General features: G+C 42.9%; 112 protein-coding genes (2 of these 112 cut by a window edge). 50 read left to right on the forward strand and 62 right to left on the reverse strand.

The features are described 5' to 3' along the window. The 3 genes from AACW75_RS15300 to AACW75_RS15310 form a co-directional block, all read right to left on the reverse strand. Positions 1-236: the 5' portion of a DUF4382 domain-containing protein gene (locus tag AACW75_RS15300; protein ID WP_145569457.1), read on the reverse strand. It extends 793 nt beyond the left edge of the window; 236 of the gene's 1029 nt are visible here — the first part of the coding sequence; the start codon lies at positions 234-236; its stop codon lies off the left edge, out of view. 422 nt (positions 237-658) lie between these two features. Continuing rightward, entirely contained in the window at positions 659-910 is a 252-nt protein-coding gene (locus AACW75_RS15305; protein WP_009844829.1) for a DUF2999 family protein, read from the reverse strand. Positions 911-1040: 130 nt separating this feature from the next. After that, entirely contained in the window at positions 1041-2138 is a 1098-nt protein-coding gene (locus AACW75_RS15310; RefSeq protein ID WP_145569456.1) for a YdcF family protein, read from the reverse strand. Between the two features lie 481 nt (positions 2139-2619). On the opposite strand from AACW75_RS15310, the gene AACW75_RS15315 reads away from it, so the two are divergent. After that, positions 2620-3297, forward strand: a complete 678-nt coding sequence (locus tag AACW75_RS15315) for a glutathione S-transferase family protein (RefSeq protein WP_145569454.1) — start codon at positions 2620-2622, stop codon at positions 3295-3297. A 592-nt stretch (positions 3298-3889) separates the two neighbouring features. Here AACW75_RS15315 and AACW75_RS15320 read toward each other — a convergent pair. The 10 genes from AACW75_RS15320 to AACW75_RS15365 all read right to left on the reverse strand — a co-directional run bounded on the left by AACW75_RS15320 (position 3890) and on the right by AACW75_RS15365 (position 13134). Continuing rightward, on the reverse strand, positions 3890-4438 hold the full coding sequence (locus AACW75_RS15320) for a DUF3332 family protein (RefSeq protein WP_145569452.1): 549 nt from the start codon (positions 4436-4438) through the stop codon (positions 3890-3892). A gap of 16 nt (positions 4439-4454) precedes the next feature. After that, positions 4455-5123 carry a hypothetical protein gene (locus AACW75_RS15325; protein ID WP_145569450.1) on the reverse strand — a complete coding sequence of 223 codons (669 nt, stop codon included), beginning with the start codon at positions 5121-5123 and terminating at the stop codon, positions 4455-4457. Between the two features lie 235 nt (positions 5124-5358). Next, positions 5359-6225 (reverse strand): DUF302 domain-containing protein, encoded by an 867-nt coding sequence (locus tag AACW75_RS15330; protein WP_145569100.1) that lies wholly within the window; start codon positions 6223-6225, stop codon positions 5359-5361. A gap of 74 nt (positions 6226-6299) precedes the next feature. Next, entirely contained in the window at positions 6300-6908 is a 609-nt protein-coding gene (locus AACW75_RS15335) for a hypothetical protein (RefSeq protein WP_145569098.1), read from the reverse strand. Then, positions 6895-7401 carry a chalcone isomerase family protein gene (locus AACW75_RS15340; RefSeq protein ID WP_145569095.1) on the reverse strand — a complete coding sequence of 169 codons (507 nt, stop codon included), beginning with the start codon at positions 7399-7401 and terminating at the stop codon, positions 6895-6897. Before AACW75_RS15340 ends, AACW75_RS15335 begins: the two co-directional genes overlap by 14 nt. Before the next feature lie 62 nt (positions 7402-7463). After that, positions 7464-8129: an NAD(P)H-binding protein gene (locus tag AACW75_RS15345; RefSeq protein WP_029225037.1), complete on the reverse strand. Its 666-nt coding sequence runs from the start codon at positions 8127-8129 to the stop codon at positions 7464-7466. Positions 8130-8441: 312 nt separating this feature from the next. After that, positions 8442-8936 (reverse strand): hypothetical protein, encoded by a 495-nt coding sequence (locus tag AACW75_RS15350; protein ID WP_017074864.1) that lies wholly within the window; start codon positions 8934-8936, stop codon positions 8442-8444. 843 nt (positions 8937-9779) lie between these two features. Next, positions 9780-10823, reverse strand: coding sequence for a GMP reductase (locus AACW75_RS15355; protein ID WP_004731658.1), 1044 nt, complete (start codon positions 10821-10823; stop codon positions 9780-9782). A gap of 867 nt (positions 10824-11690) precedes the next feature. Then, on the reverse strand, positions 11691-12128 hold the full coding sequence (locus AACW75_RS15360) for a PAS domain-containing protein (protein ID WP_017081449.1): 438 nt from the start codon (positions 12126-12128) through the stop codon (positions 11691-11693). 1 nt (position 12129) lies between these two features. Next, entirely contained in the window at positions 12130-13134 is a 1005-nt protein-coding gene (locus AACW75_RS15365) for a response regulator (protein ID WP_004731662.1), read from the reverse strand. Positions 13135-13203: 69 nt separating this feature from the next. Here AACW75_RS15365 and AACW75_RS15370 point away from each other — a divergent pair, with 69 nt between their 5' ends. After that, the gene (locus AACW75_RS15370; protein WP_237297459.1) at positions 13204-13434 is read left to right on the forward strand and encodes a hypothetical protein; all 231 of its coding nucleotides are present in this window, start codon (positions 13204-13206) and stop codon (positions 13432-13434) included. Between the two features lie 27 nt (positions 13435-13461). On the opposite strand, the gene AACW75_RS15375 is transcribed toward AACW75_RS15370, so the two are convergent. Further along, complete coding sequence (locus AACW75_RS15375) at positions 13462-13707, reverse strand: hypothetical protein (protein ID WP_004731665.1); 246 nt, start codon at positions 13705-13707, stop codon at positions 13462-13464. A gap of 226 nt (positions 13708-13933) precedes the next feature. On the opposite strand from AACW75_RS15375, the gene AACW75_RS15380 reads away from it, so the two are divergent. After that, the gene (locus AACW75_RS15380; protein ID WP_017087288.1) at positions 13934-14371 is read left to right on the forward strand and encodes a Spy/CpxP family protein refolding chaperone; all 438 of its coding nucleotides are present in this window, start codon (positions 13934-13936) and stop codon (positions 14369-14371) included. A 199-nt stretch (positions 14372-14570) separates the two neighbouring features. On the opposite strand, the gene AACW75_RS15385 is transcribed toward AACW75_RS15380, so the two are convergent. Then, entirely contained in the window at positions 14571-15923 is a 1353-nt protein-coding gene (locus AACW75_RS15385) for an MATE family efflux transporter (protein ID WP_135457298.1), read from the reverse strand. Positions 15924-16023: 100 nt separating this feature from the next. Between AACW75_RS15385 and AACW75_RS15390 the strand changes: the two genes are divergently transcribed. Further along, the gene (locus tag AACW75_RS15390; RefSeq protein WP_135457300.1) at positions 16024-16980 is read left to right on the forward strand and encodes a LysR family transcriptional regulator; all 957 of its coding nucleotides are present in this window, start codon (positions 16024-16026) and stop codon (positions 16978-16980) included. A 146-nt stretch (positions 16981-17126) separates the two neighbouring features. Here AACW75_RS15390 and AACW75_RS15395 read toward each other — a convergent pair whose 3' ends face one another. Further along, positions 17127-18527, reverse strand: coding sequence for an alpha-amylase family protein (locus tag AACW75_RS15395; protein ID WP_135457302.1), 1401 nt, complete (start codon positions 18525-18527; stop codon positions 17127-17129). A 267-nt stretch (positions 18528-18794) separates the two neighbouring features. On the opposite strand from AACW75_RS15395, the gene AACW75_RS15400 reads away from it, so the two are divergent. Continuing rightward, positions 18795-19694 carry a DMT family transporter gene (locus tag AACW75_RS15400; RefSeq protein ID WP_102495109.1) on the forward strand — a complete coding sequence of 300 codons (900 nt, stop codon included), beginning with the start codon at positions 18795-18797 and terminating at the stop codon, positions 19692-19694. A 178-nt stretch (positions 19695-19872) separates the two neighbouring features. Here AACW75_RS15400 and AACW75_RS15405 read toward each other — a convergent pair whose 3' ends face one another. Both AACW75_RS15405 and AACW75_RS15410 read right to left on the reverse strand, forming a co-directional pair. Further along, complete coding sequence (locus AACW75_RS15405) at positions 19873-20289, reverse strand: VOC family protein (RefSeq protein WP_017074853.1); 417 nt, start codon at positions 20287-20289, stop codon at positions 19873-19875. A gap of 354 nt (positions 20290-20643) precedes the next feature. Further along, a complete protein-coding gene (locus tag AACW75_RS15410; protein ID WP_135457306.1) occupies positions 20644-21537 on the reverse strand; it encodes a DMT family transporter in 894 nt (297 codons plus the stop codon). 280 nt (positions 21538-21817) lie between these two features. Between AACW75_RS15410 and AACW75_RS15415 the strand changes: the two genes are divergently transcribed. After that, positions 21818-22084: a DUF3081 domain-containing protein gene (locus AACW75_RS15415; RefSeq protein ID WP_017074851.1), complete on the forward strand. Its 267-nt coding sequence runs from the start codon at positions 21818-21820 to the stop codon at positions 22082-22084. A 47-nt stretch (positions 22085-22131) separates the two neighbouring features. Further along, positions 22132-22767, forward strand: a complete 636-nt coding sequence (locus AACW75_RS15420) for a CIA30 family protein (protein WP_135457308.1) — start codon at positions 22132-22134, stop codon at positions 22765-22767. 114 nt (positions 22768-22881) lie between these two features. Here AACW75_RS15420 and AACW75_RS15425 read toward each other — a convergent pair whose 3' ends face one another. Further along, positions 22882-23907, reverse strand: coding sequence for a zinc-binding alcohol dehydrogenase family protein (locus AACW75_RS15425; RefSeq protein ID WP_135457310.1), 1026 nt, complete (start codon positions 23905-23907; stop codon positions 22882-22884). Between the two features lie 155 nt (positions 23908-24062). Next, positions 24063-24830, reverse strand: coding sequence for a glycine betaine ABC transporter substrate-binding protein (locus tag AACW75_RS15430; RefSeq protein WP_135457463.1), 768 nt, complete (start codon positions 24828-24830; stop codon positions 24063-24065). Between the two features lie 267 nt (positions 24831-25097). On the opposite strand from AACW75_RS15430, the gene AACW75_RS15435 reads away from it, so the two are divergent. Next, a complete protein-coding gene (locus AACW75_RS15435; protein WP_145569093.1) occupies positions 25098-26030 on the forward strand; it encodes a LysR family transcriptional regulator in 933 nt (310 codons plus the stop codon). 130 nt (positions 26031-26160) lie between these two features. Here AACW75_RS15435 and AACW75_RS15440 read toward each other — a convergent pair whose 3' ends face one another. Continuing rightward, on the reverse strand, positions 26161-26547 hold the full coding sequence (locus AACW75_RS15440; RefSeq protein WP_135457312.1) for a hypothetical protein: 387 nt from the start codon (positions 26545-26547) through the stop codon (positions 26161-26163). A gap of 408 nt (positions 26548-26955) precedes the next feature. On the opposite strand from AACW75_RS15440, the gene AACW75_RS15445 reads away from it, so the two are divergent. Beyond that, entirely contained in the window at positions 26956-27939 is a 984-nt protein-coding gene (locus tag AACW75_RS15445; RefSeq protein WP_135457314.1) for a hypothetical protein, read from the forward strand. A 166-nt stretch (positions 27940-28105) separates the two neighbouring features. On the opposite strand, the gene AACW75_RS15450 is transcribed toward AACW75_RS15445, so the two are convergent. After that, positions 28106-29299: an acetate/propionate family kinase gene (locus AACW75_RS15450; protein WP_017074843.1), complete on the reverse strand. Its 1194-nt coding sequence runs from the start codon at positions 29297-29299 to the stop codon at positions 28106-28108. Between the two features lie 733 nt (positions 29300-30032). Continuing rightward, on the reverse strand, positions 30033-32156 hold the full coding sequence (locus AACW75_RS15455) for a DEAD/DEAH box helicase (RefSeq protein ID WP_145569092.1): 2124 nt from the start codon (positions 32154-32156) through the stop codon (positions 30033-30035). A 308-nt stretch (positions 32157-32464) separates the two neighbouring features. Here AACW75_RS15455 and rnb point away from each other — a divergent pair, with 308 nt between their 5' ends. Continuing rightward, positions 32465-34471, forward strand: coding sequence for an exoribonuclease II (gene rnb, locus AACW75_RS15460; protein WP_135457317.1), 2007 nt, complete (start codon positions 32465-32467; stop codon positions 34469-34471). Positions 34472-34642: 171 nt separating this feature from the next. Continuing rightward, positions 34643-35449, forward strand: a complete 807-nt coding sequence (locus tag AACW75_RS15465) for an AraC family transcriptional regulator (RefSeq protein ID WP_135457319.1) — start codon at positions 34643-34645, stop codon at positions 35447-35449. 110 nt (positions 35450-35559) lie between these two features. Here the strand turns inward: AACW75_RS15465 and AACW75_RS15470 are convergent, their stop codons facing one another. Continuing rightward, on the reverse strand, positions 35560-35922 hold the full coding sequence (locus AACW75_RS15470) for a DUF3024 domain-containing protein (RefSeq protein ID WP_145562154.1): 363 nt from the start codon (positions 35920-35922) through the stop codon (positions 35560-35562). Between the two features lie 303 nt (positions 35923-36225). Between AACW75_RS15470 and AACW75_RS15475 the strand changes: the two genes are divergently transcribed. Continuing rightward, the gene (locus tag AACW75_RS15475) at positions 36226-37041 is read left to right on the forward strand and encodes a phosphate ABC transporter substrate-binding protein (protein ID WP_017074838.1); all 816 of its coding nucleotides are present in this window, start codon (positions 36226-36228) and stop codon (positions 37039-37041) included. Between the two features lie 120 nt (positions 37042-37161). On the opposite strand, the gene AACW75_RS15480 is transcribed toward AACW75_RS15475, so the two are convergent. From AACW75_RS15480 to AACW75_RS15490, 3 genes are all read right to left on the reverse strand, one after another. After that, positions 37162-37848, reverse strand: coding sequence for a MaoC family dehydratase (locus tag AACW75_RS15480; protein WP_135457323.1), 687 nt, complete (start codon positions 37846-37848; stop codon positions 37162-37164). Between the two features lie 317 nt (positions 37849-38165). Beyond that, positions 38166-41318: an efflux RND transporter permease subunit gene (locus tag AACW75_RS15485; protein WP_145569090.1), complete on the reverse strand. Its 3153-nt coding sequence runs from the start codon at positions 41316-41318 to the stop codon at positions 38166-38168. An 11-nt stretch (positions 41319-41329) separates the two neighbouring features. After that, the gene (locus tag AACW75_RS15490; RefSeq protein WP_145569088.1) at positions 41330-42469 is read right to left on the reverse strand and encodes an efflux RND transporter periplasmic adaptor subunit; all 1140 of its coding nucleotides are present in this window, start codon (positions 42467-42469) and stop codon (positions 41330-41332) included. A 259-nt stretch (positions 42470-42728) separates the two neighbouring features. On the opposite strand from AACW75_RS15490, the gene AACW75_RS15495 reads away from it, so the two are divergent. Further along, the gene (locus AACW75_RS15495; RefSeq protein ID WP_017074834.1) at positions 42729-43172 is read left to right on the forward strand and encodes a dCMP deaminase family protein; all 444 of its coding nucleotides are present in this window, start codon (positions 42729-42731) and stop codon (positions 43170-43172) included. Between the two features lie 165 nt (positions 43173-43337). Here AACW75_RS15495 and AACW75_RS15500 read toward each other — a convergent pair whose 3' ends face one another. The 3 genes from AACW75_RS15500 to pepT all read right to left on the reverse strand — a co-directional run bounded on the left by AACW75_RS15500 (position 43338) and on the right by pepT (position 46123). Continuing rightward, positions 43338-44180: a mechanosensitive ion channel family protein gene (locus tag AACW75_RS15500; RefSeq protein WP_017074833.1), complete on the reverse strand. Its 843-nt coding sequence runs from the start codon at positions 44178-44180 to the stop codon at positions 43338-43340. A 165-nt stretch (positions 44181-44345) separates the two neighbouring features. After that, a complete protein-coding gene (locus AACW75_RS15505; RefSeq protein ID WP_135457329.1) occupies positions 44346-44813 on the reverse strand; it encodes a DM13 domain-containing protein in 468 nt (155 codons plus the stop codon). A 77-nt stretch (positions 44814-44890) separates the two neighbouring features. Then, positions 44891-46123, reverse strand: a complete 1233-nt coding sequence (pepT, locus tag AACW75_RS15510) for a peptidase T (protein ID WP_145569086.1) — start codon at positions 46121-46123, stop codon at positions 44891-44893. Between the two features lie 348 nt (positions 46124-46471). Here pepT and AACW75_RS15515 point away from each other — a divergent pair, with 348 nt between their 5' ends. From AACW75_RS15515 to AACW75_RS15525, 3 genes are all read left to right on the forward strand, one after another. Further along, entirely contained in the window at positions 46472-46618 is a 147-nt protein-coding gene (locus AACW75_RS15515; RefSeq protein WP_017074830.1) for a hypothetical protein, read from the forward strand. A 350-nt stretch (positions 46619-46968) separates the two neighbouring features. Further along, positions 46969-48021 carry an aldo/keto reductase gene (locus tag AACW75_RS15520; RefSeq protein ID WP_145569084.1) on the forward strand — a complete coding sequence of 351 codons (1053 nt, stop codon included), beginning with the start codon at positions 46969-46971 and terminating at the stop codon, positions 48019-48021. Positions 48022-48196: 175 nt separating this feature from the next. After that, positions 48197-48931 carry an RNA methyltransferase gene (locus AACW75_RS15525; RefSeq protein WP_102312690.1) on the forward strand — a complete coding sequence of 245 codons (735 nt, stop codon included), beginning with the start codon at positions 48197-48199 and terminating at the stop codon, positions 48929-48931. A gap of 97 nt (positions 48932-49028) precedes the next feature. Here the strand turns inward: AACW75_RS15525 and fdxA are convergent, their stop codons facing one another. Then, complete coding sequence (gene fdxA / locus AACW75_RS15530; RefSeq protein WP_145569083.1) at positions 49029-49352, reverse strand: ferredoxin FdxA; 324 nt, start codon at positions 49350-49352, stop codon at positions 49029-49031. A 255-nt stretch (positions 49353-49607) separates the two neighbouring features. On the opposite strand from fdxA, the gene AACW75_RS15535 reads away from it, so the two are divergent. Further along, positions 49608-51239, forward strand: a complete 1632-nt coding sequence (locus AACW75_RS15535) for an NAD(P)/FAD-dependent oxidoreductase (RefSeq protein ID WP_237297460.1) — start codon at positions 49608-49610, stop codon at positions 51237-51239. Between the two features lie 121 nt (positions 51240-51360). Here AACW75_RS15535 and AACW75_RS15540 read toward each other — a convergent pair whose 3' ends face one another. The 3 genes from AACW75_RS15540 to bluB form a co-directional block, all read right to left on the reverse strand. Next, positions 51361-52821: a hypothetical protein gene (locus tag AACW75_RS15540; RefSeq protein WP_237297461.1), complete on the reverse strand. Its 1461-nt coding sequence runs from the start codon at positions 52819-52821 to the stop codon at positions 51361-51363. A 209-nt stretch (positions 52822-53030) separates the two neighbouring features. Beyond that, positions 53031-54686, reverse strand: coding sequence for an ABC transporter substrate-binding protein (locus AACW75_RS15545; RefSeq protein ID WP_237297462.1), 1656 nt, complete (start codon positions 54684-54686; stop codon positions 53031-53033). Between the two features lie 137 nt (positions 54687-54823). After that, positions 54824-55480, reverse strand: coding sequence for a 5,6-dimethylbenzimidazole synthase (gene bluB, locus AACW75_RS15550; protein WP_145569077.1), 657 nt, complete (start codon positions 55478-55480; stop codon positions 54824-54826). Positions 55481-55647: 167 nt separating this feature from the next. Here bluB and AACW75_RS15555 point away from each other — a divergent pair, with 167 nt between their 5' ends. From AACW75_RS15555 to AACW75_RS15565, 3 genes are all read left to right on the forward strand, one after another. After that, positions 55648-56847: a DEAD/DEAH box helicase gene (locus AACW75_RS15555; RefSeq protein WP_145569075.1), complete on the forward strand. Its 1200-nt coding sequence runs from the start codon at positions 55648-55650 to the stop codon at positions 56845-56847. A gap of 109 nt (positions 56848-56956) precedes the next feature. Then, entirely contained in the window at positions 56957-57361 is a 405-nt protein-coding gene (locus tag AACW75_RS15560; RefSeq protein ID WP_145569074.1) for a PPC domain-containing DNA-binding protein, read from the forward strand. An 89-nt stretch (positions 57362-57450) separates the two neighbouring features. Next, the gene (locus AACW75_RS15565; RefSeq protein ID WP_145569072.1) at positions 57451-58074 is read left to right on the forward strand and encodes a 3'-5' exonuclease; all 624 of its coding nucleotides are present in this window, start codon (positions 57451-57453) and stop codon (positions 58072-58074) included. An 89-nt stretch (positions 58075-58163) separates the two neighbouring features. Here AACW75_RS15565 and AACW75_RS15570 read toward each other — a convergent pair whose 3' ends face one another. After that, positions 58164-59000 carry a DUF6279 family lipoprotein gene (locus tag AACW75_RS15570; protein WP_145569070.1) on the reverse strand — a complete coding sequence of 279 codons (837 nt, stop codon included), beginning with the start codon at positions 58998-59000 and terminating at the stop codon, positions 58164-58166. A gap of 303 nt (positions 59001-59303) precedes the next feature. Here AACW75_RS15570 and AACW75_RS15575 point away from each other — a divergent pair, with 303 nt between their 5' ends. Continuing rightward, a complete protein-coding gene (locus AACW75_RS15575; RefSeq protein ID WP_065207028.1) occupies positions 59304-59477 on the forward strand; it encodes an RNA helicase in 174 nt (57 codons plus the stop codon). Positions 59478-59599: 122 nt separating this feature from the next. On the opposite strand, the gene dbpA is transcribed toward AACW75_RS15575, so the two are convergent. The 3 genes from dbpA to AACW75_RS15590 all read right to left on the reverse strand — a co-directional run bounded on the left by dbpA (position 59600) and on the right by AACW75_RS15590 (position 62866). Next, a complete protein-coding gene (dbpA, locus tag AACW75_RS15580) occupies positions 59600-60979 on the reverse strand; it encodes an ATP-dependent RNA helicase DbpA (RefSeq protein ID WP_017074818.1) in 1380 nt (459 codons plus the stop codon). 176 nt (positions 60980-61155) lie between these two features. Continuing rightward, on the reverse strand, positions 61156-62064 hold the full coding sequence (locus tag AACW75_RS15585; RefSeq protein ID WP_145569068.1) for an aldo/keto reductase: 909 nt from the start codon (positions 62062-62064) through the stop codon (positions 61156-61158). A 217-nt stretch (positions 62065-62281) separates the two neighbouring features. After that, on the reverse strand, positions 62282-62866 hold the full coding sequence (locus AACW75_RS15590; RefSeq protein WP_145569067.1) for a hypothetical protein: 585 nt from the start codon (positions 62864-62866) through the stop codon (positions 62282-62284). A gap of 222 nt (positions 62867-63088) precedes the next feature. Here AACW75_RS15590 and AACW75_RS15595 point away from each other — a divergent pair, with 222 nt between their 5' ends. Beyond that, positions 63089-64936, forward strand: a complete 1848-nt coding sequence (locus AACW75_RS15595) for a M3 family metallopeptidase (RefSeq protein ID WP_145569065.1) — start codon at positions 63089-63091, stop codon at positions 64934-64936. A gap of 94 nt (positions 64937-65030) precedes the next feature. On the opposite strand, the gene AACW75_RS15600 is transcribed toward AACW75_RS15595, so the two are convergent. The 3 genes from AACW75_RS15600 to AACW75_RS15610 all read right to left on the reverse strand — a co-directional run bounded on the left by AACW75_RS15600 (position 65031) and on the right by AACW75_RS15610 (position 67606). After that, positions 65031-65342: a hypothetical protein gene (locus AACW75_RS15600; RefSeq protein ID WP_102551458.1), complete on the reverse strand. Its 312-nt coding sequence runs from the start codon at positions 65340-65342 to the stop codon at positions 65031-65033. 151 nt (positions 65343-65493) lie between these two features. Beyond that, positions 65494-66528 (reverse strand): porin, encoded by a 1035-nt coding sequence (locus AACW75_RS15605; protein WP_145569063.1) that lies wholly within the window; start codon positions 66526-66528, stop codon positions 65494-65496. 157 nt (positions 66529-66685) lie between these two features. Next, positions 66686-67606 (reverse strand): DUF3187 family protein, encoded by a 921-nt coding sequence (locus AACW75_RS15610; protein WP_145569509.1) that lies wholly within the window; start codon positions 67604-67606, stop codon positions 66686-66688. Between the two features lie 261 nt (positions 67607-67867). Here AACW75_RS15610 and AACW75_RS15615 point away from each other — a divergent pair, with 261 nt between their 5' ends. After that, positions 67868-68662 carry a response regulator transcription factor gene (locus AACW75_RS15615; RefSeq protein WP_102551455.1) on the forward strand — a complete coding sequence of 265 codons (795 nt, stop codon included), beginning with the start codon at positions 67868-67870 and terminating at the stop codon, positions 68660-68662. 71 nt (positions 68663-68733) lie between these two features. Here the strand turns inward: AACW75_RS15615 and AACW75_RS15620 are convergent, their stop codons facing one another. Together AACW75_RS15620 and AACW75_RS15625 are read right to left on the reverse strand one after the other, a co-directional pair. After that, positions 68734-69567: a regulatory protein RecX gene (locus AACW75_RS15620; protein WP_102551454.1), complete on the reverse strand. Its 834-nt coding sequence runs from the start codon at positions 69565-69567 to the stop codon at positions 68734-68736. A 209-nt stretch (positions 69568-69776) separates the two neighbouring features. Then, positions 69777-71381 (reverse strand): mechanosensitive ion channel family protein, encoded by a 1605-nt coding sequence (locus tag AACW75_RS15625; RefSeq protein WP_017074804.1) that lies wholly within the window; start codon positions 71379-71381, stop codon positions 69777-69779. A gap of 253 nt (positions 71382-71634) precedes the next feature. Between AACW75_RS15625 and AACW75_RS15630 the strand changes: the two genes are divergently transcribed. The 5 genes from AACW75_RS15630 (at position 71635) to AACW75_RS15650 (ending at position 76317) form a co-directional block, all read left to right on the forward strand. Continuing rightward, the gene (locus tag AACW75_RS15630; protein ID WP_145569061.1) at positions 71635-71883 is read left to right on the forward strand and encodes a hypothetical protein; all 249 of its coding nucleotides are present in this window, start codon (positions 71635-71637) and stop codon (positions 71881-71883) included. 390 nt (positions 71884-72273) lie between these two features. Further along, positions 72274-72750, forward strand: a complete 477-nt coding sequence (locus AACW75_RS15635) for a hypothetical protein (RefSeq protein ID WP_186437169.1) — start codon at positions 72274-72276, stop codon at positions 72748-72750. A gap of 95 nt (positions 72751-72845) precedes the next feature. Beyond that, a complete protein-coding gene (locus AACW75_RS15640; RefSeq protein ID WP_145569508.1) occupies positions 72846-74909 on the forward strand; it encodes a protein-disulfide reductase DsbD family protein in 2064 nt (687 codons plus the stop codon). Positions 74910-74912: 3 nt separating this feature from the next. Beyond that, the gene (locus AACW75_RS15645) at positions 74913-75509 is read left to right on the forward strand and encodes a protein disulfide oxidoreductase (RefSeq protein WP_145569060.1); all 597 of its coding nucleotides are present in this window, start codon (positions 74913-74915) and stop codon (positions 75507-75509) included. A gap of 88 nt (positions 75510-75597) precedes the next feature. Further along, complete coding sequence (locus tag AACW75_RS15650; RefSeq protein WP_102551452.1) at positions 75598-76317, forward strand: DsbA family protein; 720 nt, start codon at positions 75598-75600, stop codon at positions 76315-76317. Between the two features lie 337 nt (positions 76318-76654). On the opposite strand, the gene AACW75_RS15655 is transcribed toward AACW75_RS15650, so the two are convergent. Then, positions 76655-77674: a succinylglutamate desuccinylase/aspartoacylase family protein gene (locus AACW75_RS15655; protein WP_017074799.1), complete on the reverse strand. Its 1020-nt coding sequence runs from the start codon at positions 77672-77674 to the stop codon at positions 76655-76657. A gap of 374 nt (positions 77675-78048) precedes the next feature. On the opposite strand from AACW75_RS15655, the gene AACW75_RS15660 reads away from it, so the two are divergent. The 3 genes from AACW75_RS15660 (at position 78049) to AACW75_RS15670 (ending at position 80777) form a co-directional block, all read left to right on the forward strand. After that, on the forward strand, positions 78049-79047 hold the full coding sequence (locus tag AACW75_RS15660; RefSeq protein ID WP_029225027.1) for a porin: 999 nt from the start codon (positions 78049-78051) through the stop codon (positions 79045-79047). A gap of 153 nt (positions 79048-79200) precedes the next feature. Then, a complete protein-coding gene (locus AACW75_RS15665) occupies positions 79201-80091 on the forward strand; it encodes a DMT family transporter (protein WP_145569058.1) in 891 nt (296 codons plus the stop codon). A gap of 68 nt (positions 80092-80159) precedes the next feature. Beyond that, positions 80160-80777 carry a glutaredoxin domain-containing protein gene (locus AACW75_RS15670; protein WP_017074796.1) on the forward strand — a complete coding sequence of 206 codons (618 nt, stop codon included), beginning with the start codon at positions 80160-80162 and terminating at the stop codon, positions 80775-80777. Positions 80778-80934: 157 nt separating this feature from the next. On the opposite strand, the gene AACW75_RS15675 is transcribed toward AACW75_RS15670, so the two are convergent. The 3 genes from AACW75_RS15675 to AACW75_RS15685 form a co-directional block, all read right to left on the reverse strand. Further along, a complete protein-coding gene (locus AACW75_RS15675) occupies positions 80935-81069 on the reverse strand; it encodes a hypothetical protein (protein WP_017074795.1) in 135 nt (44 codons plus the stop codon). A gap of 304 nt (positions 81070-81373) precedes the next feature. Continuing rightward, on the reverse strand, positions 81374-81724 hold the full coding sequence (locus AACW75_RS15680; RefSeq protein ID WP_017074794.1) for a hypothetical protein: 351 nt from the start codon (positions 81722-81724) through the stop codon (positions 81374-81376). A gap of 99 nt (positions 81725-81823) precedes the next feature. Further along, on the reverse strand, positions 81824-83029 hold the full coding sequence (locus tag AACW75_RS15685; protein ID WP_145569056.1) for a multidrug effflux MFS transporter: 1206 nt from the start codon (positions 83027-83029) through the stop codon (positions 81824-81826). Between the two features lie 108 nt (positions 83030-83137). Here AACW75_RS15685 and AACW75_RS15690 point away from each other — a divergent pair, with 108 nt between their 5' ends. Both AACW75_RS15690 and AACW75_RS15695 read left to right on the forward strand, forming a co-directional pair. Beyond that, positions 83138-84052, forward strand: a complete 915-nt coding sequence (locus AACW75_RS15690) for a LysR family transcriptional regulator (RefSeq protein WP_102551449.1) — start codon at positions 83138-83140, stop codon at positions 84050-84052. Between the two features lie 156 nt (positions 84053-84208). Next, entirely contained in the window at positions 84209-86053 is a 1845-nt protein-coding gene (locus AACW75_RS15695; protein WP_145569054.1) for a putative bifunctional diguanylate cyclase/phosphodiesterase, read from the forward strand. Positions 86054-86221: 168 nt separating this feature from the next. Here AACW75_RS15695 and AACW75_RS15700 read toward each other — a convergent pair whose 3' ends face one another. The 3 genes from AACW75_RS15700 to AACW75_RS15710 form a co-directional block, all read right to left on the reverse strand. Then, entirely contained in the window at positions 86222-87514 is a 1293-nt protein-coding gene (locus tag AACW75_RS15700) for a peptidoglycan DD-metalloendopeptidase family protein (RefSeq protein WP_145569506.1), read from the reverse strand. Between the two features lie 371 nt (positions 87515-87885). Further along, complete coding sequence (locus tag AACW75_RS15705; RefSeq protein WP_145569052.1) at positions 87886-88185, reverse strand: isoamylase early set domain-containing protein; 300 nt, start codon at positions 88183-88185, stop codon at positions 87886-87888. 124 nt (positions 88186-88309) lie between these two features. After that, positions 88310-88963 carry a hypothetical protein gene (locus tag AACW75_RS15710; protein ID WP_135457379.1) on the reverse strand — a complete coding sequence of 218 codons (654 nt, stop codon included), beginning with the start codon at positions 88961-88963 and terminating at the stop codon, positions 88310-88312. Positions 88964-88995: 32 nt separating this feature from the next. On the opposite strand from AACW75_RS15710, the gene AACW75_RS15715 reads away from it, so the two are divergent. The 4 genes from AACW75_RS15715 (at position 88996) to AACW75_RS15730 (ending at position 94235) form a co-directional block, all read left to right on the forward strand. After that, positions 88996-89478: a GFA family protein gene (locus AACW75_RS15715; RefSeq protein ID WP_186437066.1), complete on the forward strand. Its 483-nt coding sequence runs from the start codon at positions 88996-88998 to the stop codon at positions 89476-89478. 153 nt (positions 89479-89631) lie between these two features. After that, a complete protein-coding gene (locus AACW75_RS15720) occupies positions 89632-90306 on the forward strand; it encodes a YoaK family protein (protein ID WP_145569050.1) in 675 nt (224 codons plus the stop codon). Between the two features lie 229 nt (positions 90307-90535). Beyond that, positions 90536-91906 carry a YjiH family protein gene (locus AACW75_RS15725; protein ID WP_145569048.1) on the forward strand — a complete coding sequence of 457 codons (1371 nt, stop codon included), beginning with the start codon at positions 90536-90538 and terminating at the stop codon, positions 91904-91906. A gap of 457 nt (positions 91907-92363) precedes the next feature. Then, positions 92364-94235, forward strand: coding sequence for a methyl-accepting chemotaxis protein (locus tag AACW75_RS15730; RefSeq protein ID WP_145569046.1), 1872 nt, complete (start codon positions 92364-92366; stop codon positions 94233-94235). Between the two features lie 309 nt (positions 94236-94544). Here the strand turns inward: AACW75_RS15730 and AACW75_RS15735 are convergent, their stop codons facing one another. Next, entirely contained in the window at positions 94545-95930 is a 1386-nt protein-coding gene (locus tag AACW75_RS15735) for an alpha-amylase family glycosyl hydrolase (protein ID WP_145569044.1), read from the reverse strand. A 408-nt stretch (positions 95931-96338) separates the two neighbouring features. Beyond that, entirely contained in the window at positions 96339-97238 is a 900-nt protein-coding gene (locus tag AACW75_RS15740; RefSeq protein ID WP_145569042.1) for a LysR family transcriptional regulator, read from the reverse strand. 108 nt (positions 97239-97346) lie between these two features. On the opposite strand from AACW75_RS15740, the gene AACW75_RS15745 reads away from it, so the two are divergent. Both AACW75_RS15745 and AACW75_RS15750 read left to right on the forward strand, forming a co-directional pair. Next, positions 97347-98174, forward strand: coding sequence for a pirin family protein (locus tag AACW75_RS15745; protein WP_102499747.1), 828 nt, complete (start codon positions 97347-97349; stop codon positions 98172-98174). Positions 98175-98193: 19 nt separating this feature from the next. After that, positions 98194-98787, forward strand: coding sequence for an isochorismatase family protein (locus AACW75_RS15750; protein ID WP_145569040.1), 594 nt, complete (start codon positions 98194-98196; stop codon positions 98785-98787). 134 nt (positions 98788-98921) lie between these two features. Here AACW75_RS15750 and ppiC read toward each other — a convergent pair whose 3' ends face one another. Beyond that, positions 98922-99245: a peptidylprolyl isomerase PpiC gene (gene ppiC, locus AACW75_RS15755; RefSeq protein ID WP_261378897.1), complete on the reverse strand. Its 324-nt coding sequence runs from the start codon at positions 99243-99245 to the stop codon at positions 98922-98924. A 211-nt stretch (positions 99246-99456) separates the two neighbouring features. On the opposite strand from ppiC, the gene AACW75_RS15760 reads away from it, so the two are divergent. After that, the gene (locus tag AACW75_RS15760) at positions 99457-100371 is read left to right on the forward strand and encodes a chemotaxis protein (protein ID WP_017074782.1); all 915 of its coding nucleotides are present in this window, start codon (positions 99457-99459) and stop codon (positions 100369-100371) included. 117 nt (positions 100372-100488) lie between these two features. Here AACW75_RS15760 and AACW75_RS15765 read toward each other — a convergent pair whose 3' ends face one another. From AACW75_RS15765 to hutW, 4 genes are all read right to left on the reverse strand, one after another. Continuing rightward, a complete protein-coding gene (locus tag AACW75_RS15765) occupies positions 100489-101031 on the reverse strand; it encodes an ATP:cob(I)alamin adenosyltransferase (protein WP_145562243.1) in 543 nt (180 codons plus the stop codon). Between the two features lie 178 nt (positions 101032-101209). After that, positions 101210-101740: a heme utilization protein HutZ gene (gene hutZ, locus AACW75_RS15770; RefSeq protein WP_017074765.1), complete on the reverse strand. Its 531-nt coding sequence runs from the start codon at positions 101738-101740 to the stop codon at positions 101210-101212. A 154-nt stretch (positions 101741-101894) separates the two neighbouring features. Further along, on the reverse strand, positions 101895-102416 hold the full coding sequence (gene hutX, locus AACW75_RS15775) for a heme utilization cystosolic carrier protein HutX (protein WP_145569036.1): 522 nt from the start codon (positions 102414-102416) through the stop codon (positions 101895-101897). Between the two features lie 57 nt (positions 102417-102473). Then, positions 102474-103883 (reverse strand): heme anaerobic degradation radical SAM methyltransferase ChuW/HutW, encoded by a 1410-nt coding sequence (gene hutW, locus AACW75_RS15780; RefSeq protein WP_145569034.1) that lies wholly within the window; start codon positions 103881-103883, stop codon positions 102474-102476. A 161-nt stretch (positions 103884-104044) separates the two neighbouring features. Between hutW and AACW75_RS15785 the strand changes: the two genes are divergently transcribed. The 6 genes from AACW75_RS15785 (at position 104045) to AACW75_RS15810 (ending at position 108982) form a co-directional block, all read left to right on the forward strand. Beyond that, entirely contained in the window at positions 104045-104848 is an 804-nt protein-coding gene (locus tag AACW75_RS15785) for an energy transducer TonB (protein ID WP_145569032.1), read from the forward strand. Positions 104849-104850: 2 nt separating this feature from the next. Further along, positions 104851-105552 (forward strand): MotA/TolQ/ExbB proton channel family protein, encoded by a 702-nt coding sequence (locus AACW75_RS15790; protein ID WP_102551532.1) that lies wholly within the window; start codon positions 104851-104853, stop codon positions 105550-105552. After that, entirely contained in the window at positions 105549-105962 is a 414-nt protein-coding gene (locus tag AACW75_RS15795) for an ExbD/TolR family protein (RefSeq protein WP_017074760.1), read from the forward strand. Before AACW75_RS15790 ends, AACW75_RS15795 begins: the two co-directional genes overlap by 4 nt. 178 nt (positions 105963-106140) lie before the next feature. After that, positions 106141-107037, forward strand: a complete 897-nt coding sequence (locus AACW75_RS15800) for a heme/hemin ABC transporter substrate-binding protein (protein WP_102551531.1) — start codon at positions 106141-106143, stop codon at positions 107035-107037. Between the two features lie 125 nt (positions 107038-107162). Further along, positions 107163-108200 (forward strand): FecCD family ABC transporter permease, encoded by a 1038-nt coding sequence (locus AACW75_RS15805; protein ID WP_065111425.1) that lies wholly within the window; start codon positions 107163-107165, stop codon positions 108198-108200. Further along, positions 108200-108982, forward strand: coding sequence for a heme ABC transporter ATP-binding protein (locus AACW75_RS15810; RefSeq protein WP_017074757.1), 783 nt, complete (start codon positions 108200-108202; stop codon positions 108980-108982). The genes AACW75_RS15805 and AACW75_RS15810 overlap by 1 nt, the downstream gene beginning before the upstream one ends. A 408-nt stretch (positions 108983-109390) precedes the next feature. Here AACW75_RS15810 and AACW75_RS15815 read toward each other — a convergent pair whose 3' ends face one another. After that, entirely contained in the window at positions 109391-109852 is a 462-nt protein-coding gene (locus AACW75_RS15815) for a TetR/AcrR family transcriptional regulator (protein ID WP_017074756.1), read from the reverse strand. 531 nt (positions 109853-110383) lie between these two features. On the opposite strand from AACW75_RS15815, the gene AACW75_RS15820 reads away from it, so the two are divergent. Further along, positions 110384-110683, forward strand: a complete 300-nt coding sequence (locus tag AACW75_RS15820; protein ID WP_029225021.1) for a YfcZ/YiiS family protein — start codon at positions 110384-110386, stop codon at positions 110681-110683. A 36-nt stretch (positions 110684-110719) separates the two neighbouring features. On the opposite strand, the gene AACW75_RS15825 is transcribed toward AACW75_RS15820, so the two are convergent. After that, positions 110720-111022 carry a YnjH family protein gene (locus tag AACW75_RS15825; protein ID WP_145569030.1) on the reverse strand — a complete coding sequence of 101 codons (303 nt, stop codon included), beginning with the start codon at positions 111020-111022 and terminating at the stop codon, positions 110720-110722. Positions 111023-111125: 103 nt separating this feature from the next. Here AACW75_RS15825 and AACW75_RS15830 point away from each other — a divergent pair, with 103 nt between their 5' ends. Next, positions 111126-111725 (forward strand): hypothetical protein, encoded by a 600-nt coding sequence (locus tag AACW75_RS15830; RefSeq protein ID WP_145562254.1) that lies wholly within the window; start codon positions 111126-111128, stop codon positions 111723-111725. A 176-nt stretch (positions 111726-111901) separates the two neighbouring features. On the opposite strand, the gene AACW75_RS15835 is transcribed toward AACW75_RS15830, so the two are convergent. Continuing rightward, on the reverse strand, positions 111902-113008 hold the full coding sequence (locus tag AACW75_RS15835) for a 1-acyl-sn-glycerol-3-phosphate acyltransferase (RefSeq protein ID WP_145569028.1): 1107 nt from the start codon (positions 113006-113008) through the stop codon (positions 111902-111904). A gap of 175 nt (positions 113009-113183) precedes the next feature. Between AACW75_RS15835 and AACW75_RS15840 the strand changes: the two genes are divergently transcribed. Further along, positions 113184-113810, forward strand: a complete 627-nt coding sequence (locus AACW75_RS15840) for a hypothetical protein (protein WP_017074752.1) — start codon at positions 113184-113186, stop codon at positions 113808-113810. Positions 113811-114003: 193 nt separating this feature from the next. On the opposite strand, the gene AACW75_RS15845 is transcribed toward AACW75_RS15840, so the two are convergent. Continuing rightward, positions 114004-114495: a hypothetical protein gene (locus AACW75_RS15845; protein WP_145562260.1), complete on the reverse strand. Its 492-nt coding sequence runs from the start codon at positions 114493-114495 to the stop codon at positions 114004-114006. 22 nt (positions 114496-114517) lie between these two features. After that, positions 114518-115039: a nicotinate-nicotinamide nucleotide adenylyltransferase gene (locus AACW75_RS15850; protein WP_017074750.1), complete on the reverse strand. Its 522-nt coding sequence runs from the start codon at positions 115037-115039 to the stop codon at positions 114518-114520. A 109-nt stretch (positions 115040-115148) separates the two neighbouring features. On the opposite strand from AACW75_RS15850, the gene nadE reads away from it, so the two are divergent. Next, on the forward strand, positions 115149-115343 hold the 5' end (the start) of the coding sequence (gene nadE, locus AACW75_RS15855; RefSeq protein ID WP_135457403.1) for an ammonia-dependent NAD(+) synthetase. It continues 636 nt past the right edge of the window; the window shows 195 of its 831 coding nt (coding positions 1-195); the start codon lies at positions 115149-115151; its stop codon lies off the right edge, out of view.

Genomic DNA, 115343 nt, shown 5'->3' on the forward strand with positions numbered 1-115343 from the left:
TAATCGCCGTTTTCGTCCGTTTTATACACATCATATATCAGTGGCGAACCTCCCTCTTGAGGAAGCAAAGCGACCTTACTGAATGTCACGGTGACGTCTTTAACATCATCAATGGGCGCATCACTCACGCTCAAGGTAATGGGTGTCGTGCTGCTTGATGAGCCTGAATCACCGCCACAACCAACAAGCCCAGCCAGCACAAGGCTCGCTAAAGCGGTTTCCTTTAAATACTTCATAACTCATTTCCTATAAATCACTGCTCAATAAAGGGCTTAGTTTGTTGCCCTCTTATTCTTTTCCTTAATGTGACTCATAGACAAACCGCGCTGATGGCCCAAATCGGCTAGCCCTATTATTTAGGGCTGTCTTCATCCAAAAACTCTGTTCATCAAGGTGCACATATCAGGTCGCACATAGGTCAATTAAGTCTAGTAAGTAAATTGTCAGTAGTCGCGCATATTTGGCAAGGTTGCTGTCAATTGTGTTGGAATGGTCGGTATGTATAGGGTCGGAGAGGATGATTGAAAGCACTCAAATCAAAATAAAAAATCGCCACCAAGATCAAAAAAGGCCGTTAAGACAGCCTGTTGCTGAACTTAAACGACCTTTTTATTGAATGTGGATTAAGCTAATTCGATATTAGCTCATTCAAATTCACTTATTTTTGAAGTTGCTCTTTAGCCGCTTCAACCTTAGAAAAATCTAGGCCAAGCTCTTCAACTGCTTCTTTGATTAGCGCAGGGTTTTGCATTACCTGACCCATCAGCATTTGAAGTTTGTCTTGAGGTAAACCAAGTTGGCTGATTGTCGCCATTGCTGCAAGAGGGTTCTCTGTCAACGTCTTGAAAATCTCGCTGATCTGCTCGTCGCTGATATTGTTCTCTTTCAACATTGCTAAAATCGGGTTCATTTTTTTGCCTTTGAAACACTAAATTAAGTAGGAGCACAGCATACCATCTAGCTGTGCTCGATTGTACTAGCAAGTGACGCTTTGGTTTAACACGAACGGTGCTTTTCCCAAACGAAAATAATGCTTGGGCTTAACGAGATTCCAGTGGGTAAGAACGGTAGCTCCACATGCCATAAGTTCTGAGAGCATCACGGTAGATGCCTAGAAGCTCACCACTGCTCGCTTTCTTAAGATCTTCTAGCGGCTTGTCTGGGTAAGAAACCGTATCGAAGGTAATGCCCTGTGGGCCTGTCTGCCAGCTCGCAATTTCAAACAGAGTTTGACCACGACGAACGTGGCTCGCCGAACTAATAATGGTCGCGTGTTTAATATCATGGCGAGCAAGCGCATAGCTACTGAACAAGGCATTACCTACCGTGCTGGTCGCGTAGTTCTCTTCAATGATGCGATCTTTGCTTACCCCTTTTTCGATAAGCCAATCTGCCATCAACTTTCCTTCTGTCTTGTGATTCTTAGGCACGCCGCCGGTTAACACGATCATCGCATCTGGGTTAGCTTTCGACATTGCTAATGTGGTTTCAAGGCGTTCAATCAAGATTTGATGCATAGAACCATCAGGGTTAAGCGCGTAGCCCAAAGTAACAATCGCGCCGTGTTCATCCAATAAACCTTTGTCCGCCGACTCTTTCAACGGGGTTTCCAACACGCGGTCAACCGTAGCAAAAATACGTTTGATGTCTTCTGCTTTGCCCTTATTCAGGCTTTCCAGTTTCTCCATGTGCTTGTTGGATTCACTGTCATTGCCTTCGAATCTCTGCCAAACCGCAAGATACGCGTGCAAGTCGACATCGTCTGGCGCAACCGTCAATGCTTGCTCAAACAACTCAATTGCTCGCTCTGCATTCTTGTTGTAGATCTGAGCGTTCGCTGCCGAGATAAGCAAGTCAGTGCGGTAAGGCTCAAGCTTGTAGGCTTCTAACAATCGATTCGTCACAATTTCCATGTTGCTTGGCATTTTTGCCGTGAAGCCCGCGTGAGAAATTCTTGCTGGAGACTTAAATGCCTGCAGCGCATCATGCAGTAACTGATCGACGACTTGTCGCTTAGTCACCAACTGAGCGTAATCTGCTGAAGCTTCTACAGCACCATCGTTAGCAGCAAAAGAATAAGGAGTTGCGCTAAAAGCCAGCATGCCACCAAGAGCGAGGGCGATAATGTTCTTTTTCATGGAAAGATCCTGTGTCGTTAAGTGTTCACATCAGATTTGTTCACCAATGTAAGTCCCTAAGATTAAAAAACCGTGAACCACACCAGAATCTCCGAGGTTAATATTCATTTGTTGCATAAGGTGTGGCTGCAGATCACGATTTTATGCGCCAGAGTAGGCTCAAATATCCAGATACTTCGAGTTATAAGGAGCTCCCTTGATTACTTTGGAATATTTAACTTCGCATCCCACCTGCCTATTCCATCTAAACCCCTAAGTTTCGAAGCTCAGCCTCGAATCTAAACGTGCGTTTATGTTCATCATTTCAGCAACTTAAAACGCGATTCCCCTACCAGTCGACGCTAATTCACGTTTACATAGCCAAGTTCAAAAAGCACAGAGTGTGATATCAAATCAGTCAATTCACAGAAAATTCACAATCAATTATTGAACGATCGTTCAAGTGGTGTTTTAATGAATGTCCAATACAAGGAGTTACCCCATGCTTAAGTTCTACTTTCACCAAACACCCAACCCAATGAAGATCGCTCTGTTTCTAGAAGAGACAGGCCTAGATTTTGAACTTGTTCCTGTCGATACCTTAAAAGGCGAGCAACACACGCCGGAATATCGTTTGATTAATCCGAACGGTAAAACACCAGCCATTGAAGACGATGGACAACGTGTGTTCGATTCTAATGCCATCCTTTTGTACCTATCAGAGAAGACTGGCAAGCTTGGTGGACAGCCTGAAGACAGAGCCGAACTGCTATCTTGGATGATGTTCATCGCGAGTGGTCTTGGTCCATATTCTGGCCAATCGGTACACTTCCGTCATGCAGCCCCAGCAGGCCTAGACTACGCCGTGAACCGTTACCTGCGTGAAGCACAACGTCACTATGAAGTGTTAGAAAAGCATATGGAAGGTCGTGATTTTTTCGTCGGAAATGAGTACACCATTGTCGATGTCGCGGCATGGGGTTGGATTGATAAAGCACCTTTTGTTCTTGGTGAAGAAGGCCTAGAACCTTACCCGAACTTAAAGCGTTGGTTTGATACAATCAACAGCCGCCCTGCCGCACTGCGCGCCCGTGAAATCGGCAAAGGCATTGAGTTTAAGAGCGAACGTGATGAAGAGGCGAAACGAGCTCTGTTTCCTTCGAATTATGCGAAAGACTAAGGTCGGTTAATCTTTCAATCTGATTTTTTGGTAAGTAAGAGCCTTGCTCAATAGCAATAATCTGTTGAGCAATATCTATCATAGTGGACCCAATACTCTTACAATTAATGAATAAATACGAAAGGACGAACTTAAATGTTCGTCCTTTTTATCAATAGAACTCGCTAGCACTAAGCATATAGCTATCGAATGACTGATGCTTTCTAGAATTTAAAATAGACATCATAATCTTATTCATCGATGTCGCTAGTAATTTTTGTCACTACCGATAAAGACGCATTATCACTATAAGTATCGACAAACAAAAATCCTTCTAAGTTAATTTTCCCATTTACGTTCAATAGTATATCGAACGCATCTTCAATATATTTATCCAATGAACAACAAGACACTAGGAAATTATCAGTCTGTACTAAAAAGCTACAACCCGGATAGGAGATATTATCTACCGGCTGAATGTTTTTTTGTAAAAGACTACTTTTTACAATAAAGCCTGTAACGCTAAATTGGTTCAAATAAATACCCTCGACATATATATTTAAATACAATACAAATAAAAAGTGAACGCTTACGTTCGCTAAGCTATCAATAATTATGAATTGACTTCAAAAGCTTCTGTTAGTGCTTCTACTGAAGTTTCTGATACAAATTCACCATCTACGAAATACTGAATCCTGGTATCGTTTTTAACCCCTGTCACTGTTGATGAAGTTCCGTCCACAAACGTTACTTCCATTTCAATCGTATTTTCATCTAATGTTCGGATCTGACTATCTTCAATATTATGGTAAGTCAGTGGATCAATTGGTGCATCACGCAATGAAGGATCGAGATCGCCATTAATGTCGATCATTGTTTCGACTTTGCTGTCAAAAATATGCGGTGTGCCATCAAATGGATTTGTACCAGTCCAGAATTCAATGGAGTTAACAACAAAGTAATCCGCCAGCGTTGTAAAACCATACACAGGAGCCAACAAGAAGTTAACACCACCACGCGCGTATCGGTTATCAACAACTTTAACGTTAAATTCCATCAATTTTTTTGTCGTGAAGTTACTACCAACGCAACCCGTCACAAGTGGTGCCACCAACAACAATGCGGCTAGTTTTAATGTGTTCTTTTGGGTTAAGAGTTTCATTTTAAATACCTGTAACTTAGAATAAGTAGCCAAACTCAATACCAACCGATGTATCGTCGAGCTCATACATGGTTACTGATGCATTCACATCGATATTGCCGTTGGTCCAACCCAGAGCGTTTTCGAATACACTGTCGTAACCTGAATCTAAGAAATAGGTAAAGTCACCGCGATAGTACATGTTACCAAATGGCACCAAAACACCCGCTTCTAGGTCAAAACCGTCGCTTGCATCACCACTTGAATAATTAGCACCCACGTTCCACGCACCAAATCCAGCATCAGCGACGTAGTTACCACCGACCGTAAGATTGTCGTAGTCCCCAGAGATATTCCACTCACCGTCAATAACAACGTTATTTGATACATTGTATTGGCCAGAAAGAGTCATAGCATCACTAGTGTCATCATAACCATCAATTCCGAGCTGTTTATAACCGAGGCTTACACTCGCTTTATCGTTAATACCATATGTACCTTCAACGGAGAGTAGATCTAAATCTTCAATGGTTTCATATCCAGCTTTAATGCTACTTTGAACATTTCGGACATCTTGGCTGTGGTAGTTTTTATCAATAGATAAGTCTTTCTCTGAACCTTCTTTTATATTCATATCACTGGCCGAAACTGCACCAGGAAAAGAAAGAACGAATAGAGAAGATAGTGTAACTAATTGTATTTTCATTTTATTCCAAAGTTTAAATTAACGCCTACTATGGCAAGATTGAAGTTGGGCTATTAATCCATTAATTTAGCCGCTAGGTTATAAACTGTAAGTTAAAGGTCGTTAATTACAAAAAACATATAAACAATAAAATTTAAGCCATAAGAGGCCAAACCATACTTTAAGTAAATATGGTCTCTTATTTATGATTCTATCTTTCTAGATTAAAATTGTTTTGAGGCGGTTTTACATCCAATTATTTTTCGACGGCACCACTCAGTGTTTTTCCTAACCGAAAATTAATAATCTTGTGAGAAATTGCATTGTCTTGGTAATGCAATTCCGACATGTCGACAATATTGTTGTAAGAGACAATAACTTTGCCATCTTGCTCTACTACTAATACTTTTTGGCCAAAAGCGTCTAAACCAATGCTTGGGAAGTCGGTCATCGCTTTCGCTCCTGGGGCTGGACCACCAAATACAAGTAAGGTTGCATTAGGCAAGGTTTCACCGATCGCTTCAGCCCGTTCTTTGAAGTCCCAGTTAATAAACCAAACCGTGTCATCTTGGTCCAGCACGTCTCTTTTAATATTGACTAAGGTTGTTTCAAAATCATAGTCTGAAACCAGTGTTTCTATACCGTACCCTTCTGTTAAACCCTCACTTTCAACTGGAGTGACATTGTCTAAACCTTTAACCAAACTTGTCGTTGCTTCTGCATAACGAGTAAGTGCGTCACTGTCCGTAATGGCATGCCTCTTTTGAATAAACTGTGCGTCTGTATAAACCGCTTTTTGTGCATCGTTCTCAACATAATTCAAAACACGAAAAGGCAGGTCTAGCCCAACTTGCAGGTCATCTTTTAATAACTGAGTATTGAGCACATCGTCGGTATAAAGATCGACACGGCTTGGAGCTAAATATTCATCGGCCTGTCCAGCTAATCGAGAATGATCGATGGTTAAGATTTTTTCAAACTGTTGTTCTTGCGCATTCGCATCAACAATCAAAACACTTTCATCAACGGCATTTAACTTAGATTCATGAACAATAGGATCGACCGTTGTTTCACAACCCATCATTGGCAAAACTAATAAAATAATCAAAGACAGTTTTTTCATTAATAATCTCTTCTAGAATGTCGCTCTAGTCACGATAGGATGTTGCTATTCGGGCGTTGCCGACCGTAGTTAGCCTATTGAATATTATAATCAACAACAAAATCTTCGAGCACAGAATGAGCACGTTGTTGATCACCATTATTGAGATGAACTAGGTAGCGATGTAACGCTTCTTCATGTTCAACCATATAGGTCATCTGTGTTTCATAACCTTCCGGACTCGATGCTTCGATTTCCTTCAGCTGGCGAACAAATCGTTCAGCGCTCCCTTCTAGATATCGAGTTCCCAAGTAAGGCATCGTTTTCAAAGCTAACGTCACCGTTTTAGCGAGTAACTTATCTTTACAACCAATTTCACTGTCCACATCATATTGATTTCGAACGGGAGCCATCACGACAGTATTATGTTTTTCCATTTTATTCAGCAGTTCTAGACTGTTCGAAGTCATGCTGCCTGGCGGCTTACTTTTTAACTCAGAAAACACCTGCTTACCTAAGTTCCTAAATAGCAGCTCGTATTTAAGCCCTTTAGAAAACTCTCGAAATTCAGCTTTTTCAGTTCTAGTCATGGTATTTTCTCCACTCATCGCATTAGCCGGAAATACAACAGTGACCGGGATTAATGTAAATATCAGGATGGCTAAAGACTGACTCCAACCAAAAAAATTCTTATAGAAGATCATCAACAGGTGTCTCACCGAGCCAAATGTTTCTAAAGGCTATGCTCTCTTCTGAAAATGAATGAGTCTGATAAATAACCTTATTATTATGCTGAATCTGCATCTCCTGCCTTTTGTAAACAATCGCGATAACGTCCCCCTTAGTTAACGATAAAGACAAACTACCAACAAGGCTCTGAATACTAGGGCTGTTCACATTAATGCTTGAATTCGAATCTTCGAGAGCTTCAATGGTTGCCGTTCTGACTTTTTCTTGAGTCAAATTTTCAGGCGTGAATGTCAGTACAAGCGTACTGTCACCCTGATTATTCTTTAAGTGGGCAATATCATAGTAGTCGACGAACCATAGCGTTCTCGTATTAGTCTTAACCACTTTATAGTCATCGTATGCCCACGATTCAGCCTGCACTTGAGAGGGATCCAAAGTAGGTTCATTTGCTAATGCTTCCTTGGCAAATAGAAAAGCAACCAGAAGAAATGTGACTTTGTATCTCATCGGAAAAACGTCCTGATTAAGGTTAAATGAAGAATGTATTTGATACGTTTTGAATAGATCCGTTAGGAAGCAAGTTTCATCATGGCCAAAGAGTCTAACCTCTCGACCTTTTCTGACGTTGAAGAGATTGAGTGGGCTAAAATGCTTTCCGCGATACTTGACGCTTGAATTGGGATGTACTTTTTCATACCACCCAACATCAAAGGTTGGAGCGCTTTCAAAACGCCTTGAAGTACTTTTTCATCGGTTCTACTTTCAGCTCTATCTCCCGCTAAAGGACCCGGATGTAAGAACGTCGTTTTTTCAAAATCAAGTAACTCAACTTTGGCCTCCATTTCGCCTTTACAGCGAAGGTAGTGCGAGCGAGCTTTGGTATCAGCCCCTAAGCAAGACACAACAATAAGGTGCTTCACGCCCAGTTCTTTCATCTTTTCAGCAGTGGAAACAACGAGGTCAACATCAATAGCGCGTAACTTCTCTTTTGTACCGGCTTTTTTAATTGTGCTACCTAAGGCAATGACACCCACTTCTGGTAATACAGAATCAAAAGTACTAACAGAAACGCTTAAGTTGTTGTCTATTAACTGGCTCAATTTCTGATGCTTGATATTCAATTCACGTCGAGAAAGCGCATAAACCGTATCTACGTGGTTACTTTCCAACAAAGTACTTAGCGTTTCTCGTCCAACCAAGCCACTTGCTCCAGCAATAATTATTGATTTGTTCATATTGAATCCACCGTATAATTTATGTTCAACACTTACGTTGCCTCGATGTATGTATAATAAACCAAACAAACCGATCGGTCTAGTCAAGTGACTGTCAACTTTGTCATAATTAGACTGGACGGTCGGTTTAGCAGCGCCCACACACACCTTTAGTATAAATACAGCGCTTATTTAATTTTTCGACGGTTATAGGAAACGGTGATTGTCTAGAACTATTTGAGATAACCATTTATTGAAATATTTAACCGTATCGAATAAAAAAGCTCACCATGTGTGGTGAACTCGTTTATTAATTTAGTATTTTTATTCTAGCTACTGTTGAATTTGGTCGATAATAGAAGCGGGAATAATATTTTCAATTGCTATGTACTGGTCAACATCGAGAAGAGCAAAACAACCGTAAGCTAAGCTACTCCAACCCAATATCGATAGCGCTAACATACCGAATGTTTTGAACCCACTTTGATTTAGTCGTTTCGATATAAACGTATAACTTGGAATGCCAACCAAAACCGGCGCTAATATCGCCATTGAAAGTTGCCCATACTGATTCCATCTTTTCATGAATTTTCTAAGTTTAGGCTTAAAGACGACTTGCTGGCGCTTTCGGAAGAAGCTTGAGTAAGCTGGCGCTATTTTCCAACCCGCATAAGCAGCAATCAAGGCTGGCACTAAGTTAAACATCAACATTTCAGGATAAGAATAAGACAGGAACGCAGCAATAGCAGGCCCAGAATACGTTTTCCAAAGGCTTAGTAACGCCATAGACAAACCAATGGCTAGATAACTTTCTAATGCTAAGGTCATGCTTTATCTCCTCTTAATGGTTTGTCATTTCTTTTTGAGATATCAATAATTATAGGATCGATATGTCTAAATAAATCCATCCACACTCCCAAGAAGTTGTCAAAATAGGGAATAAACACACTGCCAAAATCATGTGTTAACCATCCATCAAATATCGTAGTAAGAAAATCACTCCAACCTTTGGCCGTCACACTCCCAGGTTCAACGACGCCTTTAACAGGAATAATGGCTACGTCATTGAAGAGTTTCTTTACCTGAATCTCATTGTTTATTTCGAAGTGTTGTATGAACAATACACAATACACAATACACAATACAAACCGACCGGTCTACACTTTATTGTCTATTGCAAATATGGAAAAGCTCTCAAACGCTTTCACTGGCAACCCTTCGGCTGAATCTTCCTTTATGGATTGTCCATAGCACCGAAACTTTGACTCTTACAAGCATCGAGAAAACTTCCAAATGGAACGTAGAGGTTTCGCTTACTAAAATTTCAATCAATGAGGATCACTGTTTCCATTAAGAGCGCTCCTCATTTTTATTAGAAACAATCCAACAACCTTATCAGCTTGCCGATTTTACTCCCGCTAACTCTAGAGCTCTCATCATCAAAAACTCCCGCACTTATGTCTATCTCTCTCAAAAGTGTAGCGGTAGTGATCAAGCCAAATTGGTCACCACTTTAGAATTGAAACTGGACCACCTCGGTTGATAACTGAAAAGCCTTACATAATCTTTGAATACTACTGCCACTTTGCTGCCACTTGCCGAATTTCAGACAAAAAAAGAGCCACTCTAAAGTGGCTCAATTCTTAAAATTTTAAACAAGTGTTTTAAACGTTACTCTTTACCGAATACGTTGTTCTCTTGCTCTTGTACACGGATGAAAGTCGTGCGCTTAGTTAGCTCTTTAAGCTTTGCTGCGCCTACGTATGTACAAGTTGAACGTACACCACCAAGGATGTCAGAAATCGTGTAATGAACTGAACCACGGTATGGAAGTAAAACAGTTTTACCTTCTGCTGCACGGTACTTAGCAACACCACCTGAGTGCTTGTCCATAGCCGACTGTGAAGACATGCCGTAGAACTTCATGTATTGCTTACCGTCTTGCTCTACAACTTCGCCGCCTGACTCAGAGTGACCTGCTAGCATGCCGCCTAGCATTACGAAATCAGCACCACCGCCGAACGCTTTAGATACGTCACCCGCACATGAACAACCACCGTCACCGATGATCATGCCGCCAAGGCCGTGCGCTGCGTCGCCACACTCGATGATTGCAGAAAGTTGAGGGTAACCTACGCCTGTTTTAACACGTGTAGTACAAACAGAACCAGGGCCGATACCAACCTTAACAATGTCTGCGCCAGCTAGAATTAGCTCTTCAACCATGTCACCCGTTACAACGTTACCCGCAGAGATAACTTTAGTCGGGAATTCAGCACGTACTTTCTGTACGAACTCAACAAGGTGCTCTGAGTAACCGTTAGCGATGTCAATACAGATAAATACAAACTCTTCGCTAAGAGCCATGATCTTCTTAACTTTCTCGAACTCAGCTTCAGATGTACCCGTTGATACAAATACGTTGTTCAGTGTTTTCTTGTCTGCTGTTTTAGCGAACTCAGCCCACTGCTCTACTGTGTAGTGCTTGTGTACTGCAGTCATAACACCGTGCTCTGCTAGAGCAGCTGCCATTTCAAAGCTTGCTACCGAATCCATGTTCGCTGCAATTACTGGAGTACCAGACCATTGACGACCGCTATGCTTGAATGTAAAATCGCGGGTTAATTCAACTTGAGAACGGCTTTTAAGGGTAGAACGCTTCGGACGGAAGAGTACATCTTTGAAACCTAACTTAAGTTCTTGTTCGATACGCATGGTGTTTTCCTTGATTCATAAAATTATGTGTCTCTCGCGAAATGCGTAGTAAAACCGTTGGCAGACGGGTTTACTTTTCTTCGGACACAAAAAAACCGGAGCGTTGGCAGACGCTCCGGTTTTCAGCATTATAGGTCGTGATTTACTAACAGCAAGTCTGATATTTCACTTTTTTTTATGCTATCCTCTCAAAGATTCCATATCCGCTAAAACTTCCTCAGTTACACTTTCCAACTAAATTCTTATTAATTAATAACTTAGCGAACCATTCGCGCAAACGCTGTTGGTTTATTGCGCAATCGTTTTCCTTCATATTTCACGCAATATCGCCCTCATAATGCAAATATGTGAAGAAAGTGCCTCGAAATCACATAAAAACCACACTTTTCTCCAACAAAAAAGTGCCTTTTTTCTTAAATAAATTCGATTATTTTCCAATTTTTATCTGTTTTTGACCAAATTGGCTAATCTCGTGACGTTTCTGTTTTGCGGTCACTTGGAAAAGTAGAGTGAAAAGGACTCAATCTAGAGACCAATATTCACTTGGGTTTGAGAGTCGAGCCCTCGCACTCCATTAAATGAAGCTTTCAAGCTTGGACTTTATAAATCCAATTTCTACTCACCCATAGCATTACGGCTCCAAAAGCACGTTTCGTCGTCGCCCTTTCGTTCATGTAACCTAGAATACTCTGCAAAGCGCTCAAAAAAAGAGGATTGGTTGACGTGAAAAACTGGGGGAAAAGATAAGATTTGAAGAATAAAAAGCAAAAAAATGGCTCAGGTAATTAACCTTAGCCATTTTTATTCGCTGATTAGACCGATGCTAATACACACATAGAAAAGTGCTGTTTAGTAAATAGAGCAGTGTTAGTTCTTTTGAGAGACTAACGCTTCTGCAGTCGCATCTTGAATAGACAAGAACAATGAGTTGACTTGCCCTGTTGGTGAGCGCATCGGGTTTAGCGTCACGTTCTGATACATGAAATCGGCTTGTTGAGTTACAGGGCGAACATTGCGGCACTTAAACAGATAAGGCCTTTGTTGCCATGTAATGAAGCTGCGGCAACCTAGGTCATAGACTGGCTTGGTTTTCAGTCTAAACCACTCTTCAGGAATTTCAGGGAATAATTCAAAGATCGACTTACCGATCGCATCATGCGATTGCTTACCGCTATGGTGCGTCATGAAGCCATTCCAAACTTGTACCTGAAAGTCACGGTTAATGACCACCAGCCCCATATCGACGTTTTGAACCATGTCCACCATCCAGTGGAACTGTTCAAATTCAGCAGGAAGATTCAGCATATTAAAACTCCTCCATTAGGTAGGCCAATTTGTTGTCTAGAAGAGGCAGAGACTCATCAACGAACATAAACAGAAGGTCACAACGGATAGAAGTGCCGTCTATGTTATAGCTGACTTCGAACGTCATGGTCTTTTTGAACGAGCCACTGGTATTCTCAATCACCGAATCAATCGAGATATGTTGACCTAGCAGTACAGGAGAACTCTGGAAGAAACGTACTTCTGATTGCTCCCCTAACCCATTCAAGAATGAACCAACTAAGATGTTCGACACATCCATCAGTAGCTCTAACTCTTCTAGCTGCTCGCTTTCAGTTGGTACCTTCATGAGCTTCTTAAGATCGCTCACACTAGAATCACTCAACAAGACTAATGCTTCGCCTGCAATGCCTTCTCCGCTAAAGCCTTGGCAAACACCCGACACTTGGTCGTTGTCGGCTAGGTCACGAAGTGCCATGTGCAATTCACTCACTTCGAAGATGTTGACGTTCGGCAGTGGTAGGTGGACAAATACATTAAAGTGACGAGCCAGTGCATCAGCTGCACGACCTATCGCTACGTTCGCGACTTCCATATAGATATCGCGTCTACGAAGTATTGGCAGTTCTAAAGCGGTTGGAGTAATGATCTGAGGCTGTTTTGGCGGCTCAACATGCTCACGTAAAATAGCTTTTAGCGCTTCTTTATCGATTGGCTTTTGTAAAAACGCTTTGGCGCCGAGATCCAGTACCTTCTGTTGTGCTTTTGGTTGTATGTCACCCGAAACAACGACAACAGGCGTGGTATCACCCAAACGTTGCATCTCTTCCAATGTGCCATAGCCGTCCAATTCCGGCATGGTGAGGTCGAGGAACATCAGTTTGAACTGGTTTTGAGCGAGCTCTTCAAGTGCATTAAGCCCATGAACAGCAAAAGTTATATCTGCATTTAGAGAACTAGGCAGTGATCGAGCCATCTGCTTCCTTGCTAACGCAGAATCATCACATATAAGAACTGGGAACGACATAAATGCACCACTGACAAATTAAAGCTAATTCGAACGAGTGTAACAGAACATTATAGTATCAGGTACGGGGTGAATGAATTTATGTGTAGATTATTAGTAAGAATGATGGAACAAGCAGGTGAACGATTATCTGGCATTATTCTTCATGAAAAACAATATGCTACAAAGGTAATAACCGTTCATCATTATAGAGTAATAGCACTTTTTTATGGAACAACAGCGCTAGTTTATGAAATGGCAGCCTTAATAAGTGAGTTTATTAAGGCTTGGTTTGCTCATTCATTTATCGGCTCTATGTAGCCATGATAAGAGACGTAGTGTGAAGAACTAGAACTGGTATGAAGGCCATAGGATCAGTAATGCGAAACGTATAACCACAGCAAACACCAATAAAGCGATACCCAAACGATACCATTTGTATTCCGCGATACTCATTGGGATACGCTTATAAAACATCGTAATCACGCCCTTCCAATCACTACTGCGTCTTCCGTACTGCATCATGCTCGTCAAAACAAACAGTGCGCCAAGCACTAACATTCCTTTTTCAGCCCAGAACAATCCAACTTCCATTTGTGTATTCCTTGATAAAACGGTGAGCAACTCAAATCATTCTAGTCACCTTTACGCTCAGTTTCTGTAAGACCAAGGTCTAACCCACTATCTACTTACTTGAAGGTACTTATCTGAACGAATTTAAGTGAACGTAAATCGCTGAGCACACTTAACTGAACAGCGTGTTCATGTCGCGTTCAGCTTCGCCATCTATACTCATGTTTCCACTAACAGGAGAAATTCAATGAAATCACTGAAAAAGTCGCTTTGTGTATTAACTGCTTCAGCTCTACTCGTTACCGCTCCGTTTGTGAGTGCTTCATCACCACAACAACCGCCACAGCCAGCAGTGAGCCCGCTGCAAATGGTTATTGCTTCTTTAAACCTAAGCGAAGAGCAACACGCGGAAGTCATCTCCCTTGTTGAAGGCTACCAATCTGATAGAACACAGATTGACATGGATAGCGCGATCGAGCTCAAGAAGAAACAGATCAGCCTTGTGACTCAACCTGATTTCAATGAAGCCGAGATGGAAAAGATCATCGACACCGTTCAAGCAACCGAGAAGTCGATGGTGATGCAAGAGATGCGTCTTAAAAACAACATTTATAATGTGTTAACTGAAGAGCAGAAAGAGCAGTTCAAAACCATGATGAAGTCTGCGCTCTCTGGTGGAAAGTAGTCTGGTGGAAAATAGTTTGGTGGAAAATAGTTTGGTAGAGAGTAGTCTGGCAATAAGTCGTCTGGTAGAAAATAGCTGCCCCCAATTCTGATATTGATTCTTCCCCCTACCCCCAAAAGGGAGAATCTGAATAGACAACAAAAAGCCGCTGTCATTATCATGACTGCGGCTTTTTTGTGTTCAGTGCACCATTAGCAAATCACGTGTAAGCTTGATTCGACAAATCTGGAGACTGATTGTTCTTTTGAATCACGCGCATCAGTTGGATAAGCAGCAAAATACCGGTCACACCTAAGCCCACACCGATCCCGCCCCAAATCCCCGCCAGTTGGAATTGTGGCATCAAATACCAAGCTGCAGGCAGGCCAAATACCCAATAACCGATTGCAGTCATTACGGTTGGCATCGAGACAATCTTCATGCCTCTCAGCAGATTAATCGCCAACAATTGCCAAGCATCAACAATAAAGCAAAGAGCGACCACCCAAATAACAGAAGCCAGTAATGAAGTCATCGCGCCTGTTCCATCATCCAGTTTGAAGATAGAAGCGATCATTTCTGGCCAGATGATGAACACGGCAGATAACACCACACTCAAAACTGAAACCAAGATAAAGCTTTGAATCGACGTTCGCTTGATTCCTTCATAGTTACCCGCACCGAAATCACGACCAACCAAAATAGCGGCAGCTTGTGAAAAACCGAAATTAAAGTTCCAAGTAAAACTTAGGCATTGAAGCAAGATTTGATGCAGTGCCAACGAGGCAATACTGATCGTCCCCGCCATTAAAGTGCCGCCGTAAATAAGCCCATGCTCAAGCAACGCGGCTAACCCGATAGGTAAACCCATCATTAGCAAAGGGCTCATCAACTTAATTGAGTACTCTTCGGTATTTAACCAAGGAGCGAATTGTTTGAACTCATCACGCTTGAACACCCAAACCGTGTATCCAACCATCACGATAAATGCCGCGATAGCCGTACCTAAGCCAAGCCCCGCTAATCCCATATCTAATTGGAAGGTTAGGAGGTAGCTCACTGGCACATTCAGAATCACGGTGATGATAGACATCACTAGAATGGATCGCACGTTACCAAACGCACTGGTTAAGCCACGAAGCACCAACAATATAAGCGAAGGCAGCATCACCCATTTCAGAGCATGCACGTATTCCATGGCTAAAGTGATCACTTCTTGTGGCTGTTTGGCCGCATCTAATACCAGTGGCGCAAACCAGAAGCTTGCCATCAAGCTGACACTAAGTACGAATGCCAACATAATTGCGCCTTTAACAGCCAACCTAATTTGAGTATTACCAAACTCTGGGCGTGCAACTCGCTGACCATAAGCAATAGCAATTAAGTTCGCGACACAGCCAACGGTACTGCTGGCAATAATAAAAATGAAAAAGTAAATAGAAGCACCTAATCCACCAGCCGCAAGCGCCGACACACTGATACGCGACATCATCCAAACATCAGTCAGGACGAGTGCCATAGATATCAGCTGTGAAATGATCAAAGGGAATGCTAGTGCGAGTATTTTTTTCATGAGCGCCTCAAGTTATTTCGGCCAAAATACGATCGATGAGGCTGGTGTTCAATTGATAAATTTGCGACTCTAGCATTCCATAAACTCATGCGAACGAATTATGACCCCATATCCGAGCTTGCCATCCTCACATAATGGCTTAAAAGCCTTCGAAGCTGTAGCAAGGCTAATGAGCTTTACGTTAGCCGCCGACGAGCTTCACGTAACACAGAGTGCGATCAGCCGTCAGATAAAACAGCTTGAAGATGAGCTCAGCGCATCACTGGTTGTTCGCAAACACAGAGCAATTGAACTCACACCTCAAGGGCATGATTTATATAAAGTATTGCGTGAGAGCTATGGCAACATCGAAGCGGTGATGGCGTCTTGGAAAGATCCCACGCAAAAGCGAATCGTTATTAAAGCAACCTTGAGCTTTGCCACCCGTGTACTGATATCTAAAGTGCGAGAGCTGAATGAACGCTACTCGGATTATGAGATAGTGATTGTTCCTGTGATAGAAGAAGATGAAGCGATCAATAGCAGTGAGTATGACCTACTGATCTTTCACACTCGTTTCGAAAAACGTTATGACAATGCACCAGATATTACCTTCTTACGTGAAGAGTTTATGGCTCCAGTGTGTTCCACGAACATAATTACTGAAGACACCGATTTAACTTCCATTTTAACAATGCCTCGCATTCACCCAACACTCGACCACCATGACTGGAAGGCTTGGCTTGCAGATGTAGAGTCCCCTCCAAAGAAGTCCGTCAGGAATACCAGTTTCTTATCGTTAGATATGGCACTCAGTGCGTGTTTATCGGGCGAAGGTGTGACGGTTACGGATTTGCTTTTGGTTTTACAAGAACTGCAACGCGGCTTTTTGTATTGTCCAGAGCACGCCAAGCTCCAGCACAGTGCTTGGACGTATTACACTCACCAGCGTACTCTTGCTCCCGTTATAGACGATCTTATTGATTGGCTTAGAGGAGAAACAGCAAAAGAGATCGAATTACTAAAGCAACTTGCGCTGCAATACCATTGGTCTGGCGTGATTAAAGACCTGGATTAGCTAAAGAAATAGTAAGTAAAAACCTCAAACCAAAACACAAATAAGCCGCAGTCTTTGCTGCGGCTTATGCTTTCTGAGCGGTCGTGTTTAGCTTTTATTCGGTCTCCCTAGAAAACTGAACACTACAACTACAACTACAACTACAACTACAACTTAAACATACGTGCGCTGCGTGGTGGTAAATTGAAGGTATGGTAGCGAGAAGAAATGGTTTCTGTAGCGCTGCTTAATACGTCTTTGTATTGAACATTCCAGTTGAACTCATGTTGGTAGGTATCAACAGTAACCCCGCGGGTTTCACCGCACTTGTTGATACCCACAACCCCTTCTTTGCCACGCTTGAATAGCAAAGTACATTGGTCGCTCGAAATCATCGTCATCGATTTACCTTGCATCGCGTTATGGAAGCTCAACATGCTCTTCATCGTTGAACTATTCCATACATTGCCCCAACGACCATTATCTTTGTCTTCAGAGTCCGGAAGATCATCGCTGTAGATCAACGGTGTACCACCATCTTTGCCAAGGATATAAGCGTAAGCGAGTTGCTCATCTTGTGGATCCATGATTTGGTAACGGAAGCCGTCATTGGTTGGAATATCATGCGTGATCGCGAAGGTGATCGAGCGATTGTCATCCAGTGCTTGGCCGTACGCTTTAGGATTGTGTAGTTGGTTCAAACCTCCGTTCATAGAGAAGGCCGAGCGAATAGAAGCAAACAACGGGAAATCGTACGCAGAGTGATTGGTATTGTTTAGGTATGGCGCTAAAAACGACTCATAGCCACTGTTCCCTGCTCCACCACTGGTAATCACCTCACCAAACACATGCATGTTCGAGGTAATCTCAGACGTAAATACTTGATCGATTTGGTACTGACTCATGTGTTTTACGGCATCAATACGGAAGCCTTTGACTCCCATATCTTTTAGGGCTTTTAAATATAGACGTTGCTGTGAAACCACCCAATTGTTTGGATCCAAATCTGGAAGACCAACATCACCATCTGCACCACATAAACGCCAATACTGAACGTGACCAGGATCGTTCCAATCCGAAATACAGCCTGCGGGGTGGAAATCGTTAGCCGAGACAAAACCTTGCGCTAGGTTGCCAAACAGAGTCTGGTCAGCATAGTAGCTTGAACGGCTCGCATAATCGTTTAGCAATTCTGTGCCTGGGTAATCCAAGTCACTTCGCTTCCAGCTTTCATTGGCCATATGATTGAGCACCACATCGGCATACACATCAACACCGACGCTTTTTAATGCGGCGATCATTGTGGCTAGATCTTGTTTGTTCCCCAAAGGAGAATCAATGGTTCGCAAATCTTGAGGTTGATAGCGAGCCCACCATTGGGTACCGCTGGATTTCATTGCAGGCGCGACGAGTACTTTCTTGTAACCCGCTTGAGCAATCTGATTGGCGTTGGCCGTTACGTCCGAATACTTCCAGTTGAAAGCGTGCAAAATGGTATCAGCGTAGGTAACTGAACTGAAAGAACAAGCGGCAAGTGCGGATATGAGTAGGGTATTTATTGGTTTCATAGAACATATCTCTCATTATAAATTCACAAGAATGATATGAGTGAAAGTGATAATTAAAATGATCGATAAATCAGAGTTGAATTAGCGTCACCTTCTGTTGGTGTCGATTTTATAAAACTGAGTCATAACCGATATTATGTGGGATAAAGGCACGCATAACTGAAATGAGAATTAATTGAGTCAAGTTGACTATAACAAGACAAAGACTTTGGTCGGCGCTTCTAAACTAAGTTATGATTCCTTCTCCCTCAACCGATTGATATTTTTATGCCTTCTTTCTCTTTTTCTCAGATCCCTGTTGGGGTTCGATTCATGATTCTCTCCGCTTTTGGATTCGCACTGATGTCAGCTTGTGTGAAGTACATTAGCAACTACGGCATACCAGTATTCGAAATCGTCGCAGCTAGGGCGTTGGTGTCGTTGATCATCAGCTATGTCGATGTGAAGCGCAAACGTATTTCTATTTGGGGCAACAACAAACCCCTCTTGTTCGTGCGTGGTACTGTCGGTACTGCGGCGCTAATGTGTGTTTACTATGCTGTTACCACCTTGCCATTAGCAGAAGCCACCATTCTACAATACGTGCACCCCGTATTTACCGCACTGCTGGGCGTATTATTCCTCAAAGAACGCATCCAAAAATCGACCATGATCTGCATTGCATTTTGTCTGGCAGGATTATTGGTAATGGTACAACCGAGCATGAACAGTGGAGCGAGCAGCGAGTTACCATTATTCAGTATTATGCTGGCATTATGTGGCGCGTTTGGCAGCTCGATTGCCTATGTGATAGTGAGAAAACTTAGCCAAACTGAAGACAGCTCGGTGATCATTTTCTACTTCCCACTGGTTGCTCTGCCAATATCAACCGTTCTTATCTGGAACGATTTTGTGTGGCCGAGCCTGTTCTTAACATTGATGTTGGTGCTGGTCGGGATTTTCACACAAATAGGTCAATACGGTTTAACCAAGGCGATGCAAACCCAAGCAGCAGGTAAAGCTTCGGCTTACTCATACGTTCAGATCGTATTCTCAGCACTATTAGGAGTGTGGGTCTTTAACGAGATTCCATCGGTTTGGACATATCTAGGTGGTGGGCTGATCGTGACAGGCGCACTAATCAATGTGTTTGGTAAACAGTTATTGGTGCCATTTAAAGCTAAGTAGTTAGCTGTCTATAGTTAGACTTAGACGCTTAAGCCAAACAGCCAAACAAATAAGATTAAAAAGGGCATTGCGGAGTATTCCGCAATGCCCTTTTCTGTAAATCTTTCCTAGCACCCTTTATTGGACGTTTTATTTGAACAAACTCGCTCTAGCAAACCAACTCGATTAATGAGTTTTATTACGTGGCATTGCGCAGTTTAGGATCATCACTCAGGTATTCTACGAACTCGATTTCAAAACCTGCCGGATCCACAAAGTAGACGTTTTTACGGTAAGGTTCTTCCGCTCCGGGTTTGGCTATTGGGAAGCCCGCATCAATAAGACGTTCAATCACACTCTCAATATTATTGGTCACATAAGCGAAGTGAGCGAGACCAACTGAGTGTCCGGCTAAGTCTCTATTTTCACCCTCTCCATGATCACTCATTGCGATATATTGATACTCATCGCCAAAGTGCAGCCAGTTACGTGGCTTGCCTGACCATTCACCTTTCCCTTCATCACGGACATACCAGTGAGGGAACGCCGCTTTGTAGAAAGTCAGCATTTCTGGGATGTCTTTGACGACTAAATTCACATGTTCAAGTTGGATCATTCTTCTCTCCTTAAAGTATTCTCGTAAGCAACGTTGTATATCCTAATACCTCAAGTTAAGTTGAGGTAAAGGGTTAATTTACGTTTATTTTCAAGAACGTTTTTAGAGTCCAAATTGTTCTATTTTTTGATGCTATACAAACTTTAAGCATGAGAACTTTAATCACATAAGTTTTAAACAATAGACGTTAAGTTTAGACGACCTACCCCAAACTGACTTCCTGATCATGCGGCTTGTTAAGCTCGTTTCTTAATTCTGTAATGATTCAAAAACAAAAAGCGAACCACTTAGGTTCGCTTTTCTTTCATCTAGCACGTTTCGTCTTTGCAATACGCGGCGGTTAAGCCGCAGATATTATGACTTGGGCTGATCCACTTCTACATCGAGGGGGGTTCTGTTCCCTAGACTAAAGAACTTCTTCCATTTAATCGGCATCATTGGAATAACAATGAGGCTGATACCAACCAGTGTCAGAATATCGGGGATCTCGTCAAACCACATCACGCCAAACAAGGTTACAAACACTAACCCCGAGTATTCTGCGAGCGCAATTTGGTTTGCTGGAGCCTTTTTATACGCGACCACCACCAATGCATGATAGCCAAGAACAAATAGATTGATTGCCATGATCCACCCCAAATGACGCCATTCAATCGCAGCCCATGCTGGCAATGCAAACGCCAGTGCAAGTGGCAGAGTCATAACACTAGTCCAAAATAAGGTCGAGATAATGTGTTGTTCGGCGTTCAAACGCTTAATCAAAATATTACCAACACCCATTGCAAGCGCACTGCCTAGCCCTGCAATCGCCGCCCAGTGAAATTGCTCAGGACGCAACACAATTAGCACACCCACGAAACCTATCAATGTCGCGATCACTTTTGATGATGTCGGCCTTTCTTTCAACAACACAATAGACAGAGGAAGCATCAGGATTGGCCCAACATAGAACATCGCGTTCGCTGTCGCCAAGGTAAGGTGTGTAATGGCAATCATCGCACAACCACTACCCACTAATATAAATTGAGCCCGTAAAAAATTGATGCGGCAACCGCCTTGCATGCGAGTTTCTTTAGGGAGCTTTAGCCAAAAAGGAAGCAACAGCATCACGCTCAATAACTGACGAATAAACACGTACTGAAACGTGGGAACTTCACCATTGAGTATTTTTAATGAGACATCAGAAAAAGACGCCAATAGGTTTGCAAATACCAAAAGCAAAATGGCGTGGTTGGTGACTTTATTCATACGGAAACAGAATTACACATTTGTCATACAATTATGGGCAGGCATAATACATGAGAATGGCAAATAAGTAACTCGATTCAAACTTCATCTTCAGAACAGAAGAATAAGACTCTCTGGATTGGCACTAAACCCTATTTGCTCAAAAAAAATTTGTAAGTGAGAGGCTCTTTGTAAATAGACTCGCTTACTCTCCCCTGTGATCGGAATAGAAAGTAAAACCGTAGTTAATTGAAATACAAGCACTTAGAATTTTTCATCGACTGCGCAACGGGAGTGGTACATGGACAACAGAATCACCATTATTGAATTTCTTAGAGTGTTTGATTGCATTCGCTCCTCTGGAAAGCAATTAGATAGCAAATATCAATTTGGCGAGATGTTTGCGTGGCACGACTATGACGGCTATACCTGTTGGCTAAGCTACAGAGACGTTACGGTGACACTGATGTTCCACGGCTCATTGAAGATCGAATACGACAAAGCATCGAACTATGAAGACTTCATCAAGCGTTGTTTAGCTATGCTTGAAACTGAACCGTCTTCATAAGTTACCCATCGCTATCGAGTAAAGAACGCATAGTCTACAGGGAAAGAGTGGAGAAGTTCATGAACGGAACCAATTGTAAAACGCGGTTACCCCCTAGGTTAACCTCACCTTTACTCCTTCTACTTAGTCTACATTCGTTAAGTCTTAAGGCAGATGCAACAGGGACAAACATGATCGACTTTACACAAGCTAGTGAGCATCAAAACTGGACAGTGACCAACGACGATGTAATGGGCGGCATCTCAACAGGCGAGCTCATTTATCTCAATAACATGAGTCGATTTAGGGGAGAGCTCTCGTTAGAAAACAATGGTGGTTTCAGTTCTGTAAAGCGCTCCATTGAATCACCTGACCATGGAATAGATAGTGCAGAGCTGATATTCGTTGGTGATGGTCACACCTACCAACTGAGGTTCACAACATCGAAGGAGGGTAATCGAGTTCAATACAAACACGATTTCGATACCATTAAGGGACAGCAGCTTAACAAGACCTTCCACTTCAATGATTTTCAAGCGGTGTTCCGAGGTCGGTTACTGAGCTATGCGCCGGAACTTAAGGCACAAGACATGAAGCAAATTGGCTTTTTGATTGCAGACAAACAGCCCTCGCCTTTTGAGCTAGACCTAATACAGCTTCACTTCAAAACATTGCAACCTATCCCATCACCAGAAGCTAACTAAACCGCACACAAACAAAAGCCCCTGATACCTTTTTGACTAACAACAAGATATCAAGGGCTTCTTCTATTTAAACCGTCAACGATTCAAAACAATGGCGGATTAAAACATCAGCGATTAGTATTTGATGGCTGTTTTACCAATCGACGCACTGCTTTCAATACGTTGGTGTGCATCTTTAATTGTGTCCACACTAAAGCCACCTAGGGTCGTGGTCAGCGTCGATTTAATACGGCCCGCATCAATCAGATTCGCTGCTTGGAATAAGATATCTTGTTGCTTCTGGATATCGTCGGTGTTGAACAGTGAACGTGTAAACATCAATTCCCAAATAAAGCCTGCTGATTTGCCTTGCAGCGCTGATAAGTCAATCCCGCCATCGAACTCTACAATCGAACTGATCAGGCCTTGTGGCGCAATTAGCTCTACCATTGCATCCCAATGACCTTTGGTATCTGCAACATTAAAGATGTAGTCGACATGTTGAATGCCCTGCTCTCGCACAGACTCAACCAAATTACGGTGATTAACCACATGGTCAGCCCCCATGTCTCTTACCCACTGTTCCGTTTCAGGTCTTGAAGCTGTTGCGATAACATTTAAGTTAGTGAGTTGCTTAGCCAGTTGAATAGTGATCGAACCTACACCGCCCGCTCCACCAATGATCAGGATAGACTTTTTCTCTTCAGGACGAACACGCAGACGATCGAACAATGCTTCCCACGCCGTAAGTGTTGCTAGTGGCATAACTGCAGCCGCTTCATCAGAAAGGCTCTTAGGCGCTTTAGCGGTAATACGGTAGTCCACAGCTTGGTATTCTGCGTTGGCACCCATACGCGTTACATCACCCGCATAGTACACACGGTCGCCAACCTCAAAACCTTCAACGTCTAGGCCTTTTGCAACCACTTCCCCTACTGCGTCATAGCCAAGCACTTTAGGTTGTTCGAGTGTTTTATCCTTGGCATTGCGAATACGAATTTTTGCGTCTGCAGGGTTGATAGAAGTCGCGCTCACTTTTACCAACAAGTCATTATTTTTTAGTTCTGGTAGGCTTGTTTCAAATTCAAACAAACTCTCTTGCTCAGTAATAGCGAATGACTGAGTAAATCCGATAGCTTTCATTTTTGATGGTAATGACATGGTGCTTTCTCCGTAAATTTGATGAATTAATTCTAGAGAACTCTCACTCTAGATAAACAGTCTAGCTTTTGAATGATTATCAAATATTTTTTGACAATCGTATTACCGCTGCTGCGCAACACGACAATCTAATGGTCTTGCCAACGACATTGAGGTTAAATCAGGCCTTTCTCAATCAACCAATCACGCGTTACTTCATCTTGTGGCTTACCTTCGCGGCAAACTTTGTAATCGAGCTCTGCGATAATGTCATTTGAGAAGCGTAGTGAATCCAACTCCTGAATCTGCTCTTCGTTGAACAAACCTTGCTTGTCACCTCTTAAAAGAAGTACCGCTCTGTCAACGATTCCGAGTAAGCCTTTAGGCTCTTTAAGTTCTCGAATATCATAGCGATAATGTAAGAATTGCGGTTTCCACAGGGGCACGATTACCCACTCTTTATTAGCCACTGCACTTTCAAAAGCATCAAAGCAATCGGCTTCACTGCCAGGGAAAAATTCGTAGCCCGCATCGCTAAGCCCGTACTCTTTCATCATCTGAATGGAGAAACGTGTGATACCTGCTCCCGGGTTGATCCCCTGAATTTGGGAGATCATCCTCTCTGCTACTTCAGGCTTTAACAGGTCAGCGACTTCAGAAACCGCTTCTTCAGGGACATAATCAGGTACACCCCATAACGCGTAAGGTTCATAATGCAGTCCAAGTTCTATCAACGGTTCTACTTCTTCAACATCTGCTTTGTAAATTCCATGGCTTGAAGGGAGCCAAGCAGACGAGAGCATATCTATTTCACCCGTTTTAAGTTTTTCAAAGTTCTCCTGATGTGGAGAGAAAATGCGCTCTACCTCAAAACCCATGGTTTTCAATACATTGGCAACCAATGAAGCGGTCGTACGGTGGAACGACAAATCCGTTACACCCATTGTGATTTTCTTAGTCATCTTATCCCCCTAGATCGTAGGCTTCGTCCATACGGTGTGTACTGCGCTACGTTGTCGATAGGGGAAATGATAGTGAGAAAATTACTAATGAAAAACAGCTTCACATTTGAATTATTATCAAATTAATTTTGACAATTAAGAGTTTGAAGCTAAGTTAGAAGCGACAAGTAGAGATAACCCATTTGCAGATTGTGAGCGGGAAATATCCCAACCCCATGTTTAGAACATAATTCAATACAGGTAGATAACATGCTTCTTGAAGACTTACAGGTCATTTTGAAAGTGGCGGAGTTTCGCAGTATCACTGCAGCAGCCACCAACCTTGATATGCGTACTGCCACCGCGAGCGCTGCCGTAAAACGTGTTGAAGCCGCGTTAGGCGCTGAACTATTTGTAAGAACCACTCGCCACTTAAGGCTCTCTTCAGCAGGCGAACGCTATTTACCTGAATGTGAACAAGCCTTAAAAATGTTAGAACAAGCGAAGCTCAACATGCGAGAAGAGTTGGGCATCGTTGACGGTGAGATCCGTATTGCGCTTTCATCGGATCTAGGGCGAAACTTAATCACACCTTGGCTTGATGAATTTTTACTGGAATACCCTAACGCCGCACTACGTACTAGCATCAGCGATAGCAATATCGATTTTTACCGTGATTCTGTTGATATGGCACTGCGCTATGGTTCGCCAAATGACGCCAACATGTACGGTTTTAAGATATGCGATGTTCCTAGGGTATTGTGCGCCACTCCTGAATACTTGGCAGGCAGGGGCACACCCAATGAACCTAGTGACTTAACTCAGCACAATGGTTTGCTCTACCAACTTCATGACATATTGCAAGACGAGTGGATATTTAACGATGGTACTCAAGATCACAAAGTGAAACTAAAGGGCAATCGCGCATCTAACGACGCCGATTTGGTGAGACGTTGGTGTATTGCAGGGAAAGGGGTCGCGATAAAATCTTGTCTCGATATGTCGAACCATTTACTTTCGGGTGATGTTGTCAATGTTATGCCCGAATATAAACCAACATCAACAGAGCTATGGTTAGTGTGTCCAAGCCGACAATCAATCACTCCGACCGTTCGCTTGTTAAGAGATTTGTTTCGAGGTAAAACCGCAAACATCCTCTCTCAATTGAGTGATCAAGGCATCTTAGAAACCAAAATATCATAGGCTCTCATGCCGAATAGAGATTAGAGGCCGAGATAGAAAAAAGGCGCTAACGAACTATCTTCCGTTAACGCCTCAAATAAACCGAACATCACGCAATGCAAATGGGCATGTTTACTTTAAATGTGAGTGCTTAATTTGACTCTTCTTCAACGTCGCAGTCTGCACAGCACTGAAGAGCAATTTCATGTTCGAAGGTGATTGTATCTTTACCTTCTTCTAATAGCTCTGCGATTTCATCCGCGACTTCTTTCTCATCATCCGCTTCGATTTCACTCGCTAGCTCTTCTTCTGAGTAACCGAAGAAATTCAGTAACAAGTACTCACGAGCTTCATCTTTAGTACAAACCACGTTTGCAGAGAGATCAGATGGAATCTCACCTTGTGCCAGAGTCGCCGTCACTTGTGCTATAGCATCATCTTTCATTGCAGGCGTTAACCAACCAAGATCAGTACTTACAGTCGTTTTTTTACAGTCGAAACAAGGCAGTTGGTGAAAGTAGTATTGAAAAGTAGTCATAGGTAAATTCTTCTTTAAATGTTGTATAGCGAGATTATGCGCGTTTTGTAGCAAAATACTATCTCAATCACAACCTGAAACCGCTTCGTGTTGAGTATTTTTACAAGCTCCTCGCAAGCTTATATGATCATCCGATCAAAGCGCTATTTTACCCATGCTTACCCAACTTTACGTTTGTTTACATTCGTACAGGTAATATATGCCTCATCACATAACAGGCGTGGCACCTCACAAATACTTTAGTTCCTGCTTAGCTTCGTCGCTCCAGCTATCGGAACTTGGCTATTTAGCTAGTTAGCAACTTAGCTCGGATTTGTTTGAAATAGCTTTGTTTTCAATTAACTTACTTGCACTTGGCTTATTTTGAGCCACGCTTATTGAAATCACCCCGCTTCGGATATCCAATCAATGATCATCACAAAATATCAAGCCCTTACCCTTTCATCGGTTGCTTTGCTCGCTACAGGTTGCTCACCATCATCAGATACGCCCTCGGTCAGCAACATCATTGATTACCAAGGCTCAGCGAGTATTACTCAAGGTGTAGCGACCACCGTTGAATCGAATCTCTTTGAGTGTGCAAACGGACGTAGCCGAGTGGCGGGCGTCGGGGAAATTACGGACTCGGAAGAAAAAGTTTGGACGGTTCCAGCCAAGAACAACTTTGCGACAGGGCCAAAAGCCTTTGATCTTTATGAAGAGTGCTCAAACACCACACCAAGCAGCCTAGCCGAAGTCGATCAAAACTCTGTGCCTGTAGCGGTTGTGGATCCAGACGGTGAGGAAATAACAGGCTATATTTTTGCCGATAACTATTTCGAACTTTATATCAACGGCAAGTTAATCGCGGTCGACACAGTTCCTTTCACACCGTTTAACTCAAACATCGTCAAATTTAAGGTTAAGAAGCCTTACACGATTGCGGTGAAAGTGATTGATTGGGAAGAAAACCTAGGTCTTGGCAGCGAAGATAACCGCGGAAAGGCTTACCACGCTGGTGATGGTGGCTTTATTGCGAGCTTTAGTGACGGAACCGTGACAGGACCAGACTGGCAAGCACAAACCTTTTATACGTCACCGATTTATGACCTGACTTGCTTAAGTGAAGTGGACGGGAAACGCCTTTCTGAAAACTGCACCACGGAAGGAACTGACCACGGTCAAGATGCCTACGCTGCTCATTGGGAAACACCAACGAACTGGATGAACCAAGAGTTCGATGCAACATCTTGGCCTCAAGCATCGGTATACTCAGAAGACGATATTGGCGTAAACAATAAAAAAGCGTACATGAACTTTATCGAAAAATTCAGTGGCGCAGGCGCAAGCTTTATCTGGTCGACAAATGTCGTTCTCGATAATGAAGTGCTACTGAGATATAAGGTTAAATAACCCTTCTGACTTCGTACCTTTGTAATTAAACCTAGCCTCCATTGAGTTAATACTGTCTCGTCCTCAATGTGTAAACACATTTCAGGACGGGACATACAAACACAAAAAAGCGAGCCACTTGGCTCGCTTTTTTGTCGTCTATATTCTACACAAGCGGTTGCTTAGATTACAGGAGCTCTACCGACTGTTGAGCAATTACGAATTCTTCGTTCGTTGGAATAACCATTGCTACTGCATCAAGCATTTCTGATTTAGCGATGATGCCTTCAGCGCCAAAGCGAGCTGCTTCGTTGCCCGCTACATCTTCAACAAAACCAAGAATCTTAAGGTTGCTTAGGATCTCACGACGAATTGGTAGAGAGTTCTCACCGATACCGCCAGTAAAGATGATGCCGTCTAGAGAGTCTAGCGTTGCTAGGTAAGAAGCAACGTATTTAGCTACTCGGTAAGTAAACACCTCAAAAGCAAGCTTAGCGCCTTCATGGCCCTCTTCCATTGCTTCTAAAATGCCACGAGCATCGCTCGTAAGACCAGACACGCCGAGGAAGCCAGACTCCTTGTTTAAAGAGTTGAATACTTGCTCTTGTGACCAACCTTTCTTAAGTAGGTACTCAATGATGCCTGGATCTAAGTCACCACAACGTGTGCCCATCATTAGGCCAGAAAGCGGTGTGAAGCCCATTGACGTATCAACACTGTTGCCATCTTTGATAGCACATACAGAAGCGCCGTTGCCTAGGTGCACAGAGATGAAGCTAGATTCTTCAACTGGCTTGTTCAGCATCTTCGCAGCTTCACGGCTAACGAAGTAGTGGCTAGTACCGTGGAAACCATAACGACGTACACCGAAGTCTGTGTATAGCTCTTTTGCGATTGCACCCGTGAATGCTCGTTGTGGCATTGTTTGGTGGAAAGCAGTATCAAACACAGCGAACTGAGGTAGAGAAGGGAAAGCTTCAATCGCAGCACGGATACCGATAGCACCAGCAGGGTTATGAAGTGGAGCTAGGTCAGATAGGCTTTCAATCTCACTCGTCACTTCTTCAGTAATACGAACGGTTTGAGTAAACTTCTCACCACCGTGAACGATACGGTGACCGATAGCCACGATATCAGCAGTGAAGCCTAAGTCTTCCATCAGGCCTACCAATTTGCCAATGGCAATTTTGTGGTGGTTACCCTCACCTTGAATAGCAATTTCTGTTTTCTGACCTTGATACTTCCAGCTCATGCGAGCATCCTCAAGACCAAAACACTCCCCTAAGCCACTTAATACTGCGTCACCAGAAACAGAATCGATGACAGCAAATTTAAGGGAAGAACTACCCGAGTTAATAACCAGAACAAACGAATTAGACATTGGATATGGATCCTGTTTCAGTACGAATTGGATGAAGTGTTTACTTCAATTTTAGTTAAGCCCATTATTCAATAATTTTTGAATCTTTCAACTTTTGTTTTGTAAAAACCACTAAATGAACACAATTAAGTTGATCTTAGTCATCTATTTATTTATTTCGAGAGCGAAATTAAAAAATAGTTGAATAATAAAGTTGATGAACTGACGAAGCAAACGACTGCTCAAATTATTTTTAGCTTGATTCAGTTAATTAGAGTGACTCAAGAAAATGCAAGAAATCAGAAGAGAAAGCGATAGCACTCTGCCCTCACCCAATAAAAAATGCCGACAATTTATTCTCCCTTTCCCAGCGTTTACATCAAAAAGGCAGAAAGTACGAAGATATTCATAAACGACGTGATAAGGCATTCGACTTAAGTGCAGATAGAACTCTTTTCTACGAATAGGCGTCCTACACTGTAGCTTAGAGGGTTTCTATTCATTGTAACCAGTCGTTGTGGCACGTTATTTCAGTATGGCCTCGTAGGCCAATACAGTTACGTTAACGGTGTATGTCTCTGCTAACGATGTATTTACTAATCTCGCCGAAAAGACCATTAGCGATACGGATTCGAATCGATCCCTTTGATACACCAATGCGGGTAAAAGTTAGCGAGCAGGCACAAAAAAGCCGAGCATTAAGCTCGGCTTTTAAATTCTGTGTCTAGATTAGAATATCTAGGCTAAAGGTTGATTAACCTTCGCTGCGTTCTGGACGACGACCACGGTTACCACCGTTGCCAGCGCCAGCGCTAGCGCCATTGCCGTTACCATGGCCACGTTCGCCACGGAAGTTACCACGGTGATCACCACCACGGTTACGGTCAAAACGACGCTCGCCATCACGACCACCAGCAGAGTTACCATCACGACCGCCAGCTGGGCTACCATCACGGTTGCCACGGTAGCCACCACGACCGCCATTGCCACCTTCACGGTTACCACCTTCGCGATTACCGCCTTCACGGTTACCACGGTAGCCGCCGCCATCACGACCGCCACGACCGCCATCACGACCGCCGCCACGGTTGCCATCACGACCGCCGCCGCCACGACGAGGCTCACGGAAGTCGTTGAAATCAACAACTACAGCGCCAGCTTCTTTTTGACGAATGCGAAGTTTGCTTAGCTTACCAGTAGTTTCAGAGTTCATTGCTTTTGGAAGCTGAACGTAAGTAGAACCTTGGTCTAGCTTGATAGCACCGATAGAACCTTTAGTTAGGCCAAGTTCGTTTGCTAGTGCGCCAACGATATCTTTAACCTGAACACCTTGCTCACGGCCAACTTGTAGTTGGTAAGTATCCCAATCTTGCGTATTGAAGTTACGACCACCACCGTCACGGCCATTGTCACGATCTTCGCGACGATCTTTACGACGGTTCTTATCGCGCTCGATAGCAGCGATCATTGGGTCTTCGCCAACGTAGAATAGTGGGCTCTTACCTTGCTGACGCTTAAGAAGCATTGCAGCTAGTGTAGCAGCGTCTACTTCTAGAGACTCTTGAAGAGTAGAGATAAGACCTGCAAAGTTTTCTAGAGCTTTGCTTTCTTTCTCTGTTTCAAGTTCAGCGCCAAGCTTAGCAACACGTGCAGCAGCAACTTCGTCACGTTGTGGAAGTTGGATTTCTTCCATTTGAGACTTAGTTACGCGCTCGATAGTGCGAAGCATGCGAATTTGATTAGTGCGAACTAGTAGGATCGCTTTACCTTTACGTCCAGCACGGCCTGTACGACCAATACGGTGGATGTAAGATTCAACATCGAATGGGATGTCGTAGTTAAATACGTGAGTGATACGTGGAACATCAAGACCACGAGCTACAACGTCAGTTGCAACTAGGATATCGATAACACCTTGTTTGATGTGATCAACAGTGCGCTCACGTAGAGACTGAGGAATATCACCGTGCAGTGCAGCAGCTTTGAAGCCACGTGCAGATAGCCAATCAGCTAGACGCTCAGTGTCTTGACGAGTACGTACGAATACGATTGACGCGTCAGTTTCTTCAGTTTCTAGAAGACGAGACATTGCTTCGTCTTTTTCTACGCCTTTAACAACCCAGTAATTCTGCGCTACTTTATCAACCGTGTGGTTAGTACCAGCAACGTCAACTCGTGCAGGGTTACGTAGGTAACGGTCAACAATAGTCTTAACCATTGGAGGCATAGTTGCAGAGAAAAGTACACGTTGTGCAGATTCTGGAGCTTGCTCAAGGATCCAAGTAACGTCATCTACGAAACCCATTTTTAGCATTTCATCTGCTTCATCAAGAACAAATGTGTGTGCTTCATCTAGGTGTAGACGGTCACGAGTTAGTAAGTCTTTAACACGACCTGGAGTACCAACAACAATGTGAGCACCGCGGCTTAGAGCACGCATTTGGTCAACAATTGAAGCACCACCGTAGATTTCAAGAACTTTAAGACCGTTGATGTCACGACCTAAGTTTTTGATTTCTGCAGCAACTTGAATCGCTAGCTCACGAGTAGGAGCCATGATGATTGCTTGTGGTTTGTGTTGGTTCAGGTTGATTTTGTTAAGTAAAGGCAGAGAGAATGCTGCTGTTTTACCAGTACCAGTCTGTGCTTTACCTAGTGCGTCACGGCCTTCAAGAAGAAGAGGAATAGCTGCTGCTTGGATTGGAGTCGGAGAAACGAAACCCATTCCATCAAGAGCTGAAAGAATGTTATCGTTAAGGGCTAATTCATTAAATTGAATTACAGATTCGGACATTGGGATCCCACTATATATAAGTAAACAAAAGGTCCCGGGAGCTCTATCAATTCCAATACTGATCCAATCAGATACTGATTCCATTCAGAGTTACGAAGCAGTAATAAAACACTTCAAGCCATTAGGGACGTCTAAGGGAGGCGGATTATTCCCTAAATGCATAAAAAAAGCCAGAAAAAATTGAAATACATCACATATTTTTCGGTTTTATATCAATACTGGTTATCATATCGTCAAAACTTGATGAATATCTCGTCACAGCTTGCCGATTCCATCAAATTGATACAGTTAAATAAGTGGGCAATTAATTTAAGCCCACTTCGGCTTTCAGTAGTAATCAGACCTCGCAATGATTATAGTATGCTCAATTGTCCTCGTTAGATAAAAGTAAGATGTTTCAAGATAATCCCCTACTCGCTCAGCTAAAGCAGCAAATCCAAGAAACCCTCCCTAAAAAGGAAGGTACGATCAAAGCCACTGAAAAAGGGTTTGGTTTTCTCGAAGTCGATAGCAAAACAAGCTTCTTCATCCCGCCTCCGTACATGAAGAAATGTGTACACGGTGACAAAGTCATTGCAATCATTCGTACAGAGAAAGAACGCGAAGTAGCCGAACCAGAGGAATTGGTTGAACAAGGTCTTACTCGCTTCATCGCACGAGTTAAGCTTTTCAAAGGTCGATTGAACGTTGTTCCAGATCACCCGCAACTGAAAAAGCTGCAACTAAAAGCAAAAGCTAAGAAAGGCTTAAACCCTGAAACGCTAAAAGAAGGCGACTGGGTTGTCGCTCATATCGTTCAGCACCCATTAAAAGGTGATAACGGTTTCTTGGCTCAAATCTCTGAAAAAATCACCGACGCTGATGACAAGATCGCACCTTGGTGGGTAACACTGGCACAAAACGACCTACCTAACAGTGAGCCTCAAGGCATCGACAACTGGCAGATCAACGACGATGCCGATCTTGAACGCGTAGATATGACGCACGTACCTTTTGTAACCATCGATGGTGAAAGCACAAAAGATATGGACGATGCGCTTTACGCGAAGAAGAAAGAGAACGGTGATTTCGAACTGACTATCGCTATTGCGGATCCTACGGCTTACATCTCTCCAGATGACTCTATGGATAAAGTAGCTCGCGAACGTGGTTTCACTATTTACCTTCCTGGCCGTAACATTCCTATGTTACCTCGCGATCTTGCCGACAACTTATGTTCACTAATTGAGAACGAAGTTCGCCCTGCACTTTGCTGTACAGTGACGGTATCTAAAGAAGGTGTTATCGGTGATGACATTAACTTCTTTGCTGCGAACATCAAATCTCACGCTCGTCTTGCTTACGACAACGTATCAGACTGGCTAGAAACAGGGACGTCAGAGAAGTGGCAGCCATCAGAAGAAATCGCTGCTATTGTTTCTGATTTGCACCAATTTGCACAAGCACGTTCAGCATGGCGCTCTGCAAACGCAGTTGTGTTCCCAGATCGCCCTGACTACCGCTTTGAACTAAGCGAAGACAACGACGTTGTCGCTATCCACGCAGATACTCGTCGCAGCGCGAACAAGTTAGTTGAAGAATCAATGATCAGCGCGAACATCTGTGCTGGTCGTGTATTGAAAGAAAATTTCAATCAAGGTGTGTTTAACTGCCACTCTGGATTCAAAGCTGAAAAACTATCAGACGTTCTAGAACTGGTTAATCCAGAAGCAGAAACACCGTTTACAGAAGAGCAGATCGTATCTCTAGAGGGTTTTGCTACTCTGCGCCGTTGGTTGGGCTCTTTAGACAACAGCTACTACGACAACCGCATTCGTAAATTTCAAGCGTACAGCGAGATCAGCAATGAGCCTGCACCACACTACGCTATGGGTTTAGACATTTACGCAACTTGGACTTCTCCAATTCGTAAATACGGCGATATGATTAACCACCGTATGCTTAAAGCGCACATCTTAGGTAAAGCGCCAATTCAAACGCCAGATGAAACGATTGGTGATGAACTTGCTCTGCACCGCCGTCATCACGGTATGGCTGAGCGTAATGTTGGCGATTGGTTATATGCCCGCACGCTAGCGAACGCTCCGGCAGACGAAACTCGCTTCCAAGCAGAGATCTTCGACATTAACCGTGCAGGCATGCGTGTTCGCCTACTGGATAATGGTGCAGCTGCATTTATCCCTGGCTCTCTCATTATTAATAATAAGGAGAGAATAGAGTGCAACAGTGATATGGGTACTGTATCTATCGATAAAGAAATGGTATACAAACTGGGAGACGTTTTAGAAGTAGTTCTCTCAGAAGTTAATCAGGAAAACCGTAACTTAGTAGCCAAACCTACTCAAGTTTTTGCGGACTTGCCTAGCGAGCCTGAAACGACAAATGAAACCGAAGCTTAAGAACTTTAAAGGTTAGGCTTGCAAGGTTAGATCTTTCAAGGTTAAAAGCTTCAAAGGTTCACTTCTAAAGGCGCTAATTATTAGCGCCTTTTTTGTAAATGTCTCATGCTTAAACAATACTTAAAAAAACATTCAATAAGCAATCAATTTACAACGTCAAAGAAGCGCACTATGTCATCGATTACAGTTACTCAATTCAGAAATTTTATTCCTAGGAAACGAGAACGTTACCCCGCCTCGAAAAACGGTATCTTCATCGTATCTAAAGGCAGTATTTCTTTCACGTTACCCAATGGCACTGAAGCCTCATTACAAGCGGGAGATTTCACGCTTTACAATTCAGGGCAGATTAAAGATGTCACTGTTAATACTGAAAATGGCGAATTTAGCTCAACGTGTTTAGATTTTGATTTGGCTATTTTTCAGAAATTCATCAATCAATTTGGTGATTTAGAGCCTACTCGAATTCCAAATAAATACATCAAGTTCGACAAAACCGACACTGAGATACATCAGATGAAGGAGCTCATCCTAACACTGGCTAATTCACAAACTCAGAATGACTACGCACTCACCCAGTTAGGCTTAGCTTTGTTGTCGTTGATGGTAGAGCAATACCCGGCTTTGCTGACGATTATTGTCCGTGCTTCAAGTTTAAATGTGACACAGAAGGTCATACATTACATTGAGCAGAACATTGAAAATAATATTTCATTAGATACGCTAGCCAGTTATATGGGGATGTCTCCTGCTACGCTTAAACGTCGCTTGTCGGCTGAAGACCTGTCATTTTCAAATCTATTAAAGATAAAGCGCATTGCCCATGCTGCTACTCAGCTCAGAACATCGAACAAATCGATTACTCAGATCGCTTACGAATCCGGTTTTAAAAGTGCTGCCCACTTCAGTACTGCCTTTAAAACCTATCATGGCAAGACACCCAAAGACTTCCGCTCTTTAGTTGCACAGTCTTTGTAAGTGCAGGTTCAGGTAAAAATAAAAGTAAAAATCTGAAATGTGTTGATTGGAATTTACGAAGGTCGTTCATTTTTGGTATCAAACCACCAGTGAACGCCTAAGTAAAATGGTCACGACCAGAAATACGATTTAGGATCTTTTTCTATTTCAGAAAGAATGGCATCAAGATCCTTCGATTTAGCGAGGTAAGGATAAGGTCCCCAATTCACTGAGTCACTTTCCGAATCACCTTCAAGCGGCACCATAACCGACCAACAAGATAGCAACTCATCAAAGATCACGCAGGCTATATCGTTTGTATAATCACTGTGAGATGAGTCGAGCAGATAATGTGCCTGAGAAAACACCACACCACCCTCACACGCTTCATAGAGGGATTTACCTAACTCTACCGGTAAACTGCGATTGCGAGAAGTACAGAGCCTTTCAGCCCCAATTAAAAGACGGTTCAGTTCTATATGAATGACGGACATAACACCCCTTGCGACTTCATAGAAACTTTCTAAGTAGTGAGTTTCTCTACTTAGCTTAGGACTCAACAAACATTTTAGCGAACAAGCGCGAACAAAATACCCACCCTGCTCTCATAAACGAACCTTCTCTTGATCCCGTCCATTAGTTCAGACTGCGACAACTCATTTGAGCCAAACTAAGCTATGCCGAACTCACTTTTATAAGCCAACCTAGCTGGCATCTTGCACACGAATGGAATTTCACAAAAGTGTCATATAAGCGACCTATGATATGCGACAAATGTTATTAACTAGGAGTTGTTTATGTTACGAGTCGCGCTTGCCTCTCTTTTATCCTTAGCCCTGTCTTCTCAAGCTGCTTTTGCTCAAGAAACCAATATTTCGGGCTCCACTTCTGTATCGCGAGTTATGGATGTATTAGCAGAGGAGTACAACAAGACTCACCCTGATAACTATATTGCTGTTCAGGGTATTGGCTCTACGGCCGGTATTACTATGGTTAATAAAGGTGTATCTGATATCGGTATGAGCTCACGCTACTTAACAAATCGTGAGCAAAACGAAGAATTGAAGGTATTTCCAATTGCCTTTGACGGCCTAGCCGTTGTAACAAACCGTTCAAACGGTGTTACTAACGTAACCCGCGAACAACTGTTCGATATCTACAAAGGTAAGATCACGAACTGGAAAGAAGTGGGTGGTGCAGATCAACCTATCGCAGTGGTAACTCGTGAAGCTTCTTCAGGTTCACGCTACAGCTTCGAAAGCTTACTTGGTTTAACTCAAATCATTAACGACCGTCTGGTGTCTGATATCAATCCAAATAACTTGGTTGTAAACAGCAACAGCATGGTAAAAACGATTGTTAACCATAACCCACACGCCATTGGGTTTATTTCAGTTGGTTCGATCGACCGTTCAATTAAGGCAATCACCTTTGAAGGCGTAGAACCAACATCAAAGAACATTGCTAACCACAGCTATGAATTGGCTCGCCCATTCTTATTGCTACACAAAACAGACTCTGTTTCTGACGAGAGCAAAGATTTCATTAAGTTCGTAAAGTCAAAGCAAGGGCAAGATCTTATCGAAGAGTACGGTTATACACGTATTAAGTAACGGCTCTTAGATAGAGTAAATGCGAGATATCGCACAAACAAAAAGAGAGAGCACTAAGCTCTCTCTTTTTTTTGGAATCTATAATCTTCGTTTAAGAGTCATTTCACTTACAACAAAGGATTAGAAATGCAGTTGGATTACCGAAACAATCACAGCACCAGGGCGACGAACCCCTTCGATTTCTACGCGGATTTCGCGTTCAATCTCTAAACCTTTTTTAATTGGCGTTACTTTTGTCAACGTGCTCTTAGCGCGGACGTTACTGCCCGACTTTACAGGGTATGGAAAACGAACTTGGTTAAGACCAATGTTTACAACCATCTTAGCTGTTGGGAATTGAGATTTATCAGGATCAACACTGTCAGTCAGTCGTGGAAGCAAAGACAAAGTTAAAAAACCATGTGCGATGGTTGTTTTGAACGGAGAGTCTGTTTCTGCCTTAGAAGGCTCAGTATGAATCCACTGCATATCTTCAGTAACAAGGCCGAACTGATTAATACGTTCTTGACTTACATTGATCCAGTCACCAGTATGAATAACCTCACCGATCTGCTGATTGAGCTCATCAAACACAAGTTGAGCTTCTTGCTTTAACACGGTCGGCTGCTCTATTGGCATTTCAGGTGCATCTTCATTTACCGCTGGTTTGTGGTGATCACGAACCCATGCGAAAAAATGGCTATTTTGCGTACGATCAAGAAAGTCGCCCCAGTAATCTCTAAGAGCTGGAGACATCCATTGCATAAACTCTGAGTGTTGCGAAGACACGCTATCGCCTCGGTGTTTAAATAAATCAATGACTTTCATAAGAACCTCAATGCACATAAAATTTCAATATAACTTCGTAATTTTGAAACACTTCACACTATTGTGCAAATGTTTTCGAGCATACACTCGTTCGCTGAACCATGATATTTCATTAATAAACAGTAGCTTAATAATAAAACATCATTTTATTACAAAACCCAAATTAGAGTGTTAGCTCCATCACATAATAAAGATCTGAGTATATAAAAAGCGTTTTTATTCCACTTGTGAATAAAAAAAGGCTTAGCACAATGCTAAGCCTTCGTTTTTATGAGGGGCTAGTTTACGAAAAATAAGTTTACAGGGAATTAAATTCTCTATTCATCATCAAGCGGAACTAACTTGGTATTACCACCGTGTGCCTTCTCTCGCTTACGTTGTATGAATGCATAGAAGCCTGGAATTAGGAACGTACCAGCCAATAACACACATAACAGACCGCCGATTAGGGAAATACCCAACGAGTTCTGACTCACGTGACCTGCACCCGCAGCGAAGATTAGCGGGAAGATACCGAGTATGAATGACCAAGACGTCATGTTCACAGCACGGAAACGCAACGTACCTCCCTTCACAGCTGCATCTTCGATTGATGTATTTTTCTCTTCACGCTCAACTTTCGCGAACTCCACAATCAAAATTGCGTTCTTCGCGGCCAAGGCTATCAAGAGCACCAAACCAATTTGTGCATAAAGGTTCAGCGGTGTACCAGTTAAGTTCAGAGCTAAGAAGGAACCTAAGGTTGCGACCGGTACTACTAAGATAATTGCTATAGGTATTGTCCAACTCTCGTACTGAGCCACCATAAACAAGTAGATGAAGATCAGTGCCAGTGCGAACGCAAAGATAGCTTGGTTGCCTGCCAGTACTTCTTGGTAAGCCATGCCTGTCCATTCGTACTGATAACCCTGAGGTAAGACGTCAGCGGCTACACGCTCCATTGCTGCAATCGCATCACCACTTGAATAGCCCGGTGCAGGTTGCCCTTGAATCACCGCACTGCGGTACATGTTGTAACGCCATGCTACATCAGGTTCAAAGATTTGATCGTAAGTCACCAAAGTACTTAGCGGAATCATTTCACCGTTAGAAGAGCGTACGTGGAATCGTTGTAAGTCATCCATGCTGCTACGGTGTTCACTATCAGCTTGCATAGTTACACGGAAGTTCTTACCAAACATGGTGAAATCGTTCACGTAAAGCGAACCCAGATTACCTTGTAAAGTCTGGAAGATTTCCGATAGTGGGATACCTAATTGTTGCGCCTTCTCACGGTCAATATCGACATAGTAGTGAGGCACGTTCGCACGGAATGTACTGAATGTATGTGAAATCTCAGGCTGTTTAGTCGCCTCAGCAATCACATCATTCATTACGATTGCAAGATCAGTACGGCTACGACCTAGCGTATCTTCTAGAACAAATTCAAAGCCTGATGCTGCACCCATGCCAGGTACTGCAGGTGGGCCCATCGCAAACACAATCGCTTGAGGCAGTTCAGTTGCCGCTCGGCCATTGATACGACGAGAAATCGCAGAGGCAGAATGTTCACCATCTAACGCGTTACGCATATCCCAATCGTGGAGCTTGATAAATAGCGACGCACCATTTGACGCGGAAGCGCCAGTCATGAACGCGTAGCCATTAACCAATGTCACTCCATCAACACCCGGCTCCTGCTCTACCATCTCTAACAGTTGCCCTGTCACGTCTTCTGTACGAGATAGCGATGCCGCATCCGGTAGTTGTACGTTGACCAGCAAAATACCTTTATCTTCTTGAGGTACGAACGCTGTAGACGTCGTCTTCGCAAAGTAAGTAACGGCAGCCAGTGCTACTACAAAGAAGGTAAATAGCAAAACGCCTTTCTTCACAAGGAAGCCAGCGATTTGACCATATTTGTTAGTAACTTTTTCTAGACCGCGGTTAAACGCTTGATACCAACGCGACGTATTACCACCGCCCTGTTTAAGAACCAATGAACACAACGCAGGAGAAAGCGTTAATGCGTTAATCGAAGAGATAACAACCGCAATACAGATGGTCAGAGCGAACTGACGGTACATGATGCCGGTAATACCGGGTAACATGGCTACAGGTATGAAAACGGCTAACAGAACTAAAGTTGAAGTAACGATCGGGCCAGTTACTTCTTTCATTGCGATTAATGTTGCTTTACGTGGGGAGATCGTTGGATCTTTGGCCATGGTGGTATCAACGTTCTCGATAACCAAGATCGCATCATCTACTACGATACCAATCGCCAATATCAAACCAAACAGCGTCACCGTGTTGATGGTGAAACCCGTCATCTGCATGATCGCAAAGGTACCAATCAAAGATACCGGAATCGCAACCACAGGAATCAAGGTTGCACGCGCACTGCCCAAGAACAAGTACGTAACCGCGATAACCAGCAAGATAGCTTCGATGAGTGTTTTGACTACGCCTTTAATCGATTCAGCAACGAATACCGTGGTGTCATAACTCGCCTCGTAAGCCACACCTTCAGGGAAGTTAGTGCTTAGATTGTCGAGCATAGCCATGACCGCTTTACCACTTTCCAACGCGTTTGCGTCTGACTGAAGTGACAGCGTTACGATTGAAGCGTCTTGTCCTCGGTATTTACCATTGCCATCGTAGAACTTTTTACCCAGTTCAACACGTGCAATATCTTTTAGATAAACCGTTGAACCGTCTTGATTTGCTCGAAGTACAACATTTTCAAACTCATCAGCCGTTTCTAGTCGGCCTTTTGTTACCAAGTTGAACTGTACTTCTTGCGGGTTACTGTAAGGTGCAGCACCAATACGACCAGCAGCCACTTGAACGTTCTGTTCAGCCAATGCGCCATACACATCTGATGTCGTTAAGTTCAGGTTAGCCATTTTTTCAGGATCTAACCAAACACGCATCGAGTACTCGCCGCCGCCTAAAACGTTAACTTCACTAATGCCTGACACACGTGCCAATTGGTCTTTAATGTTTAAGTTTACGTAGTTGATCAAGAACTGGTCATCATACTCACCGTTTGGCGAGTAGAAGTTCAATACCATCAAAAGGTCAGGCGAGCGTTTCTTCACCGTCACACCCACCATTCTTACTTCTTGTGGTAGCTTCGATTCGATTTGAGCAACTCGGTTCTGAACGTTGACTTGAGCCATATCAGCATCAGTACCAACGTCAAAAGTTACGTTAAGATTGTATGAACCATCGTTAGCACTTTTAGAAGACATGTAGATCATATCTTCTACACCGTTAACCGATGTCTCTATGGGGTCAGCTATCGCTTGTTCTACAACTTCAGCACTTGCACCTGTGTAGTATGCCGACACGCTAACAGAAGGAGGGCTAATTTTTGGATATTCAGCCACTGGTAAGATAGCGAGAGAGATCGCACCTGCCAGCGTTAATATTATGGATATTACAAGGGCAAACTTAGGCCTTTGAATAAAGAAACGACTTAACATAATTACGCCCCTTACTCGGCTTGTTCAGCAGCAGAAGGTTGAATGCGAACAGACATACCATTACGTACACGCTGTAAGCCTTGAGTGATGACCGCGTCGCCCTTCGCTAATCCAGAGTGAACGATCACGCCGCCTTCAACCTGTCGACCCATCTCGATATTTCTGCGCTCAGCTATTGGTGTTGCATCGCCTTCTACTAGCACCATAACAAAGTCACCCTCTAAATCGGTTTGAACCGCACGACGGGGAATCGTCACGACATCAATAGATTGTTTATCTCGAAGATCGATACGAACATGTTGGCCTGGTAACAATTGTTGCATTGGGTTATCAGCAATGGCGCGCATCGCGATCGTGCCAGTATTTAAGTTAATGCGGTTGCCTAAAAAGTCGAGTTGGCCTAGGTGTTCGAATGCTTCACCATTTTCCAACACGATCTCTACTTCAACACGAGCAGAATCACTGCTGCCATCACCTTCAATACGGTCCATACCTAACTCAATGCGTTCGCGCTCACTAATACTGAACGAGGCATGGATTGGGTCTAAGCTAACCAATGTAGTCAGTACACCTGAAGACGGTGAAACTAGATCACCTTTACTTACTTTAGTGTCACTGATTCTTCCAGAGAAAGGCGCAACGATTTTAGTATGAGAAAGCTGAACATTCGCGGCGTTTAACTGAGCATGGCTTGCTTCAAGTTGTGCTTGAGAACCGAGTAATGAAGCTGTCAATGCGTCAAATTCCGATTGAGAAATACTGCCTTTTGGAAGTAGGTTCTTACCACGGTTGAAATCAAGCTCGGCTTTTTTAAGATTGGCATTCGCTTGAGCAACAGATGCTTTCGCACTCGCAACTTCAGCTTCAAATGAGGATGGCTCAATTGAGTAAAGCAATTGACCCTTTTCGACCATTTGACCTTCTTTGAAATGACGGCTTTGTAAATAACCTGAAACCTGCGCAGTGATCGCAGTGTCTTCAACGGCTTCAATACGACCGATGTATGACTTACTTTGCTGGTGAGAAATAACACTAACATCCTGTACAGCTACGAGAGGTAAAGGCGCTTGTTTGGCATTTTGGGCATCTTGCCCGCATCCAGCAAGAAAAAGAGAGCTTGCAAGAGCCGTAAGGATTAACTTTTTACGCATGGTTATACCGTCACTTATGAGAAATTGAACAGCATAAAAGTTACGTAACACATCCGTCACCATTGTCCGAGGAATATCAATTATAACTAGCCAAAGTGTATCAATATGTTAATTGAAACTAAGTGCTTATAAAGTGATTACAAACGCGTTACAATTCCTAGGTAAATCAACCCCTCAGCTTTTGTTCTCTATGGATATTGTCTAACATCATGTATTGTCGGACAGATAAGCATTCACATTTAATTGTTAAGGAATTCTCATGATTTCAAAATGGGCTAAACGTTTCTATCAAATGGCGGAATTGGTCGGTTCTTGGAGTAAAGATCCTTCAACTCAAGTCGGCGCCGTAATCACTAAGCACAACCGAATCGTATCAGTAGGTTTTAATGGCTACCCTCATGGTGTATCTGATAGCGCTGATACTGATGATCGTGAAATGAAATACCTCAAAACACTGCATGCTGAAGAGAACGCAATTCTATTCGCCAAGCGTGATTTAGATGGCTGTGAAGTTTGGGTAACTCACTTCCCTTGTCCAAATTGCGCAGCAAAGATCATTCAAACTGGTATCTCCGCTGTACACTGCCCAGAGCAAAGTGAAGACTTCCTTTCTCGTTGGGGAGATAAGATCAAGATAAGCCAAGATATGTTTGAACAGGCTGGAGTAACCGTTGATTGGCTACCACTCGCCGATCTAGACTAATTTCAGTAGGTTAACCTAAGAAAATGAACTTCTAGGATATAGCTCGATTTCAAATACAAAAAAGCCGAGAGTGATATTATCGCTCTCGGCTTTCTTTTTATTCTCTATATCTAGTATCTAGTATCTAGTATCTAGTAAGCAAAACACGCATAACGCCTAAAGGTATTAAGCGTTGGTCGGGAATTCTATGGCGTAGGCTTCCATAAAATCCTTACGAATGTCTTGTTCCAAGTGAATCGCTTTTTCTGTTGGGCAGAAAATCATAAAATGTACTTCTTGCTCACCCGTTGAACTGCTTGTGATATGGATGTGAGGCTCAGAACCTGGAAGGTCAACACCAGCGTGCTTTTCAATCACCCCATTATAACGGCGCGCAACATCAATAAATTCTTCACAATGCTCTTCAATTTTTTCGATAAGACCCGGCACCATTGGATATAGGTTGACGAAATCTTTTACCGTCACAAAGAAGTTGTGATAAACATAGCGCTTCATGAAGTTAAGATTTTTCACTGGATAAGTGAAGAACATACTGTTTGGTAATGTCGCAGTCTTACCAGTAAAGTGATATTGCCCGTGATAGAGATCGATTTCCTGAATCACAGTCGCCATCAAGTTGTGCTCAATCACCTCACCACTAATTTTACCCACTTCAATCCAGTCGCCAATTCTAAATGAACGTGAACTCGCACGTTGAATAGAACCGGTAAAACACAAAATGATCTCTTTCGATGCAACGACTATAGCAACTGCAATTGCCGTCACAGACAGTGCAAACTCGCTGATTTCAGATTTCCACAGCACAAATAAAGTGACCATAATAATGGCAAAAGTACCGTTCTTGGTGCGTGACATCCAGTTACGTTGATCTTCACTGAGAAAAGCGACATCACCACGGATTCGAGACAAAGTGATTCGTCGGATTATTAATATAATGCAGATGATCAGCACACTAAAAATAAACTTATTAGCGAGTAAGAAATCGATCACTTGCCACAACTTTTCCATTACGTATTCCTTTGTATTACAACAATTAATCTTTATAACGACGAACTTTACAGCAACGAGCTTTACAACAATTAGCATTTGAAGAACTGGCTGAGAAAGCATTATAAAAAAGCGCTCAAAAATAGAGCGCTTTTTTGCGTGCCTAAATCAGCTTAGCTAAGGCTATCATTTTATTTTGGCAGAAGTAATAAATTGGCCAAAAGTTTCACACCAAATCACAACCGTATTAAATCGATTAAGATCAGTACCTTCAGGCAGCTCAACCATAAATCGGTCGAATGTTTTTACATCTCCGACTCTCAGTAAATCGCTTTTACTATCATTGAAGGCCTGTTCGGTTTCAATGAACTTAGGTGATAGGTAAACTTTATAATCCGGTCCCGGTGCCAGTTCACCTTCAAAAGCGATCGTACTTTCAGTGACTGATACTTTCCCTTCTCCCCAATGCAAAAAGTCACTGTCTTGTCGGTCTTTGCTAAACTCACCGGTATAAATCGCCTGCTGGCTGATCACTTCAACAGAATTTATTGAAGGTGAATCTGGCTCTATCAAGATAGGCAGAGCATAAACACCAAGCCCAAAACCAAAAGCACCCACGGCTAAGTGGGTGCAAAGTAAAACTAACTTTTTCATCGCGTACTCCCTTATGCTTAAGGAGAGTATTATTGAATACTCTCAAAAATACAAAGAGATATCGCGTTTTAAAATGGCTATTCTTGGTAGTGCGTTGCCGTACGTTGGGAAAGCGCAACAATCACTTTTACTGCTTGTTCCATCCCTTGAATCGTAATGAACTCATGAATACCGTGGAAGTTATAGCCACCAGTGAAGATATTCGGACATGGCAGTCCCATGAATGACAAACGCGCTCCATCAGTACCACCACGGATAGGCTTGATCATTGGCTCAACATCGCATTCAATCATTGCTTGCTTCGCTAGTTCAATAATATGTTGATGTGGTTCCACCATCTCTTTCATATTGAAATAGCTGTCTGTTAGCACCAATTCAACACGTCCTTTTTCTAGACGTTCGTTCAACTCATCCACTTTTTGCTGCATGAAAGTCTTGCGTGCTTCTACGCCCTCACGCTCAAAATCACGGATGATGTAACCCAGTTCAGAGCGAGCTACACCCATTTCTGCTGATTTCAAATGATAGAAACCTTCATAACCTTCGGTACATTCTGGTGTTTCTTGTGCTGGCATCATCAATTGGAATTGCGCAGCGATGTTCATCGAGTTGACCATTTTACCTTTTGCGGTACCCGGATGAACGTTCACGCCATGACAGATAACATCGGCGCTCGTGGCATTAAAGTTCTCAAATTCCAACTCCCCTACTGGGCCACCGTCAATGGTATACGCCCATTCGGCACCAAACATCTCAACATCAAACAGATTCGCACCACGGCCGATCTCTTCGTCTGGCGTGAAGCCAATACAAATATCGCCGTGTTTGATGTCTGGATTCGCTTTAAGGTAAGCAATCGCACTGATGATTTCAGCGATACCCGCCTTATTATCTGCCCCAAGAAGAGTCGTGCCATCGGTAGTGATGATGTCATGACCATTCAGGCTATCAAGATCTGGGTATTGGCTTGGATTTAAGCATTCGCCGCTTGCGCCTAATTCAATAGTGCCACCTTGGTAATCTTTAATCACTTGAGGTTTCACGTTCGCGCCTGATGCGTCAGGAGCGGTATCCATATGTGCGACAAAGCCAATCGCTGGCACATCGTAATCGACATTCGACGGCAGTTTCGCCATCAAATAGCCATTTTCGTCTAAAGAGACATCAGTTAACTCTAATGCGATCAATTCTGATTTTAAGGCTTCAGCAAATGTTATTTGACCCGGTGAACTTGGGCACTGCTGATTAGAAGGATCGGATTTAGTATCAAAAGTAACGTAATTCAGGAAGCGTTCTACAAGCTTTTCCATAATTCATCTCACCATGGATTAAGTAATTGATTTACTGACCTAATTATTATGTCGATAAGCGATGCATCGTTAAACAAATACGAACACAGAGTCAGTAACGAGGTTTTTCATCTTACGCCCCTGACCATCTATGTAATTGCTCTACATCATTATTGTGCGAAATTAGACGAGCTTCCTATACTTGAAATCAGAGGGTTTCGTCAGTTCAATATTGCATACGGATGATAAACGATGACTTTGTACACATTCTACGCCCTTCGCTCTCAGCCTAAAAAAAGTACAAAGTGGATGATGATCACTATTTATCCTTGATGCAGAATCTGTCATACGTTACACGGAGACACAGTTATGACGATTAATAAATATTTCATTTTATCTCCTCAAGCCTTTGAGGAAACGCTTCAACCAGTATTGACTGAGAAAGAAGTTCAAAGGCAGGAAGCTCTAAAACAGGCGCAATCTCAAGGTGGGTTTGACACCAACGCGACCTCGTAACTTAATCAATACTCAGACAGTATTTATAGAACCCCTAATAAAAGAGCTCTACTTCTCGTTGATGTAGAGCTCTTTTGTCTTTGACTCTTTATTCTCTATTTTTATAACGCCCTATTCAGGCGTCGAACCCATTCACGTATTGTAACTCCGCCGCTTTATATCTATAGCTCCACGACTATGCAGCTAACTCACTCTCTGCGCTGAGAAATGACTCATTAAACTTCCCCCAGCCATACCTTGTCGTGCCATTTTGTGCTAATAATTCATATTCGTTTTCATTCCTCACTCGCCCCTTTTCAAAAACTATAATGCGAGTACCAGAGAACTCAACCACAGGAATCCCGAATTCAATGGAATATTCAAAACTAGGAAGTAGTCAAATTCCCGTTTCCCGAATCTGTCTTGGTAGCATGACTTGGGGGCTGCAAAATACTCAACAACAAGCCGACCAACAAATCGAATACGCCCTGAGCCAAGGTATTAATTTTGTTGATACCGCAGAGATGTATGCTGTGCCACCTTCTCCTGATACCTACGGCAAAACAGAAGCAATTATCGGCAACTGGTTATCACGCAACCCTCAACGCCGCCAAGAATTAATCATCGCAAGTAAAATTGCAGGCCCGGGGCTACCTTGGGTTCGAGATGGTGGCTCTATAACCGGTGAAGCAGTGATAGCAGCTGTTGATGCATCACTAAAACGTCTACAGACTGACTATATTGATCTTTACCAGCTTCATTGGCCAAATCGTACAACACCTCACTTTGGTAAACATTTCCCCAATCATATTCGATTCAGTGACATTGACCGAAAGCAGCATGAAGCGGAAATGTTGGAGATCCTCCAAGCACTTGCGAGCTGTATTAAAGCGGGTAAGATTCGCCATGTAGGACTATCAGATGACACAACATGGGGCATTAACACTTACCTTAAGCTAAGCGAGAAGCACGATTTACCACGAATGGTCTCTATCCAGAATGAATTCAGCCTACTGCACACAAAAGATTGGCCGTATTTGATTGAGAACTGCGTGCATGAAGATGTTGCTTACCTACCATGGTCGCCTTTGGCTGCTGGTATGTTAAGTGGCAAATACATTGATGGTGCAAGACCAGAAGGCAGCCGTTGGACTTACATGCAACGTAAAGGTATTTTCCGCGACACAGAATCTGCCAATGAAGCCGTAAAAGGATATGTTGAAGTAGCGAATGCTCACGGATTTACTCCGAGCCAATTGGCTTTGGCATGGTGTAATCAAGTCGATGGCGTGACTTCTACAATTATTGGAGCGACGACCATGGAACAACTGAAAGAGAACGTGGTCGCTTTCAGTAAGCCGCTATCACAAGAGATTCTCACCGATATCAACACCGTCTTTAAGCGCTACCCTGCTCCGTATTAAATAATAGGGCTAGCCTAGTCTTAGGCAGTAATTCACGCAAGAGCGCACTATTTAGTGCGCTTTTCTTTGTTAAGTGGGTCGCTTTTGCTTTTTATGTGGATCGCATTGAGCTCTCACGCTTTTGGTTCTCCAACCTTTGCTCTATAATGCGCGGGCTTATATCTAGGATAAAAACATGATTTCAAAAAACCAATTAAAACTCCTTCGTGCTTTGGGCCAAAAGAAACAACGTAAAGCCCACGGCTTGTTTCTAGTTCAAGGTGAAAAGAACGTTCTTGAGCTGTTCAATAGTGACTTAGTCGTGAAGAACGTCTTTGCTACCGCTGATTTCTTATCTGAAAATCACGCTTCACTGTTTGAGTTTGATTGTGTTGAAGCCTCGCTGGATGACCTAACCAAAGCGAGTACTTTGGTGAGTAACAATGCGGCGATTGCTGTCGTTGAGATCCCAACATTTGAACTGCCAGAAGCAACTGGGCTGATGATTGCACTAGATGGCGTTTCAGACCCGGGCAACCTAGGTACGATTATTCGTGTAGCAGACTGGTATGGCATTAAGCATATCGTTGCGAGCAGCGATTGTGCAGACCCATACAACCCTAAAACGATCAGTGCAACCATGGGTAGCTTTGGCCGAGTACACGTAAGCCAAACAGACTTACCTGAATACTTAGAGCAAGCTAACCTGCCTGTTTACGGCGCGTTTTTAGAAGGTGAAAGCGTTCATAAGACGGAGTTTACTGCCAACGGTATTTTATTGATGGGCAGTGAGTCTCACGGCATTCGTGAACATGCGGCTAAATACGTAACTGATAAGATTACGATTCCAGCATTCGGTGGCGCAGAGTCTTTGAACGTGGCAATGGCGACAGGCATCATTCTCGACAACATGCGTCGTCAGCATAGCTAGATTTCATAAGCTAACGAGCCAGTCGACAGTGTTCAGACAAATAAAAAGGCGTATTGATTAAATCAATACGCCTTTTTATTTGAGTTCGTTTTAATCGTTACTTTTCTAGCATTGCCAACTTATCAGACACACCATTCCACTTTTCAGCGTCATCCATTGGTGCTTTTACTTCTGTTTGTACCGGCCAGATTTCTGCAAGCTCGGCATTCACTGCAATAAAAATCTTTTGGTCTTCTGGAAGATCATCTTCTTGGAAGATCGCTTGAGCGTCACATTCAGGTACACACAACCCACAATCAATGCATTCGATTGGGTTGATTACCATGAAATTCGGGCCTTCATGGAACGCATCTGCGGGGCATACCGCCACACAGTCTGTGTATTTACATTGGATACAATTATCGCCTACGACAAATGCCATGATGCTCTGCTCTATAAGTTAGTCAAAATTGAAGAATGGGGGATAATACTCATCCCAAAGCAAAATTCAACATCATAAGGCTCTAATATCGAGTCTATTTGCTCCATGTTTCCAAATTAGTATGACAGATAAATCAATTTCTCGTAAAATGCGCGCCATTGTGAGCTTATCGCTTCTTTCAACATCAGCGTTTTCATCAAACTCTGTATTAAGAATACGATCGAGCTAAGACACCTATAAAAACGAGACATCAAAATGATACGTTTAACCGAAATTAAACTCCCACTAGACCATGAAGAGTCAGCCATTCAAGACGCTATTGAAGCAAAGCTTGGCATTAACGCTGATCAGGTACTTTCTTTTAATATCTTTAAACGTGGCTACGATGCTCGTAAGAAATCAAAAATCTTACTTATCTACACGCTTGACGTTCTCGTTGAAAACGAAGCTGAGCTGCTAGAGCAATTCATCAGCGACCCACACGTAAAAGTGACTCCTGACATGGAGTACAAATTTGTGGCGAAAGCGGTTGAGAACCAAACTGAGCGCCCTGTCGTTATCGGCTTTGGCCCTTGTGGCTTGTTCGCTGGCCTAGTGCTTGCTCAAATGGGCTTCAACCCGATCATCGTTGAGCGCGGTAAAGAAGTTCGTGAGCGTACTAAAGATACCTTCGGTTTCTGGCGTAAGCGTACACTGAACACTGAATCAAACGTACAGTTTGGTGAAGGCGGCGCTGGTACCTTCTCTGACGGTAAGCTTTACAGCCAAGTAAAGGATCCAAAGCACTACGGCCGTAAAGTAATCGAAGAATTCGTTGCAGCTGGCGCACCAGAAGAGATTCTATACGTAAGTAAGCCGCACATCGGTACCTTTAAACTGGTTACTATGATCGAAAAGATGCGTGCTTCTATCATTGAACTAGGCGGCGAAATTCGTTTCAGTACGCGCGTAGACGACGTTCATATGGAAGATGGTCAAATCACTGGCTTGACGCTTTCTAACGGTGAAGAGATTAAAACTCGTCACGTAGTACTGGCTGTTGGCCACAGTGCTCGTGATACGTTTGAAATGCTGCACGAACGTGGCGTTTACATGGAAGCGAAGCCTTTCTCTGTTGGTTTCCGTATTGAACACAAACAAGCAATGATTGACGAAGCTCGCTTCGGCAAGAATGCGGGTAACCCTATCTTAGGTGCTGCGGACTACAAATTGGTTCACCATTGCAAGAATGGCCGAACTGTATACAGCTTCTGTATGTGTCCGGGTGGCACTGTAGTTGCTGCAACGTCTGAAGAAGGTCACGTGGTAACGAATGGCATGAGCCAATACTCTCGAGCTGAGCGTAACGCAAACAGCGCCATCGTGGTGGGTATCGACCCTGAACGTGATTACCCAGGTGATGCATTGGCTGGTATCCGTTTACAACGTGAGCTAGAAAAAGGGGCTTATGTACTTGGTGGTGAAAACTACGACGCCCCAGCACAGAAAATCGGTGACTTCCTAAAAGGCCGTGATCCAAGCGAAATCGGTGAAGTAAAACCATCATTCACACCAGGTATCCACCTAACGGATATTTCAAAAACGCTACCTGATTTTGCTATCGAAGCGATTCGCGAAGCAATCCCTGCGTTCGAGAAGAAGATCAAAGGCTTCTCTACACCAGACGGCCTACTAACCGGTGTTGAGACTCGTACGTCGTCTCCTGTCTGCATCAAGCGTGGCAAAGACTACCAAAGCATCAACTTAAAGGGCTTCTTCCCTGCAGGTGAAGGTGCAGGCTACGCTGGTGGTATCCTGTCTGCTGGTATCGATGGTATTAAGGCTGCAGAAGCACTAGCGATATCAATGGCAGAACAGAACCAAGCTGAGAAAATTGAGATCGCTTAAGCGCTTTTGATAAAGTAAAACTAAATAGCGGTCAGCCAAAACTAAAAATCCAGTGCCTTGTAGACACTGGATTTTTTATTGCGTACGGATTATCTAGATTTAATCGGTATCGACTCTGGCTTTACTTACAAGTGTCTTTTGACCAAGTCACACCATCATCTGAACACTCAAATCGACTTGTTCCATTCTGGTAATAATAACCTTTAGTCCAGTTACCTTGAGAATATTTAGACGTTATCGTCTGAGTGTAATCAAACGGCGTATTTTCAATGTACGCATACTTATGTCTGTTCCAGTTATCAGCGCCATATGAACTGTTGTCATCAAAATCTACCGATAGGTAATTGAGCGCATCAAAGTCACTGCGCGACACATTATCCAATGTATCGCCTAGATCAACCCACTCCGGGTGTGGCGCGTTATTCTCAAAATTAAATTTCGCTTGTACCTGAGTAGACTGATCTTTGTAATCACCGACAATATCTGCCGTCAAGGTTTGCATAAAGCCCGCCCCAACGTCTTGACCAGAGCAACTTTCCCAATCAGGTTGTTTAGACCAGCCACGGTTCATCACGCCAAAGGTAGTCAATGAGTTAGGCAGAACTTGCTGCTTGATGGTCTCTTGCACCGAACATGAATATTCCGTTCCATCGCTACTCAATGAGAACCAAGCTTCCTTGTCATACTCTAAGCCAATTTTCTTCTGGCCATTGCGCTCAATATGTTTATTTAAAACCAGTTCTGTCTGCAGATCAGCTGACACTTCATGTTCAATAACAATCAGCTTGTCAGCGGTCATCACTGTTTTAACTTTATACCACTTATTTATTTCGTTCTTCTTAGCGTAATCCCAATGCTCCCAGTAATAATCAACATAAGCTTGTTGGGCTTTTGGATTCTCTTTTTGAATCTCTTTTGTCTCTTGATACGACTTTTTGATAGCCGGCATCATTTTTTGCGCTAAGTCATAGAGCTCAGTATTTTGGTCTTTAACGAAATCACCGTACAAGTCCTCAACTGCGATGTTGTATCGATTGGCAATTCGGAAATCATGCTCTTTCACATTTTGGATAATGCTATTTTGGGTGTTTACGGCTTGCTTCAAAGCTGAACAACTGTTTAAGCCACCTTTGTGCAAATCAGCTTGAATTTCGTTCCATAACACTGTGGTTAATGGTGTCGTTGACTTGATTTCTAAATCAGAACTCACCGTCATGACTGGCGGAAATACTAACTGATAAGGTTCAGTAATCGGCGAGTTTGGGCTATCCGCATCAATTGCGCCGACCGGTACGTTCACTACGATTGGAGCGTAGTCCATGCAGTCAGAATTAGAACCCGTTAAAGATAACTGATAGCTGCCTTCATCGTCTGTGATGCTGCTTGGCTCACCTTCATCTAACACACCGTTATAATTGATATCCAAAAACGCGGTCGCCCCTGAAATATAACCATCGATAGCCACACCTTGTAAGGTTTTTGTTTGAGGAGCGGGAGCACTGGTACTGCTACCACCGCCTCCTCCGCCACAAGCCGTAAGGCCACCAGCGATAAGTGCGATAGAAATAAGCTTAAGTTTCATTCGATGAGATCCTAATGAAATTGATTAATGTGTAGAACTGTCATTGGGGGGATGACCGAGAATGACTTTTATAGTCATGGTGAGTCATGGTGAGTCATGGTAACGATTAGTATTCAAAAGAAACATGAAAGGGTGATAGGCAATTCATGCATGTTTTCATTTTAACCAAGACGCTATAAAAGAAGGGAATACACTCAAAAATAGATTAATTACTTCTCGCTCGAAGATATCCAAAGCTTATAAAAATCGCTATAGCCAGTTTTGTTTATCTCTACGCCATGAACCTCAACACTGTTAGACACCTTCTCTTTACCGCGAAATAACGGACAAAGTAGCTTCTGTTGATAAAGCGAATGTTCAATTTGTTTCAACCTGTCAATTGGATTATCGCCACTGACGGCTGATCGAACTATCTCGCAATGCTCCTTCATCTCAGGGCTATTGAAAATAAATCTGAGTCCAGATGCAGCAAGTAACCAATCGTAAAGACCATAATCTTTTGGCTGTTCAATAATTTCTTCGATAAATAACAGGTCTGCCGATTCACTCATTGAGCTAGGGTCACTAATATTAGGAAGCTCGACGACTTCTATAGTAACGCCAGTCTTTGCAATAGTTTGCTGCAGCCAATCCGCCATATCTTGAAGCAAAGGAATCGTCATTTTAGGTCGTGTTAATACAACAGTTCCCGTCAAAGCAGGAGTGAGGATACTGCTCGTTAATTCGCTAGGCGAGAAAGACAAGTCGTCCGTCATCATATCGGCGTCAAACTCTTTACTGCTGGATTTGATAAACAATACCAACCTGTCTAAGTCATCAGGGGTAATTCCTGAGCCTTCCCTACGATTAACCGCAAGGTACGAAAGTGCATTGATAGTGGTTTCTTCTGCGACACCAGATCTATTAAAACTCAAGGTGTGATCGTTTAGGCCTTCGATGTCGGTAAGCGTTATCTGTTCCAACAAAGCATTTTGAGCAAAATAGCCACGATGACGTTTTAGAACGAGACTTTCTTCGCTCCAATCGTCTAATGAGAAAGGACCCGTTCCCAAATAGGCACTGCGCCCACTAGAGAAATACGTTCGCTTACAACGGTAAATAGACGCATGTGCACTACACAACGCATATATAAACATAGGATTTGCATGTGTCAGCTCGATAGTCAGTTGTTTATCACCAACCACTTGAACATCACTGACCTGCTCAAATAAAGACTGTACAGGGCCATTGATACTTTTTAACCGTAACAAGCATTGAGCAACATCTTTCGCACTTAAAGTATCGCCGTCATGGAATAACACATTAGGCCTTAACCAAAAGTGCAGAAAGCGACCTTCTATCTTCCAATGGTGTGCGAGGCTGGCTTGGGGATTCCCCTCATGATCTTGAACTAATAAAGTATTGTAGATACTTCTTAATATTTGATGTTCAGCGATTCTGTATGTTTTAGCAGGCTCAAGATTATCAACCCATGGGTATTGAGTAATCAGCAAATGATCATGCTGTTCATTGAACAAACTATGTTTTTCAGTCGCTAATGTCAGTGCCTTTATCGCTGCTGCACCATAGCTTTCTAGAAGGCGAGGAATAACGTTAAAGCGGCCTTGCTCTAACTGAAGTGCTAAAACTTGCTCTAATGCTTCAGAAAAGCTAACCAAAATTTTAAATTGGCTAAGCCTCCCTCGCCCTTTGGACGGAATCCAACAAATCCAGTGGTACTCAGATAAGCATTTCAGAACTATCGAGGTGTTTCTGCGCGAAGTCGAAAGCGAATGCTCTAGATCATCGATCGTGAGATGGTACTCTTCGCCTAATTCGTACTTTGCAGTAAGCTGTTGAAGTCTACGTAAGTTAGCGTCGTTCATTGGATTCCAGGCTAGAGCGGTGAATCAAGTGTCATTAATATCAGTATGGATTTTTAAATTCAACCTTATACTGAAATATCTATAACGAGTTTTGACACTTAATATCAATACATTACATAGATACAAGAGCCTTTATGTCACTCCGATTTACTAGAGTTCCACTTCCCTTCATGAATCGCAGAATTGACGTCTCTTCTTGGTAACCAACCCATGGTTTCAAGCTCGGGTTTATCTTTGAAGTGGTCAACGTAGCCGATACATAAGTACGCCACAATATCGATGTCTTCCGGGATATCTAATGCGTCTCGCAGTGTTGAGTCATGCAGGATGCTCACCCAACCTAGCCCTAGGTTTTCAGCTCTTGCCGCGAGCCACAGGTTTTGAACCGCACACACGGTGCTATACAAATCCATCTCTTGTTTGATGGTTCTACCTAGAACAACCTTCCCGGTTCGATTGCGGTCGCAAGTCACGCAGATGCCGATCGGTGATTCGACGATACCTTCCAGCTTTAAGCGCTTATACATCGCCTGTTTTTTATCGGTGAACATTTCTGTGGATTCGGCATGAGCCTGATTGAAGCCTGCTTTGATCTGTTGCTTGGTTTCGATATCACGAACGACGACAAAGTCCCAAGGTTGCATAAAACCGACACTGGGAGCATGGTGCGCAGCGGTTAACACTCGCATCAAAACGTCTTCAGGGATCTCATCAGGAAGAAACTGACCACGAATATCTCGGCGAGAAAAAATCGTTTTATATACTGCATCGCGTTCATTCGGCGTAATTTCCATACATCCCTGTCTTATCGTCGTCTTATTGAGTCAGTATTATCCAACTAAAGTGTCTATGTTACTAGCGGTACACAAGCAACATGGTAGAATGCCGCCATTAATCTTATCCTTGTATAAGATTGTTAAACCTTTCCATCGCTATTTAGCCAAATCATACCGAGAAACTTATGCCATTTTCCAAGCTTGGATTAAGCTCACCTATTGTTAAAGCCGTTGCAAAACAAGGCTATGAAAAGCCAACCTCTATTCAAGAAAAAGCAATTCCGATTGTACTTTCTGGTAAGAACCTTATTGCTGCTGCACAAACAGGTACAGGTAAAACTGCGAGCTTTGTTCTCCCTATCTTAGAAATGCTAAGTGAAGGTGAAACACAGCGTAAAAAACGCATTCGCGCCGTTATTCTTACACCTACGCGTGAGCTTGCGGTTCAAGTTGAACAGAACATTACTAAGTACGCGAAGTTCCTAAACCTTACATCATTAGCGATGTACGGTGGCGTGTCTTACCAACACCAGAAAGATCGTCTTATTGAAGGCGTAGATATTCTTGTGGCAACACCAGGCCGTTTGATCGACATGTACGGACAACGTGCCGTTCACTTTGATGAAGTTGAAGTTCTGGTTCTTGATGAAGCTGACCGCATGCTAGACATGGGTTTTATTGAAGACATCAACAAGATCATCGCGCGTTTACCACAAAACATCCAAAACCTGTTGTTCTCAGCGACGCTATCAACGCCTGTCCGTGCCCTAGCGAAAAGCGCAATCAATGAAGCAGAAGAGATTTCTATTGCCAAAACTGACGCTTCTAAAGCGAACATCGAACAGTGGTTGGTGACAGTAGATAAAGATCGTAAGTCGGCACTATTGAGCCATATGATTACTGATGGTGATTGGGACCAAGCGCTTATCTTTATTGAAACCAAGCACGGCGCGGCGAAGTTAGTTGCTCAACTGGAAAAACGTGGTATCCAAGCAGAGGCTTTCCACAGTGGACGTAGCCAAGCGATTCGTGAAAAAATCTTAGCTGATTTCAAGAAAGGTAACCTAAAATACTTGGTTGCGACTGGTGTTGCTGCGCGTGGTATCGATATCGATAACCTAAGCCGCGTAGTTAACTACGACATCCCATTCCCTGCGGACGACTATGTTCACCGTATTGGTCGTACAGGCCGTGCGGACGCGTCTGGTGAAGCGATCTCTTTCCTATCGAAAGACAACTTCAAGAACCTATGTATTATTGAAAAACGTCTTGGTCACTTGATTGAACGACGTGTAGTTGAAGGTTTCGAACCACGTAAAGAAGTGCCAATCTCTGTATTGAACTTCGTGCCTAAAAAGAAAAGAGACCTGCAGCAACCTGAGTAATTTCAAATTTAGACAATGCGAGAGTCGCGTTAATCAAAATATAAATGAAACGAAGCCCAATACGGCTTCGTTTTGTTCTTTGAAACACGAATACAAGGCAGGTAACTAGATGATCACCCCTATCGTAACGAGATTAACTAGAGGCCAAGATCTAAAGCTTGAGATCCAAAAACTAGTGACAACGCACAATATCTCGGCAGGCTCTATTGCGTCTTGTGTCGGGTGTGTTTCACAGCTCAATATTCGTTTAGCTAACGCGAACAACACTAAGCTCATAAAAGCTCCGTTCGAAATCGTATCTGTGATGGCAACGCTAACCCCGAACCACCAACATGTTCATATATCCGTTGCTGATGAAAATGGCAATGTAATTGGCGGGCACTTGCTTGAAGGGACGATTATCGCGACCACCGCTGAATTGATTGTTCACCGCTACAACACTTTGACCTTCAACAGAGAGCATGATGATTCGACGGGTTACACTGAGCTCACTATTAGCAGCAACACGCAATAGAACAACACCACGCAATAGATTTGCCCCATAGCAACACCAAGCGCTCCATATAAAGCGATACAACTAAATAAATAGTATTAGGAAACACGATGGCTCCAAACTCCGCAGACTCCGTTATCGTTCTCGATTTCGAAACCACAGGCTTATCACCAAACATGGGTGACCGAGCGATTGAAATCGGTGCGGTTAAATTGGTTAACGGCGAAGTCGTCGGCACCTTCCAGCAGCTCATGAACCCGGGATTTCGCGTGAGTGGATTCATTGAAAGCTATACCGGAATCAGCAACCGCATGCTAAGCACCGCAGCAAGCTGCACAGAAGTCATGGATGATTTTGCCGACTTTATCCAAGACAGCCAACTTGTGGCCCACAATGCGTCATTTGATAAGCGTTTTCTTGATGCCGAATTAGACTTTATAGGTCGAGATTATAACGGCCAATTTGCTTGCTCAATGTTGATTGCTCGCCGCCTGATTCAAGACGCACCCACTCATAAACTGGGTGACCTTGTACGTTTCAAAAATATCGACAACGATGGTACTTTCCACAGAGCGTTAGCCGATTCAGAAATGACAGCACGGTTGTGGTTATTGATGATTGATGAACTGCAAAGTGACCACGGCATTCAACAGCCAAGCTTTCAATTGATGCAGAAAATATCTAAGACCGCTAAAGGATCTATTCCAAAGCTGCTAATGAGTAATCGAAATTAAACGCTCAAACACAAACCCTAGAATGAAATAAAGGCTGATTCGTTTCGTGAGATCAGCCTTACAATATACAGATTTTGCTTAGAGGCGCACTACTCTTGCAATGTAATCAACGTTGACTTGAGGCTCTCTAACTCATTCATGAAATAAGACCATTGCTTATCACTACTCACTGCCGCGATATCGACCAAAAACTTAGCGGATGTCTCCGTGTTCTTGGCAAGTGTAGCCTCAAGATCATCAGGATAATACGCTTCATGGTTAAGCAGAAGCTTCATAATAATCAGCTGAGCAATATGCAGATCGGTCTTCTTTTCAACAAGTATCGATACATCTTGATAGGTATTATTTTGATATTGCCGCCAGTTGTCGTTGGTATTTATCCACTCTTGTGACCAAGCCATAATAATCTTTTTTTGTTCTTTCGATACCGACCCTAACCATCGTTCTAGCCTGTCTTCTAATCGATTTCGGTATCGCTCTCTAGAGTCTTCGTCATTCAATGACAATCTTTCTTGGTAATAGTCTTGTTGTTTCTCTCTAAAGTTCTTTAAGAATTCGTTATCTTGCTCAGGGGTAAGCTGCATACTTAACGCGTAAATATCGGAAGCAAACTTATTAACGATTGAGCGAATATGATTTTTAGTTTGTTCACTTTGGTCAACGATAAAAGTAGAGTTCATACCAGAACGATCTAGGTTTTGAATCGCTTCTAATTGCGAAATATACAGCGGCAATTGAGTTTCTTTGTGCCATTGCTGTAATAAGTCGAGGCGATCTTCGAGCTCTGATTCTTGACTGTTGGATAGAGAAACAAAGTCTTCAATATAGCTAACCGCAAACCAGCTTATATTGTTGTAGGCAAATTTAGTCCCGCACCCAGCGAAAACAAAACAGACTAATAAGACTAACCATCGACACTTTCTCATTTAACCCTCCCACGATATTCAGCAAAGCCACAAATCCATTAACTCACCCTTTTAAGGCCAGCTCTAATTCTTATAACGCTAATTCTAACTATTATAAAAGTAGCCTTAATAAGCAATGGTCGTAAAAACTTTGAGATAAATTGAGACTCAGACTTGCTAATCTAGCTATTTCGGCAAATGATTAAACTAAAAATAATTAATGGCAGTGATGTAACTTGATTTTTATTGCTCATTTGATGTAAACGAACCCTATAAACGAATGGTTTATTTATTTTCAAATGATTAATATTTGGGAGGTAAGCTATGGCCGCTACTCCTCATTATACAAGCGAGTTAGAGTACGAGCTTTGCTATTTTGACGATGGAAAACTAACCACAATTACGATAAACGCGAGTAATCGACAGGAAGCGATGACTTGGTATCTTAGTGAAGGGAAACATATCAACGATATTTATTCGCTCAGACCTGACGAATAATTATTTTCTGGATATCCCTGGTAGGCGAACCTTGGCAAGAAAGCCTAGGTTAAAAATTGTGGAGAACCCTTTACTGCGATGTCGTTAACAAGACACTTACAATAAAGGGCTACAATCTCGAACTACTTCAGAATTCGGGCGCGGAATTGACGACCCTTCATTTTACCTGATTCGATTTTACCTAATGCTTTCTTAGCCATTGATCTTTCTACAGCAACGTAAGCGCGCATCGCGAACAAGTTGATCTTACCTACTGATTTACCATCAATACCGCCTTGGCCTGTCAACGCACCAAGGATATCACCTGCGCGAAGTTTCGCTTTCTTACCACCATCAATCTGGATAGTTACCATATTAGAGTAATATGGCTTAGCGATTGGCTTAGCTGGCAACTGTGACGGTTCGATTGGCATATCCATGTACTCATCAATTTGAGCAACACGGTGCATCTCTTTTTCGCTAAAGAAGCTAATTGCGACACCTTTGCTTCCTGCACGACCAGTACGACCGATGCGGTGCACGTGTACTTCAGGATCGCGAGACAACTCAAAGTTGAACACAGCATCTAGGTTATCAACATCAAGACCACGAGCGGCAACATCTGTTGCAACCAAGATAGAGATGGTTTTGTTTGAGAACTGAACCAAAGCTTGGTCACGTTCACGCTGTTCCATGTCGCCATGAAGCTCGATAACACTGAAACCACGGTGGCTTAGCTCATCATTTACGTTCTGTACTTCTTTCTTAGTATTACAGAACACAACCGCTGACTCTGGTTGATGATGAAGAAGCATTAGCTCTAGTGCGTCATCACGAGCTTCAGTACCTTCAACCTTATAAAAGTGTTGTTGGATGCTTGAGTGATCGTGCGTTGATTCAACCTTCACCATTTCAGGGTTATTCATGATGCGGTCTGCAACAGATTTAATCTGTTTAGGGAAAGTTGCACTGAACAATAACGTTTGACGATCTTTTGGTGCTGCTTCAATAACAGCATCTAGTGCATCTTGGAAACCCATTTCCAGCATGCGATCGGCTTCATCTAACACAAGTGTGTTCAACTCAGACAGGTCAATACGCTCTCTCTCTAGGTGGTCCAGGATACGACCAGGAGTGCCCACAAGAATGTGTGCGCCATGCTCTAATGAACCAATTTGTGGGCCCATTGGCATACCGCCACATAGTGTCAGCACTTTAATATTGTGAATGCCACGAGCAAGAGTACGGATCTCTTTTGCTACTTGGTCTGCAAGCTCACGAGTCGGACATAACACTAAAGATTGAACACGAAAACGCTTAACGCGTAGGTTTTGCAGCACGCCTAAACCAAAGGCAGCTGTTTTACCTGAACCCGTTTTACCCTGACCGATAACATCCTTGCCATCCAGAATAATAGGAAGACTTAACGCTTGAATAGGCGTCATTTCAGTATAACCAAGAGAATCTAACGTATTTAGAAGCTCTGGCTTAAGGGCGATTGAAGAGAATTTTGAAGTGCTCAATGGAAATATCCAACTGGTGAAAAACAAAGTGCATTATGAGTGTTTTTGAAAATTATTCCACCTTAATCACAGTTTTGGAGCAACATGTTAGGCGAATATAAAAAAACCAGCTGGGGTGCTGGTTTTTTACGTTGAAACATCTAAGTCTGAGGATAAATGCCAGACCCCAAAGGTCTCTATGGCACACCGTGGCCTTTAGATGCAACCCATACGCGATACCACTGCTCACGAGTCAGTTCGATTTTCAGTGCATCAACGGCAGTCTTCACACGTTCAATCTTTCCTGAGCCAATAATCGCGATCGGGTTAGACGGTAAACGGCGAACCCAAGCGTAAATCACTTGGTCAATGCTGTCCGCACCCACTTCTTGGCGAATCGCTTCTAGCTCATCACGAACGCGAATTGCTTGTGCTGAATCGCCACTGAAGATGCTACCACCATCGAGACAAGACCATGCCATTGGACGAATACGGTTCATCTGCAGTTGATCTAGCGTACCATCGTGGGCTACTTCGAAGTTCAATGGATTGATTTCAACTTGGTTAGTCACCAGTGGCTTACCTAGTCGAGATTGCAGTAAGTCGAACTGACGTGGTGAAAAGTTAGAGACACCGAAGTGCTTAACTTTACCGACCTTATGTAGTTCAGCGAACGCTTCTGCTACTTCATCTGCATTCATCAGTACATCTGGGCGGTGAATCAGTAATACATCCAGTTCGGTTACACCCAAGCGCTCTAGAGAATTATTTACTGATTGGTAAATATGGTGCGCGCTGGTGTCATAGTGATTGATCTTGCGATCAGGAGTGTGGTCACCACACAAGTTGATGTCGCACTTGGTGACGATTTGGATATCATCACGAAGGCTTGGCTCAAGCGCCAATGCTTCACCAAACAACTTTTCACATTGGTAGTTACCGTAAATATCCGCGTGATCAACAGTTGTGATACCAAGATCAATGTGCTGCTTCAGGAAAGTCAGGCGTTGTTGCGGGGTCATGCTCCACTCTGCTGTACGCCAGTATCCTTGCACCAACTCAGAAAGTTCTGGGCCTTGTGGCGCTGTCGTTACTCTTGCAACCATGGGTTGTCTCCTTTATCAATACTGAACGTATCGTAAGCTCGTTTTACCGAGGGCTCAACGTATAACAAATGGCAAAGGTAAACGCTTACTAAAAATGTGAGAGCCACAGAAAAACGAACACTTAAATCAATAATAGCTTGCTGTCTGCCAGTCAGCCGTTCTCCCAAAAGGCTTGTTTACCCTAATGAATTACGAAACTATCTATAAATTTGAGCAATTAAAGACGATTTAGTTCAACCGTTAAGTTGTCACCATCACTATGTAATTGAATCCAAGGAACTGAAGAAGATGAGGAAGAACTAGGCACATTCCATAAACTCATTTGCTCAGAGGAATGATGTGGAGTATTGATGAATTTGACGAGTTGTTTATCTACCATGTCGTAACCAACTCCCTCACGCTTCGCTTGTTCGAGTTGAGCGACCACATCAAACTCATCTTCCCCAATACGAATAGAACTGAGAGCAAAGCCATCTTGGCGAAGGTATGCCTGAAGCTTTGTGTAACTTAGGTTCGAATATGGCAGGTTTAAGCGAACCACCTCGACGCTTGAGTCGCCCAACTCCAATTCAACATAAACATCCAGATCGTAATACCGCGTCAAATCACTGCACAGAAGAGCACCTTCGATCTCGCCACAATCCATTAGGTCATTATCGTTAACATAATTTTGAGAACTAGGTTGAGCTGAACTGCTGTTGAATACCGTACGCAACCACCAGCTTTCACTCGCTTGCGCAGAGGATGAAAGGGTATTCAGAGCCAATAACAAAGGTAGGATTAAGACTGGAAGAGTTCTCATTTATTGTGCTTATTTCGCGCGGTATGAAGCGTTCATTATACGTGACCAGCCGACAAACAACTTATTGACTGACCTCTTTTTAGCTAAAAAATTATTGGTAATGGCTAATATTAACAAGCTTGATACTAAGAAGACTTGCATTCTGTTATATCTATCGTCACAAAATACATTCAATGAATGTGTCATAATGTTGAAATTACTGGTTAATTTTCAAGGAATGTCATGACTGCAACGAACTATCTCAACCAATTGAATCAAAAGTATCTTGCGACTCATAAAGCGAAAGAAGACTTCTTTTGGGATACATATATGGGGATCAGTGACGACCACGATGGCTCGACACTCGCGCAGACTCAATGGACTGAATTTCTAAGCTCTACCGAACAAATTGCTGCTATCGAAACGCAACTAGCTGCTATCGATAAAATTCAAGATCCCCTAGAAAAAGAGAGTACGCTAACAGGCTTGAATGGTTGGTTAGCGACCTTTAGATCTCACGCTATTGAGTCTGAGCAGTCACAGAAGCTTAAAGCCGAACTCATAAAGTTTGAGGCTGAACTGTTTGAGAAAAAACAAAATCATGTGATGACTTACGTAAATGAAGCGGGTGATAAAACAGAAGGATCACTGCCAGTTTTAGGCTCAGCAGTTAGAAGTAATAGTAATGAAAAAGTAAGACTTTCTGCACACCAAGCACTATTAGATTTAGAACAGTGGCTGCTGGCTAACGGCTTCATTGAACTGATCAAAAAACGTAACCAATTTGCTCAATCACTGGGTTTTAAAACCTTCTTTGATTATTCGGTGGTTAAGACTGAACAAATGACAACACAACAGTTGTTCACGATTCTGGATGACTTCGAAACACGTACGCGTGATAACAATCTAAAAAGCCTGACCAACTTAGCAGAGCAAAAAGGTCAGAGTGCACTGGAAACCCATAACTTTATCTACTCTTTTGCTGGTGATGTTATGAATGACTTGGACCCATATGTTCCATTTTCAAAGTCGCTCAGACGGTGGATCGAATCTTTTGGTCGTCTCAACATCGACTATTCTCAAGCTACGCTAAAATTGGATCTTCTCGACCGCAAAGGAAAATACCCTAATGGCTTTTGTCATGGACCCATTCCTTCTTTCTACGATCAAGGAGCTTGGGTTGCAGCTCAAGTAAACTTCACCAGCAACGCAAAACCCGATCAAATAGGCAGTGGTTATGACGGGATTAACACGCTGTTTCACGAGGGTGGCCACGCCGCGCATTTCGCTAACGTTAAAATGAATGCGCCTTGTTTCTCTCAAGAATTTGCACCAACCTCAATGGCTTATGCCGAAACCCAATCGATGTTCTGCGACAGTCTGCTGACCGATGCCGACTGGCTAAAACAGTACGCTCTGAATTCAGAAGGCCAATCTGTGCCAGACAAATTGATTAAAGCTATCATTGATAACAAACAACCATTCAAAGCCTATGAAGAACGCAGCATTCTTGTGGTTCCTTACTTTGAACGCGCGCTTTACGAATTGGCTGATGAAGATCTTACGCCGGAAAAAATCACAGCTCTTGCTCGCCATAGTGAGAAAACGATTCTTGGATTGTCTTGCAGCCCACGTCCGTTAATGGCGATTCCACATTTACTGTCCGATGAGGCTTCTTGCGCTTACCAAGGTTATCTATTGGCTCATATGGCGGTTTATCAAACTCGCGCCTATTTCACCGACAAGTTTGGTTATTTAACGGATAACCCAGAGATTGGTCCATTACTGGCTAAACACTACTGGCATAAAGGCAATAGCGTTGACCATAACGGAACAATCAAAAGCCTGACCGGAGAAGGGTTTAATGCAAAATATCTTGCTGACGAGTGTAACTTATCATCAGAAGAAGCATGGGTGATTGAAGAGAAGAAAATCAAACAACTTTCTGAGAGAGAACAAGCACCAGCTGCCGATTTGAACGCCAAAATATCGATAGTCGATGGCGCGTTAGAATTAGCAAACAATAACAAATCAAATCATCAAATGTGTGACGATTTTGAGCATTTTATTATCGAACAATACGGCCGATAAGTAGCGAAACGATATCTAAACATCCCTAAAAAGCAAAAAAGGACGATCACTGATCGTCCTTTCTTTTGTACTAATCTTAGCTTTCTACTAGGCGTTATATCGTGACACAAGCCGGTTGAGTTTCGTTCTCGAAATCAATATCGACAGAATCAACGCTTCGTAAAGACTTTCTGTGAATACCAAACACTTGTCCCGTCAAAACAATATAAAACTTTTCTGTTTTGAGTAAATGCCAAGCTTCATCAAGAGATTCAGCATAAACCTTGTTTTTGAGATCTTGCGGGCGAGTACCAGCAACTCTTCCATGTTTACGTGCTAATTCAAATAATCCATTTCGATTAGGCTTACACGTAAATAGGGTATCATTTCCATAAATAACACCCTTAGCCGTAATGCTCTTAACCATTACATTTCTCCAAATAATAATTCCACTCGTAATACTTGAGTGGCATACCACATGTCGATTTGTGGATGCTTAAACTGCATAAAGAAGAGAATATGGTGTAACGACCGGGCAAGCGATTACACCATAGCATTCAGTTTCAGTATTTGAGATCTTAGAAGTAGTAGTAAGCTGCTGCGAATACGTGTGTCTCTTCGTCGTATTGTGCGCTAGTCTCACCAACACGGTAACCATCTAGATCTTGTTTGATATCGATACCCATGTCAGCGTTATCAGCGATACGGTACATTGCAGCGATGTTGATGTAAGAAGAATCTACGTCAGATTGACCATCTAATTCATTGCTGTTAGATGCGTAACCCGCTGCAATTGTTAGGTCTGCAGAAACCGCGTAACCACCTGAAACGTAGCAACCAGTGTCTTTCTTAGAATCGCTTTCATCAATCCAAGAGTTCATACCTAGTGTAAGGTCGCCAACTTTTACGTTACCAGACACCGTATATACTTCGTAATCAGCATCGTTATCACGTGATTCATAGCCAGCGTAAAGGTTGAACACCTCTTGCTCTAAACCGATGTAACCGTTAATACCTTTGTCAGCATCGTTATGATCGTCGTCAGTTTCAAAGTAAGAAACGCCGTAAGCAAAACCATTGGTTGCACCTTGGAACTTAATAACGTTGAACGCATCAGAAGCGTCGCCAGCAGAAGCACCAAACTCGTAAGTTGTATCACCAGCGCCATCTACTTTATCTAACGCCGTATCGTTTTCCCAACCGAATGAAGCGATACCGAAACCAGTATCAAAACCAAGCCACGCTTTATCTACGTCAGTTGCTGGACCAGTATCGATACCGTTTGTCCAACCCGCCGTTGCTGCGTCATTCGCTGAAACGTTGTTGTCTGTCGTGTAGTTCACCATCAAGTCAGTTTCGAAGTAACCAACAATACGGTTGTTGCGGTAGTTTACTGCAAGAGTAAGACCTGTCGCCCAGTCATCATAAAACGCTTTAGAACCTGTGTCGTAGTAACCACCAACACCGAAAGAACCTGATACTGAAAATTGATCTTTATGCATTGAATCAAATGCAAACATGTCTTCATTTTGGCTGTTTTGGCTGCTTGTGCTTACAGCGAAAGCTGAACTTGAAATGCTCGCAATCGCAAGTGCTACTAATGTCTTTTTCATGATAACCACTACCTATATATATTAATTTGGCCTTGTTAAACCGGCCTTTTGGAATGGCGCTATTGTTCAAAAAAATACGTTATTGATATACCGTAAAACTACTGAAATTTCATACCTTCTGTGAATTTAATTAAATAAAGATATATTGACACTTACTTTACATTGAGAATCTAAATCCGAGCGTAAAGCCGATATCGGTAGTGTTATCCATGTTACGGATATTTTCGATCATCAGAGCTTCAACCGCGAGTTGATACAGACGATATCGATATCCTACGACCACTTCGTTAGAGGTTTCAGAAAAGTCAGGGTCATTACTCGCCCAGCCTTGATAGTTGAGAGATTCGATAAGTAAACTGTGGCGTTGACTCAGGCGATATTCATACCCTATCGCCCAACTTGTACTGAGGTTTTCAATGCTTAGGTTTTCATCTCTAGCGGAAGAGCCATCGCTGTTTCGATGTACGAGCCCGAGAGTGGAGAATATGCTATGCCTTGGCGTGATGTAGCTGTAATTGAGTTGAACACCCTGCTCGAAGCTTGTTCTCGCAAACTGTCCATTTTTTACATTGTTATAAAACAACGAACCACCAGCCGAGAGCGATATTGGCCCTCTAGAATACAGCAGTAGTTCATTGTAAAAAGTCAGCGCATTAGTTAAATCATCACCTTCAAAGTCAGACACATGGACGCCCGCATTGTTAAAATCCATTGTGAATTGATCTTCAGCCACTTCATCACGGCCATTCTGTCCAATACCGAATAGATCATGGAATCCCATAACAAAGCTGTCTAATCCATTGTCTTTAGCAGTAACGACTCGATAATCTAACTCTGTTTTCCATATTGGAGATGCTTGCCACTGAACGGCAATGTTGGATTGATTCTGATAATAATCGAGTGAATAAGCGCCTGTATGAGCCCATATACTCGCCTGGGTATAAGAGGACTTGAATTCAATGGTTCCCGCTCTATTAGGTTGAGCAGAACGAAGCTGAGTTGAAAGCACATTTGAATGTATTGGAGATTGGGCATAAACAAACAGAGGAGACGCTAGTGCTGTACGAGAAGTTAGCATCAACAATGATAAGGTCAGTAGTACTCTTAAAATAATCACGGTTTTTATTCGGTGGTATTAAATGCCGTGAGCCTATAAAAAACACCGTTCAATTGCTGCAGTAAAAGTACGGCTTTTCGCTATGCCTCATATAATAAAGCGTTATAAAAAAAGAGAACTTAGAACACCTTCGCGATCTTGTAATGTTAACTTGCGCTGTCGTGCTTTAGCGAATATCTTCAGCGCGTGAATGAGTAGCCGAACTATTGATAAGGAAAAAATGTGAGCGCTTCTAACTATAGCTTTGAACAATTATTAATGAAGCAATCTGCAACTTTGATCAATAGTGACCCAAACAACTTTCAAACAACTTGGTCGCAAGCGAGCTTTGACGTACTTGATTGGTTTGGTATTGACCGTCTTACACTTTACCCAAATTCAATGGTCTTATTAGAAGATGGCAAGACGTGCTCAGTCTCCAAAAAACACATTCCTCCAGTTAACAAGAAGAACCTTATTGGTGGTAATTATCTTGATTACTTGAAGCTTTTGAAGACTAACGAGACCTATCTAACCTTCTCAAAAGATGAGCTCATAAACAGCGATAACTATGTATTAAAGCAGTTGTATAAAGAAGGGGGACGATGGCACTGTATCATACCACTACAGCTATTTAATCAACGTTGGGGAGCGTTGTCTTTTACTAATTTTCACGATGCCGACACCAATTTCGACCTAGAAGACATCAAACGCTTAAAGTTAGTCTGTGAAGTTTGGCTTTGTTACTGGCAACATTCCACACTAGCTAGAACGCTAAAACAGAATGAGAACCGACTAGAAGACGACAGTGATAAGCTACTATTACTGACAAAAAAGCAGACCAAAGTTTTAGCGCTGATTGCTCAAGGGTTTAGCGCGAAAGATTGCGCAGAGCAACTTCACTTAAGTTCAAGAACCATAGAATCTCATAAGTATAGAATGCTTGGGCTGCTCAATTTAAATAACCATAACGAGCTCATTCAATTCGCCTTACGCAATGGCCTAGGTCTTACAGAAAACATCCACACGACACGTTAAAATAAGGCACTCAATATTTCTCAGGCTCGATGTTTCTCCAACTAGATATGTCTTAAGCTCGATACCGCCTATTACTCGTTACCTTCACTCAGAGCAAATTTGATCTCATCAGAAGAGAAACCTTTTCGACTCAACATTGCATAAGCTTTAGAGCGTTCTTTATGGTCATTAAGATCATAGGATTTTTTCTGTAACTGCTCTAAACAAGAAGAGTAGAAATCCAGTTGCTCTTCATTAATCAATCGGTCGATTAACGATGGCAGTTCACTGGTATCTATTTGTCGTTGTCTCAATTCTTGCTGGATAGCAGTCAAGCCTTTACCTTTACGAGCATACTTAAGCACTTCTTTCTCTAAGTCAGCCTTCTCTGCTTTAATTTGCATGTTACTCATAAGTTCATGGGCTTGCGGGTGCTGATCAATCGCCACTTTCACTTGTTGATAGCTAAAACCACGCTTTTGTAGTGTCGCCACAAGCTTTTCACGGCTCATGGTAAAGCTTGTGTAATAGTGGTTAATTCGATCTATTAAGATGGTTTGTTCATCAATAGATTTCTCAAAGGACACCTTATGGATGGCATCAGAAATCACTGAGTCCTTTAGGCCCTTCTTCTTCAATTTTTCGACAATATATCGAGAGCCAAATTCACCAGAAAAAGCTTGTTCCACAAATTGTTCTGCAAACACTTGGTCAGACTTGAGATACCCAAAGCCTTTCAAGGTGCCCAAAGTTTCATCTATCCATTCTTGATTGTCGGTTTTCACTTTGAGCTTTGCAATCAGCTCGCTTTCCGTCATATCTCTCTGAGTTAAATGCCACATCGCAGAGTTCATAACACTTTCAATTCGCGTCGCTTTTCTTACCGTTGTATTTCTAGTATTCGTTTTTTGCTGTGGATTATCCATTCGATTTCAACTGTCCAGACTGAGCCTACCCCATCATAACTTAATTCTAAGATAGGGAAATGACATAAAAGAACGAGATTCAGATAAACTGATAGCCATTAAAAATGGACGCGTATTCACGCGTCCATTTAATTTCACACTAAGAGGTCGACTATAAGCCGAAAATAGGTCTCTCTGTACTCGCTATTTTCGTACTAACCCTTTCTGTATTAGCTCTCTTCGTGATTGTAAATGTGTACATCGCGTTGTGGGAATGGAATCGTGATGCCTTCTTCATCAAAGCGTTTCTTCACGGTTTCCGTCACATCCCAATATACATCCCAGTAATCCTCAGTCTTAACCCAAGGTCTCACTACGAAATCAACCGAAGACGTATTCAAGGTATGAAGCTTGATCATATGTTCTGGTTTTTTAAGCACTAAAGGGTGCGCAAGAATGATGTCGTTCAACACGCCTTTCGCTTTATCGATATCATCGGAATAACCAATACCAAAAACCATATCAACACGTCTAACGCGCTCCGCAGTAATGTTGTTAATCACATCACCCCAAATCTTGTTATTCGGGATCACCAAACGTTGGTTATCGATGGTTTGAATCGTAGTAGACACTAAGCTCATGTCTTTTACTGTTCCTTGAACGCCAGCAACTTTAACCATGTCTCCAACATCGTAAGGGCGATAGATTAAGATCATCAAACCTGATGCAAAATTGGACAAGGTATCTTGTAAGGCAAAACCAATGATGACACCCGCGACTCCAAAACCAGTAAGTAACGGTGCAAGCTCTATCCCTATCTGAGACAGGGCAATAAGCAAACCGATAAACACGACGGCTTTGGAAGCAATTGATACAAAGAACTCTTGCATCAAAACACTGAAATCCATTTTTGAATGCGAAACGCTCTTACGAACCGTTTTACGAGCAACGTTGGCAATAAGGCGAGTCACATACAAAATACCTAAGAACAGCGCGAGCTTGACGACAAAAGAAGGGGTATTGTCAAACGCCCAAGAACTAAACGAACGCAACCAACCGTCCAATAGGTCTAACGCGACATCAACATCCAGCACGTCAGCATTAATATCCCCTGTGGTTGCCAATAAAATGCGCTTGTAAGACGTCACATCCACACCAAACGGGCTCATCATAGAGATATTGTTCTCTAAGCTGGCAGCCATTACACTGGTTCGTTCACTGAAGCGTATTAGCTCAGTTTTAATCGTCGCCTTTTCTTCTTCGCTAACAAAAGACAAACGACGCTCTAAATCCTGACGTTGAGTGTCTGTGTAAAGAATCGCATTGATCAGATATTGAGAACGAGAAATCAAAGCGGCTTTTAGCTGATCTTCCTCAGCCGATACCTCAACGCCTCTTTCTTTCGACCAACTTAGGGTTTTAGAGAGCTGTTGATAATAAACATCCATCATCCCAATGCGCTTTTGAATCAGCAGCTCAAGGCGCTTTTTCGCATCTCCCTCCGCCGAACGGTTCTCTTGACTCATCGAGACAATTTTAACTTCATTCAATGAAAGCAAATGTTGTAAAAGCTCAACCTGTTGAGCAAGAACAGCATCTAAGCCTTCCTTTTTATCGGATGATAATTGGGAAAAAATCTCTTCACGCAACGCTTGGTTCTTTCGTCTCAAGATATCTTCTAGAAAAGGCTTTTCAGCATCGTGGGCTGTTTCTAGAGTCGTTAGGTCCAGCATTAGCTGGTCTTGTACTTCTGTTATTTTATCAACGCTTTGTGCAAAACTTCCAAATGCGACAAGCGTCAACATTAACAATAGACAACGCCAAACCTTCATCATATTAATTCCTATTATTGTCTAAATTGACCCTATAAATAGTAGTAAAAAGAATATGGATAACAAGCATTTAAACGTATGTTGTGTTAAAAATTCGCAAAAAATCAATCCGTATCTAATATTTGAGAGTTCCAATCCCCTCTTATGACCTGTAAAGTACGCACCCAACAAAGAACAACGAGCAATGTCATCACTTGGGCGCATGCACTAAAGCACCTTTAATCCGATGTTGGCTCACAGTAAGAGAGCATAAAAAATGAACAACGAACTTGATATTATTGAGTCTCTGGAAGAGCTAGAAAAATTCCTAATTTCGGTTGAAGCTGGTGGTTTAGGCCTCGAAGGCGTGGAAGGCGTAGGCATGGCAACCAATAACTCTGATGGTCGTCACTTCGTTGCTGTATTCAACAGCAGCCACAAAGTTCTGCTCGCTCGCTGGATCACTAAAGAAATCTTTGAAAATGGCAAAGACTTAGTACGTAACGGTCCACGTCGTTCTCACTAAATCATCCTAACTAAACCTTGGAATCCCAAGAATCAGTTAACAAAGTCGAATGAAGTAAGCCCAATCTGGTTCCTAGCGAATGATTGGGCTTTTTTATGCCTGTTTTTTACTGCTGTCTTAACTGCAATCAAGACCACTCTTCCCTTAACTCGCCCGTATAATTAGCTCGTAGGTAACCATTACTTTGGTGAACAAATCAGCGAAAAACCGAAAAGAGCAGATTATTATGAACTTAAGTCAGACCTCGATGCCTGAGTTGTTGGCGCTGACATTAATGCAGCCCTGTTACTTTGACAATTTTATGACTTGTGGCACGAAGCAAAGTTATCTAAGCTAGCCGCAATTCGACTAGCTAGCTTTAATTATTAACTAATTCAACGACTGACTGATTTGCAAAGCACACCACTACTTTTCTTATCCAAACAGAATCGCCGACAAAAGCATTCTCTTTGGGCGCTTTTTCTTACCGGACTGGTTATCGTAACTTGTCTGGCAAGTACTCTGTCTGCAAACAAAGTAACCACTTCAGCTTCCTTAATTGGACAATCAATACTTGTCGGCGCAGAAACCAGCCACCCACAAGCAAACGTCGCATCTTTCGATAAAATGTCTGAGCTCTATGCCAGTGTTTTCGGTGCTGAAGCGTCTAAAATGCTGACAACACCAAATTCAAGCTCCTGCAGCCTAAGTTCAAAAATGCTCACCTTTGCCACGCCTAAAACGGGCTGGCTGACCCCTTTTGTTCTGCTTCTCGCTGTCGCATTTAACTTACCACCTCACATCTCAAGGTTATCAAGAGATAATCATCGCTCTTCCAGACCAACAAAACTTCGGTTACATCTAAAGCACTGTATATTTAGAGAATAAATAACCGGGCTATTCCACCCTTTTATTTATTTTTTGGAGATACATTTGTGTACAACACACTACTAAATAAGTTTGTCGACTCGTTGACACTCTGCATGCGTACATGCACGAAAACTATAATCATTACCGTTTTGGTTATGACATCATTTACCGCTCTAGCACAGACTACGGGCTGGATAAGTGCACCTGAGCATCCACCTGTAAAAATGCGAATGATGTCGACGGGTGAACAGTCGAATGACGGTTCAACAATTCAAACCATATTGGATGTTGAGCTCGACGGAGACTGGAAAACCTATTGGCGTAGCCCTGGTGAAGGCGGTATTCCACCAAGCTGGGACTGGTCTGATTCAACGAATATAGAATCAGTAGACTGGCACTGGCCGATTCCTAAGTACTACGAACAACTCGGTGTGATGACGTTAGGTTACAAAAAGCACGTCAGCTTTCCAGTTACCTTAACGCTGAAAGACAACACGCAGCCTGCGGTATTCAGAGCCTCTCTCTCATTTCCGTCGTGTACGAATATCTGTGTTTTGACTGACTATGACATCGAACTCCCTATCGACACGCAAACATTGCAGCTCGATGAGGAAGCAATGTTCTTATTCAACCAAGGCATGAGCCAATCTCCACGAGAAGCGAATCGTACCTCAGTTAACGGACTGTTCTGGGACAAGAGTAAACAACAGCTGGTTACTCAGTTAACGAGCAAAGAAGGTTGGGATAAGCCTCAGGTTCTGATCGACGGCCAAGAAGTGAACGATGACTTCTTTGCTCAACCAGCGGTCCACATTACAGGTAATACGTTGACCGCGGTCTACGATGTCAGCAACTGGCTTGGAGAAGTCGACTTAACCGATCGTACTGTGAGTATCACTGTTTCTGATACCAACTTCGCGGAAGAAATGGTTGCACCGGTTAGTTCTAAGCCTATCGCATACCAAGAGAGCAATAATGGTTTTTGGGTGATGCTTGGCTTTGCCCTCATTGGTGGTTTGATACTCAATATCATGCCGTGTGTACTGCCAGTATTAGGGATGAAGTTAAACAGCATCATTCACAACCAAGGCGCATCAAATCGTCACATCCGAATTTCATTCTTAGCTTCAGCTATGGGGGTGATTACCTCCTTCGCGTTGTTGGCCTTTGGCATGACCGTTCTAAAAATGGGTGGTAACGCAATTGGTTGGGGAATCCAATTCCAAAATGTTTGGTTCATTGGTTTCATGTTGATCATCACTTTATTGTTCTCGGTTAACTTGCTCGGTCTATTTGAATTCAGATTGCCATCAAGCATGAACACTTGGATGGCCACCAAAGGTAATGACTCCCACAGCGGTCACTTTGTCCAAGGCATGTTCGCGACACTGCTTGCTACTCCTTGTAGTGCGCCATTCTTAGGTACGGCTGTGGCTTACGCATTAGGGGCGAGTTACCAAGAACTGTGGGCGATATTCATTGCTTTAGGTATAGGTATGAGTGCGCCTTGGTTAATCTTTGCAGCTTTCCCAAGCTTGACCAAACTGCTCCCAAAACCTGGAGCTTGGATGTTCAAGGTCAAGCTAATCTTTGGTTTGATGATGTTTGCCACTAGCTTATGGCTAGCAAGCTTGATGACGCCGTTTATTGGCAAATTCCCAACAATATTACTGTCACTGTTTATTGTGATATCAGTCTTGATTTGGATTGGCCGTAAGTTAGGTCGCAAAGTACTTATTCCTATCGTCGCAACCACAACCTTGGTGTTTGGCGCTGCGTTAATCATAGGAAGTGTTACCGCTGATAATTGGTCAACACCAATTGTTGATGACCTTGCTTGGCAAAAGCTTGACGCGAAACAAATCCCTCAGCTCGTTGAGCAAGGCAAAACGGTATTTGTTGATGTAACAGCAGAATGGTGTATCACCTGTAAAGCCAACAAGATCGGTGTCATTCTTCAAAATCCTGTCTACAACCACCTACAACAAGAAGACATTGTCTTGATGAAAGGCGACTGGACAACACCCAGCGAGAGTGTCACTCAATATCTACAAAGCAATGGACGGTTTGGTGTGCCATTTAACATCGTATATGGGCCAAGCTACACCAACGGTATCCCATTGCCTGTCATTTTAGACAGCGCGACGGTCGTTCAAGCCATCGACGCTGCGAGGTAATGGATGAAGACTCCCAAAAACGCTCTCAGAAACGAAGATAAAGCCACTTCGACTATAGACAACGCTGTAAGTAATGAGGCTCTGAAAAATGAAGCCAACAAGCCAAGTCGTCTTAAGAAGTGGGGTAAAGAACTCGTCTCAATGATACTGATTGTTGGCGTGGTGTCATTTGCCATGGACTTTTATCACAGCAGGAATATGCCTCAGGGAGACGCCATTTCAATCGTTGGCCAATCACTCCAAGGTGAGGATATTGATGTTATCGAGCTAAGCAAAAATGGTAAGCCCGTCATTGTTTATTTTTGGGCAACATGGTGTGGTGCATGCAAATTAGTGAGTCCGACCATTAATAGCTTCAGCGACTCGCATCAAGTGGTGTCAGTCGCCTTGTCATCTGGGTCAGACGAACGTGTTCAGCGGTTTTTGGATGCCAAAGAATATCAATTTCCGACTATCAACGATATTTCAGGATCGATCAGTAGGGATTGGGGAGTCAACGTCACTCCAAGCATTGTCATCATCAAAGATGGAAAAATAAGCAGTATCGCAACAGGCGTTACTTCCCCTATTGGGCTTTGGCTAAGAACCTACTTTTCCTAATAAACCAGGTAAAAGATAAGCCACTTATTAATAGATTTAAATCGCTAAAGACGAACCTCTAGCGGTTACACAAAATTAGAGAATAGAAATGAAAAAGCATCTTATAAGCACATTGATTATTAGCTCATTGATGAGTAGCAGCGCTTTTGCCGAGTTAAACAAAGAACAGACTCAGCAACTTGAAGAAATTAACCAATTTCTAAAAGACAACCCTTCAACGATCTCAGGTTTACATACCAGCTTAGAGCAGTATGTCGCAGGACAAGAGCAAGCGATGAAGGCTCAAGCAGAGAGTCACGACTGGCTGTATAACAATGATGCTCACCCAATTACGGGCAACCCAGATGGTAAATCGGTCATCATTAACTTTACCGATTATAACTGCCCTTACTGTAAACGCTTGGAAAAGGGCTTGGTTCAATTAGCTTCTGAAAACAACGACATCAAAGTGATCAACGTGTACTTATCGTTTAAACAGCAGCAAGTCGACGGCCTCAATACCAATGCCGCTTTATACGCGATGAAAGTATGGAAAGACAACCCAAAAGCATTCCCTGAAGTTAACCGATTACTGATGGCTAAAAGTGGGATTCATTCGAAAGGCTCACTAGAAGCCGTTGCTAAGAAGACGGGAACAGAGGCGGAACTAAAAACAACTCAAGAACAAAGCCAGGTTCTAACCACTAACCATCAAACGTTCAGTGCACTAGGCTTAACGGGCACTCCAACCATGATGATGAACGGAAATACTTTACCGGGATATGTGCCTTACGATCGACTAAAAGACATCGTGGATGACGCTTTTTAATCAATTGTAAATAAGAGAGATAAAGCTCCAAAACTGAAACCGATAAAGCCTACTTGCACAAACTTGCAGTAGGCTTTTTCATTGCTTCGAAATAATAGAACACTTTGAAACAGCAGTTCTGAAATCATGGTTTTGAAACAAAAAAGCAGTCGAAGTGTCACCATCTCGCAACGGGATCTTAATGTATCTTAGTTACTCTGAAAGCAGTTCTGTCGAAGAGTCCATACATGTGACAACTCTAGACAACTGTCCTTTGACCGAGCCTCGCTCGGTCTTTTTTTTGCTGATTTTAAATGACAGAAAATCGTACTGGTTCATCAGCTTAAATCTAACCTAACTAACTCAACAAGCGACATACAAGAGCGCCCGGCTCCCTTAATGCATCGACGTTATAGCTGAGTACACGTCCTACCGATGGTGCATGATAACGACGACATTCATTACCAAAAGCATCGTATTGAATTGCTAACAGATCATCCTGCTCCACACTTTGTAGCAGTTCTACCTGAGGTAACACAAAACCACCAATATCAGCACGAATAGAAACCACATTGTTCCCTTCTATCCAGTCCATTTGAGGCAATGGCTGATTCGACGAAATACGTGCTTCATTAGACTCAAGCATGTCATAGTACGACAGCATATTAACAACGCCATCGACAGCTCTTTGAATCATCTCCGGTTGAGTAAATTTACCCATCCCCACTTCTACCGTAATGCTCGGAATCCCACTGCGATTCCACACCGTTTCAAGAATACCTGGGTCGCCGGGATCATTGAGCACACAATCTGGCTGCATCAATCTAGCCATCTCCAAGCATTGCTCAATTCGGTAATCCGCAAAAACATAGAGAGGATAAACGGCGCCACGAGTTTGGGTATGCAGATCAACAGCAAAAGTGGCATTGTGTTTGAGCAAGCGATCCCACAGAGACGCAACAAAGCGTTCCGCCGCCAAACCTTGCGCATTACCCGGAAAAAGTCGGTTTAGATTAGCAGGGCATGATCCTGGATCAGAAGAGATGAAATCGCGGCTGTGGTTTAACAAACCAGACAAATTCACAGTAGGTACAACGGTCACCGTGCCTTTTAGCTTTTTGCCCACTAAGTCTCTGACAATTTGTTGAGCAGCTAACACACCATTAAGTTCATCACCATGAATACCCGCAGTGACCATCAACTTAGGGCCGTCTTGGCTACCCTTGAAAACAGACACCGGCATATTTTTAGGTTGCCCTAGCCCATCACTGGTGACTTGAAACCAAAACTGATGCTCTCCAACGGGTAAGTCTTCAACATTCAAGGAGCCAATAACCTGCCTACCTTGTAAAACATCGCCTAAGTACTCTGTTTTCATCAAACTTCTCCGTCCTGTTGAGCAAAATCTATTCTTTCTGAGTTTTTGCATCATAGAGGATATCTTAATCAGTACAAACAGTTAATCGGATTACAAGCGCTGTTCCGCCCATAAAGCTCGCTCACATCATCACCACTTATCCCAAATTGAAACTTGGTAAAGTTAGCAATTCAACACACTTAACTTACCTAACCATTCACAAACAGCTCAGTCCATTGAAATAAAAGTGCAATAAAATCAACACTTAAAAAGTTCCCCATTCACGAAAATGTAATTTTATAGAAATGAAAGCTTAATTTATCTGCTCTAAATTAGCTTCATATCGAAACGGAGAGCACATTGCTCACGGATTTTAAAATACAAGGTAAGTGATTATGAAAAAGGCAGTTCTAGCTTCTGCAGTGGTAGCGGCACTAGTTTCAGGTTCATCTCTAGCAGCAACAGTTTACAGCTCTGATGGTACAGAACTTAAAATTGGCGGTCGCGCAGAGTTCCGTGGTGATTTCATCGGGTCAGGCGGTAAAGAAATCGACGGAACCATGAAGAATAAAAGCCGTGTGCGTTTAAATGTTGGCGGTACCACTGAAATCACTAGCGACCTATCTGGTTTCGGTTTCTACGAAGCAGAACAAGGCGTAAATTCATCAGCGGATAACGATGAAACTGATAACTTTAAACAACGCTACATGTACGCTGGACTTGAAGGTAACTTTGGTGCTGTTTCGGTAGGTCGTCAAGATACAGCCGCCGCTCAAATCTCAGAAATGTCGGATGTTACTATCTACTCTGGTGATCAAAAAGCCTTCATTAACGCAGGCAACGAGCAGATCAACAACACGTTTGTATACGCTTATGATGCTGATGCGCTTTCTTTAAAGGCAAGTTTAATCGCTGGCGAAGATAAAGATACTGACGGTTACGGTATCTCTGGTATCTACACATTGCCAATGGGCTTAGGTTTTGGTCTTGGTTATTCTGGTAACGACAACGGTGCTGGTAACGGTTCAGCAACCGCCGTGATCGCTGGTATCAATTATAAGATGGATGCTCTATACCTAGGTGCTACCTATACAATGGGCGACCTAGACGACAAAGCTAAGACTGAGTTTTCCGGTGTAGAAGTCGCGGCTAAGTACAAACTAACAGACCAATTTGAATTGGCTGCTTTGTACCAAAAACAAGAAAAAGACGCGACACAGAACATCACTGTAGATACAGCTGATTTCTTCGAGCTAACGGGTACATACAAGTTCAACAAGTCTATCCGTACTTACGTTGCTTACCAATTAAACAACCTAGACGATGTGAAAATTGCGGGTCTAGAGACACAAAGCGAAGATTCTCTTCGTTTAGGTGTTCGTTACGACTTCTAATCTAAATTGACTTTAGATAAAGACAAAAGGTTGGGCAATTGCCCAACCTTTTTTCATATTCAAATATTCTGACCAACTTCATCAATGCTTTTTCTGGTTTCATTGTGTTAAATCCGTATCATAGGTTAACCACATCAAATAATTAGAAGCATCATGTCACAACACCATCCGATTCAAGGCGCTAGCTGGATGCTAACCGCTGGTTTAGCCTTTGCCGTTATTAACAGCCTAACTCAAATCGCTAGTATTCATTTCGGACTTACTTCTACCACCGTCGCCGTTATCCAATATTCCATTGCTTTGTGCGCCATTCTCCCTTATCTAAAAACTTTGGGTATCCGCCGAGCACTAAGAACCGACAACCTCAAAATGCACGTGATCCGTGTTTTGTTATCCGTTATCGGTATTCAACTTTGGATCTGGGCTCTCGCTTACCCCGTGCCAATTTGGCAAGGCATTGCCCTTCTCATGACCTCTCCACTGTTTGCAACCATAGGTTCTGGCCTTTTCCTCAAAGAAAAAGTTGGAGCAGCTCGTTGGGGTGCAACTCTGGCAGGTTTCATTGGTGCGATGGTCATTCTTGAACCGTGGGGCGAAGATTTTAACTGGGCAACATTATTACCCGTTGGCGCTGCTTTCTTTTGGGCTTGCTACTCACTAATGGTGAAAAAGCTCTCTTCACAAGACAGTCCTTCAACCATGGTGGTCTACCTTTTACTATTGATTACGCCATTTAACATCCTACTTGCTGCTCCAGATTGGCAGACTCCAAGCGGCGGTACGATTTGGGCTATCTTAATTGTCATCGGTGTTATGACGGCACTCGCTCAATGGGCAATTGTAAAAGCCTACTCAGTCGCTGATGCTTCATTCGTACAACCATTTGACCACGCAAAATTACCGCTAAATGTCTTAGCAGGTTGGATTGTATTTAGCTGGGTTCCACCGGGTCGTTTATGGCTCGGGGCTGCTATTATTATTGCGTCAGTCGCATTTATAACGCACTGGGAAACGAAAAAGCCGTCAAAACTGAAGAAAGTTTAGGGTTAGTGAAATAAATAGTTCAACTGTCCGTTCTATATGGATAAGAGAATTCAAACGAGGCCGTAACCATGAAGAAACCAGTCAAGATTACACTATACCGTTGGGCAGGCAGCTGGGGTCCATTTAAAGTTAATATCCCATGTGGGGAATGTACCCTTACCAAAGACATTCTTAAAGATACTTTTGAGAATGAGTTATCAGATGTCGATGTCGAACTGGAAGTGAAAGATTGGTTGTCTCACTGGTGGGAGCCTCTAAAACTGGGCTCTTGGCATGCTCCAATCCTTGTTGTTGAAGGCAAGGTTGTTAGCCAAGGTGAGGCACTCAACCGCGGCGTGTTAGTTCAATCGGTAATTAAAGAATGGACGAAACGAGACAGCTTGAAAGGTAACATTGTTTACGGCAAAGCGACCTGTCCGTTCTGCGTCAAAGCAAAGAAAATGCTTGATGAGGCAGGTGTCGAATATCAATACCACGATGTCGTAAAAGACAGCGCGGCCTTATATCGAATGATCCCTGAAGTGAAAGCGCACATTGGTGAGAAAACGCCGGTAACCGTGCCTCAGATCTGGCTTGATGGTAACTACATCGGTGGAGCTGACAATTTGGAAGCATGGATGAAAGAAAATGGTTTAGACACCATCCCTAACAATGTTGTCGACTTGTCCAACCAATCCGCTAGCTGATCTCGCTCAGAAGAGTCATGAGATTGATGATTAGCGAATAAGTTTTTTGTGTCCATCCACAAAAACGTACAACGATGAAATCATCCATCGTTAATACGAAAAAGGCCTTAAACTTCATCGAGTTTAAGGCCTTTTAAAATTCCGTTTTGGAAAATGCTTACTTAGCCATTTTCTTCATCATTCGCTTAAAGAACGACACTTTCTTCGGCTTTGATTTGCCGTACAATGCTTCATGCATCATGTTTTTTGCTACCATTTGACCAAGGTATGCGTGGCCTAGTTCGTAATTCATGCTTATCTCCGCACATCATCTACTTTTCTTGTGTGCGGATTCTACACTTAAAGCACTCAAAAACAAGATCTAAATCACATTTTAGTGCAATTAGACTCCTCAATTTCATAACGTAGCTTTGAATTGCAGTCTCAAACAAGATTATTTTTAAACAACAACAAGTTAATAGACATGTCCATGTCGATTTAATCATCGTATGTAAAACCATTAAAATCTATTTAACAGCCACTAATAAACCAAGTGTAAACAGTCATAAAAAAAGCAGCTCAAGTGAGCTGCTTTTTTAAATACTAGTACGAAAACGTTAGCTACGCTTTGGCTGCTTATAGGTTTTACCAGCAATTTGGTATGTGTCTTTTTGCTTTAATTCGAACATAGTTTCAAAGAACCAAGCGGCAAATTTGATTAAGTCATCGCCTTCATTCATTACATGCTCGATAAACTCTTGCTCTTCGCCTTGTTCGTTTTCTTGAAGCGTCACGTGGTAAATACGCTTTTCGCCTTCGACTTCAGCTAACGCAAATTGACCAGTCAATGATGCGGCAGCCTCAGAGACTTCGGTATCCTCACTAGATTTCAATAACTCAAGTGCTTGAGGCAGGCCATCTAGTGCGCAGATAGCTTTTACCAGTACTTCAAATTCATTTTGCTGCATGTTGTATTACCTATTAAATGGACCGAAGTATTGTAGGAAACCATCCATACAAATACAACATCTTAACGATGGCACGTTGGACTATCGCGCATTAAGTATTTAACTATATTCCACTTCGGTAGCACCAACTTTCTTATTCATTCTCGTTGAAGACCAAAGTACCCAGCCCATACCAGCAGCAATGATCAGATAAAACACACCAAGTTGCAGATGAGTCGTCACCCAACTTTCAACCAAATATCCACCCAATAAACCAGCCAAACACATTTGAATTGAGCCCGACAAAGCCGATACGGCGCCAGCTTGCTTCTTGTGAGGTTTCAGCAACATGCTAATGGATAGAGGAAAAGATATCCCCTGAGCTATCGCTAACCAAGTAAAGGCCCACACAAGGTTGAAGATGGTTAGCTCGTGAGTGAGCAGCCAGGTGCCTGAAGCCAAAATAATTAAAATCGCAAGGCTCATCAACTGTGGCGTACTGAACCGACGATTAAGCAAGTTTAACGCGACACTACCAATCAATAGCCCTGCCGAAGGCACAATCATCAAAGAACCATACTCAGCAGCGGTTAGCCCAAGTTGTTCTTGCATTAAAAACGGGAACAACGAAAGCGACACCAAACTCGCCAGATAACTCATCCAGTTGTAACTCGCACTACTGATCACTTGTCGATTAGTCAGCAAACGACCATAGTTCTTTACAACTTGAGTAGCGTCGAAGCGGCTTTTCCCATAAGGGAGAGTCTCGGGCAACACAAAGTAGCCTAAGGTAAATATTGCTAGCAAATACAATAGAACAAACAGGAATACGGCCTGCCAGCCTAGGTGAAACGATATCCAACCACCAAACACTGGTGCGATAATGGGCATAATAGACGCGGTCACTGAGATGTAAGACAACGCTTTCGTTAATTGGGGACCATCATAACTGTCCCGAAGCACACTTCGTCCTAATACTGACGCACTACCTGCCCCCAACCCTTGGAGTAATCGTCCTACCTCTAAGGCGTTCATATTGTCAGAAAAAGCAAAACAAACGATAGTACCAACCAAGTAAATACCTTGACCCAATAAAAAAATCGGCCTTCTTCCCACGGCATCAGACATTGGGCCATAGAAAAGCTGAGACAAACCAAATCCCACAAGGAACAATGTTACAAGTAACTGCACATCCACCTGAGTAACACTTAAGTCAGAAGCAATTAATGGTAACGATGGCAAGTAGATACTTACCCCAACTTGTCCTGTTGCGATGATCATCATCGCGAGAAGTAATGGTGTTTTCTTAAAGGTCGATTGGCTCAAAAACTTTCCTCATTGTCTGATTTTTATTCGTAAAATGAGTTTACATTCAAAACTAGTAATTGATAATTAGCTAAATTGGAATTTAATTAAGTCCCAGCAGGAAATAATATGGATTGGATACTCAACGTACAAAGTTATGTAAGAGTGGTAGAGGAAGGCAGCTTCAATGGCGCCGCACGCAAGCTTAATACCACCAGCTCAGCGATCAGCAAAAGGGTCAACTGGCTCGAAGAACGTATTGGCACTCAACTACTCAAACGCACTACCCGTTCGATTAGCCAAACCGAAGCCGGCGCACTTTTTTATCAAAGAGCCAAAGATCAACTTGATAGTTGGCAGTCGATTATAGATGAGACTCGCTCAGTCAACCAAACCCCTGCAGGCTTGTTAAAGATAGGCGCGACCATTGCTGTTGGCTCCAAATTTCTCGTGCAATACCTGGATGATTTCTTAGAAAAATACCCAGACATTAAGGTTCAACTCATCACGACTACATCAGGTCAACTACCCGAGCTTAGCTTGGACCTTGTGATCAGTCGCGAACTGGAGCAACTCAACTCTTTAAGCTTTAAAAAGACCGCATTGTTTGAACACAAAGCTGGGTTCTATGCCGCGCCAAGTTATTTAGCCAAGCACGGTTACCCCTCCTGCGAGCAAGATTTGGAGAAGCACAATTCGTTGATTTGGGGAGAACGTCCTATTCGTGAAGTGACGCTAACCAAAGGCCAACGAATTACTCTCAAAGGCAACTTTGCCACCACCAACCCAGAGGCCTTGTTTCATGCTGCAAAGAGAGGAATGGGCGTGTTGTTAACCATCAAAGCGATGATTAAAGAGGATCTGAAGCAAGGGACATTAGTTCCAGTTTTGCCAAATATAACAGCTGATGAGGTGATGGTTTACGCGTACTACCCTAAGCTTGATTACTCACATACAAGAACAAAGCTATTTTTGGATCACCTGAAAGATAGACTGGATAAAGAACGGATCACTCAGGTTTTTGAATTGGATTCTGTGAAATAAGTCGCAATTTAATTTGAAAAATTATACAACACGGCCAATAATAAACTAGACGCATATCGATAAGCTTACACAAGAACATCAATATGCGTAATCATACATATACAGCTATACAAACACAGCTTACATACTGAATCTGGTTAGCTACGGATGGTGACTATGACTCAACATACGCACAACAGCATGATAGACATGGAACGCATTGGGCGCTTACTTAAATTGGAAGGTATCGACCTTTTAGAGTCGGCCGTGCTCACTTTGCACCAAACATTTGGCACTCAATACACCAGTATCATTGAGAAAAAGTACTTTCCAGATCAAACGGTCCCTTTGGTAATTGCCCATTCAGACCATGTATTGCACGACAAAATAAACGCCCGCCATGGTCAGATCTACCAACAAGCTGTGAATCAAAAACATCCCGATTGCTCATTTGCACAATACATCATTCAATCGTTACCTACATCGGCGTTTAGACAAGAAATAACCTCTCAGAATTCAATCGCTATTCCTACTCGGACTCAAAGTGGTGAAGTAATGGGCGTGCTATTTTCTACGTTTACTTCCCCTCTAAGCCCGGATCAACAGCAAGATGTGATAAAGCACCACCAACTTTTTGCAGATATCATCATCCACACACTAAGGGAAATGTGGTTTAACGATCGTTCTGAACAACTGGTCAATCAACTCAGTTATGAAGTTTCGCACGACAGCCTTACTGGCTTACAAAATCGCAGTTGTTTGTCCGATACTTTAGAATCAATAACTCAACAAAGTATCACTCCATTCACCGTGGCTTTACTCGATATAAATAGTTTCAAAGCCATCAATGATATACATGGTAATTACATTGGCGATAAGGTACTTCAATATGTCGCAGAGACCTTGCGCCGAAATCTACCCGAGAACAACTTAACGTTCCGGACAGCGGGAAACGAGTTTGCCTTCATTACCTACCACTCAGACCCTATAGCTGTGTGCGAACAAATACTGGCTAAGATAAAGCAAGGGTATAGTAACGTCGACATCAAGATCGATTTCGACGTCAGCATTGGTATTGCTCGCTCCGACGGAGATAACAAAGACGTTGAACAGATCATCTTCAACACCAGTTTGGCGTTAAAAGAATGCAAAAAGAGCCTAGATACACACATTCAATGTTATGACACTCATCTAAGAGTTCGCTATCAAAGAAAGACGGAATTGATCGCCGCTTTACGAAACGAACTTGAAACACCAATTTCGCACAGCTTTGTACCTAAAGGGAATGGGATGTACGTGGTTGTGCAGCCAATCGTTGGTCAAAGTGACACTCAATGGAAATACTTCGAGGTACTCACCCGTTGGAAGACTGCCAGACATGGTGATATATCTCCGGTAGAGTTCATTAAAGTAGCAGAGGAGTCGGGGTTAATCGTTGAATTGGGTGAGCGCATTATCGAACTAGTGTGCCATGCAAAAAAAACGTTAGAACAAGGCTTAGGATACAAAATTAAGCTTGGAATAAACTGCTCTGCTCATGAGCTTACCGACTCTAAGCGTTATATTTCCTACCTCACTCGCACCATTGAACAGCATCACTTTAAAGCAAATGAGTTTGTAATTGAATTAACCGAAACAGTGTTGTTATCTCCAACTCAAGAGACGAAATCAGCGCTCAACTATCTAAGAGAGCAAGGTTTTACGATTGCCCTCGACGACTTTGGTACCGGTTATTCCAGTCTAAATTACATCCACAGCTACCCTATCGATTGCATTAAAATTGATGCCATTTTTATTCAAAATTTACTCACTAACTCGACCTCAGAAAGCGTTGTATGGCTGATCATTCAATTAGCTCATAGACTCGACGTAACATTGGTTGCTGAGGGTGTAGAGAAGCGAGAGCAATTAGAAAAACTGCATGCTATGGGGTGTGACAAGATCCAAGGCTATCTTTACTCACCGCCGATGCGACCAGAAGCCATCGTCAGCTATATTACCCACTCAGAACCTCTCACTTAACAGCCATAAGCGAGTAACCTTTGATCTCTTAAAAGACGAAGCCGCAATTCAAAGACAATAATAACGATCAAAAAAGCCGCGAACACCACACTAAATATTTGACTATTTAGCAAGGCGCTCACGGCTTTATAAGTTGGCTTAGTTAAGCGCAGCCAACAAGTAAATCAGTTAGCTATTATTGGATTGCACTTCTAATGCTTTCTTTAATAGCTGATCAGCTTCATCTCTAGCGGCTACAAACGTTGCTTTTTCCTTTTTAGGCACTGAATCTGCCATCGGAATATTTGCTGTCATCGCGTTAACAGGACGACCACGTTCGATCAGCTCGTAATGCAAATGCGCACCTGTCACTCGGCCAGTTTTTCCCGACAAACCAATACGCTGGCCACGAGATACCGTTTGTCCTTTACGAACAAGTATCTTGCTTAAATGCAAATAACGCGTTTTGTAAGTGCTTCCGTGCTGAATAACCACGTAATTACCCGCATAAGGGTGTTTACGCGTCATGATGACTTTGCCGTCACCCGTTGCCTGAACTGGCGTTCCAATTGGGGTCGCGAAATCGGTGCCATTATGTGGCGAAACTCGACCTGTCACTGGATGTAAACGCTTCGGATTAAACTGAGAGCTCTGACGCCAGCCACTGCTTACTGGATAACGCTGGAAAGCACGTTGTAAGCTATCACCTTTCGAATCGTAGTATTGCCCATCGGTATGAAGATAAGCGGAAACCACTCGATTACGGCTAATAATCTTAATCGCTTCAATTTCACGCTTCCCGGTTGCAACACCATCAACAAATTGAGCTTTCTGAAGGACTTCAAACTGGTCGCCAGCACGTAAATCTCGGCTAAAGTTCAGCTTGTCTTTGAGCAATGTGACAATGTGGTCAATCTCAAGGCTGTTCAGGCCAGCTTTATTCGCCGACATAGAAAAGCTACCTTGAATGTCACCCACTAGAGGCTTTTGCTTCCATACGCCGGGAATAGAGATATCTTCAAATTCATAAGAACTATCTTCAAGTCGTCGGTAAACCACTTTATCAGCAACGCTAAATTGAAGTTCCATTTTGGAAAGATCACCCGTCGCCTCATTACGCCAAAATCGCAATGTATTACCAGGGCGAAGCGTGTCTAAAGCAAGGAAGTTTAAATCGGTTTCCATCACGCTCATCATCGATTTATACGAAAATCCAAGTTGAGTGAAGATGCTACTCAAGTTATCACCCGTTTGAATTTGGTACTCAAATGTCGGCGGTTCAATAACAGTAACAGAAGAAGATGACAGAATTGACTCAATAACCGTTGAGTCCGGTAAATTCAGATCGACGGTTTTCGTCAGATCCGATGGCGAAGATTGCAGAGCAACACCAATCGCTGCAATAAGTGGCAATCCTAAAATAGCTACTTTTTTAACAGATGAAAGCTCAGCAAACGGAGAGGAAAATATTTTTGAATACACGGTAAACAGGTCTTTCTGCGATATAAAGGCATAGGATATGCTTTTCAAACGCATAAATCATCAATGCATTGTCATAATATGATGTGAATCTGCCCACTTTGAGCTAAGTCATTGAGTTACCGTAAGCGAAAAACCACTTCACGATGAATAAAATTAATCGCCGAATTTGAAAACAAAAAAGCAGAAACGGCTAGTTTCTGCTTTTTATTGATTGACGTTATTCCGTTTCGCCTAATTAATAGCCGAAACAAATCAGTTACTATTTTAATAAAAAGAAATACTTAAAACAGTAACAACCTCTTCCTTACGGCAAGCAAAGGGGTTCAGACCAGCGCATAACATTTCTTATACCGACAACACGCTGCGAGCGATTAAGCACTAACCGTAGATACTAGGGAGTTGTCTTCACCAAACTCATTCGCGATGTAACGATCAGCATTCGAGTCATTTACCCATTGTTGGTCATCAACGAGGTAACGGAATTGAAACTCCCCACCTTTAGGTAGGCGCGTTTTGAATTTGTAAACTTTACCTTTTGCCAGCTTTTTCATTGGCGTTGCTTTCCAATCAAGAAAGTCGGCAACAATAGAGACTGAATTCGCTTCTTGAGCTTCTAGCTCGAAGGTCACTTCAACTTCATCTTTCGTCTTAAAAAAACGTTTGTTAATCATTCGCAAGCTCCATTTGTAAAAATAAGCAGACACAAAGCAAAGTGTGTCTAAATTTCATTCATCTACTTAAGATAATATGTAATTTAGCTCACATAAACAACAGATCCTTGCACTAACAGAAACCTTATTGCTTACCAATAGATTGCGTATCAAAATAAAAGCTCATTAATACCTTTTCAGATGGTGGTTCTGTAAATGATTGTTCCGAAGAATGCTGAGTAAAGCCGATAAAACCTTCCCCAGTGAGTTTATTCTTCGCTTGAAGGTTTTTCTGTTCCATAACGTCTAAAGTTTGAATCTGTATACGATCACCCAAGAAAAGCTGATCAACCAACACGACTCGGCTTCGCTGTTTATCGTGTTTAAACAGACCTAGGTAATAAAACACGCCGCTGCCTTGATTTGAGACCCACATAGGCGAAACAAAGAAGCGTGCTTTGCCAAGCGTGACAGCTGAAAGGTTATTGGTGTCTACGGTGACCACACCACGCTCAACACCTGAATCATAGCGTCCAAAGGCTAAAGCTCTAGGTTCATCGACTTCATTAATAAAAGCGTACGCATTAGTTTCAGGAACTTTAATTGTCCATGGGTTGGTTGTCTTCAAATCAAAAACGGTTTCAACAACAGGGTCATAACTGACTTGAGAAGAAGGAAACTTCGCCAAGATCTCTTCGTCACTTAAGCTAAAGCGATAAATACCCGCCAGTATCACCACAACCAACATGACAATTGGAATCAGTAAAATCAGAGGTATAGGTAAGATTTTCTTTTTCATAAGCAATTATATTCTTTTGTTTTCATCCAGTTGTGCAGACCATAAAGGGCTTTAGTATAATTATCAATACAGGGTTAACTAGAAGTGGAGCATGGATGGATATCAATCATATTAAAGATAGAAATATCAGAAGTTGCGAATGCCGCTGTGGAGCCGTCAACCTAGTATGCAGAGGCGAACCTCAACGAACCTCTGTATGCCATTGCTATGAATGTCAGAAACGCACCGGAAGTGTGTTTGGTGTTCAGGCTAGATACCCAATAGAGCAAGTGACATTAAATGGCGAAGTGACCTCCTTTTCTCGCATAAGTGATACCGGAAATGAAGTCACTTATCAGTTTTGTCCTAAGTGCGGCACAACTATGCTCTTACAATCCGTTGCTGCTGCCGATTTTTATATCGTCCCATTAGGGCTGTTTAAGGAACAAGATTTCCCCTTACCAAGCTTTTCAGTCTACGAAGAAAGGAAACACGGTTGGGTCAAATTCGACCATCAAATGAGTCACTACAACTAGCTTTTTACTGACCTTTATCTCTATAAAGCAGCAGCATTAAAACAAACTGCAATACTGTTGCCTAAGATCAAATATCAATGCTCCACAACGCTAGCGTATCTTTTCGCTAGCGTTATAATCTTGCTCCTCCTTTTTTAACCCGGAATGAACCGCATGATTTCTAAGCTACCTCGCTGGGTTGAATACGGCGCCTTATTGTTAGCTGGCCTGGCTGGTAGCGTTAATGCTATTGGATTACTTGGTTTCCAGCATCAAGCCATCTCTCATATCTCAGGCACCATGTCTTTGTTAGGCAGTAGCTTGCTCACTCCAACGTCGGCTTCTGTACACCTTTTACTGGTAGTAATGAGCTTTATGTTAGGTGCAGCTTTCAGCGGGTTCTTTATTGAGAACCAAGCACTAAAGCTAGGACACCGTTATGGTGTCGCTTTGTGTATTGAAGGTGGGTTGCTATTTTTAGCGCTTTGGGCGCTCTTACAAGGCTACACGTCAGGTCAATACTTCGCTTCAGCCGCATGTGGCTTACAAAACGCCATGATAACGACTTACAGCGGTGCGATCATTCGAACAACGCACATGAGCGGGATCATCACGGATCTTGGGATCATGATTGGTGCTCGCTTAAAGGGGATGCCTTTTGACCGTCGTAAAGCCAAACTGCTGATGTTCATTGTGGTTGGCTTTCTGTTTGGTGGTTTAAGCGGTGCTTGTCTGTTCCAGCGCTTTGAAATTTTGGCGCTGGCTTTCCCTGCCTCTTTCGCCTTCATTATCGCATTTAGCTACTGGCTCTACCTGACCTATCGAACTGAAACGCCAGTCAATTTATAAATATCTGGCAATATATCTTCAAGTTACGTAACATCCGCAACACTTTATTCTAAACTCTTAATGAGTTGCAGAATAACCAGTGTGAATAGTTAGCGATATTTGATGAATAGTATTGCAAGCACTATCAATACTGGGTAATCTTGCAGCCAATGAGAAAATACGGATGTTTAGAGAATAAAAACGCCAAGGATGTGGCTTTTTTACATGTAGAAATACGAGAACAATTAACATGTCTAACAACACGAATACTGCTCAACCAGAGAAATCTAAAGGCAGTTTCTGGGTTTTCTTAATCCCATCTCTGATTGGTTTATTCCTTTTCATGGCACCAATCAGCTACCAAGGTGATCTAACGATCCCTGTCGCTATTCTAGCCAAATCAATTCAAGCGGTTTTCGGTGAGTCTCTAGTTGCTATTATCACTGCAATCGTTGCCTTCATGTCTGTAGCTTCCGTTTTAAGCACCATTTTCAAGCCTGCATTCATTACATCGAACTCATTTTTAAACGGCCTTTTCAACCCATCTCCACTGTGGTTGTTGGTTCGTCTTATTGGCGGTGCTGCAGCATTCATGGCTTTCTTCCAAGTCGGCCCTGAATTTATTTGGGAAGAGAACACCGGTGGCTTAGTCCTAGAAGGGCTATTGCCGACTCTATTTTCAGTGTTTATCTTTGCAGGTTTACTATTACCACTTCTACTTAACTTCGGTTTGTTAGAGCTGTTCGGTACGCTGTTAAGCAAAGTAATGCGTCCAATCTTCAACCTGCCAGGTCGTAGTGCTATCGACTGTATGGCTTCTTGGTTAGGTGATGGCAGCGTTGGTATCCTGCTTACAAGCAAACAGTACGAGAAGAAATTCTACACGCAGCGTGAAGCTGCAGTTGTTGGTACGACTTTCTCTGCAGTATCTATCACGTTCAGCCTTGTGGTTATTGCTCAAGTAGAGCTAGAGCACCTATTTCTACCTTTCTACGCAGCAATCTGTCTAGCGGGTATTGTGGCTGCGGTAATCATCCCTCGCCTTCCGCCACTAAGCATGAAGAAAGACACCTTCATTGATGGCAGCAAGCCTGACAAAGACGCTGACGCGATCCCTGCAGGTCACTCAACATTCTCTTGGGGTCTTGAGCTAGCAGTAAACAAAGCATCACAAGTTAAATCAGCTAAGTCAGTATTTGCTGAAGGCATCCGTAACGCCGTGGATATGGTATTTGGCGTACTGCCTGTGGTGATGGGCCTTGGTACGATGGCACTGGTTATTGCGGAATACACATCGGTATTCTCATTCCTAGGTCAACCTTTCATTCCATTCCTAGAGCTACTTGGTGTTCCTGAAGCGGTTGCAGCATCTGAAACCATCGTGGTTGGTTTTGCAGACATGTTCATCCCGGCAATCCTTGCGGCTTCTATCGACAACGAAATGACTCGCTTTGTTATTGCAGCAATGTCGGTAACTCAGCTGATCTACATGTCTGAAGTAGGTGCTCTGCTTCTAGGCAGTAAGATTCCAGTGAACATCCTCGAGCTGTTTATTATCTTTATTCTGCGTACGTTAATTACACTTCCGGTTATCGCTGGTGTAGCACATCTAATATTCTAAATTAGACCCTACTGATATAGCGTAATTAAGAACTATTTTATAAAGCCTCACTTTTGTGGGGCTTTATATTGCCAGTCAATACATTCCCTACCCGCTTAAAATACATTCACCCACCCACCGGAAGTACATCCAATATATAAAATTGGCATATCATTTAATTTCATATCTGTTTACCTTCCTTCTCGTCTGAGAATAGAAAACAACACACATAAACGCTAAATTAATACATTCTTAATGCTCTTACACTCCGATTAAACCAATTCTTCAACTCATTGAACCAAATAACAAAAGTAGCAAATATGTAAATAAGTGAATTTTGCATTGTGTGGGTTGTTGTATTTTTGTAGTCTATTTTGTGAAATTAAACTCAAGTAAATTTCAATCTAGTCGATATATATAATTACAAAAATACGATTAACTTTAGTCTTCGCAAAGTCTGTGAGAAGGGGAAAACTCAATGAAATTTAGCCATAAGGTGGTTGCTGCATCATCAGCCTTGCTGCTAGTGACAGTATCATTGCTTTCAATACAACAACTTTACACTGTAAGAAGTGCTGTAGAAAACCACGTCAATGCAAGCCTGAAAGAAATGGTCTCTGGCGTTAAAAATACCGTCGAATCAGAGATGAACGCCAAGAAAGCGTTGGCTCAATCGACGACTGAAGTCATCGAGATCAACCCTGAAGATCGTACTTACGTAAAAGAAATATTAGAAAAGCCAAAGCTTAAAAGCAGCTTCCTAGCGGTTGGCTTTGGTTATGAAGCAAACGGTTTCGTCATTGAAAATGATGACGGTTGGGAAGCCGGCCCTGACTACGATCCACGAATTCGCCCTTGGTACATTGATGCTAAATCCAAAAACAGTTTAGTTGTTACCGCTCCTTATGTGGATGCATCAAGTAAGAAAGTCATCATCTCTGTAGGTACGCCAGTTAAAGACAACGGCCGCTTCACGGCAGGTATGTTCTACGACCTAGAATTGACTAACCTTGCGACATTGGTAAACCAAGTGAACTTGTTTGATGCGGGCTACCTATTCCTAGTCACTGCCGACGGCACAACGATTGCTCACCCGAATGCGAAAAACAATGGTGAAATGCTTTCAAGCTACATGCCACAAGCAGGCATTCGTGAAGGCTCTCAAGAAATTGAAGTCGACGGCAAGATGTTCCTAGTGAACTTCACTCACATCCCAAGTGAAGATTGGTACATAGGTGCAATCCTTGATGAAGAGATCGCTTACCAAACCGTTGAAGATTTGAAAAACAGCTCAATGATCTACTCGTTGATTGCGGTTATTCTCAGCATCATTGCACTGACTGTTTTGATTCGTGTGTTAATGCGTCCACTTGATGTGCTTAACCAAGCAATTCAAGATGTGGCGAGCGGTCAAGGTGACTTAACTAAGCGCCTAGATACCAACACAGACCAAGAGTTCTCTGACCTAGCAAAAGGTTTTAATACCTTTACTGAAAACCTGCAAAACCAAATCATTCAATCAAAAGCGATTGGTGTTGAGATTAAGCGTGGTACTGAAATCACGGTTAAAGGTGCAGGCGAATCAGCAAACGCGATGAATACCCAACTGCAAGAGCTTGAGCAATTAGCGACTGCAATGAACGAGATGGCAGTGACTGCAACAGAAGTAGCGAACAACGCTCAAGGCGCAGCAGCAGCGGCTCGTGAAGCTGACGAAGCAACGCTAGACGGTACATCTGTAGTCAGTGATACCACTCAAGCGATTGATAACCTTTCAGCTCGTATCGACCAAGCGGTTGCAGAAGTACAAGTACTGGAATCAGCAACAGCCAACATCGAAACGATTCTTAAAGTAATCAACGATATTGCAGACCAAACTAACCTACTCGCATTGAACGCAGCGATTGAAGCGGCACGTGCTGGTGAGTCTGGTCGTGGCTTCGCAGTCGTAGCCGATGAAGTTCGAACTCTGGCACAACGTACTCAAGAATCGACCACTGAAATCCGCAACATGATCGAGCAACTCCAAGCGGGTGCAAGCTCAGTATCGAACGCGATGAACCAAAGTAAAGACACAGCCACTGACGCCGTTGAACGCGCTCAGCAAGCAAACTCTTCACTTGACCGCATCCGTGACGCGATTCAGCGTATCTCTGATATGAATATTCAGATTGCTTCAGCAGCAGAAGAGCAGAGCTTAGTAGCGGAAGAGATCAACAACAACACAGTTAAGATCAAAGACCTTTCAACACAAGTATCCAACGCAGCTCAAGAAGCAAACACGGCAATGCAGGTACAAACTGACAATGTTCGTGCACAGGATGAACTATTGAACAAGTTCACGGTTTAATCGCCTGTCTGTTTAACTAACGCTCCGCTTAGTAACCAATAAACAGCTTCAAATAAAAAGCCCCGCTTACTGATTGCTAGTAAGCGGGGCTTTCTTTTCAGTCTTATCTTTCTAACCGATTAGACGTAACTCATACCAATCACAGTAAGTAAGTGATCATAAATAGCGCAGGAAAAAGGCTTGAGAACAAGGCAGAAATTTTCGATAAGTAGTTATTCTACAATCAAAATTTATAACGAAGTTATCGAGCGTTTTAACAAGCTAGGATGACCAGTTATTTACTACGATTGGTATCATAACAGGCTCGAATTAGTTCGTTGTCAGCATCATGCACTGATTAGATTCAACCTGAATGGTTAGCGTCTTATCGACACAATCAAACACTGCACCAGACAACAAATCCGTTACTGTACCAGTCCAAGTCAGTGATGCCGTTTTACTTCGCTTCGACTTGTTGATCACCACAATGCCTTTGTCGCCACGGACAAACACCAGCAAATCATCATTTGCCTCAACCACACGCATCGCTTCGCCATGAACATGGTTATGAAACTGAATCATGTTTTTCATGTAAGGCGCTTGCCAATCGTTAAGCCAACGAGGCTGACCGTTCTGATCCAGAATGCCGCTGGTACTCAGTTCACTGTAAACAAGCGGCACACCGCCGTCTCGACCAAGAATAAAGGCATGCGCTAATCGCTCGTCAACTTCACCCATTACGTGATCCAAAAATACTTCATTATTTGGAATATCATGAGTGACGGCAAAAGTGATTGCTCGCATATTCGATAACGCCTGACCAAAACAGTAAGGGTTGATCAGAGATTTAAAGCTGCCCTGCTCTTCAAAGGATTTGAAGATAGTATTGAACAGAGGGAAATCGTAAGCGCCTAAGCGAGTGTGTTTGAGGTAAGGCTCAAGGAACAACTCATACTCTTCTTTGGTCGCACCGCCATCAGTAATGATCTCGCCAAAGATGTGCATTTCTTCGCAGATATCATCAGTCCACACCTTGCGTAGATGTGACAGTGTCATGTGTTTCGCTGCGTCTATGCGAAACCCTTTCACGCCAATCTCTTTTAAGGCTTTTAGGTAAGCTCTCTGCTGCGCGACCACATTGTCGTTGTCTAACAGCGTTGGCAAGCCAGGGTCACTAACTCCGCCGGTAATACGTCCGTTCTGTACTTCCCAAGTGTCTTTCCAGTTTTTGATACCAAACGCTTCAACAAAGTCGTTTTCATCAAATAAAGGCTTAGAAAGATCGCCAAACAAACGTACGGATTCGTAATAGTCAGCATCTTCTTGATAAGACGCCATGTCTTGCTGATTTGGATACGTTAAATCGCCACGGATACCCGACTCATTGGCCATGTGGTTAAATACGACGTCCACATAGGTACGAAGGCCGTGTTGCTTTAACGTGTTCACCATCGCAGTGAAATCTTGCGTGTCACCCAGCTGATTATCAATCACACGATAATCTTGTGGTTGATAGCGCTGCCACCATTGGGTGCCAGAATCACGGTCGCAACCTTTAGGTCCGCGTAACGACTTCATTGCTGGTGATACTAAAACAGATTTATAACCCAACTCTTGGATCAGTGGGGCGTTCTTCATTACGTCAGCGTAGCACCAGTCAAAGGCATGCAATATCACATCTGTCGCTGGGTTGCTTAACATAGCTGAACTATCCATGTTGTTCTCCTACCAAACTTGTTTACAGCTTTCTAGATAAATACAAAGGCTAAAAGGCAAAGCTGCATAAATTTCCTTAAGAATGGTATTTATTATATGAGTTACTCATTAAAAACCCTCCTCCTCCCACCGATTAGTCACGGCGGATAGTCAAGGGCGTAGTGCCAATTATCGCATAACGTCTGGGATGAACACTCAGCCATAGTGCTTTTAAATGCGCAAAAAAGTGACAAAAAAGGAGCGTATAAGCTCTCATTTAAATTCCATTCGATGCATATGATACAACAGTTTTACGACAGAACTTCAGTTACATACTTTTGCAAAGGCAGTGCCTTGAGGCGAGATATTCTTGATAAACGCCCTGAAACAAACATCGAACAATCCAAACAAAATGCAGAATAAAGCGCATCAACCTTCCCAAGGCGCATTTGACGTCACTTTCTCCATCACAAAATCGACAAAGAGTCGGGTCGGTTTCGCCATGTATCGATGAAATTGATAGACCACAAACATGTCTGAGGTTGGTGTGTCATAGTCAGTTAGCACTGGCACTAATTGGCCATTTTTAAGGTATGGGGTCGCTAATGCAATTGGAATATAAGCGACGCCGAGCCCTTGCAATGCCGAGTCGATAATTAACCTGGCGCCATTCGCCGCGTAGAAACCAGTCACTTCGACATGATGAGCCTGTTCAGCTTTTGTAAAATGCCATCGGTTATGGGCTATTGAGTGGCCCATAACCAAACAATTAACCTTCTGAAGGTCCTCTGGCACTTTGATCTTCTTAGCCTTTGTCAGGAACACTGGGCTAGCACAACAGATATTCTTCTTGGGACCAATCCTTCTCGCAATGAGCGAAGAGTCTTGAAGCGTCCCAGAGCGAAACGCGATATCCATTCGCTCTTCCACCATGTTGATATAGTCATCTGAAGTATCGAGTTCGATACTGATATCCGGGTATTGATTTAAGAACTCGACGATCCAAGGTTGTACGTATTGAATCGCAAATTCTAATGGCGACGTAATACGAATTTTGCCTTTTGGCTCTAGCTGAGTTTGCTTGATCTGTTCATTAGCCTCTTCTAGAGCAGCAAGATGTTGTTGGCACGATTGGAAGTATTGGTGCCCTGCTTCTGTCATAGAAAGCTTACGAGTACTTCTATGAAGGAGCTTAACGCCTAAGTCAGCTTCGAGCATCTGCACCTTCCTACTTACCGTCGTAGAAGGCATATCCAAAACTTTACCTGCACCAGCAAAACTCCCAGCCTCTACAACGTCAATGAACACCTTGATGTCATTCAGATTCATCCTTATTACCTTTAATAACGGGATTAACAAAACCAAATATACCATCTAATCAAGTAATGATTCTTTTATTAATATTATTTTCAGCAATCAAATTTAAGGACTAACAAAATGATTAGACAAATACATGAAATCAGAAATGGTCGAAATCACGGCCCCGTAACGAGCTATGTAAGCTCATCGAACCTGAAAGATCTCAACCCTTTTGTGCTGTGGGACCACTTTAAAATGTCGAATGTGAAGGGAACCGCCGGTTTTGACTTTCACGGACATTCAGGCGTAGCGACCATAAGCTATCCACAGATTGGTGCTATTGCTCACAAAAACACCGGCGGACATTCAGGCTTATTAGAAGCCGGAGGCATACAAATCATGTCTGCAGGTTCGGGAGTGCTGCACAAAGAGACCGTTCATCCGGACAACAAAGTTGCGGATGCATTTCAGCTCTGGGTTGCCTTACCCGAAGACGAACATGAATTGGGGCCTGTCACTTATTCAACCCAACAACAAGAGCAACTCCCTGTCGTTGAAGAGGCTCATTCAATCACCAAAGTACTTGTGGGACGATTTAACGGCAAACAAAGCAAGGCTCTCACTCCTGTTGATATGACGTATTTACACATCAACTTAGATGCCGAATACACATGGCAATACGCAGGAGAACCATCACAGACAACAGCCTTTATTTTTGTACGCCATGGCTCTGTCAGAGTCGGAAGTAAAGACGTATCAGCGGGTGAATTAGGTGTGTTTGATAAGAATACATCGCTAATCGCTGTCTCTGCATTAGAGAGTAATGCTGAGTTTGTGATCGTCTCGGGAACCCCATTAAAACAAGACTTCATTAGTAATGGAGCATCATTACACAGCAGCACTAGCAACTTAATCGCAGGTGTTAGACGAATAAAACAACTGCAATCCCAGCAAGTAAACCAATAACTAAAAAAGGAAGTCCATTATGAATACTACAACATTCACTCCAGAAAACTCTATCATGCTACTGATCGACCATCAGGTTGGCACCATGGGTTGGGTTGGCTCGGCTAACCTAGAAGAGATCAGAAACAACACGGTCGCATTAGCTCGCGCTGCACATGTGACCAAGATGCCGCTGATCCTAACATCGAGTATGGAAGATCAAGCACAAGGCCCTCTTTTTGATGAGCTGATTAACGCAGTACCAGAAGCTTACGAGAATCGTATTCTTCGTGGAGGAGTTGTCGATAGCATGAAAGATGAAAACTTTGCGGCTGCGGTTAAAGCAACTGGACGCAAAAATATCATCATTGCAGGGATCACCACGGATGTATGTGTTGTTTACCCAGCGATCACAGCCATAGCTGAAGGTTACAATGTACAGGTCGTGGTTGACGGGTCTGGGTCTCCAACAACATTAGCTGATGAAACAGCACTAAGAAGAATGGAAAAACACGGCGTTACCCTAACTTCAACCAATCAGTTGATTGCAGAACTGGCGCAAGACTGGAGCACTGACCATGGTAGCAAGCTAATCCAAGTTTTATTCGAAGAGATCATCTCGAAACAACATTGATTCACTAAACTGCCGCTACATAACTTTGGTTGCCTTAGAACAACCAAGTTACATAAGCGTTTAAAGTGCGGAAAATGGATACAAAAAAGGAGCGTATATACGCTCCTTTTATTCAATCTAACACATATTTATAGCTAAGTTCTGTAAAGAACCTTCACGATGTGCCAGCCAAATTTTGTTTTCACAAGGTGGGGTACAAGCGTCTCGCCAGAGAAACAAACCTTATCAAACTGAGGCACCATTTGACCTTTTTGGAACTCACCTAAGTCACCACCTTTCTTGCCCGATGGACAAGTAGAGTGTTTCTTCGCTAGCGTTTGAAACTTCGCGCCTTTCTTAAGCTGTTTAATGATGTCTTCTGCTTGTTCTTTATGCTTCACTAGGATGTGAAGCGCTGCTGCTTTTCTTGCCATGATAATTCTCAGTTTGTTGCTTTTAATTTGTTGCTGTCGATTTATGACAATCCATTAATCATCACCGAAATACCTAAGAAGGCTCATCGACACCAAGCGTTAGCGTGATTTTAACCCAAGAATCCGTATTCTTCACTCTATAACCGAAAACAACTGCCTTAAAGCCCTTTAAAAACCACATAGTCGCTTGCTGCGGCTCCCGTTTCCCTTTAAATTAATCCTTATAAATTAAGCGCGTATTAAGTAGGAGCCACTTATGGCTAAAACAATCAGTAAAGCGAGTCAGTCACAGGGAATGTTGATGTTCAAGTTATCCCTTACTCAAAGTTTTGCGATTGGCACGCTTAAAGTAAGGGAAATCGTTCCTTTCCAACCGATGACCCAGATCCCCTATTCTCATCACCATGTCATTGGCACGGTAACTATCCGTGATCTTACTGTTCCCGTGATTGATATGTCTGCGGCTATTGGCTTTCGTCCAATAACACCCGCTGAATACCAAGACTGCGTGCTCATCGTCACCGATTGTTTAAGGACGGTTGTGGCGTTCTTGGTTCGTTCGATCGATAAAATCATAGAATGTGACTGGAAGAGCATTGAGTCGCCACCAACAAGCGTGGGTCGCAATGTGTTTGTTACTGGGATTACTCGCTTTGAAGATCGTATCGTGCAAATGCTCGACGTAGAGCTACTGCTTTCTAAGATCTATCCTGCTTATGAAAACGCACATATTCCAATGCTAACCGATGTAGAAAGGGAGCGTCTCAAAGCGCTGAACATCTTATTGGTTGATGATTCTTTGATCGCACGTAAGCAACTATCTGATGCTTTAGACAGCATCAACATCCCTTACAGCATTTGTAATAACGGCTTAGATGCCATCGATCTGATGCGACGCGAGGCCAGCAGAGGCAATGCGATTGATCTTCTCGTGAGTGATATTGAGATGCCGGGGCTAGATGGCTATGAGCTTGCGTTTGAAGTACAAAATGACAGCGCACTGAGTCATGCCTACTGTATTTTGCATACCTCACTGTCCAGTGAAATCTGTGTCGACCGAGCGAATCAAGTAGGTGCACATGAAGCGCTTGAGAAGTTCAATGCGGGCGAATTAATCGAAGCCATGCTACGCGGTGCAAAAGTCTTAAACGAGGCTTCGACGGCTGCTTAAGCGCTATTTTGGAAGCTAAACCTGGCATCATGCTTAACGGTTTAGCTTCTTAGTTTCTTATCTTCTTATCTTCTTATCTTCTTATGCATTAGAGATGAATCAGTGCAGAGCTCTACCTTAAGATTTCTTTGGCATAGAGTAACTCTTACTCACAAACTCCACTTCCTCTACCTCATTGATATGATTGGTTAAAGACGCCAATGCATAAAGTGTGTTCGCCACTAAGTTAGCGTATTTAAAAAGAATCGGGTCTGGCGATTTTTTGCTTTCATGATGTTCAATACTCACCAGCGCTCGCACGACTTTTTTAGCCTGACAGCGACATAAGTGCAGCTCGCTGGATACTCGATGCCCACCGGGTAAAACAAAACCTTTGAACCCGCCTTCTAGCTGATCACGAACATGATGATAATCTTGCTTGAGCTCGACCAATTCAGATTCTGTGATGGCGAGTTTCCCACGTACAGACCCATTTAAGTGATAGATATTCGGTTGTAGGCGTTGCAGGATTTCACGAACCTGAGGCTCCAATTCCAAAGAAAGCACCAACCCAACTCGACAACAGAGCTCGTCCGATAAGATTTCAAAATCACAGATAGGGCTGTCTTCATAAATAAATGGGTAACAGAACTCGTCCCAATCTCGACTTACTGGTTTCACGTATCGATCCTTAAACTTTAATATTAATCAGACGCCAATATACCAAACTCTTTGATTTAATCTGCTTTTTCTCGAGTTAAAGTCTCGTATTTACAACGTGGCCTTAAGAGACAGCGACAATATTTAGGCATAAAAAAGCCCTCACATTAGAGGGCTCTTAACATTAGATTAAACGAGATTACTCGTTAGATACTTTTTTGTGGCCTTCTTCCAGGTGAACGAAATCCACCAGATCGTCGCCAGATACTTGGTATGCCTGACCAAAACCTTTAACGAACAGGCCGTTTTCTGCTTTAAGGTTGAACAGAGAGAAGTCTTGCAGCTGGCTCAAACCATCAATGATTTCACCAAAACGCTCTTGCATCTGACCGATCACTTGAGTCCAAAGCTCAGTTTCACGCTCTACAACACTTGCTTGAGCATCAAACGTCAAACGCTTGCGTGCGTAAAGTTGCTTCGAGCTCTCTTCATCTTCAATCATCATCAACGAGACTTGAGGGTTTGCTTTCAAGTTACGCGCATGACGAGCAATATCAGAAATGAGAACAAAGTAACCCTCTTGGTTTTGAACGAAAGGTGCGTAACTTACGTTCGGGCGACCTTCTTGATCAACCGTTGCAAGTTGAAGGGTACGGCGCTCTTGGCGAAATTCTTTAATTTCTGGACCTAGGCGACCTTGTAGACGTTCTTGTTTTACTTGCTGTTCCATGGGTAATTCCTTTCTTCACTTTCTCTGATTTATTATTTTTCGCCCGAGGTTGAGCGATCATTAAGATCCTCGAGCATTCATGTCTTATTTAAGCTAGTTGTTGGTTTTGGTTAAGCTCTCTGTTGACCTTTTTTAAGCTTACAGTCGATCTTGATTATGCTTGTTGCTGAAGCGCTTTAAAGCGTTCAACTTGGTCGGCAATAAGCTCGCGCTTTTCATTACGACCTAGGTAGATCTTAAAAATGTTCTCGCCGGTTTCGCTGAAGAAGCCGAAGTAATGACTTTCACGACCCATGAACGCCTTGCTCACCAAACCGATATGTTTAACGTTATCAAGCTTTAGGTGACCATGAAGCTCGCCCTCTTTGCCCATCAAGTTGTAGTAGCCACGTGCTACTTTTCCTTTCGGGAATGGTGCTTTTACTTCAAAGATAGAACCAAATGAATGCACGATAGTGGTCACAGGGCCCCAACCAACTAAACCTTCTAGAATCTCTTGAGCACGGATGCCATCTAACATCACCGCCATTTCGCTTGGAAAGGCTGCAACCACTTCAACTTCTGAAACACCTAGCTTCTCAGCAATTGCTGTCGGCAGTAGTTTTGGCTCTTCTTCTAAAATTAGAGCTACGCGTTGTTCTAGAGTTTCTGTCATTTCTAATGTTGTATCTGTCATTGAATATGTTCCGTATAAACGAGTAATTTACGTAAGTTATAAACTAAAGATTCGATATTAAGCGTGCTTCAAACTTGCATGCGGGTGGCCGACCGAACCGGATGCCTTCGGTGTTGGATGCATAGCCTGATATTCAGCGTTAAGCACTTGAATCACACTTTGAGCGAGGCTTACTGCCCAGAAGCTACCAGCAATAGTGAGGGTCAGATAATCTTCCGAAAGCTCAACCAAGCCATTCTTTTCCCAATGTGAGAACAGAGGCTTCAGATAATCGAACGTGTCTTGTCCCATAAAGGTCGGTAACGTACTTCTTCTAACAACACCAGAATCAAAGCCTGCCTTTAATGTCGAGAAGATTGGCTCTAATGAACTTTGTTTCGTCATCATGGCTATTGGCAGTTGACCTTGCTTTATAGACTCCATGTAGCTGTCTAAAGTTCGATGTTGCATCACACCGTGGCCACCAATGTTGCCACCAGCGCCACAACCAATAGGCAGAACTTCGGCGTAGGTTTTCGCTAAGCTGTTATAAATACTGCGTTCACGGTTATCACGAGTCCAATGATTCACGCTCAGTTGCTTGACCTTATTTTTTGCCATGAACTCGACACCCGCCAAGTACATGCTCGCTTTATCTGGCGTATTGGCCGGTGGTGGGATTTTTCCTTTTTCAACGAGATTAAGCATAGGTGCATTGCCCGAAACAATCAGTTGGTAGAGGTCAATACCGTGTGCCCCAGTAGACATGTAGTCTTCTAAATCTTGTTGGAACACTTCCATCGACTGATGTGGTAACCCATATAGCAGATCAAGAACGATAGGCGCTTGTTCAGTACGGCTCAGTGAACTGATACGTTCCATCACAACCTCTCGGTCATCTAAGCGCTTAGCACTGCGCCTAACCTGAGTATTGAAACTCTGAATACCGAATGAGAAACGGTTGAAGCCACCCTCTAGTGCACGGTCAAACATTTCATCGCCAAATCGATTGATGCGCCCTTCCAAGGTCATTTCCACATCGTTTGCCAGTGGGAAATATTGGCGAATAGCCTTGCCTAACTGCTCTACTTGTTGGGGAGATAAATCGGTTGGTGTTCCACCGCCAATATAAACGGCGTGAAATAATCCAGATTGCGCCCAAGGGGTTCTGGCTTTTTGCTTCAGCTCTACCATTAGTGCATCGAAATACTCATCCACTAGTTTGCGGCTTGCAGCATTTTGGAAAAAGTTACAGAACGTACACCGCACGCGACAGAAAGGAATATGGATATACAAACAACGTTTATCCTGTTTTTTCCCTTCAATTAGCATCAGTTCATCAAAGATCTCTAACTTCTTACTCGGATCGACCGGAATTGAACTTCCACCGGCATGTGCAGAATGCTTTTTTGCAAACGCAAAACGAAGCGGATCAGGGCTAGAAACACCCAATACTGATTCGTCAAACTTATAAATATCAAGACTCATATAATCTCTCTAAACACTTACATAGCAAAGTCTGGAAGACTATTCGCTAAAAACTGAGAGAATCATAAATAGACGTAAATGATAATGCAATTGATAATTGATCTTATTTAGATTCTAAGCAATAATCCAATACAGATTTTAGATTTGGTAAAGGATTGAATGTGAACGTTCTTAGATATGTTATTGCAGGCGGTGCATCATTAGTGATTCATGCAGCGCTGTTATTTGTCGCTCAAGAATCCAAAGTCTTTGCGATGCCTGCAGGTAGCCAATCGAACACGGTATCGATCAACTTCACGCCTAAGAACACACCTTCCCCGGCTCAACAAAAAACCATCACAGAGCCGGTTGAACCAGAGCCAATCAAGGAAACAGTCTCACACCCAGAACCTAAACCAATCGAACCAAGATCGGTTGAGCCAAAGCAAGTTAAGCCAACTCCAAAGAAAAAAGCGATCACCAACAAACCTCAACCAAAAAAAATTGAGAAGAAGGTTGCCGAGAAAAAGCAGGTTCAAAAGAAACCGGTGACTGAGAGAAAGGTCGTCAAGAAAGAACGCCCAGAACCAAAGTCCAAGCCAACCACTCAACCAGAGCAGCTAGCCGACAAGAAAGTCGATAAGAATCTAGACGATTCAGCTAATCAGCCTCAGCAAGTCAATCAAGGTGTATCGAACAAAGAGCCAGTCTTAGTCACTAAGCCTTCTTTCTCTTCTCGCCCCACACCACCGAATTACCCGCGTCAAGCAAGACGTCGTGGTGTTGAAGGTGTCGCAACTTATGAGGTCTGGCTCGACGCAGAAGGCAAACAAATTAAACAAGCATTAGTAAATTCATCAGGCGCACTAATGCTAGACAGCGCCGCATTAGATGCCATTAAACAATGGAAATTCTCACCTCATACTGTCAATGGTCGAGCGATTGCTCACCGAGTACAAATACCTGTTCGTTTTAGGTTGGATTAATCATGCAACAAATCAGTTACTTACAAGATCAACTTGGCTTAATGACTTGGCCTCTTCTTATCTGCTCAGCATTAACAGCAATGATCATCGCTGAACGTGTCTTTCAAGTCATGCTAAGCATTGGCGTAGGCAAACGAGCCATTCGTCGTGAACTAAACCTGATCTCACCAACCAACAGCAAAGAGATTGAAGCGCTCGCTCAGTCTATTTCAGGCAAAAGACCGCTGCTGTACAAGGGCGTTTCAATGGTGCTGGCCCACCACTCTTTTTCAAAAGGGTTACGTGAGGATGCCGCAGGGATCTGGCTACAAGAAAAACGCCATCAGCTGCATGCCGGCTTAAGATTACTTGGTCTAATTGGCGTGATCAGCCCACTTATCGGGTTGCTTGGTACGGTATTAGGGCTTATTGAAATGTTCAAAGGCGTAGCAGCCACCACAGGAAGCATTACGCCAAACGATCTCGCAGACGGATTAGGCCTAGCGATGAGAACCACTGCCGCAGGCTTGATGATTGCACTTCCTGCTATCTCTGGTGCTCAACTGCTTGGGCTATGGGCTGATCGTGTACTAGCGCAGCTAGAGCATACCTTGAACTATGTAAATGTGTGGTTAGAAGGCATGTCGATTCATACCAATCAGTCGAGCGATATTGAAAGCTTATCTGTAAACAAAGCCTCCGTTGGTGATACGAGTCAAGCATGATTAAAACGCCTCAATCATCTCAAACACAGAGTTTAGCGCCGGATTTAACACCGCTTCTCGACATCATTTTTATTGTGATGGTTTTCCTGTTGCTTACGGCCTCGGTGAAATTGGAATCTTTAGAAGTAGAACTTCCAAGCTCTGACATTAAAAGCGTGTCTGAAGTCCACAAAGATTCGATTAGCGTCAATATTTTAGACCACGAACCCTACTGGGCAATTAACGGCAGAGAATACATCGATTGGGAAAATTTCAAGTTGGCATTGCTTGAAGAGACAGGTTCAACGGACAAGAAACCGATCATCATTGGTGCTGATAAAGCCGCCAACGTTGAGAACCTAGTGAAATTGCTGTCATTCCTTCAAGAAAATGGAATACCAGCAACCCAACTGCTCACTGAAGGTGGCTAGAACAACATTTAATGTTTGAAGATCTAGCGCCTTTTATAAGGTCTGATTCTTTATTCATTAGACCTTATAACTAGGGCTAAGCCTCTATCGATTCGAATTCGAACTCAAATGCGAACGGATTGCTCACTGAGTATCTTCGCGATTGCTCTCCATCAAAAGAAAGTATAAAGAAATCATTATGAAAGACTTAAAAGTGCTCAATAAATTTAACCTAAAGACCAAAAAACACATACTCTCAATGGCAGCGATGAGCTTGGCACTGAGCGCGCCAACTGCAATGGCCGATGACGTTGAACAGCCTCGAATCATCAGTGCCGGCAGTGCCGTAACTGAATTGGTATTGGCATTAGGCGCAGAAGAACAGTTAGTGGCTATTGACGTAACCAGTCACTTCCCTCAATCAGAAAACCTGCCGAAGATCGGTTACCACAGAAACTTGTCTGCTGAAGGCTTGATTGCCTTAGAGCCAACAACACTCATCGGCTCAGATGAGATGGGGCCAGACAACGCGATTTCTCAATTGAAATCTGTGGGCATCGATGTAGAGATCGTTAACACCGAAGCGAACGTTGAAGGACTGTTAAAGCGTATCGACCAAATCGCAAAGATCACCCATACCGAAGACCACTCACAGCAAGTGAAAGCCGAAGTGAATCAAAAGATCGCAGCACTAAAAGCGAATCAGGTTCCAAGCAACGAAGCGAAGAAAGTTCTATTCCTGTTGCTACATGAAGGTCGCCCTGCGAACGTTGCTGGCGGTGAAACATCGCCAAACGCAATCATTGAACTGGCTGGCGGCGTAAACCCTGCGGCTAAAAGCCTGACGTCTTACAAACCACTGTCGATGGAGTCATTGGTTGAAATGCAGCCTGATGTCATCTTAGTGAGCGGCCGTAGCTACCAGAAAATGGGTGGCGCTGATGCCATTCTTAAATCGTTACCTATGTTAGCGGCGACTCCAGCAGGTATGAACAAGCAAATCATTACCGTGAAGGGCAGTGCCTTAGTCGGAGGGCTTGGTCTTGAAAGCCTTTCAGAAGCTAAGCGATTAAACGCACTTATCTATCCGCTATAACTTATCTACCCGCTATAACTCGACTACCCTATTTCTACTGTTGCTTGCTTAATGCTCATCACCGTCTCGTTTTTTGCGAAGTCGGTGATAAGTATTGAAGCGGGTGATAGACATTGAGGCCTTTTATGTTGCTACGATCCGTCCCACTGAAAACATCGATGTTAGGCCTAGGAGCCACCTTAGTCTTCGTCGCGCTGTACTCGATCACTGTTGGGCCAATGAACATTAGCTTGGCTGACAGCGCAGCCAGCCTGCTCCAACCAAATAATGACTTAGCACCTCACATCAATTTGGTGATTCAAGAAATTCGCTTACCCAGAACGATATTGTGCATGCTAATCGGCGCAATTCTCGCTTTATGCGGCGCAGTCATGCAAGGCTTGTTTAGAAATCCACTTGCCGAGCCAGGAATCATAGGCGTGTCTGCCGGAGCCTCATTAGGTGCAGCATTAGCCATCGTGCTTTTCTCTGAGCTTTCACTACAATACCCTGCTTTCATGAACTTTGCGGCTGTGCCTATATTTGCCTTTCTAGGCGGAGCCTTGACCACGCTGCTCGTTTATAAGCTGGGTACGGGAAAATTCGGTACTTCAGTCACTATCATGTTGTTAGCGGGTGTAGCGATCAGTGCACTATCAGGCGCAGGTATTGGCTTTTTGAACTTCATTGCTGATGACCAAATGCTGCGTGATCTTTCATTGTGGTCAATGGGTTCATTAGCGGGTGCTAAGTGGTCTGGCATTTTGCTTGCTGCTGTCACGCTCGTTGGATTGTTTGTTATTTTCTATCGTCAAGCTATGTCACTGAACGCGCTACTACTTGGGGAGTCAGAAGCGCAGCATCTTGGTATCCCAGTACAGAAGCTTAAGCGAAGATTGATTCTACTAACGGCCGCAGGCGTTGGCGTCACGGTTAGCCTATCTGGCATGATTGGCTTCATCGGCCTTGTTATCCCTCATTTGGGTCGCATGTTAGCTGGCCCAGATCACCGTATTCTCTTACCCCTATCGGCGGTACTAGGCGCATTACTACTCACAGCTGCAGACATGTTCTCACGCGTGGTACTTGCACCAGCAGAACTGCCGGTAGGCATTGTCACTGCAATCATCGGTGCTCCATTCTTCTTGTATCTACTATTTCAACAGAAAGGGAGAATCCTTTAATGTTTCCTTCAGCGTTAAAAGCGACCGACATCGAAGTGAAGTTCGGTAGTAAAGTGATATTAGATGGTGTTTCTATTGAGATTGAAGCAGGAAAGGTAACGACACTGCTTGGACCAAATGGGGCGGGGAAAAGTACGTTACTCAAAGCCTTGTGCCAAGAGATATCAAGCACGGGTGATATCCAATACTTTGGACATACCAAGGACAAATGGCCTTCACAGAAACTAGCAAAGCATCTGGCTATGCTTCCTCAACACAGTACGCTAACCTTCCCATTCCTTGCTCATGAAGTTGTTGAACTTGGGGGGATCCCTCTGCAAGAATCCAACAAGAAGCTCACTAACATTGCTAGCCAAAAAATGGACGTAGCCGATGTATCTCATCTAAGTGAAAGGCTCTACCCTTCTTTATCTGGCGGCGAAAAACAGCGTGTTCACTTGGCTCGAGTACTAACTCAGCTTCACTATTCTGGTGACCAATGTATCTTGATGCTCGATGAACCAACATCAGCACTGGATCTAGCCCACCAGCACAACACCTTGAAAATCGCGAGAGAGTTAGCCGACAACCACAACGCAGCCGTCATCGTGGTATTGCATGACCTAAACCTAGCCGCTCAATACTCAGATCGATTGGTGGTATTGAAAGACGGTAACTTGGTTTGCGACGGAAACCCTTGGGAAGCACTCAAGCCTTCGATGATTGAAAATGTGTATGGCTACAGAAGTATCGTAGAAAAACATCCAACCATGAGTTTCCCTCAGGTTCATCCAGCACAATAAACTTTACTAAGGTTCTACGCATTTTTAGGATTCGTTCCTCTAACAACCACTTTATGTTGAGCCTCGATTTTTTCGGGGCTTTTTTATTGGCTCACAGCCACTCTCTCGCCTTAAACTTCATTTTATTAATAACCATAGCAACCAACCCAAAAATGTCTCACTCTGAGCGTTTGAGGCTCTAGAGACGTACAGTAACTATTAGTGTTGTTGAGTTTTTACAAGTGGACACAAAGGTAAGGCATGAATGTAAGCATATAAAAAGAAAAGAAATAAACATTTTCAAGGCGGGAGCAAAACAGTCACACTAAAATGAGAACGACAGAATTAGAACGATAGGAAAAGATTAGGATAAGTGAAATTTCAGGCATAAAAAAAGCCCCCTCAGGAGCTTCTTTTATGGTGTGTTGATTATTGGCTCATACGAATCAATGATTTGCCAATCAACCACTCTAGTTCTTTACCGCTAGTATCACCAAACTGAGTTTCAGTCAGTTTGTATAGACGATCAATACCGTTTGCAGCAAACTCGTGTGCGCTTTCAGCAGTAACGATATGATGGAAAAGTAGACGTAAAATTGCTAGGAACTCAGCGTCTTCAAGCGCGCTAACCCAACTAGCAGAAAATGCATCAAGACCATTTTCAAAGTCAATATGTTCCATGAACATCTTAAAAATACGGCCGTCTAGAGCAGCAGTAAAATCAGTTTTCTTTGGAAAATGGTGGCTTATACCTGTACGAGAAACGCCCGTTTGCTGACTCAACGTCGTGTATGACATCTTGTCGTAACCCAACCTTAGTAACTGGTCTACAACGGCATCCATGATCTTCTGGATAGTGATTTCTGTATCTTCTTTACTACGCTTTGGCATATTCAGGCTCTTCTCTTTGTAAATCCATCTAACTCAATCAAATAAAGTCAGAATGCAAATCGTTATCAGCATTATGTGAGCAAAGTGATTTTTCGCAAGTATTTATAACTAAATTCACATAAATACTACATCCGAATAATTCTACAGTGACGCCTCTTTGGACGCTTTGTCTAATTATTGTCCGAATAATCACCTTACAATCCTAAGTCGGTAATTTTAAATAACTACTTAGAATATGAAATACCCAACGAAAAATTCATTGTATAAATACCTATCAAGCGATAGATAGTCTTATAAAATCATTCCTGACGCAACTAAGTGAATGATATTCTGACAAATTAATAACATTAATCTTCGGCAAAACATGATAGAGATCACATACATATTTTGCGTCGCGAATGTTCATATTCATTTCACCTCTAAACAAACAACATAGCATACCAGTACAAATTAGTTCAAAGATTTTAATTTTTGTAGATACAGTTCAAATTGCTCGTTAGAATAACCTCAGACTTTGTGAGAGGATTATTTATGAGCCAAGATGTTGGTAACAATGATGTATGTGAAGCTTGCGGTTGTGCAGGTGAAATCGGCTTCATCATTAAAGAAGGCGACGAGGTTGCTGAGGTAACGGTTTACGGTAACTCTAAAACCCTTATTGAAACTGAGTTTGCTAAGTATGTTGAGTTAGCAAAACAAGTGTCTAGCAATGTCGAATTTGAAGTATCAGAGATGACTGAAGAAAGTACTGAATTGCAAGCGCGCTTTAAATTTGAAGTAAGCGCTGAGAAAATTATTTTCGAACTTAAGACTCGCTCTCTAGCGCGTTAATATAAGCATCAGTACACATACAATTAAAAGACGAGCTCACCGCTCGTCTTTTTTTGTCATTTCAATCCATCCCAGTGCACCATTAGTCTCAAAATCATTTTCCTTAGCACATTTAATCACCACGCCTGAAACCTCAACCACAGCACCTATGCTGTAAGCCTTATCATCGTAATAACAAACTCGTTGCGGAGAACCACTCTGAGTGACGACCACTGCCGCCTTTGCGGGCGTTGAGATTATTTTATTCGCACTCGCTGATACTGAACAAAACACTGATGTTAGAATCACAAAACCTTTTAGAATCTGATGCTTTATACCAATCACAGATTTACCTTTCATTGTCGTTCTATTCCTTTTTTACCTACCAACAAATGAGTAAAACACTATGCGTGAATAATTTTTTCATTATAGTGTTCAAGTCTATCGTAATAAGAAGCTTGTTATGCTCCGAATAATTGCACTTATTATTGGTTCTTTAACCATAACAAATGTGACTGCAGAACCACTCGATCAGTATCAAATATTGAACCATCTGGATAATTACGGAAACTTATATTTACGAAATAAGCCGTACACATCACTCCCAACAGGCTTGGTTGTTGACGGTAATTTGAACATAGAGAACACACCGATTACCCGTCTACCGAAAGGTTTAGAAGTAAACGGAAGTCTAAAAGCATCTAATAGCCAACTCGCTAGAGTCCCTACTGGGGTTAAGATAAAAGGCTACGCGGACTTAATCGGCAGCCAAATTACCAGTTGGCCCCGAGGTGTGCGAGTGGGAGGGTTTATTAATCTCACTGATACTCCGTTACAGAGGCTTCCAAATGGCTTTAGAGTGAAGGGTGACTTAAGCGTGATTCGCACGCCTTTAACTGAGCTTCCAAACGGGATCGTTATTGACGGTGATCTGTATATTGGCGGCTCTGCAATTACAGTTTTTCCCGACACCATGACGGTTAAAGGCAATATCTACCTAGGTGGCAACACGGTGACGACTTGGCCAACCAATTTAGAACTTGGTGGTGCCGTCGCTCGCTAGTTCAGCCAAAGCTCGGATTTTAGCTCTTTAGAGCAATAGAACCAGAAACAAAAAAGGAGCCTGAGGCTCCTTTTTCAATTCAATTACTTGTTAGTTAGCTAATGTGCTCGCTAGTCTAACCAAGCTATGAGCTAGTATGTTAGTAAGCTAAGTAAGCAGATTAACCAATAAGCGAGTTAACCAATGTTTTTCACAGGGTTCGCATAGCTATCAATCAAGTACTGACGAGCGCCTTGTGGCAAGCTCGATAATTTGTCTGAAAATTCTTTCTTAACCGAAGCAGTAATCGATTCGTCTTCTTTTTCTGCTGCCAGTAGGTTTACTGGGAACAGTTTGTAGTTATCGTGTATTTGACGATCGATCTCTTCAGCAAGCGCTTCAGGTGTATCAAAATCTTGGTCGATAACCTGACCGAAACCAACATGAACACGGCCTTTATTACCGATGATGCCTTGAATGATACTTTCGATATCTTCAAACTCACCCTTTTCGTAGCTACCGTTTACGTCTTTCTCAAAAAGCTCTATCGCTTTAGCGATGTCGCATGGGTCGTTTTCATATGAAATAGCCACAGGTACTATCTTCAAAGATTTCACGTATTCAGGGAATGCAATTTTTTGCTTACGTCCTTCAACATGAAACATTTTTAGAATTGCAGGCTCAGTAAAATCATTACCATCTTTAGCACGGCCTTCCTTTTGAGCGATCCAGATAGAGTTGCCCGTTTCTAAAGAGTGCTTGATATAAGAAGAGAGCAGGCCTAAGGCCTTCATCATTTCACGCGGCCCTTTCAAAGAACGCTTTACGATAAAGCTCTTGTTGAGACGCATCAATTCAGTGGCACATGGCTTCTTCAACAGGTTGTCGCCAATCGCAATACGACAAGTCTGATGATTTTTTTGATGCAAAGCGTAATTGACTAACGCTGGATCCATAGCAATGTCACGATGGTTTGATACAAACAAGTAAGCTTTATTGGCATCCAGCGACTCTAAGCCCGTATATGTCACACCATTAGTGGTTTTAGCTAACGTGTCGCGTAAGTACTTTTTCACTTCAATCTGAATGGATTCAACGCTAGTCAGCTTGCTCCATTTCATTTTTAAGTACACGCGTAAAATTGGACTCATTAATGTTTTGAACCAAGACGCATGGTTTGAAAAACGGTAGTGCAAGATCGCACTGATAAATTCTTCATCATTAATAAGACGGTTTAGTGCCGCAGGAATTTCATCATCGCCGTAAGGACGAATATCAACATATGGATCGCTTGGAGAGGTCATTTTTTAATTCATATAATAAAAATCTTGCTCATTCTACGCGTTGTTTTGACTTATCGCAGCTACAGAGCCCATACTTTTGACAAGGTCAGACCAGAAACATTGAAAATCCCCTGTTATTGTTGGCATTCTTTAAGATTAACGGTAATCTTGACGCCCCAAAATTAAGGTACTATCTATGAACTTCGCTATTGAATATACATCGGCTTACTTTTCACACTTGGTAATTACACCAAGAAAGAAAGTACTTAAACATAGCCTTGTATCGGTTCAAAGTGGCTTGGTTTTGATAAAGCTGGGTAAACAAGAATATGCCGTCGAGCCAGGGCAAAGTATCTGGATTCCCTATGATTGCTTAACATCACTGACCTACTTTCCCAATACCCAAGTGAATCGTGTCGACTTTTCTGTACGTTTGACGGATTCTTTCCCAAGACAGGCGGGTTACATCACTCAAACAAACCTATCTTCAGCGCTACTAGAAAAGTTAGAACTCACCAAAGCTCGTGCTTTAAAAGCAAATAATACCGAACAAGCATTCAAAGATATGCTTTCTGTGCTTAAACAAGAAGTGTTGGCGTTCAAACCGTTGCTTTGCGAGAGCGCCCTGTCTCAGCGATTCAATCAGTGGAACATCGATGATTCGAATCTGCCACAAGAGCACACCTTGGTGATGGTAATGCGCGAAGCGAAGAAACGCATGCAGTCAGGTCAGAAACGTACGCTTGTGATTGATGATTTGTTCTCTGGAAAAGAAGAAGAGTTCGAACAGCTGTGTATGCTCGTGTTTGGTGAAGATCTCTAGCCAAAAGGATCGAGCATCGTTATTCACTCGCTAGAGCCCAACTTCAAGTCACTCTCTAAGCCGAGTTTTTAAACCAAACCAAAGACGCCAAACACTAAAAAGCCGCAAAAACTCAGTTTTTGCGGCTTTTTTAATTCTTAGCATTTCAACTTTTAATTCTTAACATCTCAACATAGATTAATAATCTACCAATCTAGAATGGCAATTCAACCTGCATCATTAGGTCTGCATCTCGTGAGTCATGCCAGCGGTAGTCAAAACGCATACGAGGTTGCCCTTCTACTTTCTCACCAAAACCGATACTCAATTGAAGACCATGGTTCATCAACCATTCTTCAGTAGACATGTCATATTGATCGTCTTCCAGATCTTCAGGGAACCACATACCTAAGCCAACATAATTAGATTCAAGACTTTGCGTTAACAAAGGGGAATCTTTGCTTTGGATTACCCAATCGGACCAATAGTCTGGTTTGTTTTCTGGTTCTGCATCAGCGAGACCACTGATTTCTAACATGCGTTGGCCGAAGGACTCAATGCTCGTAGACAAATCTAAACAGCTATTTTCATCATCAGAAGTCAGCATTATTGAATCTAAGCTAAAAAAATCACAATCAGCGTGTGCAGGCATACTGCATGCCGCAATGATTATCGTCGCTGGTATCGCGCCCTTTAGCATAGTCATCAGACCTCTCGAGTTAGTGAATCTACATTATTGTATACAGTTCACTGTCTTGCAATATCCTTGTAACTGACTTTGTACTCAGTTTTGCAACATTGCTCCCATTTTGCAAAGCATGGCGAATATCAGTGCTACGAATTTTAACTTTTTCAGGACAAGCCATCACAGACCAACGTTCCGTTATTTCGTCCGATTTATAAAACGATGCAAACTTAAAGAAATTGTCAGGCCCGATGACAAAGGTCAGTTCAGCCTCTGGATGCTGTTTTTGAAGCTGACTAAGCACCGCATAAGTCGTGACACTTTCACCTGGAGTAAACAACCCTTTCTCAACCAGTGAAAGTTCAACTTGCTCCAACGATAAATCAGAGATAAACGCCTCGACCAACTGACATCTCGTATCAAAGTCTAGCATCTCTTTTCCCCAAGCATGGGCAATACTGGGGACCAGAAGAATTTTGTCAAAGTGAGCCAACGAATCAATCACACTTTTGTGCCCTAAGCTCGGCGGATTAAACGCACTACCGAAAATGGCTATTTTTTCCATTATTTATTACTGCCTTCTCTTTCTAAGCTTGTGCAAAGAGGTTTTTAAATCGGATGATTTAGGTATGATAACACTAGATTTTTAATTTGCTTGCAGGAAAGGAATACGAATGGAACAGTTAATTCGTGACGAAATGCGCGTACTACCTTCAATAGACCCTCACTTCGAAGTGACTCGTCGTGTGGACTTTATCAAAACGAAACTTCAGCAATCAGGATGCAAATCTCTCATTCTTGGTATCAGTGGTGGTGTCGATTCGACAACCTGTGGCCGCTTGGCACAAATGGCCATTAACAGCCTAAAT

Source organism: Vibrio sp. L3-7, from assembly GCF_963898195.1.
Lineage (GTDB): Bacteria > Pseudomonadota > Gammaproteobacteria > Enterobacterales > Vibrionaceae > Vibrio > Vibrio echinoideorum.

Excerpts from the sequence above, each read along its gene's own strand:
- AACW75_RS15385 (WP_135457298.1), bottom strand. The coding sequence starts at position 15,923 with ATGAAAAAAATACTCGCACTAGCATTCCCTTTGATCATTTCACAGCTG.
- AACW75_RS15840 (WP_017074752.1), top strand. The coding sequence starts at position 113,184 with ATGAACTTCGCTATTGAATATACATCGGCTTACTTTTCACACTTGGTA.
- AACW75_RS15800 (WP_102551531.1), top strand. The coding sequence starts at position 106,141 with ATGAAAGACTTAAAAGTGCTCAATAAATTTAACCTAAAGACCAAAAAA.
- fdxA (WP_145569083.1), bottom strand. The coding sequence starts at position 49,352 with ATGGCATTTGTCGTAGGCGATAATTGTATCCAATGTAAATACACAGAC.
- AACW75_RS15835 (WP_145569028.1), bottom strand. The coding sequence starts at position 113,008 with ATGACCTCTCCAAGCGATCCATATGTTGATATTCGTCCTTACGGCGAT.
- AACW75_RS15395 (WP_135457302.1), bottom strand. The coding sequence starts at position 18,527 with ATGAAACCAATAAATACCCTACTCATATCCGCACTTGCCGCTTGTTCT.
- AACW75_RS15480 (WP_135457323.1), bottom strand. The coding sequence starts at position 37,848 with ATGAAAGTCATTGATTTATTTAAACACCGAGGCGATAGCGTGTCTTCG.
- AACW75_RS15760 (WP_017074782.1), top strand. The coding sequence starts at position 99,457 with ATGGCTAAAACAATCAGTAAAGCGAGTCAGTCACAGGGAATGTTGATG.
- AACW75_RS15665 (WP_145569058.1), top strand. The coding sequence starts at position 79,201 with ATGTCACAACACCATCCGATTCAAGGCGCTAGCTGGATGCTAACCGCT.
- AACW75_RS15690 (WP_102551449.1), top strand. The coding sequence starts at position 83,138 with ATGGATTGGATACTCAACGTACAAAGTTATGTAAGAGTGGTAGAGGAA.
- AACW75_RS15560 (WP_145569074.1), top strand. The coding sequence starts at position 56,957 with ATGATCACCCCTATCGTAACGAGATTAACTAGAGGCCAAGATCTAAAG.
- AACW75_RS15605 (WP_145569063.1), bottom strand. The coding sequence starts at position 66,528 with ATGAAAAAGACATTAGTAGCACTTGCGATTGCGAGCATTTCAAGTTCA.
- AACW75_RS15325 (WP_145569450.1), bottom strand. The coding sequence starts at position 5,123 with ATGAAAATACAATTAGTTACACTATCTTCTCTATTCGTTCTTTCTTTT.
- AACW75_RS15505 (WP_135457329.1), bottom strand. The coding sequence starts at position 44,813 with ATGAAAAAGTTAGTTTTACTTTGCACCCACTTAGCCGTGGGTGCTTTT.
- AACW75_RS15435 (WP_145569093.1), top strand. The coding sequence starts at position 25,098 with ATGCTTCTTGAAGACTTACAGGTCATTTTGAAAGTGGCGGAGTTTCGC.
- AACW75_RS15555 (WP_145569075.1), top strand. The coding sequence starts at position 55,648 with ATGCCATTTTCCAAGCTTGGATTAAGCTCACCTATTGTTAAAGCCGTT.
- AACW75_RS15660 (WP_029225027.1), top strand. The coding sequence starts at position 78,049 with ATGAAAAAGGCAGTTCTAGCTTCTGCAGTGGTAGCGGCACTAGTTTCA.
- AACW75_RS15675 (WP_017074795.1), bottom strand. The coding sequence starts at position 81,069 with ATGAATTACGAACTAGGCCACGCATACCTTGGTCAAATGGTAGCAAAA.
- AACW75_RS15640 (WP_145569508.1), top strand. The coding sequence starts at position 72,846 with ATGCGTACATGCACGAAAACTATAATCATTACCGTTTTGGTTATGACA.
- AACW75_RS15485 (WP_145569090.1), bottom strand. The coding sequence starts at position 41,318 with ATGTTAAGTCGTTTCTTTATTCAAAGGCCTAAGTTTGCCCTTGTAATA.
- pepT (WP_145569086.1), bottom strand. The coding sequence starts at position 46,123 with ATGGAAAAGCTTGTAGAACGCTTCCTGAATTACGTTACTTTTGATACT.
- AACW75_RS15360 (WP_017081449.1), bottom strand. The coding sequence starts at position 12,128 with ATGCTGAATCTTCCTGCTGAATTTGAACAGTTCCACTGGATGGTGGAC.
- AACW75_RS15805 (WP_065111425.1), top strand. The coding sequence starts at position 107,163 with ATGTTGCTACGATCCGTCCCACTGAAAACATCGATGTTAGGCCTAGGA.
- AACW75_RS15565 (WP_145569072.1), top strand. The coding sequence starts at position 57,451 with ATGGCTCCAAACTCCGCAGACTCCGTTATCGTTCTCGATTTCGAAACC.
- AACW75_RS15575 (WP_065207028.1), top strand. The coding sequence starts at position 59,304 with ATGGCCGCTACTCCTCATTATACAAGCGAGTTAGAGTACGAGCTTTGC.
- AACW75_RS15625 (WP_017074804.1), bottom strand. The coding sequence starts at position 71,381 with ATGATGAAGGTTTGGCGTTGTCTATTGTTAATGTTGACGCTTGTCGCA.
- AACW75_RS15740 (WP_145569042.1), bottom strand. The coding sequence starts at position 97,238 with ATGAATCTGAATGACATCAAGGTGTTCATTGACGTTGTAGAGGCTGGG.
- AACW75_RS15365 (WP_004731662.1), bottom strand. The coding sequence starts at position 13,134 with ATGTCGTTCCCAGTTCTTATATGTGATGATTCTGCGTTAGCAAGGAAG.
- AACW75_RS15595 (WP_145569065.1), top strand. The coding sequence starts at position 63,089 with ATGACTGCAACGAACTATCTCAACCAATTGAATCAAAAGTATCTTGCG.
- AACW75_RS15815 (WP_017074756.1), bottom strand. The coding sequence starts at position 109,852 with ATGCCAAAGCGTAGTAAAGAAGATACAGAAATCACTATCCAGAAGATC.
- AACW75_RS15695 (WP_145569054.1), top strand. The coding sequence starts at position 84,209 with ATGACTCAACATACGCACAACAGCATGATAGACATGGAACGCATTGGG.
- AACW75_RS15310 (WP_145569456.1), bottom strand. The coding sequence starts at position 2,138 with ATGAAAAAGAACATTATCGCCCTCGCTCTTGGTGGCATGCTGGCTTTT.
- AACW75_RS15830 (WP_145562254.1), top strand. The coding sequence starts at position 111,126 with ATGCTCCGAATAATTGCACTTATTATTGGTTCTTTAACCATAACAAAT.
- AACW75_RS15405 (WP_017074853.1), bottom strand. The coding sequence starts at position 20,289 with ATGATCCAACTTGAACATGTGAATTTAGTCGTCAAAGACATCCCAGAA.
- AACW75_RS15475 (WP_017074838.1), top strand. The coding sequence starts at position 36,226 with ATGTTACGAGTCGCGCTTGCCTCTCTTTTATCCTTAGCCCTGTCTTCT.
- AACW75_RS15735 (WP_145569044.1), bottom strand. The coding sequence starts at position 95,930 with ATGGATAGTTCAGCTATGTTAAGCAACCCAGCGACAGATGTGATATTG.
- AACW75_RS15355 (WP_004731658.1), bottom strand. The coding sequence starts at position 10,823 with ATGCGTATCGAACAAGAACTTAAGTTAGGTTTCAAAGATGTACTCTTC.
- AACW75_RS15340 (WP_145569095.1), bottom strand. The coding sequence starts at position 7,401 with ATGAGATACAAAGTCACATTTCTTCTGGTTGCTTTTCTATTTGCCAAG.
- AACW75_RS15590 (WP_145569067.1), bottom strand. The coding sequence starts at position 62,866 with ATGAGAACTCTTCCAGTCTTAATCCTACCTTTGTTATTGGCTCTGAAT.
- AACW75_RS15315 (WP_145569454.1), top strand. The coding sequence starts at position 2,620 with ATGCTTAAGTTCTACTTTCACCAAACACCCAACCCAATGAAGATCGCT.
- AACW75_RS15380 (WP_017087288.1), top strand. The coding sequence starts at position 13,934 with ATGAAATCACTGAAAAAGTCGCTTTGTGTATTAACTGCTTCAGCTCTA.
- AACW75_RS15745 (WP_102499747.1), top strand. The coding sequence starts at position 97,347 with ATGATTAGACAAATACATGAAATCAGAAATGGTCGAAATCACGGCCCC.
- hutW (WP_145569034.1), bottom strand. The coding sequence starts at position 103,883 with ATGAGTCTTGATATTTATAAGTTTGACGAATCAGTATTGGGTGTTTCT.
- AACW75_RS15710 (WP_135457379.1), bottom strand. The coding sequence starts at position 88,963 with ATGAAAAAGAAAATCTTACCTATACCTCTGATTTTACTGATTCCAATT.
- AACW75_RS15495 (WP_017074834.1), top strand. The coding sequence starts at position 42,729 with ATGATTTCAAAATGGGCTAAACGTTTCTATCAAATGGCGGAATTGGTC.
- AACW75_RS15410 (WP_135457306.1), bottom strand. The coding sequence starts at position 21,537 with ATGAATAAAGTCACCAACCACGCCATTTTGCTTTTGGTATTTGCAAAC.
- AACW75_RS15490 (WP_145569088.1), bottom strand. The coding sequence starts at position 42,469 with ATGCGTAAAAAGTTAATCCTTACGGCTCTTGCAAGCTCTCTTTTTCTT.
- AACW75_RS15430 (WP_135457463.1), bottom strand. The coding sequence starts at position 24,830 with ATGGGTGTAACGGATTTGTCGTTCCACCGTACGACCGCTTCATTGGTT.
- AACW75_RS15345 (WP_029225037.1), bottom strand. The coding sequence starts at position 8,129 with ATGAACAAATCAATAATTATTGCTGGAGCAAGTGGCTTGGTTGGACGA.
- AACW75_RS15795 (WP_017074760.1), top strand. The coding sequence starts at position 105,549 with ATGATTAAAACGCCTCAATCATCTCAAACACAGAGTTTAGCGCCGGAT.
- AACW75_RS15415 (WP_017074851.1), top strand. The coding sequence starts at position 21,818 with ATGGACAACAGAATCACCATTATTGAATTTCTTAGAGTGTTTGATTGC.
- AACW75_RS15730 (WP_145569046.1), top strand. The coding sequence starts at position 92,364 with ATGAAATTTAGCCATAAGGTGGTTGCTGCATCATCAGCCTTGCTGCTA.
- AACW75_RS15845 (WP_145562260.1), bottom strand. The coding sequence starts at position 114,495 with ATGACTATGCTAAAGGGCGCGATACCAGCGACGATAATCATTGCGGCA.
- AACW75_RS15455 (WP_145569092.1), bottom strand. The coding sequence starts at position 32,156 with ATGGAATCAGTATCTGATTGGATCAGTATTGGAATTGATAGAGCTCCC.
- AACW75_RS15670 (WP_017074796.1), top strand. The coding sequence starts at position 80,160 with ATGAAGAAACCAGTCAAGATTACACTATACCGTTGGGCAGGCAGCTGG.
- AACW75_RS15500 (WP_017074833.1), bottom strand. The coding sequence starts at position 44,180 with ATGGAAAAGTTGTGGCAAGTGATCGATTTCTTACTCGCTAATAAGTTT.
- AACW75_RS15655 (WP_017074799.1), bottom strand. The coding sequence starts at position 77,674 with ATGAAAACAGAGTACTTAGGCGATGTTTTACAAGGTAGGCAGGTTATT.
- AACW75_RS15330 (WP_145569100.1), bottom strand. The coding sequence starts at position 6,225 with ATGAAAAAACTGTCTTTGATTATTTTATTAGTTTTGCCAATGATGGGT.
- AACW75_RS15535 (WP_237297460.1), top strand. The coding sequence starts at position 49,608 with ATGATACGTTTAACCGAAATTAAACTCCCACTAGACCATGAAGAGTCA.
- AACW75_RS15465 (WP_135457319.1), top strand. The coding sequence starts at position 34,643 with ATGTCATCGATTACAGTTACTCAATTCAGAAATTTTATTCCTAGGAAA.
- AACW75_RS15305 (WP_009844829.1), bottom strand. The coding sequence starts at position 910 with ATGAACCCGATTTTAGCAATGTTGAAAGAGAACAATATCAGCGACGAG.
- AACW75_RS15320 (WP_145569452.1), bottom strand. The coding sequence starts at position 4,438 with ATGAAACTCTTAACCCAAAAGAACACATTAAAACTAGCCGCATTGTTG.
- AACW75_RS15440 (WP_135457312.1), bottom strand. The coding sequence starts at position 26,547 with ATGACTACTTTTCAATACTACTTTCACCAACTGCCTTGTTTCGACTGT.
- AACW75_RS15650 (WP_102551452.1), top strand. The coding sequence starts at position 75,598 with ATGAAAAAGCATCTTATAAGCACATTGATTATTAGCTCATTGATGAGT.
- AACW75_RS15705 (WP_145569052.1), bottom strand. The coding sequence starts at position 88,185 with ATGATTAACAAACGTTTTTTTAAGACGAAAGATGAAGTTGAAGTGACC.
- AACW75_RS15520 (WP_145569084.1), top strand. The coding sequence starts at position 46,969 with ATGGAATATTCAAAACTAGGAAGTAGTCAAATTCCCGTTTCCCGAATC.
- AACW75_RS15630 (WP_145569061.1), top strand. The coding sequence starts at position 71,635 with ATGAACAACGAACTTGATATTATTGAGTCTCTGGAAGAGCTAGAAAAA.
- AACW75_RS15620 (WP_102551454.1), bottom strand. The coding sequence starts at position 69,567 with ATGGATAATCCACAGCAAAAAACGAATACTAGAAATACAACGGTAAGA.
- AACW75_RS15720 (WP_145569050.1), top strand. The coding sequence starts at position 89,632 with ATGATTTCTAAGCTACCTCGCTGGGTTGAATACGGCGCCTTATTGTTA.
- bluB (WP_145569077.1), bottom strand. The coding sequence starts at position 55,480 with ATGGAAATTACGCCGAATGAACGCGATGCAGTATATAAAACGATTTTT.
- AACW75_RS15375 (WP_004731665.1), bottom strand. The coding sequence starts at position 13,707 with ATGGAAGTTGGATTGTTCTGGGCTGAAAAAGGAATGTTAGTGCTTGGC.
- AACW75_RS15820 (WP_029225021.1), top strand. The coding sequence starts at position 110,384 with ATGAGCCAAGATGTTGGTAACAATGATGTATGTGAAGCTTGCGGTTGT.
- AACW75_RS15600 (WP_102551458.1), bottom strand. The coding sequence starts at position 65,342 with ATGGTTAAGAGCATTACGGCTAAGGGTGTTATTTATGGAAATGATACC.
- AACW75_RS15515 (WP_017074830.1), top strand. The coding sequence starts at position 46,472 with ATGACGATTAATAAATATTTCATTTTATCTCCTCAAGCCTTTGAGGAA.
- AACW75_RS15350 (WP_017074864.1), bottom strand. The coding sequence starts at position 8,936 with ATGACCTTAGCATTAGAAAGTTATCTAGCCATTGGTTTGTCTATGGCG.
- AACW75_RS15400 (WP_102495109.1), top strand. The coding sequence starts at position 18,795 with ATGCCTTCTTTCTCTTTTTCTCAGATCCCTGTTGGGGTTCGATTCATG.
- hutX (WP_145569036.1), bottom strand. The coding sequence starts at position 102,416 with ATGACAGATACAACATTAGAAATGACAGAAACTCTAGAACAACGCGTA.
- AACW75_RS15790 (WP_102551532.1), top strand. The coding sequence starts at position 104,851 with ATGCAACAAATCAGTTACTTACAAGATCAACTTGGCTTAATGACTTGG.
- rnb (WP_135457317.1), top strand. The coding sequence starts at position 32,465 with ATGTTTCAAGATAATCCCCTACTCGCTCAGCTAAAGCAGCAAATCCAA.
- AACW75_RS15725 (WP_145569048.1), top strand. The coding sequence starts at position 90,536 with ATGTCTAACAACACGAATACTGCTCAACCAGAGAAATCTAAAGGCAGT.
- AACW75_RS15470 (WP_145562154.1), bottom strand. The coding sequence starts at position 35,922 with ATGTCCGTCATTCATATAGAACTGAACCGTCTTTTAATTGGGGCTGAA.
- AACW75_RS15445 (WP_135457314.1), top strand. The coding sequence starts at position 26,956 with ATGATCATCACAAAATATCAAGCCCTTACCCTTTCATCGGTTGCTTTG.
- AACW75_RS15390 (WP_135457300.1), top strand. The coding sequence starts at position 16,024 with ATGACCCCATATCCGAGCTTGCCATCCTCACATAATGGCTTAAAAGCC.
- AACW75_RS15810 (WP_017074757.1), top strand. The coding sequence starts at position 108,200 with ATGTTTCCTTCAGCGTTAAAAGCGACCGACATCGAAGTGAAGTTCGGT.
- hutZ (WP_017074765.1), bottom strand. The coding sequence starts at position 101,740 with ATGGAACAGCAAGTAAAACAAGAACGTCTACAAGGTCGCCTAGGTCCA.
- AACW75_RS15825 (WP_145569030.1), bottom strand. The coding sequence starts at position 111,022 with ATGAAAGGTAAATCTGTGATTGGTATAAAGCATCAGATTCTAAAAGGT.
- AACW75_RS15645 (WP_145569060.1), top strand. The coding sequence starts at position 74,913 with ATGAAGACTCCCAAAAACGCTCTCAGAAACGAAGATAAAGCCACTTCG.
- AACW75_RS15570 (WP_145569070.1), bottom strand. The coding sequence starts at position 59,000 with ATGAGAAAGTGTCGATGGTTAGTCTTATTAGTCTGTTTTGTTTTCGCT.
- AACW75_RS15850 (WP_017074750.1), bottom strand. The coding sequence starts at position 115,039 with ATGGAAAAAATAGCCATTTTCGGTAGTGCGTTTAATCCGCCGAGCTTA.
- AACW75_RS15540 (WP_237297461.1), bottom strand. The coding sequence starts at position 52,821 with ATGAAACTTAAGCTTATTTCTATCGCACTTATCGCTGGTGGCCTTACG.
- AACW75_RS15335 (WP_145569098.1), bottom strand. The coding sequence starts at position 6,908 with ATGATCTTCTATAAGAATTTTTTTGGTTGGAGTCAGTCTTTAGCCATC.
- AACW75_RS15610 (WP_145569509.1), bottom strand. The coding sequence starts at position 67,606 with ATGCTAACTTCTCGTACAGCACTAGCGTCTCCTCTGTTTGTTTATGCC.
- AACW75_RS15750 (WP_145569040.1), top strand. The coding sequence starts at position 98,194 with ATGAATACTACAACATTCACTCCAGAAAACTCTATCATGCTACTGATC.
- AACW75_RS15585 (WP_145569068.1), bottom strand. The coding sequence starts at position 62,064 with ATGGTTGCAAGAGTAACGACAGCGCCACAAGGCCCAGAACTTTCTGAG.
- AACW75_RS15545 (WP_237297462.1), bottom strand. The coding sequence starts at position 54,686 with ATGAACGACGCTAACTTACGTAGACTTCAACAGCTTACTGCAAAGTAC.
- AACW75_RS15425 (WP_135457310.1), bottom strand. The coding sequence starts at position 23,907 with ATGTCATTACCATCAAAAATGAAAGCTATCGGATTTACTCAGTCATTC.
- AACW75_RS15525 (WP_102312690.1), top strand. The coding sequence starts at position 48,197 with ATGATTTCAAAAAACCAATTAAAACTCCTTCGTGCTTTGGGCCAAAAG.
- AACW75_RS15680 (WP_017074794.1), bottom strand. The coding sequence starts at position 81,724 with ATGCAGCAAAATGAATTTGAAGTACTGGTAAAAGCTATCTGCGCACTA.
- AACW75_RS15450 (WP_017074843.1), bottom strand. The coding sequence starts at position 29,299 with ATGTCTAATTCGTTTGTTCTGGTTATTAACTCGGGTAGTTCTTCCCTT.